Origin of the sequence: Pseudomonas khorasanensis (assembly GCF_014268505.2) — a bacterium.
Taxonomy (GTDB): domain Bacteria; phylum Pseudomonadota; class Gammaproteobacteria; order Pseudomonadales; family Pseudomonadaceae; genus Aquipseudomonas; species Aquipseudomonas khorasanensis.
The window spans coordinates 1-106,942 of the sequence record NZ_JABWQP020000016.1; the positions used below are offsets into that span (position 1 = coordinate 1).

Below are 106,942 nucleotides of genomic sequence, written 5' to 3' on the forward strand. Positions count from 1 at the left end.
CGCGAGCAGATTCGGGTCCCTCTCCTTGGCCTTCAGAAACACTACGCCAATGTGCTGCTGCAACCGGTACTTCTCCTGCAACGGAATCAGCTTCACCCGATTTTCGTACACCGCCGCAATCCGTCCCGGCAGCAGCGCATAACCCACGCCCGAGCTGACCATGCTCAGCAGGGTAAAAATGTCGTTCACCTGCATCGCCACCTTCGGCTCGAACCCCGCCTGCCTGAACACTCGAATACCGTCCTGGTGCGTCGCAAAACCCTGGGTCAGGGTGATGAAGGTTTCATCACGCACTTGCGCCAGGTCCACTTCACTGCACTGGGCAAACTTTGAATCCGCCGGGGTGGCGAGGAAGATGTCGTCGGAAAACAGCGCGATCTGCTCGCAATCCGGGTCGTTGATGCTGTCGTCCAGCGACACCAGAATCGCGTCGACTTCCATGTTCTTCAGCTTGTAGAGCAGGTCGATATTGGAACCGAGAATCAGGTCGATGTTGAGTTCGCTGCGGCGGATCTTCAGGCCCATGATCAGTTGCGGGACGGTTTTGACCGTCAGCGAATACAGCGAGCCGAGCTTGAAGCGTTCGGCGGAGAACCCGGCGGCCTCGCGGGTCAGGCGCACGCTTTCGACCACGTCATTGATCAACTTCTGCGCGCGCTCTTCCAGCACATAAGCGCTTTCCAGCGGCGTCAGGTTGCGCCCTTCGTGTTTGAACAGCGGGCAGCGCAGGGCGCTCTCCAGTGAATGGATCGCGCGGTGCACGCTGACGTTGCTGGTCTGCAATTCGGCGGCGGCGCGGGCAAGGTTGCCGGTGCGCATGAAGGCGAGGAACACCTCGAGTTTTTTCAGGGTCAATTCTTCGTCGATCAGCATGGCGCGAACTCTTTTTGGAATGCGCCGATTGTGCACGCAAGCGCAAAAGATCGCAGCCTTCGGCAGCTCCTGCAGGGGATCGTGCTAACGCAAACTTGCGCTTTTACGCTCGAGGCCCGAGCCTTGCGCGCTGCGGTAATGAATATGAGGTGTGCGATACATGTATCACGGGGAAAAACTTAACGCCTGGACCCATTTGGTCGGGGCGGTAGCGGCGTTTATTGGCGGGGTGTGGATGCTGGTGATTGCCTGTCTTGACGGCAGTCCATGGAAAATCGTCAGCGTGGCAATTTACGCGTTCACCTTGCTGGTGCTCTACAGCGCCTCGACCGTGTACCACAGCGTGCGCGGGCGCAAGAAGGCAATCATGAAGAAGGTCGATCACTTTTCGATCTACCTGCTGATTGCCGGCAGTTACACGCCATTTTGCCTGGTGACGCTGCGCGGGCCGTGGGGCTGGACGCTGTTCGGGATTGTCTGGGGGCTGGCGCTGATCGGCATCCTGCAGGAAATCAAACCGCGCTCCGAGGCGCGGATTCTGTCGATCGTGATTTATGCGGTGATGGGCTGGATCGTGCTGGTGGCGGTCAAGCCATTGATTGCTGCGCTGGGCACAGCCGGCTTCACCTGGCTGGCCTCGGGCGGTGTGTTGTACACCGTGGGGATTATCTTTTTCGCCCTCGACCACCGGCTGCGCCATGCACACGGGATCTGGCACCTGTTCGTGATTGCCGGAAGCCTGCTGCACTTTGTGGCGATTCTGTTTTATGTCTTGTAAACGCAGTCCCTGTGACTGACCGTTCCCACGCTCCGCGTGGGAATGCAGCCCGGGACGCTCCGCGTCCCAAACGGCGTGACGCAGAGCGTCACAGGCGGCGTTACCACGCGGAGCGTGGGAACGATCGGAATAAAAGATTTGGGTCTTAGAAATCACCCCAAAGCTGCTGCGCTACCGCCAGCGCCACCACCGGCGCCGTTTCGGTGCGCAACACACGCGGGCCGAGGCGGGCGGCGTGGAAGCCGTTGCCCCTGGCCTGCTCGACTTCGGCATCCGACAAACCACCTTCAGGCCCGATCAGGAACGCCAGCGTTGCCGGTTTGGCGTGACTCACCAGCGGCTCGGCCACCGGGTGCAGCACCAGTTTCAACTCGGCTTCGGTCTGCTTGATCCAGTCCGCCAGCAATACCGGCGGATGAATCACCGGCACCCGCGAACGACCACATTGTTCACAGGCGCTGATCGCGACCTGACGCCAGTGCATCAGACGCTTGTCGGCGCGTTCGTCCTTCAGACGGACTTCACAGCGATCAGTAAAGATCGGGGTGATTTGCGTCACGCCCAGCTCGGTAGCCTTCTGAATCGCCCAGTCCATGCGCTCGCCACGGGACAGACCCTGGCCCAAGTGGATATGCAGCGGCGATTCAACCTGACCGGCGAATTGCTCGTCGATCTGCACCAGCACGCGTTTCTTGCCAACGTCGACCAGCGATCCGCGAAACTCATGGCCTGAGCCGTCAAACAACTGCACCGCATCGCCCTCGGCCATGCGCAGCACGCGGCTGATGTAATGCGCCTGGGCTTCCGGCAGTTCGTGTTCGCCGGTGCTGAGCGGGGCGTCGATAAAGAAGCGGGACAGTCTCATTTCGGGTCTCTGGAAAGATATGAATCAGTTGGATCGGTGTCTACTTCATTCGCGAGCAGGCTCGCTCCCACACTTGAAATGCATTCCCCTGTGGGAGCGAGCCTGCTCGCGAAAGCGGCAGTCCAGCCGCCGCAAATCTCAAGCAAGGCGAATCAGCCCGGATCACGGAAACCGGGGTGAAAATCCTTCGGCACCGCCACGCTGACGTTCTCACGCGTCGCAATGTCGATGCCTTCGCTGGCGACTTCGGCGAGAAAGTCGATCTGCTCGGAGGTGATCACATAGGGCGGCAGGAAATACACCACGCTGCCCAGCGGGCGCAGCAGGGCGCCACGTTCCAGCGCATGCTGGAAGACCTTCAAACCGCGACGCTCCTGCCAGGGGTAGGCTTCTTTCGTGGCTTTATCCTTGACCATCTCGATTGCCAGCACCATGCCGGTCTGACGCACTTCGGACACGTTCGGATGATCGACCAGATGCGCCGTCGCCGAGGCCATGCGCTGAGCGAGCGCCTTGTTGTTCTCGATCACGTTGTCCTGCTCAAAGATATCCAGCGTCGCTAATGCCGCCGCGCAGGCCAGCGGGTTGCCGGTGTAGCTGTGCGAATGGAGGAAGGCGCGCAGGGTCGGATAGTCGTCGTAAAACGCGCTGTAGACATCGTCAGTGGTCAGGCACGCCGCCAGCGGCAGGTAGCCGCCGGTCAGGGCTTTGGACAGGCAGAGGAAGTCCGGACGGATGCCGGCCTGTTCGCAGGCGAACATCGTCCCGGTGCGCCCGAAACCGACGGCGATTTCATCGTGGATCAGATGCACGCCGTAGCGATCGCAAGCCTCGCGCAACAGTTTGAGGTAAACCGGGTGATACATGCGCATGCCGCCCGCGCCCTGAATCAACGGCTCGACAATGACTGCCGCGACGCTGTCATGATTCTCGGCCAGGGTCTGTTCCATGGCCGCGAACATGTTGCGCGAATGCTCTTCCCAACTCATGCCGTGCGGGCGGTGATAGCAATCGGGGCTCGGCACCTTGATGGTGTCCATCAGCAGCGCTTTGTAGGTTTCGGTAAACAGCGGCACGTCGCCGACCGCCATCGCCGCCATGGTTTCGCCGTGGTAACTGTTGGTCAGGGTGACGAAGCGCTTCTTGTTTGGCTGGCCGCGATTGAGCCAGTAGTGAAAGCTCATCTTCAGCGCGACTTCGATGCAGGACGAGCCGTTATCGGCATAGAACACCCGGTTCAGGCCTTCGGGCGTCATTTTCACCAGACGCTCGGACAACTCGATCACCGGTTGATGGCTGAAGCCGGCGAGGATCACGTGCTCGAGTTGATCGACCTGATCCTTGATGCGCTGGTTGATTCTCGGATTGGCATGGCCGAACACATTGACCCACCACGAGCTGACCGCGTCGAGGTAACGCTTGCCTTCGAAGTCTTCGAGCCAGACGCCTTCGCCGCGCTTGATCGGGATCAGCGGCAGCTGTTCGTGGTCTTTCATCTGGGTGCAGGGATGCCACAACACCGCAAGATCGCGTTGCATCCACTGGTTATTCAGGCCCATTTACAGTCTCCTCGAGGCGGCTCGCGTCAGGCGCGGGCGAACAATCGCGCAAGCCTATGCAATGCGTCGCGCGGGAACAACCCATTGTGTCGATTGAGCTACTTTGTCTGAGCCGATAGACGTCGCTGGCGGCGTTTTGATGGCTAACGTATTCTTCGCGGTTATTTGGGTCGTCTGACTCGCAAAATTGCTTTTTCCTACGTGTTTTTTCCGGAGTTCGCTGAATGTCTGTCGGTTGGCTGCGCGCCTGTGCGCTGGTGATGTTGGGGCTGTTCAGCGTTACGGCGCTGGCCAAGGATAAAACCGCAATCGTGATCGGGGGCGGCCTGTCGGGCCTGACGGCCGCTTACGAGCTGCAGAACAAAGGCTGGCAGGTCACGCTGCTGGAAGCCAAACCGAGCCTGGGCGGTCGCTCGGGCATGGCCACCAGCGAGTGGATCGGCAACGACAAGACGCAGCCGGTGCTGAACAAGTACGTCTCGACCTTCAAGCTTGGCACCACGCCGGCGCCGGAATTCGTGCGCACGCCGGGCTATCTGATCGACGGCGATTACTTTTCCGCCGCCGATCTGGCCACCAAGCAGCCAGCCACCGCCGATGCGATCAAGCGCTACCAGAAAACCCTCGACGATCTGGCGCGCTCGATTGACGATCCGCAGAACCCGGCGGCAACCAGCACTCTGCACGCGCTGGATCAGATCACCGTATCGAGCTGGCTCGACAAGCAGAACCTGCCGGCCACGGCGCGTCAGCTGATCAACCAGGACATTCGCACCCACTACGACGAACCTTCGCGTCTGTCGTTGTTGTATTTCGCTCAGCAGAACCGCGTCTATCGCGGCGTCTCCGACCGCGACCTGCGCGCTTCGCGTCTGGTCGGTGGCAGCCAGGTGCTGGCCCAGGCCTTCGTCAAACAGATCAAGACCATCAAGACCAGTTCGCCGGTGTCCGCGATCAGTCAGGACAAGGACGGCGTGACCGTCAAGGTCGGCAGTGTCGGTTACCAGGCGGACTACGTGGTACTGGCCGTGCCGCTGCGGGCGTTGAACAAGATCGCCCTGACGCCGGCACTGGATGCCCAGCATCTGGCGGCGATCAAAGGCACCAACTACGGCTGGCGCGACCAGATCATGCTGAAGTTCAAGACGCCCGTGTGGGAAAGCAAGTCGCGCATGTCCGGTGAGATCTACAGCAACACCGGTCTGGGGATGCTCTGGATCGAGCCGGCGCTCAAGGGCGGCGCCAACGTGGTGATCAACCTGTCCGGCGACAACGCCCGTGTGATGCAGGCGTTCGGCGACAAGCAAATGGTCGATCAGGTGCTGATCCGCATGCACGCGTTTTACCCACAGGCCCGTGGCTCGTTCACCGGTTATGAAATCCGTCGCTACAGCACCGACCCGTCGATGGGCGGCGCCTACCTGGCTTACGGCCCGGGCCAGATCAGCAAGTTTTGGCGACTGTGGGAACGTCCGCTGCAACGCGTAGCGTTCGCCGGCGAACACACCGACACCTTGTACCCGGGCACGCTGGAAGGCGCACTGCGCACCGGCCAGCGTGCGGCCAGTCAGGTTGAAGACCTGGCAGCGGGCAAATCCTTCGAACCGGCCAAAGTGGTCCCGGCTGCAGCGGCAGCAGGCGCGGCGGGTGCTGCGGCGGCGAAGAAAGGCAACTTCTTCAGCAATCTGTTCGGTGGTTCCGATGACGAGAAGAAGCCTGAGCCGGTGAAAGCCTCGGAACCCGCTCCAGCGCCAGTCACCCCGGCGCCTGCACCGGCTCCGGCACCCGCTCCGGTGGAAGCGCCGAAGCCAGCAGCCCCAGCGAAAGTCGAGCCTGCGAAGAAGGCGGCAGCCAAGCCAGCCGCGAAAAAGCCTGCGGCGAAAACCGAAGCGAAAAAGCCAGCGGCCAAACCGGCGGCAAAAAAGGCTGAACCGGCGAAGAAGCCAGTGGCCAAGCCTGCGGCAACGACCGAGACCAAGGCGCAGTGAAGCCTTGCGGTGAATGAAGAAGCGCGGCGCTTATGCCGCGTTTTTTTTTGCCTGTAGGGGCCTCATCCCGGGCAAGCCCGCTCCCACAGGGTTTGCGGCGAACGCAGAATTTGTGCCCGCCACCGACCACTGTGGGAGCGGGCTTGCCCGCGATGAGGCCTGACCAAACAGCGCATCACCAGGATCTGCTACCTAACATCCCGCCACAATTTCTCCTTTAATCTTTCCTTAACACGCCACTTCCAGACTCTTGATCGTATTTCTCGATATTTCAAAGCAAAATTTTCCGCTTTAATTCGATAGATAACTCGCTAGTCTTGGTTCGCAGTTCTCACAGGATTTGGGCAATGCAGCTACGTAACTCTTCTTCGCGCTATGGTTGGGTCAGCATCGTCACGCACTGGATTGTTGCGCTGGCAGTCTTCGGATTGTTTGCGCTGGGACTGTGGATGGTCGGCCTGGATTACTACAGCACCTGGCGCAAAGACGCGCCGGACCTGCACAAAAGCATTGGTCTGGTGCTGCTCGGTGTGATGGTGTTGCGGGTGCTGTGGCGTTTCATCAGCCCGCCGCCGCCCACGCTGCAAAGCTACAGCCGCATGACCCGCATCGGCGCAAAATTTGGCCACGGGTTTCTCTACCTTGCGTTGTTCGCTGTGATGATTGCCGGTTACCTGATTTCCACCGCAGACGGTGTCGGGATCCCGGTGTTTGGCCTGTTTGAAGTTCCTGCACTGCTCTCCGGACTACCGGATCAGGCAGATACCGCTGGGGTGATTCATCTCTGGCTGGCATGGGCACTGGTAATTTTTTCCGGTCTCCATGCGTTGGCAGCATTGAAGCACCACTTTATCGATCGTGATGCGACCCTCACTCGAATGCTCGGTCGCAAAGCCTGAAATTCAACCTCGACTCAAAGGAAAAGAAAGCATGTTGAAAAAGACTCTGGCCGCTCTGGCAATCGGTTCTGCCGTGCTGTCCGCCAACGTAATGGCTGCTGACTATGTAGTAGACAAGGAAGGCCAGCACGCCTTCGTCGACTTCAAGATCAGCCACCTGGGCTACAGCTTCATCACCGGTACCTTCAAGGACATCGACGGCAAGTTCAGCTTCGACGCTGCCAAGCCTGAAGACAGCAAGATCGAGTTCAACGTGAACACCGCCAGCGTGTTCACCAACCACGCCGAGCGCGACAAGCACATCGCCAGTGCTGACTTCCTCAACGCCAGCAAATTCGGTAAGGCCACCTTCGTTTCCACCAGCGTCAAATCCACCGGTGCCAACACCGCTGACGTGACCGGCGACCTGACCCTGCTGGGCGTGACCAAGCCAGTCGTCGTCAAGGCGACTTTCCTGGGCGAAGGCAAGGATCCATGGGGCGGCTACCGTGCCGGCTTTGAAGGCACTACCACCATCAAGCGTTCCGATTTCGGCAAGCAGAAAGACCTCGGTCCGAAGTCCGATGCTGTCGAGCTGTATGTAACGTTTGAAGGTGTAAAAGCGAAATAAATTTCGCCGCCACATAAAAAATGCCCCGGCTCTTTCGAACCGGGGCATTTTTCATTGCAGCATTAACTCAGCGATTGCGGGTCAGCAACGCTGGTTTCTCGCCACGCGGACGGCTTGGCAGTTGATCGAGCTGCTCAGGTGTCGGGAAGCGGTCGGCTTTCGATTCCTTGTGCATGATCTTCGGGCCACTGTTGCGCGGGTTCTGCACGGCCGGTTGCTCGGTACGTGGCTGATCGTCACGGGCCGGGCGGCGGTTGCGCGGGGCGGATTCGTCACGACGACCCTGACCGTCACGCGGTGCGCCATTGCGAGGGCCGCTGCGCTTGGCGGGCGGGGTGCCTGTGCTCGAACCGTTGGTGTTGCGCGGACCGTTCTGCCGACCTTGCGGCTGACCGCCGCGTGGTGCGCCGCTGCCAGCGCCTTGTGCCGGTGCGCCCGGACGACGACCACGGCCGCCGGCAGGAGCCGCCTTCGGCACGTAGTCAACGCGGTTACCGAAGTTATCGATTTCGTCGTCCAGGAACTCGTCCGGGGCACGGTCGGCTGCCGCACGCGGTGGCTGGCTCGGACGCTGTTCGCGGCTCGGCGTGCCTTCACGCGGTTTCTGCGCGCGGGCAGGGCGCTCGCCACGGTCGCCGGCAGGTTTTTCCTTGCCTTTGTCCTTGCCCTTGTCTTTACGACCGCCGCCACCGCCGCCGCCATTCGGACCGTCGCCGCGCGGGCCACGGGAATTGCGCGGGTTGCGGACATCCGGACGCTCACGCACTTCCGGCTTCTCGGCTTCGATGGTGCTCGAATCGAAGCCCATCAAGTCGCCGTCGGCGATTTTCTGCCGGGTCATGCGCTCGATGCTTTTCAGCAGTTTTTCTTCGTCCGGCGCGACCAGCGAAATCGCCTCGCCCGAACGACCGGCGCGGCCGGTACGACCGATACGGTGCACGTAATCTTCATCAACGTTCGGCAGCTCGAAGTTGACCACGTGTGGCAACTGATCGATGTCCAGGCCGCGGGCGGCGATGTCGGTCGCGACCAGAATGCGTACTTCGCCAGCCTTGAAGTCGGCCAATGCCTTGGTGCGGGCGTTCTGGCTCTTGTTGCCGTGGATCGCCACAGCCGGCAGGCCGTGCTTGTCCAGGTACTCGGCCAGACGGTTGGCACCGTGCTTGGTGCGCGTGAACACCAGCACCTGTTCCCACGCGCCGGCGGTGATCAGGTGTGCCAGCAGCGCACGCTTGTGGCTGGCCGGCAGACGGAACACGCGCTGCTCGATGCGCTCGACCGTGGTGTTCGGCGGCGTTACTTCGATGCGTTCCGGGTTGTGCAGCAGCTTGCCGGCAAGGTCGGTGATGTCCTTGGAGAACGTCGCCGAGAACAGCAGGTTCTGACGCTTGGACGGCAGGCGTGCGAGGACTTTCTTCACGTCGTGCACAAAACCCATGTCGAGCATGCGGTCGGCTTCGTCGAGGACGAGGATCTCAACGTGGGACAGATCGACGCTGCCCTGGCCGCACAGGTCGAGCAGGCGACCCGGGCAGGCGACGAGGACGTCGACGCCACGGGACATGGCCTGAACCTGCGGGTTCATGCCGACACCGCCGAAGATGCAGGCGCTGACGAATTTCAGGTCACGGGCATAGATCTTGAAGCTCTCGTGAACCTGGGCCGCGAGTTCGCGGGTCGGGGTCAGGACCAGTACGCGCGGTTGGCGCGGGCCATGACGCTGGGATTTGTCCGGGTGACCGTTGGGGAACAACCGCTCCAGGATCGGAAGGGCGAAACCGCCGGTTTTACCGGTACCTGTCTGAGCCGCAACCATCAGGTCGCGACCTTGCAACACGGCGGGAATGGCCCGCTGTTGCACCGGAGTAGGCTCGGTATAGCCCGCATCTTCGATGGCGCGGACTAAAGCCTCGGAGAGACCGAGGGAAGCAAAGGACATGAGTAATCCTGTTTTAGTTAGGGCTTGGCCCAATGGGAGTCTTGCCTGGCGCGAATCACGTTTAAGAGGACGCAATCCCGTCCGGTCCTGCTGCGGTTCCGAAGGCACGTCAGGAGCGCTCGCGCGGGCTGAAAGCTGCGCTGTAGCGGGTCGAGAGGCCTGTTACGGTTCCGGGCGTCCGGGCGTGAGCCTGGCGGGAACGCCGGAGTATAACAGAGCAATCACTGTGCGCCGCTTTCCTGCTGCTCAACGGTTTTGCCATTGGCCGTGGCTGAGCTCAACGACGGGCTGCTGGCGGGCGCGGCACCGTAGCGTGCGCTCAGCTCGGCGTAGGCCGGTTCGCGCTTGAAACGCTTGAGCTCGGCACCGAAACGCTGCACCAGCAAGTCCATGCCCGCATTGCGCCTAACCGCCAGAAACTGGCTCTGACGGCTAATGACTTTTGGGTTTTCAGTGATCAGATCGCGAATATTCAGTTTATCGAGCAAATGCTGGCCGACGCGGCGATCGGTGATCAGCAGGTCAATGCGCCCGCGCACCAGTTTGCCGAAGTTGGCTTCATGGGTCGGTGCCGGTTCCCGGGTAAACAGATTCGACTGGCTGAAGTCCGGACTGTACAGATACCCCGGAGAGGTGCCGATGGTCAGGCCTTCCAGTTCTTCGAGTTTGCTGAACGGGTGCGGACGATCATTGGCGTAAAACATCACGAACTCGACGTCCGACAGCGGTTCGCCCGGGTAGAGCAGGGTGGCGTCGCGCTCGTCGCTATGAAAGATGTCCAGCGCGCCATCGGCCTGACCGGTTTCAAGCATCGACAGGCAGCGCTTCCACGGCAGGAACTGCCACTCGACTTCAATGCCCAGACGCTTGAACACGATGGCAGTCGTTTCGTAATCGAGACCAAGATTCTTGCCACCCTCTTCGTACACGTAAGGCGCCCAGGGCTCGGTGACAATACGCAATTTCTCGCCCCGAGCGGCGAAGCTCAGGCAAGCAAAAACCAGCACGACGAATAATTGCGCGATCAGGGGCATGGCTGGAGATTACGACGAGAAACCCGAAAGAGCCAGAAAGTGCCTGCACAAGCTCTGTGTCGGGGCTCTAAACGCAAAAAATCGCAGCAGTGACAACCCCTGTAGGAGCTGCCGAAGGCTGCGATCTCTTGATCTTGCTCGAAGCTTACAAGTGCTTCAACGCGGCAACTTCAGGTTATTCCAGATCGCCAGGCTAGGTTCGGCCTGGTTCATGGAATAGAAATGCAGCCCCGGCGCGCCGCCCTGTAACAGGCGCTCGCACATCTCGCTGACGACTTGTTCGCCAAAGCGCTGAATGCTTTGCGTGTCATCGCCATAGGCTTCCAGTTGCTTGCGGATCCAGCGCGGGATTTCCGCACCGCAGGCGTCTGAGAAACGCGCGAGTTTGCTGTAGTTAGTGATCGGCATGATGCCCGGCACGATCGGCAGATCCACGCCCAGCGCCTGCAAACGGTCGACGAAGTAGAAGTAGCTGTCGGCGTTGAAGAAGTACTGGGTGATCGCGCTGTCGGCGCCGGCGCGGGCCTTGCGCACGAAGTTGGCGAGATCGTCTTCGTAGTTGCGCGCTTGCGGATGCATCTCCGGGTAAGCGGCGACTTCGATGTGGAAATGATCGGCGGTCTCTTCACGAATGAATTCAACCAACTCATTGGCGTGACGCAGCTCACCGCTGGTCATGCCCATGCCGGACGGCAGATCGCCACGCAGGGCGACGATGCGCTTGATGCCGGCGGCCTTGTATTCGTTCAGCAGGCCGCGCAAGTCGTCCTTGCTGTCGCCGACGCACGACAGGTGCGGTGCGGCCGGTACTTTGACTTCGTTTTCCAGTTGCAGAACGGTATTGAGGGTGCGATCACGGGTCGAACCGCCAGCGCCGTACGTGCAGGAAAAGAAATCAGGGTTGTAAGTGGCCAACTGACGGGCCGTGGCGAGCAGTTTTTCCTGCCCGGCATCGGTCTTGGTCGGGAAAAACTCGAAGCTGTAGCGACGGTCTTGGGACATGGGTCATACCCTTGGAAACACGAAAGCCTTCGGTATGTTTCATCTGTAGGCGCGAACTTGTATGTGGCGAGGGAGCTTGCTCCCGCTGGAGTGCGCAGCGCTCCCAAAATCCTGGGGCCGCTCCGCAGCCCAGCGGGAGCAAGCTCCCTCGCCACAACAAGCCATTCCAACAAATAAATCAGCCGGTTACTTAGTAGCGGTAAGCGTGCGGCTTGAACGGGCCTTCGACGGTGACACCGATGTAGTCAGCCTGTTGCTTGGTCAGTTGGGTAACCACGCCGCCGAAGCCGCGAACCATTTCCAGGGCCACTTCTTCGTCGAGTTTCTTCGGCAGGACTTCAACGGTCAGGCGCTCGGCTTTCTGGGCTGGCGACAGGTCAGCGTATTTCTGGCCGAACAGGAAGATCTGCGCCAGAACCTGGTTGGCGAACGAACCGTCCATGATGCGGCTCGGGTGACCGGTGGCGTTGCCCAGGTTCACCAGACGGCCTTCGGCCAGCAGGATCAGGTAGTCGTCGTTCTGCGCGTCGAAAGCGCCCGGGCCGGTACGGTGAATCTTGTGTACCTGTGGCTTCACTTCTTCCCATGCCCAGTTCTTGCGCATGAAAGCGGTGTCGATTTCGTTGTCGAAGTGACCGATATTGCAGACAACGGCACGCTTCTTCAGGGCTTTGAGCATGTTCGAGTCGCAAACATTGACGTTGCCGGTGGTGGTCACGATCAGGTCGATCTTGCCCAGCAGCGCTTTGTCGATGCTCGCTTCGGAGCCGTCGTTGATACCGTCGATGAACGGCGAAACCAGCTCGAAGCCGTCCATGCAGGCCTGCATGGCGCAGATCGGGTCGACTTCGGAAACCTTAACGATCATGCCTTCCTGACGCAGGGACTGGGCCGAACCCTTGCCCACGTCACCGTAACCGATGACCAGCGCTTGCTTGCCGGACAGCAGGTGGTCGGTGCCGCGCTTGATCGCGTCGTTCAGGCTGTGACGGCAGCCGTACTTGTTGTCGTTCTTGGACTTGGTCACCGAGTCGTTGACGTTGATGGCCGGGATTTTCAGCTCGCCCTTGGCCAGCATGTCCAGCAGACGGTGCACGCCGGTGGTGGTTTCTTCGGTCACGCCGTGAACGCGGTCCAGCACCTGCGGATATTTCTTGTGCAGCAGCTCGGTCAGGTCGCCGCCGTCGTCGAGGATCATGTTGGCGTCCCATGGCTGGCCATCTTTCAGGATGGTTTGCTCCAGGCACCACTCGTACTCTTCTTCAGTCTCGCCTTTCCAGGCGAAAACCGGGATGCCGGCGGCAGCGATAGCGGCAGCGGCCTGATCCTGGGTCGAGAAAATGTTGCACGACGACCAGCGCACTTCGGCACCCAGGGCAACCAGGGTTTCGATCAGCACGGCAGTCTGAATGGTCATGTGGATGCAGCCGAGGATTTTTGCGCCCTTGAGCGGCTGCTCGGAGGCGTACTTGCGGCGCAGACCCATCAGGGCCGGCATTTCCGATTCGGCGATGATGGTTTCGCGACGGCCCCAGGCAGCCAGGGACATGTCGGCAACTTTGTAATCGGTAAAATCTGCAGGCGTGATAACAGCGCTCATGAAGAGCCTCCATTCGTAATGTATGCGAATGGGCGCCGTTGTGCGTTTAGTGTCTGGCCGTGGCCAGTCAACGCCCCATCCGAGCCTGACAGGTCGAACCTGCTGCAGCGCCCCTCGGACAGGTGGCGGGAAAACGGTAGCAAGTGATCGTTACCGTTTTGAAACGGGGGCGATTATAGCCGTCCAGGCCGATCTTCCAAAGGGTTTCTGTCGGCCAGATGAAGATCGCCAATGACGACCATAGTCGCAGCGGCCTGGAGCCTGACTGATCAGTCTGCCAAGATGGGTGCATCTTTCGGCAAGCGCTCAGGAGTGAACATGAATTTCCACACCCGCAAATGGGTAAAACCCGAAGACCTCAACCCCAACGGCACCCTGTTCGGCGGCAGTCTGCTGCGCTGGATCGACGAAGAAGCGGCGATCTACGCCATTGTACAGTTGGGCAATCAGCGCGTGGTCACCAAGTACATCTCCGAAATCAACTTCGTCAGCGCCTCGCGCCAGGGCGACATTATCGAACTGGGCATCACCGCCACCGAGTTTGGCCGCACCTCGATCACCCTGACCTGCGAAGTGCGAAACAAGATCACCCGCAAGAGCATTCTGACGGTCGAGAAGATGGTCTTCGTGAACCTTGGCGAGGATGGCCTGCCGGCACCGCACGGGCGCACCGAGATCCGGTACGTGAAAGATCAGTTCAAGGATGACGAAGCCGTCCAATAAGATTGGCGGCGTATTCTTCGCGAGCAGGCTCGCTTCCACAGCGATTGCGCTGTATGTGTAGGAGCTGCCGAAGGCTGCGATCTTTTGATCTTGCTTCTAGAAATCAAAATCAAAAGATCGCAGCCTTCGGCAGCTCCTACCCTTGATTGGCGTGCATCCAGAGATTTGCGCCGCGCCTACAGAACGTATTCCCAAGCGCAACGGTCGTAGCTAAATCGCCCCCCCCACGGTTCCCCACGCCATGACCACCCCCACTGACGGCAAGACCCCAGACCTGTCGACCCAGGAAAAGAAAGAAATCGAGAAAAACCAGCCGCCCCGCGCGGCGGTTCTGCATGAAATCATTCGTGCCCAGGGCGATCAGGAACTGGAGCGCAGTATTGCCGCGCTGTGGTGGTCAGCGCTGGCGGCCGGCCTGACCATGGGCCTGTCGCTGATGGGCATGGGCCTGCTCAACTCGCGCCTGCCCGACGGCGACGAGTTCAAGGTGATCGCCAGTTTTGGCTACTGCGCAGGCTTTCTGGCGGTGATTCTCGCTCGCCAGCAGTTGTTCACCGAGAACACCCTCACCGCCGTGCTGCCGGTCATGACCAAACCGACCCTGCTCAATTTCGGGAGGCTGATCCGCCTCTGGACGGTGGTGCTGGTCGGTAACCTGTGCGGCACGATTCTGGTGGCCTACGTGATGCTCGAGTTGCCGATCTTCGACAGCAAGACTGACCACGCCTTTTTGGAAATCGGCCGCAAGGTGATGGAGCACAGCGCCGGGCAGATGTTCGCCAAGGGCATCGTCTCCGGCTGGATGATCGCCACCATGGTCTGGATGATTCCGTCCATGGAGAGCGCGAAGATGTGGATCATCATCCTCATCACCTACTTCATGGCGCTCGGCGATTTCACCCATATCGTGGTCGGCTCGGCAGAAGTGTCGTATCTGGTGTTTGCCGGCGAACTGCCATGGGGTGATTTCTGGGCGGTGTTTGCCGGGCCGACCCTGGCGGGCAACATTATCGGTGGCAGCTTTATATTTGGCCTGATCAGCCATGCGCAGATCCGCAGCGAGAGCGGGGCGCCCATGCCTGACAAACCAGACACCGACAAACCCCACGCGGATGCATCCGACAGGACGACCCGCTAGCTTCAGGCCTTGAGTGACGGCCTGTCCGGCGTTGCAACCGGCTCGCCTTCAGGGGCCTTGAGCTGACCCTCCCAGCGCGCGATGACCAGCGGCGCCAGCGCGTTGCCCAGCACGTTGAGCGCCGTCACGGGCATGTCCATCAAACGGTACACGCCGGCGATGATGGCAACGCCCTCCACCGGCAGGCCGGCAGCGGTCAGAGTCGCCGTCAGAATGATGAACATGAAGCCCGGCACACCTGCCGCGCCCTTCGACGTGAGCACCATGATCAGCACCAGCATCGCCTGGTCGGCCAGCCCCAGATCAATGCCATACGCCTGGGCAATGAACAGCGTGCCCAACCCGGCGAACAGCGACGCGCCGTCCAGGTTGAACGAATACCCCAGAGGAATGACCATGCTGGTGATCGGACGCGGCGCGCCATAACGCTCCATTTTCTCGATCAGTTGCGGCATCACCGTCGCCGACGCGGCGCTGCTGTAGGCCAGCAGCAGTTCACTGCGAATCTCCCGGATGAGGTGGAAAAAGCGGATGCCGGCAATCCGCGCCACCAGCCCCAGTACGCCAAATGCGAACAGCAGCACCGCGACGTAGGTGATGCCGATCAGCTTGGCCAGCGGCAGCAAGGCACTAAGCCCGAAGCTGGCGACGGTGACGCCGATCAGACCGAAGATGCCGATTGGCGAATAGTGCATGACCAGGTGCGTAACCTTGAACATCGTGTCCGAGACCGCCTGCATCACCGCAATCAGCGGAGCCTTTTGCCGCTCGGGCAGCATCGACAGGGCGCAGCCGAACAGGATGGCGAAAAACAGCACCGACAGCAGTTTGCCCTGAGACATGGCCAGCACGATATTGTCCGGAACGATGTTGACCAGGGTGCGGCCCAGGTTCTGCGTTTCGCCGGACGTCGCGAGGCCAGTGACCGGTGATTGCAGGGTGCTGCTGAAGTCTGCGCCGGCACCGGGCTGGAACACGTTGCCGATAACCAGGCCAAAAACGATGGCAATGCTGGTGATGGTGAAAAAATACACCAGTGTCTTGATCCCGACTCGCCCCAGAGCCTTGGTGCTGCCCGCCCCGGCGATGCCGACGACCATGCACGCGAAGACCAGCGGTACGACGATCATCTTCATCAGGCGGATGAACAAGTCTCCCGCCGGCTGCAACAGATTGTCGATGAACCACGTCTTGTGTTCGGGAAACTGATTGAGAAGGATGCCGACGATGATGCCTGCTGCCAGCCCGAGCATGATGCGGGTGACAAGGCTGGTAGGTGTGCGAGTGGTCATGGTGTGCCCCTTGTTTTTGTTTTTGTGTGTGTTGGGGAAGCTCAGTGTGCGAACAGACCGTTGAAGTCCTGGAAGCCTTTTATCTCCAGCGGGTTGCCACTCGGGTCGAGGAAAAACATCGTGCGCTGCTCGCCGGGTTCGCCGGCGAAGCGGATCACCGGCGGAATCTCGAAAACCGTGCCCAGCCGAGTCAGCCGCTCCGACAGCGCCAGCCATTCCTCCAGTGGCAGCACGACGCCGATGTGCGGCATCAAGACCTTGTGTTCGCCAACGTAACCGGTGCGTGTGGTGGCGAAGGGTGTCCCCAGGTGCAGCGAGATCTGATTGCCGAAAAAATCGAAGTCGATCCAGCTCTCGGTACTGCGGCCTTCGGTGCAGCCCAACACATCTCGATAAAAAGTCCGTGCCTGCGCGAGGTCGCAAACGTGGTATGCAGCGTGAAAGGGTCTGTTCATGTGATGTCCCCAAGTGAAGGAACACTGAGGGTAAACAGGCCGCGTGGCGGGGCAAAACGGCTTCGCCTTGTGCTGAGCGAAAGGAAAACTTATGGATGTACGGTTCCTGAAGAGCCTGGTTGCCGTGGTTGAAAGCGGCTCGATTGCGGCGGCTGCACGGCGGGAAAATCGCACCGCCGCCGCCATCAGTCAGCGCGTCCAGACACTCGAACGCACCCTCGGATGCACGCTGCTGCTGCGCACCGCCCACGCGACGCGACCCTCGGACCGGTGCCTGCTGATGCTGCCCAGAATCAGGGCGATCATCGAGCAGGCGCAGGCGCTGCAGAGCGATCTTCAGCATGACGGGCTGGCAGGAGAGATGAAGCTCGGTGCGATCTCCACGGCGCTGACCGGCGTCTTGCCTGCGTTGATCGAGCGACTGGCCCTGTCCGCGCCGCAACTGAAACTGAAAATCACGCCGGGCGACTCGAAAAGTCTTTACGAGAAAGTACTGGCCGGTGAGCTGGACGCGGCGATTCTGGTCCGGCCACCGTTTCAGCCACCCAAGGCGTTGGCTCAGGTGGTGCTCAAGGTCGAGCCGCTGATGCTGGTTGTCCCGGCCGCGCACGCCGGGCAGCCGCTGCACACCTTGCTGCGTGAACATCCGTTCATTCGTTACGACGCGCGTTCGTGGGGCGGGCGGATTGCCCAGCGCTACCTGGATGAGCAGGCGATCGAGCCGGATGTCATGTGTGAGCTGGATGCGCTGGAAACCATTGTTATGCTGGTAGCGCAGGGGATGGGGGTATCGCTGCTGCCGCAATGGGCAGGAATGCCGAGGGAGGGAATCGGGATATTGCCCGTCGGGGGCGGGCAACTTTATTCACGACAATTGGTGGTCATGCATGGCTCGACCCCGCACCGCCCGTTGGCGATGCGGCATCTGCTTGAGTTACTGCGCAGCCCGTCGTGATACAGGCTGCGCGCCGGCCATGGAGGTCAGTGCGCCGGGGCGGCAGCGCTGACGTCCTCGCCGCCGGTAACCCCACGTACCACGCGGCCGATGGTCAGGCCCTGGACCAGAATTGACGACAGCACCACGATGTAAGTGATGCTGAGCAGCAAGTCCCGCTGCTCGCCGAGGGGTAACGACAGCGCCAGTGCCACCGAGACACCGCCGCGCAGTCCGCCCCAGGTCAGCACCCGGATGGTGCCGCGCGGCACGGTGCGCCAGCGTCGCAGCAAAAAGATCGCCGGGGCCACGGTGAGCAGGCGCGACAGCACAATCGCCACCGCCAGCAAGCTGGCGGCTGCCAGATGCAGCCAGTTGAACGGCAACAGCAACAGTTCCATGCCGATCAACGCAAACAGCAGCGCGTTGAGCATGTCATCGAGCAGCTCCCAGAAACCGTCGAGGTATTTGCGCGTCATATCATTCATCGCCAGATTGCGCCCCAGGTTGCCGATGATCAAACCCGCAACCACCATCGCAATCGGCGCCGAGACGTGCAGCTCGGAGGCCATGGCGGAACCGCCGATCACCAGTGCCAGCGTCAGCATCACTTCAATCTGGTGCTGCTCGATGCTTTTGATCATCAGGTAAACGAGGTAACCGATCAGCCCGCCGAACACTACGCCGCCGATGGCCTCGTGGGCGAAGAGCAGCGCCGTGGCGCCGAACGTAGGGGTTTCGCCGAGCTGGGCGATGCCCAGCAACACGGTAAACACAACGACCGCAGTGCCGTCATTGAACAGTGACTCGCCGACGATGGTGGTTTTCAGCGGTTTCGAGGCGTTCGCAGTCCGCAGCACGCCGAGCACCGCGATCGGGTCGGTCGGGGAAATCAGCGCGCCGAACAGCAGGCAGTACAGGAAGCTCACGTGCCAGCCGAACAGGGCAAAAATGTAATAGGCGAGGCTGCCGATCACTGCGGTAGCGATCAACACGCCGAAGGTCGCCAGCAGGCCGATCGGCCAGCGGTAGCTGCGCAGGTCATTGAGATTGACGTGCAAGGCGCCGGCGAACAGCAGGAATGACAACATCCAGTTCATCAGCAGATCGCCGAAGTCGATCTGGCCGATCAGTTGCTGCACCCGCTCTTCCAGGCCGGGAAAACCGAGCACGCTCAGGCCTTGCAACAGCAGGGAAAACAGCAGTGCGGTGACCATCACGCCGATAGTGGGCGGCAGGCCGATGAAGCGGAAATTGACGAAGGTCAGGAGGGTTGTGAGGCAGATGAAAGCGGCGACAAGTTCAAGCATCCGGGGTCCTTTGGATGGAGGGTGAATGGGGCGCGACCGGAGTCAGGACGCAAAGGTTGGATGGGCTGGTGCAGGTCGAGGACACACGATGTCCCCTGTGGCGAGGGAGCTTGCTCCCGCTGGGCCGCGAAGCGGCCCCAAAAACTCTTTAACCGCGGCGGGTCAGGGCGTACCGAGGAGGCGAGGGTTGCGACGACTGCGTCGCCGGGCGGGAGCAAGCCCCTCGCCACAGGGTGGTTGCCTGGCAACAGTGCTGAGGTCAGTCGGACACATTGACCGCAACCGCCTGACGGCGTTGCAAGTAAATAAACAACAGCGCCGTCAGCACAGTCAGCACGCCAACCAGCGCCCCCGTCCAAGGCAAGTCAGCCAGATCCGCGCCACTGGCGACTACCAGCCCGCCGATCCAGGCACCCGCCGCGTTGCCGAGGTTGAACGCGCTCTGGTTCAGGGTCGAACCCAGATTCGGCGCTTCGTGAGCCTGATCGATGATCAACAGTTGCAGGATCGGGCACAGCGCAAAGGCGAAAATCCCCCACAGCACCAGCGTGATCGCCGCCGGTATGACTGATCGGCTGGTCTGGCTGAACGCCGCCAGAACCACCACGACCGCCAGCGCTACACCCACTAGCGACGGCAGCAAACGGCTATCGGCCAGACGCCCGCCAAGCATGCTGCCCGCCGTCAGCCCGACGCCGAACAACAGCAGCATTACCGTCACGCCGTGGGGGCTGACACCGGTGATGTCCTGCAGAATTGGCGCGATGTAAGTGAACACGCAGAACAGGCTGGTCGAGGCCAGCACGCTCATGCCCAGCGCCAGCAGCACGTTGGCCTTGCCCAGCACCTTGAACTCGCTGGCGAGATTGGCCTTGTCCATCGGAATATGTTTCGGCAGCCACAACCACTGCGCCAAGGCCGCGAAGACACCGATCACCGACACCGCCCAAAAGGTCGAGCGCCAGCCAGCGTATTGGCCCAGCGCAGTGCCCAGCGGTACGCCGAGCACGTTGGCCAACGTCAGGCCGGTAAACATCATCGCAATGGCCTGTGCGCGTTTGTTCGGCGCGACCAACCCGGCGGCGACCACCGAGCCGATACCGAAAAACGCGCCGTGGCACAACGCTGTGACGACGCGCGCGGCCATCAGCGTTACGTAGTTCGGCGCCAGTGCACAGAGCACGTTGCCGAGGATGAACATCAGCGTCATCCCTAACAGCGTCGCTTTGCGCGGCATGTTCGCGGTGCCAATCGCCAGGATCGGCGCGCCGAACACCACGCCCAGGGCGTAACCGGTGATCAGCAGACCCGCGTGAGGAATGCTCACGGCCAGGTCGCGGGCGACGTCGGGCAGCAGGCCCATGATGACGAATTCAGTGGTGCCGATGCCGAAGGCGGCAACAGCCAGTGCAAGCAAGGCGAGTGGCATGCGCAAGGTCTCTGTCGGTAGTCTTGACGCTTTGATCAGGCATACGCGTGCCGGCGGCCGGTTTCGAGGAGAAAGCGGAGCAGGCAGCATTTATTGGATTTTTTGGGTGTGCAACTGAGTGCGGCGCGGTGGGCTGCAGTATAAACAGCTGCTGACACATCGCGAATCAATAATCTGACCATTCGGCTAAATGACAATAACAAGGAGCGTAAACGTGCTGGCGACAGCTCTGGTGTTGGTGGCGGCGCTGTTGCATGCGGCGTGGAATACCTTGATCAAGTTCAGCGCCGAACGGTTGCTGGTGGTGGCGTGCATGGACACCGTGGCGCTGCTGTTTGTCTCGCTCGCGTTGCCCTTCGTGAATCTGCCGCCCCAGGAAATCTGGCCATGGATCCTGGCCTCGGCGGCGTTCGAGTTGCTGTATCGCTATCTGTTGATCCAGGCGTACCGGGTCGGTGACCTCGGCCTGGTTTACCCGTTGATGCGCGGACTGTCCCCGCTGGTCGTGTTGGCGCTGACGTTGATCTTTGCCGGTGAGGTGCTGACTACGCAGCAGATCTTCGGGATCATGCTGATTCCGTTCGGCATGGCCTGCCTGTTGTGGCAGGGCGGTGGCGGCGGACGCTTGCCGTGGTCAATGCTGCCGGTGGTGGCGCTGATCGGCTTGTGCATCGGCTGCTACACCTACATCGACGGCCAGGCGCTGCGGCGTTGGTCGCATCCGCTGGACTATCTGGTGTGGGTCACGCTGCTCAGCGCCTGGCCTTTTCCGCTGCTGGCATGGGTCGCCAGGCGCCCCGCATTCATGCAGTTCTGGCGCGAACAATGGAAGCTCGGGCTGGCAGTCGGATTCTGCGTGTTGTTCAGCTACGCTCTGGTGCTGTGGGCGATGCAATTGGGTTCGATCGCCGAAGCGGCGGCGTTGCGCGAAATCAGCGTGATTCTGGTGGTGCTGTTTGGCATGCGCTACCTCAAAGAACCTTTCGGCCGGCCAAGGCTCTTAGCCTGTGGGCTCGTGTTGATCGGCATGCTGGTGATGAAGTTCTGAAGGCCCGCAATTCTCTATAACTCGAAGAAGGACGGCGTTATGACGGTGGCTCTGTGGTGTGTGTTGATCGCGATTTTTCTGCCGTATGTGTGCACGATCGTGGCGAAGGCAACGGGTGGTTTCCGGCTGAAGGACAACTACGACCCACGGGATTTTCTCGACAGCGTCGACGGCGTCGCCCGGCGTGCCCATGCGGCGCAACTCAACAGTTTTGAAGTGATGCCGGCGTTTGCCACCGCGGTGATCGTCGCGCACCTGGTGGGCACGGCACAACTGGTGACGGTCAATGTGCTGGCGGTGCTGTTTATCACCAGCCGTCTGCTGTACATCATTTGCTACCTGGCGGACTGGGCGGCGTTGCGCTCGGTGGTGTGGTTGGTGGGGATGGGGTTGATTGCTTCGTTCTTCTTTGTGTCCATGTAATTAAAGCAAGATCGGAAGATCGTCCGAACGCGGCCCGAGCCTTCGGACGATCTTTTGCTTTAAGGCTTGTCAGCCACCTGCGGCACTTGCGGCAACGCCGCGCCTTTAGGCCAGAGCATCCATATCTGCCCTTGCTGTTTCATGTCTCCGGCCAGTTGACCGGCCGCATCGCCGGTGCCCCAGAACAGGTCTGCACGCACTTCGCCGGCAATCGCACCGCCGGTGTCCTGTGCCGCGACCGGGCGCACCAGCGGCGTGCCATCCGGGCGAGTGGTCGACAGCCATAACAGGCTGCCCAGCGGAATCACCTTGCGATCCACCGCGGCGCTGTAACCGGCCGTCAGCGGCACGTTCAGCGAACCGCGCGGGCCTTCGTTGCTGTCCGGGTTGCGGGTGAAGAAGACGTAACTCGGGTTGCTGGCGAGCAGTTCCGGTATGCGCGAAGGATTGGCCTTGGCCCAGTTGCTGATCGCGGTCATGGTCACGTCTTCTTTCTTCAGTTCCCCTTGCTCGACCAGCCAGCGGCCGATCGGGCGATACGGGTGACCGTTCTGGTCGGCGTAGGCAATGCGCAACTGTTTGCCGTCCTGAGTCTGAATTCGCCCTGAGCCCTGGATTTGCAGAAATTGCAGGTTCATCGGATCGGTCAGATAGGCCACCACCGGCGCTTTCACACCATTTGACTCAATGGTCGCCGCGTCATCGTAAGGCTTGAGCACGCGACCTTCGAGGCGGCCGCGCAGGCGCTTGCCTTTCAGTTCGGGATAAATGCTGTCCAGTGACACGATGATCATGTCTTCGGGCACGCCGTACACCGGGACGTTTGCCGTTTCGGTTGGCGTCAGGCTGCCGGGGTAGACCGGTTCGTAGTAACCGGTGATCAAACCATTCGGATTGTCGTTTTCCGCGCGCAGGCCGTAGACATCGAGGTTCTGCTTGAGGAACGCGCGAATTTCATCGGCGTCTTGCGGCACATTGGCCGCTGCTGCGCAGGTGGGGCCCCAGACCGCATCGGCTTTCAGTCGCGTGCACGCGTTACGCCACGAACCGAAACCGGCGACCAGATCGCTGTCGGAGACCGCCGGCAGTGCTTCCCACGTGGCGCTGGAGTAAGTCGCCAGCGCGTGGGTTTTCGGCTTGGCGCTGTCTCCACCGGTGCAGCCGGCGAGAATGGCCAGCAGTGGAAGGGTGGCAAACAATGGGTGACGCCAGGCCGTGAAGCGGCTGTTCATGGAGTGATTCCTGTGCCGGTTGACCCAGTGCTCCATGCGCTCGGACAACCCGTATTTTTAATAGGGCTATTGGTGTTTACCGGTGACCCGAGGATACTGGCCGCCGATTTCCGTGACCTGAAGCCACCATGACTCTCAAACGAATTGCTGTTGTATTGCTGGCCTGCCTGACCTTGTCCGCGTGTGGCGGGGTCGATCCGAATTCCCCGCTGGGCCAGCGCAAGGCCATCTTCAAACAGATGCTCAAGACCAGCGAAGACCTCGGTGGCATGTTGCGTGGACGCATCCCGTTCGACGGGCCGACGTTTGCCGAGGGCGCGGTCAGGCTCGATGCGTTGTCCCATGAACCCTGGAAGCATTTCCCGCAGGTGCGTGAAGAAGACCATACCAGCGCGAAGGACGACGTCTGGCAGAAACAGGCCCGTTTTCAGGACCTGGCCCGCACCCTTGAAGCAGCCACCAGTGAATTGGTGGTCGCCAGCCAGGTCCAGCCGTACAAGGCCAGTAACCTGGGGCCGGCAGTGCAGAAAGTTGAAGAGGCCTGCAGCGCTTGCCATAAAGAATTTCGCGACCATTAATCTATGGGCTGGTGATTAATACTGTGGCGAGGGAGCTTGCTCCCGCTGGGTTGCGAAGCAGCCCCAAACCAGTCGGCCTGGTTTTTTCAGCAGCGACCGGTCGAGACGGGTTTACGACGGCTGCGCCGCCGAGCGGGAGCAAGCTCCCTCGCCACTGGGGGCCCCGTTACTTATCGATTTCGTCCAGCGCTTCCTGCAGTTCCTTGCGCGACTCGGCGAGCTTGTTCTTGCGCTTTTCGATCTTCTCCGGATCGCCTTTCTTCATGGCTTTATCCAGATCCGCCTGACGCTGGCTGACTTCGTGTCTGGCCTCAAGCACCTTGTTCTCACGTTCTTTCTTCAACCCGGCGTCGGTGCAGTGCTCGGTCACTTCACGCAGCGCGGTTTCCAGACCGGCCTGCTGCTCCAGGTTGCCGCGCGACTTGGCCTGTTCGATCTGATTGATGATGCCCTGCTTCTTGGCAGCGCAACCGGTCAGGCCCGGGCCGTCTTCTTCGGCCATTACCGGGGCGGCCATGACGCCGCAAAGGGTGAGCAGGGCGAGCGGTGCGAGAAATTTCATAAAAGCTCCATGTGCAAAGGCAATCAGGGTTGGAGGGCACTGCGCTGTTGGAGCGCCTGGCCGTCGGTTGGGTTCCCGGCGGACGGGGACTGCATGTTCAGAAACCGTCGATGCCGGCGGCCTGTAGGGTGCTACTCAATGCCAGTACCTGCGGGTCGCGAAAGAATGCGCTCAGTTGCGCAGCGCGTCCCGGGCCGATGCCGGCCTCTGCCTGCCATTGTTCAGTGTCGCGTTGTGCCAGTGCCTGCCACGAACCGGCAAGTTGTGCCTGCCCGGTCGGCGGCATGCCCAGCGCCTTCAACCATTGAGCGAACGGCCGTTGCCGTGCGCGTTGAAAACTGTCGATCAGACGCGCGCTGCTGCGCTCGCCGAAGCCGGCAATGTTAGCAAGCTCTGACGCGTCCAGGGTCAGCCAATCCAGCAGGTTGTTCACACGGCCTGTTTCGAAAAGTTTCTCCCAGGTGCCGCGACCGACATTTGGCATTGCCAGGCCCTGCTTGCCACTGAGCCAGGTCAGGCGAGCGAGAAACTGGCTTTCACAGCTGGGGGTGGGTTGCCAGCAGCTCAAGGCGTGGTAGTCGCTGGCGTTGGGGATATTGATTTCTGCCCGTTCGCGGGTGCGAAGTACGACCCCGTCCAGTCGCGGGATCGTTAGCCCGGCCAGGCTGATTGCCACCTGATCGTGGGGTCGTATATCGAGTGTCTGCCAGCGCTTGAGCGAGCTGACGCTGACCCGTTTGATTTCCCGGTCGTCGAGTTTGACCGGCGCCAGTTCGAGTACTGGCGTGATACGTCCGGTGCGGCCAATCTTGAAGTTGACCTTGCGCACCTCGGCCAATGCCTGTGCGAAAGGATATTTCCAGGCGATCGCCCAATAGGGCGCGCGGGCCTGCCAGCGCTCGGCGGGTGGGCGCTGGCTCTGACGCAACACCACGCCGTCGCTGGCAAAGGGCAGGGGCGAGTGATACCAGTGTTCGCGCCATTTTTGCGCATCGCCAAAATGACTGACCGGATGGGTGTACGGTTCAATCGTGTCGAACCCCAACGCCGCCAGCGCGGACAACCGTGCAGGCAGATCCGAAGCATCTTGCGGCCAGTCCCAGACAAACAAACCGATCCCCGCTGCTTCTTCGGCAGCGAGCGATTTTCGCCCCATCAGCCCGGCCACCGTCGCACGGGCATTGACGCTGCCGGATTGCGCTTGCACATGGGCGTTCAATCGCCAATAGAGTTCGCCCTGCACCAGCAGGTCGGCTGGCTGCGTCAGCCGCTGTGGAATGGCCGCGATCCTGCGCGCCGACGCCGTCCAGTCCTGGCCGCTGGCACCGTCACCGCGACTGATGGCTTGCTGCAGTATTCCCTGTCGGTAGATCAGCGTGACGGCAACGCCGTCAACTTTGGGCTGCACCCAAACGTCCTGGCGATCACGCAGCCAGGTGGCAACGTCTTCGGTTTGATGGAGCTTGTCCAGGCCTGTGTGGGCGATGGGGTGGGGGACGACGCCTGACGCTGTGCGCAATGGCGGCGACGATGAGGGCTGCTTAAAGCAGTTGCGCCATTTGCTCAGCCGTAACAGGGATTGGTCATAGAGTTCGTCGGCAATCAATGAACGACCTTCGCGGTGGTAGGCCTCGTCCCATTGGTCGATCTGTTTTTGCAGGGCAGTGATTTCGTTTTTTGCCTGAGTGTCTGGCCAGTCCGGGCATTGGGAAGCGTGACTGGCGAGGCTGATGGAGCTGATTAAAAGCAGAAGATAAAAACGCATGGTGAGCGTCCTTGCTCATGGGGAACCCTGAAGGCTAGTCAGGATTTCGAGCGAGGCGGGGCGGGTGTTTTGCGAGGTGTTGCGGCATGCTCAAACCATAAAAAAACCCCGCACGGCGCGAACCCTGCGGGGCTTTTTTGCAACCCGGAATTACAGGCCGGCAGCAGAACGCAGGGCGTCGGCGCGGTCGGTTTTTTCCCAGGTGAACGTGGTGAAGGTGTCTTCGCCAACAGTCTTGGTCTGCGGTGCACGGCCGAAGTGGCCGTAGGCTGCAGTTTCCTGGTACATCGGGTGCAGTAGGTCGAGCATGGTGGTGATGGCGTATGGACGCAGGTCGAACACTTCACGTACCAGCTTGACGATCTTGTCATCGCTGATTTTGCCGGTGCCGAAGGTGTTCAGCGAGATCGACGTAGGCTGAGCCACACCGATCGCGTAGGAAACCTGAATCTCGCAACGCTCGGCCAGGCCGGCAGCGACGATATTCTTGGCAACGTAACGGCCAGCGTAGGCGGCCGAGCGGTCAACCTTCGATGGATCCTTGCCGGAGAACGCGCCGCCGCCGTGACGGGCCATGCCGCCGTAGCTGTCGACGATGATCTTGCGACCGGTCAGACCGCAGTCACCCACCGGGCCGCCGATGATGAACTGGCCGGTCGGGTTGATGTGGAACTGAGTGTCTTTGCTCAGCAGCTCGGCAGGCAGCACGTGCTTGACGATCAGCTCCATCACGCCTTCGCGCAGGTCTTTGTACGACACTTCAGGGTTGTGCTGGGTCGACAGAACAACCGCATCGATACCGACAACCTTGCCGCCTTCGTAACGGCAAGTCACTTGCGACTTGGCGTCCGGACGCAGCCAGGGCAGCAGGCCCGACTTGCGGGCTTCGGCCTGGCGCTGAACCAGTTGGTGGGAGAAGGTGATCGGTGCAGGCATCAAAACGTCGGTTTCGTTGCTGGCATAACCGAACATCAGGCCCTGGTCGCCGGCGCCTTGATCTTCAGGCTTGGCACGGTCAACGCCCTGGTTGATGTCCGGGGACTGCTTGCCGATGATGTTCATCACGCCGCAAGTCGCGCCGTCGAAGCCGACTTCGGAACTGGTGTAGCCGATGTCGCAAATCACGTCACGAACGATCTGCTCCAGGTCGACCCAGGCGCTGGTGGTCACTTCACCGGCAACGATGGCCACGCCGGTCTTGACCAGGGTTTCCACCGCCACGCGAGCGTGTTTGTCCTGGGCAATAATGGCGTCCAGCACCGCATCGGAAATCTGGTCGGCGATTTTGTCCGGATGTCCTTCAGACACGGACTCGGAGGTGAAGAGGGAGTATTCGCTCATCTCGATGTTTTCCTGAAATTACCGATGGTGAGTGTCGCCAGCCGGTCGCTGAAAGTGGCGAACCTGGATCTGGAAACCATTACGTAAGCCTACATAGAGGCTTTCCCCGGGAACGAGTCCCGCAGCGGTGGCCCAACGGGCCAGATCGTCCTGTTCAAACCCCAACCAAAGATCACCGCAGGCCTCCCTGGCCCAACTCTGGTTGTGGCTACATAACTCTGTCACGAGCAAACTACCGCCCGGTTGCAGCAAATCGGCCATGTGCCTGAGTGCATCGGCCGGGGCGGCGAAATGGTGCAGCACCATGTTCAACACCACGCAATCGGCCCGAAGGCTGCTGCCGTTCAATGCATCGGCCAATTGCAGGCTGACGTTAGCCAGCTGTTCACGTTCGCATACCTGGCGCGCCAGTTCGAGCATCGCCGGGCTGTTGTCCAGCGCGGTCACGGCATGGAAGCGGCGCGCCAGTTCCGGCAGAAAAGCGCCGTCACCGGGGCCGACTTCGATGGCTGTGGCAGCACCATTGAAAGTCAACTTGTCGAGCAGGGCCAGCACGCTGTCGCGGTACTGCGGCAGGCCCGCGATCAAATCCTGCTGGGCGCGGAATTTCTCCGCGACCCGGGCGAAGAAGTCCTGGCTGGCGGCGGCGCGTTGCCCGTGGACCTGTTCGATCCGCGCTTGCACGTCATCCGGCAGGGCCAGATTGTCGACTTCTTCTAACAGCGCCGCGTGCAGCTTGCCACCCAGCAACTCGGTGTGGGGCAGGGCGCGGCGATAAAAAATCGCATTGCCTTCGCGGCGGGTCGCCACCAGATCGGCTTGCGCCAGCACTTTAAGGTGATGACTCATGCCCGATTGGCCAATGCCGAAAATCTGCGCCAGCTCCAGCACGCCGAACGAATCATTGGCCAGCGCGCGCAATACATTCAACCGCAGCGGATCGCCGCCGGCCTTGCACAGGGCCGCCAGCTCGTCGCAATCGTCATGGCGAATGGAAGGCACGCGTAAGTTCATAGGGCTGGCAGTCTAGAGACGGGTGGAATGCATCGCAAGAGCAATATCAAAAAGTTTTGATATTGCTCGATAAATGGCACTTCCCCTGAGGTCGCCAACTCTAGAAACGAATAGCGGAAAGGTTTCACCCGGTGAAACCGGTGTTATCAATTGGAAAAACGCCTCTGGATGACTATCTGTCATTGCCCCGAGGCGCATGGGTGAGGGAAAATGCCCTCCTTTTTTCCGTTTCAATCTATTCACACCCAGGAGATCAGCGATGCCTAGCCGTCGTGAGCGTGCCAACGCCATTCGTGCCCTCAGCATGGATGCCGTGCAAAAAGCCAACAGCGGCCATCCCGGTGCCCCCATGGGTATGGCAGATATCGCCGAAGTGCTTTGGCGCGACTACCTCAAGCACAACCCAAGCAATCCATCCTTCGCCGACCGTGACCGCTTTGTACTGTCCAACGGCCACGGCTCGATGTTGATCTACTCGCTGCTGCACCTGACCGGTTACGACCTGTCGATCGACGACCTCAAGCAGTTCCGTCAACTGCACAGCCGCACCCCGGGCCACCCGGAATTCGGCTACACCCCGGGCGTTGAAACCACCACCGGCCCGCTGGGTCAGGGTCTGGCCAACGCTGTGGGCTTCGCCTTGGCGGAAAAAGTCCTGGCGGCGCAGTTCAACCGTCCAGGCCACGACATCGTCGACCACCACACCTATGTGTTCCTCGGTGATGGCTGCATGATGGAAGGCATTTCCCACGAAGTTGCGTCGCTGGCCGGCACTCTGGGCCTGGGCAAGCTGATCGCCTTCTACGATGACAACGGCATCTCTATTGATGGCGAAGTTGAAGGCTGGTTCACCGATGACACGCCGAAGCGTTTCGAAGCTTACAACTGGCAGGTGATCCGCAACGTCGACGGTCACGATCCGGAAGAAATAAAGACCGCCATCGAAACCGCTCGCAAGAGCGCGCAGCCGACGCTCATCTGCTGCAAGACCACCATCGGTTTCGGTTCGCCGAACAAGCAAGGCAAGGAAGACTGCCACGGTGCCCCGCTGGGCGACGCCGAAATCGCCCTGACTCGTAAGGCGCTGAACTGGAATCACGGCCCGTTCGAAATTCCGGCCGACATCTATGCCGAATGGGATGCCAGGGAAGCTGGCCGCGCTGTTGAAGCCGAGTGGGATCAGCGCTTCGCCGCTTACTCCGCTGCGTTCCCGACCGAAGCCAACGAGCTGGTCCGTCGTCTGAGCGGTGAGTTGCCGGCCGACTTCTCCGAAAAAGCCTCGGCCTACATTGCCGAAGTCGCTGAAAAAGGCGAAACCATCGCCAGCCGCAAAGCCAGCCAGAACACCCTGAACGCGTTCGGCCCGCTGCTGCCGGAACTGCTCGGCGGTTCGGCTGACCTGGCCGGTTCCAACCTGACCCTGTGGAAAGGTTGCAAGGGCGTCAACGCTGAAGATGCCAGCGGCAACTACATGTACTACGGCGTGCGCGAATTCGGCATGACCGCGATCATGAACGGCGTCACCCTGCACGGCGGTCTGGTGCCTTACGGCGCGACCTTCCTGATGTTCATGGAATACGCCCGCAACGCGGTGCGCATGTCGGCGCTGATGAAAAAGCGCGTTATCCATGTCTACACCCACGACTCCATCGGTCTGGGCGAAGACGGCCCGACGCACCAGCCGATCGAGCAACTGACCAGCCTGCGCACCACGCCGAACCTGGACACCTGGCGCCCGGCCGATGCCGTGGAATCGGCGGTGGCCTGGAAAAACGCTCTGGAGCGCAAGGACGGCCCGTCGGCGCTGATCTTCTCGCGGCAGAATCTGCAGCATCAGACCCGCGATGCTGGCCAGATCGCCGACATCAGCCGCGGTGGCTATGTGCTCAAGGACTGCGCAGGCGAGCCTGAGCTGATCCTGATCGCAACCGGTTCGGAAGTCGGTCTGGCGGTTCAGGCTTTCGACAAGCTGACCGAACAGGGCCGCAAGGTGCGCGTGGTTTCCATGCCATGCACCAGCGTGTTCGACGCTCAGGACGCTGGCTACAAGCAGTCGGTTCTGCCGCTGCAGGTTAGCGCACGTATCGCGATCGAAGCGGCGCACGCCGACTTCTGGTTCAAGTACGTGGGCCTGGAAGGTCGCGTGATCGGCATGACCACTTACGGTGAATCGGCTCCGGCTTCGGCGTTGTTCGAAGAGTTCGGCTTCACACTGGAAAACATCCTGGGTCAGGCTGAAGAACTGCTGGAAGACTAAATCTGACAGTTGTGTTGTCCGGGCTGACGCCTTCGCGAGCAGGCTCGCTCCCACATTGGAATGCATTTCCCTGTGGGAACGAGCCTGCTCGCGAAAGCGTTGGTTCAGGCAACATCGCACTGCATGATTCACCACGGTAATCGAGAACCCCATGCCTCAACCGCGTCCCTACAAAGTTGCACTCAACGGCTACGGCCGCATTGGTCGTTGCGTCTTGCGGGCGTTGTTCGAGCGAGGCGAGAACGCCGGGTTTGAAATTGTCGCAATCAACGATCTGGCCGACATGGCCAGCATCGAATACCTGACACGCTTCGACTCCACCCACGGCCGTTTCCCCGGCGAAGTGCGGATCGAAGGCGACTGTCTGCTTATCAATGGCGAGTGCGTGAAAGTTTTGCGCAGCGCCACCCCCGAAGGCATCGATTGGGCGTCCCTTGGCGTCGATCTGGTGCTGGAATGTTCAGGCGCCTATCACACCCGTGCTGACGGCCAGCGTTTTCTCGACGCTGGCGCGCCACGTGTGCTGTTCTCGCAGCCGATGGCCAGCGAGGCGGATGTCGACGCGACCATTGTTTACGGCGTCAATCAGCATTGCCTGACCGGCGACGAACTGCTGGTGTCCAACGCCTCCTGCACGACCAACTGCGGCGTGCCGCTGTTGCGCCTGCTCGACAAGGCGATCGGCCTGGATTACGTGTCGATCACCACCATTCACTCGGCGATGAACGATCAGCCGGTCATCGATGCTTATCACGATGAAGACCTGCGCCGCACCCGCTCGGCGTTCCAGTCGGTCATCCCGGTGTCCACTGGTCTGGCGCGCGGTATCGAGCGCCTGCTGCCGGAACTTGCCGGACGAATTCAGGCCAAAGCCGTGCGTGTGCCGACCGTCAACGTGTCCTGCCTCGACATCACGATGCAGACCGCCACCGCGACCGACGCCAATGAGGTCAACCGGATCCTGCGCGAAGCCGCCACCAGCGGCCCGCTCAAAGGTCTTTTGGCCTACACCGAGTTGCCGCACGCCAGTTGCGATTTCAACCATGACCCACATTCGGCCATCGTCGATGCCAGTCAGACCCGTGTTTCCGGCCCTCGGCTGGTGAACATCCTGGCCTGGTTCGACAACGAATGGGGTTTTGCCAACCGAATGCTGGACGTTGCAGAGCACTATCTGCAAACAGCAACTTCAAAAAAACCGTAGGAAATGCGACCCATGACCGTGTTGAAGATGTCCGACCTCGATCTGCAAGGTAAGCGCGTATTGATCCGCGAAGACCTCAACGTCCCCGTCAAGGATGGTGTTGTCACCAGCGATGCGCGAATCCTGGCTTCGCTGCCGACCATCAAGCTGGCGTTGGAAAAAGGTGCGGCCGTCATGGTTTGCTCGCACCTTGGCCGTCCAACCGAAGGTGAATTCTCTGCCGAGAACAGCCTCAAGCCTGTCGCCGACTACCTGAGCAAGGCCCTGGGCCGTGAAGTGCCGCTGGTGGCTGACTACCTGGGCGGCGTTGACGTCAAGGCTGGCGACATCGTGCTGTTCGAGAACGTGCGCTTCAACAAGGGCGAGAAAAAGAACGCCGACGAACTGGCCCAGCAATACGCCGCCCTCTGCGACGTGTTCGTGATGGACGCCTTCGGCACCGCTCACCGCGCTGAGGGTTCGACCCATGGCGTGGCCAAGTTCGCCAAAGTCGCTGCTGCTGGCCCGTTGCTGGCCGCTGAACTGGACGCGCTGGGCAAAGCCCTGGGTGCGCCGGCCAAGCCGATGGCCGCCATCGTTGCCGGTTCCAAGGTGTCGACCAAGCTCGACGTGCTGAACAGCCTGAGCCAGATCTGCGATCAACTGATCGTCGGCGGCGGCATTGCCAACACCTTCCTCGCGGCGGCCGGTCACCCGGTCGGCAAATCGTTGTACGAACCGGATCTGCTCGACACAGCGCGCGCTATCGCCGCTAAAGTCAGCGTACCGCTGCCGGTTGACGTAGTGGTCGCCAAGGAATTCGCCGAGAGCGCCGAAGCCACCGTGAAGCTGATCGCTGACGTTGCTGCCGATGACATGATTCTGGACATCGGCCCGCAAACCGCAGCGAACTTCGCTGAATTGCTGAAATCGTCGAGAACCATTCTGTGGAACGGCCCGGTGGGCGTGTTCGAATTCGATCAGTTCGGCAACGGCACCAAGGTGCTGGCCCAAGCCATCGCAGAAAGCTCGGCGTTCTCCATCGCGGGCGGCGGCGATACTCTGGCCGCTATCGATAAATATGGCGTGGCCGAGCAAATCTCCTACATTTCTACCGGCGGTGGCGCGTTCCTCGAATTCGTCGAAGGCAAGGTGCTGCCGGCCGTTGAAGTCCTGGAAAGCCGGGCCAAGGCCTGAGGCCGCCCGTTTGGCCAGGCAAAGGAGTGTTCACATGGTCAAGTCGTTAGCGCTGTTGTTGCTGACCGGTACGCTGGCGGCCTGCGGGAGTAATCCGAAGGCCGAGGCGACACCGGCACCCGGCGCGCCGCAGAAGGGCTGTTATCAGGCCGACTGGCAGGCCGAAACCAACCCGGTGCTGAACAAGCGTTCCGGGCCGGACGGTCTGGACAAATACGAGACGCAAACCCCGGCCAAGGAACATGGTTGCCCTTGACGGGTCTGACTCTTAACTCAGGGCTGGCGGCATGCGCTGTCAGCCGAGGAACACGGATGAAAGGCTTGATCGCCATTGCGGCGTTGGCATTGTTGGGCGGTTGCGCGCAGTTGAACCTGTTTCAGTCCTCCGCCCCGGCGGATAGCTGGACGACCTGGACCTGCGACAGCCAGGCCAAGGTGTTGTGGCGTTACGCCGATGCCGACCAGAAGGAAGTCGATGTTCGACTGGGCGGCGGTGACCAGGTCTATCGCCTGAAAGAAGAACCGGGCGCCTCTGGCGCGTTGTACAGCGACGGCATGCTGGCGTTTCACGTCAAGGGTGACGAAGGCCTGGTGTACTGGGTCGCCACCAATGACCTGATTGGTCGCGGCTGCAAGGTGCAGTAATTGACACACCACAGATCTAATGTCGGAGCGAGCCTGCTCGCGAAATCGGTCTGACAGGCACTGCATCAGCGACTGCAAGGTAGCTTTCGCGAGCAGGCTCGCTCCCACTGGGGTTCTCTGTTGTTCACAGGATTTTGGTAACACCGAATCACCAGACCGGGCCTCAACCCCCGATCTGCAACTACTTGAATAGCCGCCGCCGCTCCGGCAGGCTGGCACGATTAACGACCCTCAACCGGGAGAGACACAAACAATGGCACTTATCAGCATGCGCCAGATGCTGGACCACGCAGCCGAGTTCGGCTACGGCGTTCCAGCCTTCAACGTCAACAACCTTGAGCAGATGCGCGCCATCATGGAAGCCGCTGACAAGACTGACTCCCCGGTGATCGTCCAGGCTTCGGCGGGCGCCCGTAAATATGCCGGCGCGCCATTCCTGCGTCACCTGATCCTGGCCGCAATCGAAGAGTTCCCGCATATCCCGGTGTGCATGCACCAGGACCACGGCACGAGCCCTGACGTCTGCCAGCGCTCGATCCAGCTGGGCTTCAGCTCGGTGATGATGGACGGCTCCCTCGGCGAAGATGGCAAGACCCCGACCGACTACGACTACAACGTCCGCGTCACTCAGCAGACCGTGGCCATGGCTCACGCCTGCGGCGTATCGGTGGAAGGCGAGCTGGGCTGCCTGGGTTCGCTGGAAACCGGCATGGCCGGTGAAGAAGACGGCATCGGCGCCGAAGGCGTTCTGGATCACAGCCAGATGCTGACCGACCCGGAAGAAGCCGCTGACTTCGTTAAACGTACTCAGGTCGATGCCCTGGCCATCGCCATCGGCACCAGCCACGGCGCCTACAAGTTCACCAAGCCTCCTACCGGCGACGTGCTGGCGATCGACCGCATCAAGGAAATCCACAAGCGCATCCCGAACACCCACTTGGTCATGCACGGCTCGTCCTCGGTGCCACAAGAGTGGCTGGCGATCATCAACCAGTACGGCGGCGACATCAAAGAAACCTACGGCGTACCGGTTGAAGAAATCGTCGAAGGCATCAAGCACGGCGTGCGCAAGGTCAACATCGACACCGACCTGCGCCTGGCCTCCACCGGTGCGATGCGTCGCCTGATGGCCACCAACCCGAGCGAATTCGACCCACGTAAATTCTTCGGCGCGACTGTGACCGCAATGCGCGACGTGTGCATCGCGCGTTATGAAGCATTCGGCACTGCCGGCAATGCTTCGAAGATCAAGCCGATCTCGCTGGAAGCGATGTATCAGCGTTATCTGAAGGGTGAGTTGAACGCCAAGGTGAATTGAGCCTGAGCGTTGAGCTGATTAAAAAGAAACCCGCCGTGAGGCGGGTTTTTTTGTATTTGAAGCGATCACCCTTTGGTTTCGCTGAATGGAGGAGGGCGTGATGCTGGCGATCGTCGATAACAGAATCGGTCTAAGGAAGCTTGCAGAAAGTTATCCAAAGGACAGGTTGAACGGCGCTGACGATTGTTCTATTGCGCGCATAACATCCGGCGCCTCTTCTCGAAATTGAGAATGGCGTTCAAGTACCGCTTCGACCGAGGCAAGCAGTCGCTGAATTCGCTCTGTGGGACGCTCGACCTCACAGGTGTGCGCAAACTCCAGCAGTCCTTGTCGAGAGGCAAACATTGATTTGTTGCCTGCCAGATCCAACGCCAGAACATCTTCCGGGATATAAGCGGTTGTGTTGACGATGTCGTAAGCCGGCGCCAGGCGTGCATCACCGTGCGTGGGATTGGAGTAGAGCAGCCCGAAATTTTTCAAATGAGCATCACCATTCCCGACAATGCAGCTCAGGGCAACGCTGTCGAATAGTTGGGCAAGGGATGAGCGTCGATTCTCGGGCGGGCAGAACAGGCATATGGCCTTGGCGATTGCCGCGTAACTCTTGCTGTATTTCTGACTGGCCGATAGCCCCATCAACACGGCCATGTCTTCGAAACCAATCGGGTCAAGCAGGTCGTCGCGGTCAAAGCGACGCATAACGAATAGCTTGGTGTTATCGGAAAGGTAGAAGGGCGGTACAGGAATTCCCGCTTCCTTCGCCATGGACATGCAAAGGAATTCATTAATTGCGAGGCCCGGATACTCGTCTCGCCCGCTTTTGATAATCAAGTCCGACGTTTTAGTAGTCACTCGCAGCAGTTCGACATTCTGGCGTTCCGGCACCAAAACCTTTGGCTGAACGCCTGAAATGCCTGCGCGCAGAATGTAACGGTCGAGGATGTCATTGAAGATGTCCTCGGTCCCGTCCCAAGTCAGAATCTCCTGAAGATTTTCTCCGGGGAATTGTTGATCCTCCAGTAGAGCGTCAACCGTTTCAGAGCGCACTTGAATCCTGCCGATCGGCGAGGTACTGCCGGAAAGCGCCAGCAACAGCATGGGGTCCACATTTACCGTCTTGGCCAGCCGATTGCGCAGTTGCTCAAGCAGATAGCCTTCGGGCAGATTCATTTGAAAAATCGGGTGGAGTTCGCGTCGTCGAAGCTCTTCATGGCGTACCGGCATCGTCAAACTGATCGCTGTTTCCGGCAGTGCATCATCGTGATAGCGGTAGGTGAAATCATCGGCATCGCTGAAAAGCCTGCCGCTGTAGCCTTCAGGCGTGCTGACTTTGAGGGAAGTCTTTTTCATTTGAAGATATCCCCAAGCTCTTCGAGGGTCGGCATCGCCGCTGGAACCACGGTGAGTTCGCAATCCAGCGCACCCAACACCCTTGCGTAGGCAATCATGCCGATGGAAAGCGCGCCTTTCTCTACTGCCATGACTTTGTGCCGCGTCAGTCCCGCGAGGTGGGCGAGCTGCGCTTGGGTCAGGCCGCGATTCAGGCGTTTTTCGCGAAGCTGGGTGCCGAGACGAGTGGTTAATAATGCGTAATCCATGTTCCGCTACCGTGACATTGATCGTTGAAAGTAGCGTATACGGAACATTTTATCCATTGCCTGAGAGTGAAACACCGCCATTGCGAGCAGGCTCACTCCTGCAAATCGAGCGAATGCGGCCCGCAAATTATGGATTGTTTGCCATTTCGTCATCGTTGGCAGGTAGCTATTTATCGTGATCAATGTCCAGTTTGGAAAAGCTCACCTGCCCACCCTCACTGGTGTATCCCGTGTTGTCCTGCACATAAACCCCGGCCTTGAAGTACAGCGGCTTGTCGCGCCAGGTTGCGCTGATCTGTGAATCCCACTGATAACCCGCCGCACTAACACCCAACGCACCGCCGGGACTCAAGTGGATGAGGTAGTTGAATTCGCGATCGAGCTTGATGCCGGTGGCCAGGGTGATCACGCGGCTTTCCTTGTCATCGGGGCGCATGCGCACCTTGATCACCAGGTTGCCGGTCTCGGTTTTGGTCTTGTACTGGTACTCGAGTTTGACCATCGGCCGCTGGCTCTCGTACGCATGAATCTGGCCGATGACGATCTTCCCGGAGCTGGGCACCTTGTTCACGGTGAGGGTGGCGCGCAGCAGGTTGTCGGCGTCCGGGTAATACCAGTTGCGCAGGGTGCCGTTGCTGTAGGTTTCGCGCAGTTCGGTGCGCGGGTAGACGGCGTTTGCGGTTTTTGACCCGGTCACCGGGGACCAGAAGAACAGGGTGCCGGTGTCGGAATGGAAGTATTGATCCTTGAAGCCGTTCACCAGTTTTTCGGTTTCGACGGTGTACGGCGGGCTGCCAACGGGAACGCTGAGGTTCCAGGTTGCTAGATCGATCATGTCGGTTCTTCCACTCGATTCATCCTGAACGCAGGTGCCAGAAGCTCTAGCCCGCGCCTTTTCGGGGCGCCTTTATAAGCGTAGCGGCTAATTTTGTTAATGCCCGTCCGGCGGTTCATTGACGTCAACATCCTGTCGAAATGCCATCCTTCCCGGTTTTCGGGGCCTGCAGCGGTGACCGTTAGTCGGCTCAACGGAACATTGGCGAAATGATGGCTTGATGACACCTTCTGCTTTCAGGCATCCGCGACTAGAGTGAAGGCTCAGTACGTCTATGGTTTTTGCCGGCAACCGGTCCCGATAAGAGAAGCAGCATGGAATGCGCGCAACCCCAGCCAGGTGAAGGCAACTCGGTCCTATTGATCGTCGATGATTACCCCGAAAACCTGATCAGCATGCGTGCGTTGCTGCAGCGACAGGATTGGCACGTGATGACCGCCGCCTCCGGTTTCGAGGCGCTCAACCTTTTACTCGAGCACGATATCGATCTGGTCCTGCTCGATGTGCAGATGCCCGGGATGGACGGTTTCGAGGTCGCGCGGCTCATGCGCGGCAGCCAGCGCACGCGTTTGACGCCGATTATTTTCCTCACCGCCAACGAGCAATCCCAGGACGCGGTCATCAAGGGCTATGCCAGTGGCGCGGTGGACTACCTGTTCAAGCCGTTCGACCCGCAAATCCTCAAACCCAAAGTGCAGGCGTTGCTCGAACATCAGCGCAATCGCCGTGCATTGCAGCGTCTGAGTCATGATCTGGAAGTGGCGCGAGCCTTCAATGCCTCGGTGCTGGATAACGCCGCCGAGGGCATCCTGGTGTTGAGTGAGGACGGCGTGATCCGCTTTGCCAATCCGGCGATTTCACGCTTGCTTAACGCGCCGGTGAAGGAGCTTCAAGGCAAGGAATTTCTCGATTACCTGCAGAAGCCACACATTGCGCTGTGGGCTGATTCCGAGTTTTACGTTGGCTACCGACGCGGCGAAACCCTGCGCCTGCATGATGCGCTGTTGCGTACAGCGCCCGGTCAGCAAGTACCGGTGGCGTTGTCGTGCGCGCCTTTGCCCAGCGAGCAGCATGCGATGGTGGTGACCGTGCTGGACATGTCGGTGGTGCGCCATTTGCACCAGCAATTGGAGTTTCAGGCAGTGACCGATCCGCTGACCGGTTTGCTCAACCGTCGCGGTTTCTACCAGACCGTGGAGAACCTGCTGTTGCGCGGCGAACGCAGTGACAGCAGTTGGGTCTTGCTCTATCTGGACCTCGACGGCTTCAAGCGGGTCAACGACTCCCTCGGTCATGATGCGGGTGACCGCGTGTTGCGTTGGGTCTCCGAGCAATTGAAGGCGTGCCTGCGACCGTTCGATATTCTCGCGCGCATGGGCGGTGATGAATTCACTGCGCTGCTGGATCTGGAGTTTCCAGAGCAGGCGGCGAAGATCGCAGAGAAACTCATCGAACGGGTATCGATCTGTCAGCAGATCGAAGGACTGGATATCGTCCTCGGCGCGAGTATCGGCATTGCGACCTACCCCGATTGTGGCCGCAACCTTGACGGTTTACTGCGGGCCTCGGACATTGCCATGTACGAAGCCAAGCGCGCCGGGCGTCAGCAGTATCGCTTCTACGACCCGGAAATGAACGGCCGCGCACGCTCGCGTTTGATGCTTGAAGACAGCGTGCGCAACGCCATTGAGAACCGCGATTTCAATCTGGTCTATCAGCCGCAGGTGGCGACCGGCAGCGGGCAGATCCGTGGTTTCGAAGCGCTGCTGCGCTGGCAGCATCCGAGCGTGGGCGATGTGCCGCCGGGGCTGTTTCTGCCGTTGCTGGAAGAGGCGCGATTGATCAGTCGCCTCGGCAGCTGGATCTATCACCGTGGCGCCGGCCAGCGCAAAGCGTGGGAAGCGCTGTTCGCCGACGATCTGGTGTTGGGGTTGAGCTTGAGCAATACCCAGTTCGGTCTGCCGAATCTGGCCACTGAACTACGCCAGGTCATGGAGCGCCATGACTTGCAGCCCTGGCAGCTGGAAGTCGAGGTCACCGAAGAAGCCTTGATGCAAAACCCGGATGAAACCCGCAAACAGTTACGTCTGTTGCGCAATCTCGGGGTTCGGGTGGCGCTGGACGACTTCGGTTCCGGATTGTGTTCGCTGGCACATCTGCGCGATCTGGAACTGGACACGCTGAAACTCGACCGCCATCTCATTGCGCGCCTGCCGGACTCGCCCCGCGACGCTGCGCTCGTGCGCATGGTCATAGACCTGTGCAAGCAATACGGCCTGCTAGTAATCGCCGAAGGGGTGGAAACCGTCGAGCAATACCAGTGGCTGCAAGCCCACGGCTGCGAGTATGTGCAAGGCTTCCTGGTGGCGCGGCCGTTGGTCGCCGAGGACGTTGCCAGCTTCGCCGAGCCGTTCGACTGGAGCGCACTGGCGGGTTGAATTCGCTACACTGGCGCACCTTTTTTGAACCGTGTTGCCCGTCCATGACTGTGTTGAAGTACCTTCAGGCCTACCCCGAGCGTTTGCAGGATCAGGTGCGCCAGCTGATCGCCGAGGGGCGTCTGGGTGACTATCTGGATCAACGTTATTCGGGGCGACACGACGTGCAGAGCGACAAGGCGTTGTACGGCTACGCGCTGGACCTTAAACAGCAGTACATGCGCAACGCCCCGGCGATCGACAAGGTGCTGTTCGACAACCGCCTCGACCTTACCCACCGAGCGCTCGGTCTGCACACTACGGTTTCGCGGGTGCAGGGCGGCAAGCTCAAGGCCAACAAGGAAATCCGCATTGCTTCGCTGTTCAAGGAGGCCGCGCCGGACTTTCTGAAGATGATCGTGGTGCACGAACTGGCGCACTTCAAGGAATCGGACCACAACAAGGCGTTCTATAAGTTGTGCGAGCACATGCTGCCGGGGTACCACCAGATCGAGTTCGATCTGCGCGTGTACCTGACGTGGCGGGATATGCAGGCTTAACCAATCAGGAAGGTGTGGATGGACGTCAGCAAGACCAAAAGCAGTTTCTACCGCCGTTTGTACGTGGCCTATCTGATCGACAGCGGCCTGGCCGCCAGTGTCCCGGCATTAACCGAAGTCACCGGCATGCCCCGGCGCACGGCGCAGGACACGATTGCCGCGTTGGCCGATCTGGATATCGTCTGTGAGTTCGAGCAGGAAGAGGGTGCGCGCAACCACGCGGGGCGCTATCGCATTCGCGAGTGGGGAGCGATTGACCGGGGGTGGATCGAACGAAATCTGCGGCAGATCAAGGCTGTGCTTGAGTATCCCTGAGCGTTGCGGCGCCTGTGCTGACGCCATCGCTGGCAAGCCAGCTCCCACAGGTTATTAGGTGATCCAAAAAAACTGTGCGTTTGATCCCTGTGGGAGCTGGCTTGCCAGCGATGAGGCCTTCAAGGACGACGCATACCGATGTGCGGAATGCCATCCTCCAGGTATTCCTCACCCGCCACCTCAAACCCGTACTTTCCGTAATACCCCTGCAAATGGGCCTGCGCGGACAGATAAATCGGCATGTGCGGCCAATGCTTCTCGGCCTGTTTCAGCGCTTGCTCCATCATCTCGTGGCCGACCCCTTTGCCGCGACCGGCCGGCGCCGTGATCACGCGACCGATTACCACGTCGCCGCCCTGGGATTCCGGATCCAGCAGGCGCAGATACGCCATTAGCTGATCATTCTCCCAGCCCATCAGGTGGTGGGTATCGCCGTCGAGATCCTGTCCGTCGAGATCCGGATAAGCGCATTTTTGTTCAACCACGAACACGTCCGAGCGCAGCTTCAACAGCGCATATAACTGCTCTTTGCCCAGGTCGCTGTGATGCTTGCAGATCCACTCGATTGTCATTTTCTGATTCCTTGAACATGTCGCCCGATACTAAGCGCACCTGCTCCGTATGTCTGCATGGCGTAACAGTCTGTGATAAAGGTCAAAATGCCATCATTCCTTTCGCGCGGCGGCTGCCACTTTGTGTACTCTGCTGGTGAGCAGTGTGCACTGGCTTGTATGAGCTAATGTTCAATGCTTGGGTTTTGCCGGTAAGGGGCCTTGGGTTTTGACGTGAAGACACGTCGGGCGGTTGCCCGCTGAGGATGTTCAAGCATGCCGCGATTGCTTCAAGTCGTTGCTTTGATCGGATTGCTGCTGCTCGGCCAGAGCGCTGCAGCGCAGAAGTTGCGGCTGGTGTTTGATCACTGGCCGCCCTTTACCGATGACGCGCTGATGAATGGCGGACTGGCCACCGACATTGTCAGCACTGCCCTGGCTCGGGCCGGTTATGCCAGCGGTTACGAGCAAGTGCCCTGGGCGCGAGCGTTGCTGGGGATTGGCGAAGGGCGCTACGACGTGCTGGTCAATGCCTGGTACAACGAAGAGCGCACGCAGATTGGTCAGTTCTCCGGTGAGTATCTGATCAACCGTATTCGCTTCCTCAAGCGCAAAGACACCCCGGTCGATTACGACAACTTGAAGCAACTGCACACCTATCCGATTGCGGTGGTGCGCGGTTATGCCTATTCGGCACCGTTCGACGCCGACACTGCGATGCAGAAAGTGCCTGTGCATAATTTCGCCATGGGCGTGCGCATGCTCGCGGCGGATCGGGTCAAGCTGACCCTGGAAGACGAGTATGTGGCGAAATATTATTTGGCGCGGGAATCGACCAAGGTACGTAACTCGGTAGAGTTTCTGTCCCGGCCGCTGAGCGAGAACAGCCTGCATATATTGGTCAGCCTGAAAAATCCGCAGCGTGAGCAGATCATCGCCGGGTTTGATCGAGCGATTGAAGCGATGAAGGCGGATGGGACTTATGACAAGTTACTGAGGCGGCATGGGATGTGAGGGCTGATCCGGCATTTTCTATGTGGCTGATGGCTTCTTCGCGATCAGGCTCGCTCCTACAGGGGAACGCATCCCTGATTGTGGGAGCGAGCCTGCTCGCGAAGGCGTTCTTTCAGCCGCCGCTGATCTCACCGGTGTCTTTGATCAGGTGCGCCGCCAGCGTCCGCAACGGGCCCAACTGCCGGCATATCAACGCCAGTTGCGTCTGCACCAGCCGCTGTCCCTCATCGATCTCGTCCGGCATCTGTTCCAGCTCATTGGCCAGCGCTTCCTCTTCATCGCTCTGAATCGCAATCGGCTGTTTGCTCGCAAGGCCTTGAGCGATTTCATCGATGCTGGTCGCCAGTTTCACCCCGACGCCTTCGATCAGTTGCTCGCGGACGTCGGCAGGCAACTGGGTCTCGCGGTGTGCGCCGAGCCCTGACAGGTAGCTGAGCAAGGTGTGCGACAGCACCAGAAAACGGAAGCCGACGTCGGCTTCCTTACGGAAATGTCCCGGCTCCATCAGCATGTTTGCCAGCGTTGTCGACAGCGCCGCATCGGCGTTATGCGCGTTACGCCGCGCCAGGCGATAGGCGAGGTCGTCGCTTTTGCCGGCGGCGTATTGCTGCATGATCTGGCGCAGGTAGATGCTGTTGCAGGTCAGCGTGTTGGCCAGCACTTTGTTCAAGCGTCGACCTTGCCAGTCCGGCAGGAACAGGAACACCGCCAGGCCGGCGATCAGACTGCCGAGCAAGGTATCGAACAGCCTTGGCAGGAGCAACCCGTAGCCGTCGCCGACCTGGTTGAAGCAGAACAGCACCATGACGGTGATCGCAGCGGTCGCCAGCGTGTAGCGGGTAGTCCGGTTGGTAAAGAACACGACCCCGGCGGCGATGGCGAAGCACGATTGCACCAGCGGGTTCGGGAACAGATCGAACAGCACCCACGCCACGGTCAGGCCGATGGCGGTGCCGATGATCCGCTGGCCGAGTTTGCGCCGGGTGGCGCCGTAGTTTGGCTGGCAGACGAACAGCGTGGTGAGGATGATCCAGTAACCCTGCGACGGGTGAATCAAGTGCACCATGCCGTAACCGATGCTCAGCGCCAGCGGCAGACGCAGGGCATGGCGGAACAGCAAGGAAGTCGGTGTCAGTTGCGTGCGCAGGCGAATCCACACGTCCTTGAGATTGCGCGGCGAGCGGTCGAGCAGGCTGCTGTCGGTGGCATCGGCGAGGGCGTCGGGGTTGCTCGCATCGCTGAGCAAACGGTCGAGGGTGCCGAGGTTCGCCGCCAGCGCGCGCAGCGAACGCAGCAACCCGCGCCAGGCCGGATTGCTCTGGACGCGCAGGTGTTCGAGAGAGGCGTGCAGATCGCCCAGCGCTTCGGCGAAGCTGGCGTCGTAAATGAACGGCTGGCGCATCTGAATGGACTCGGCCAGCGCTCGACAGGCTTTGCCTTGCTGGCGCAAAAGGCGCTGGCAGCGGAACAGTACGTCGCTGTGGAAGAACGCGTCGGCCAAGGCGTTGTACGGATAGTGCGATGAGCTGGCGCGTTCGTGAATGTCCTGGGCGAGGAAGTACAGCTTGAGGTAGCGGCTGACTTTCGAGCCGGGCCGGCCGTTGCCGACCCGATGCAGGATGATTTCCTTGGCAGTGTTGAGCGCGGCCACCACGCGGCCGTTCTGCTGCGCGAGTTCCAGACGCCGGGCCTCGACGTCCATTTGCCGGATCGGCTCGAACAGTGAGGATTTCAGCTTCAGATAGAAGCCCAGTTCGCGGAACAGCCGCGCCAGACTTTGCTGCACCGGTTGGTTGGAGAACAACGCCTGCCACACCACCGAGAGCAAGCCGTACCACGCGGCGCCTGCCACCAGCAGCATCGGTTCGTGCCAGAAGTCGATGACGGCGCCGCCGCGCTGGTCCACGCCAATCATCGTGTACACGGAAAGAATCAGGGTCGCCGACGCGATCGCACCATAACGTTCGCCGAGCGCACCGAGCATGGTCAGGCCGAAGCTGGCCAGCGCCAGGGCCACGGCGAAAATGATCGGGTACGGGAACAGCAATTCCACTGAGAGCGCAGCGATGCTGAAACACACCAGCGTCACCGCGAGCGCATTGAGGCGGCCCTGCCAACTGTCGTCGGTCTCGGCCAGGGCGCTGGCGATAATCCCGAGAAACAGCGGGATCAACAGGCCCATTTCATCCTGATACCAACACAGCGCCATGCTGCCGGTCAGGGCGATGAATACCCGCACGCTGTAGCTGAATTTATCCAGCGCCCACAGGCGCCGCAAAGACTGATGAAATGAGGTCGAGGACATGAAGTGCGAAGGCCTTCCGAGGCGATGCCGCTAAATTGAGCCAGTAATGACGCCGACGCAATGGCGCCGAGCACATCTGACAGCAAAAAGTGTTCCTTACTGCTTTTATGCCGAACTCAATTTGGGGATTGGCACAAAAACCTGTGGGAGCTGGCTTGCCAGCGATGGCGTCCTGGCATTCAACATCGATGTTGGATATGCCGGCCTCATCGCTGGCAAGCCAGCTCCCACAGGGTTGCATTTCATTTTCAGGAATGTGGTCAGACGTACTGCGCGGCAGCGTAGCCCGAGGCCCACGCCCACTGGAAGTTGAAGCCGCCCAGGTGCCCGGTGACATCGAGCACTTCACCGATGAAATACAGGCCAGGGCTTTTCAGCGATTCCATGGTTTTGGACGACACCTCGCGGGTATCGACGCCGCCAAGGGTCACTTCAGCCGTGCGATAACCTTCAGTCCCGGCCGGCACGACTTTCCAGCTACCCAACCTGTCGGCGATTTCCGCCAGTTCGGCGTGGGTGTACTGCTTCATCGGCTTGGAGACGAACCAGTTGTCCGCCAGCAAGTTAGCCATCTTCTTGGTGAAGATTTCGCCCAGCAGGGTTTTCAGCTCGCTGTTCGGGCGCTCGGCCACTTGCTGTTGCAGCCAGCTCGCCGCATCGTGATCCGGCAGCAGGTTGATCTCGACCGTGTCGCCAGGCTCCCAGAAAGACGAAATCTGCAGAATCGCCGGACCGCTGAGCCCGCGATGGGTGAACAGGATGTTCTCGCGAAAGCTCTGGTCGTTGCAGCTGACCAGACAGTCCACCGATGTGCCGGACAGCTCCGTGCACAGTTCCTTGAGCTGGTCGGTGATGGTGAACGGCACCAGACCAGCGCGGGTCGGCAGCAGTTCGTGACCAAACTGTTTCGCGACCTGATAACCGAAACCGGTCGCACCCAGCGTCGGGATGGACAGCCCGCCTGTAGCGATTACCAGCGACTGGCACTGGACTTGGCCGAGGGTGGTGTCGAGCAGGTAACCGGCGTCGGTTTTCTCGATGGTCTGGATCGAAGTGTCCAGGTGCAGCTCCACGCCAACCTGATCGCATTCGTCCAGGAGCATGCCGAGGATGTCGCTGGATTTGTTGTCGCAGAACAGCTGGCCGAGTTTCTTCTCGTGGTACGGCACGCCATGCTTGCCGACCATGCCGATGAAATCCCACTGGGTATAGCGCGCCAGTGCCGATTTGCAGAAGTGCGGGTTCTGCGAGAGGAAATTGCTCGGTTCGGTGTACATATTGGTGAAATTGCAGCGGCCACCGCCCGACATCAGGATTTTCTTGCCAGCCTTGTTCGCGTGGTCGAGCAGCAGCACCTTACGCCCACGCCCGGCGGCAGTCAGGGCACACATCAGGCCTGCGGCGCCAGCGCCAATGATCACGACTTCGGTAGAGCGCAAAACGGTGTCCTCGCACAATGATCGTTCCCACGCTCTGCGTGGAATGCCGCCATGGACGCTCTGCGTCCGCTTTCCAAGTCGTGACGCGGAGCGTCACAAGATGCATTCCCACGCGGAGCGTGGGAACGATCCACCTACGCAGTTCTTAGAGGATACGCACGCGCAGCGAGCGGCCCTTGATCTTGCCGTCATTCAGGCGCTGCAAGGCCTGCATGGCCACGGTACGTTCCACCGCCACGAATGCCTGGAAGTCGAAGATCGCGATCTTGCCAACCTGCGCGCCCGGAATGCCGGCGTCGCCGGTCAGTGCGCCCAGAATATCGCCCGGGCGAACCTTGTCCTTGCGGCCGGCACCGATGCACAGCGTGGTCATCGGCGGCTGCAGCGGCGCCAGTCCCTGGGACTTGAGGTTGTCGATCTGATCCCAGTTCAGCGGCGCTTTCTGCAGTTGTTCGATGGCTTGCGCGCGGTGTGCTTCAGACGGCGCGACCAGACTGATGGCGATACCTTTTTCGCCGGCACGACCGGTACGGCCGACGCGGTGGATGTGGATTTCCGAATCGCGGGCCAGCTCGACGTTGATCACCATGTCCAGTGCATCGATGTCCAGACCACGGGCCGCCACGTCGGTGGCCACGAGTACCGAAGTACTGCGGTTGGCGAACATCGCCAGCACCTGATCGCGGTCACGCTGTTCCAGATCGCCGTGCAGGCCGACGGCGGAAATGCCTTTGGACGTCAGGTGATCGACGGTTTCCTGAACCTGCTGCTTGGTGAAGCAGAACGCCACGCAGGACGCCGGACGGAAATGGTGCAGGACCTTGGTCACCGCACTCATGCGCTCTTCCGGGGAAATCTCGTAGAAGCGCTGTTCGATCTGCGTGTCATCGTGGAAGGCTTCAGCCTTGACGGTCTGCGGATCGCGCATGAATTTTGAGGCCAGTTGCTTGATGCCCACCGGATAAGTGGCGGAGAACAGCAGGGTCTGGCGGCGCTCCGGGGTCTTGACGATGATGTCTTCGATGGCGTCGTAGAAACCCATGTCGAGCATGCGGTCGGCTTCGTCGAGGATCAATGTGTTCAGGCCGTCGAGCACCAGCGAACCCTTGCGCAGGTGCTGCTGGATGCGCCCCGGCGTGCCGACGATGATGTGCGCGCCGTGTTCCAGCGAAGCGATCTGCGGGCCGAAGGACACGCCGCCGCACAGGGTCAGGACCTTGATGTTGTCTTCGGCGCGGGCCAGACGACGGATTTCCTTGGCGACCTGATCGGCCAGCTCACGGGTCGGGCAGATCACCAGCGCCTGGCAACCGAAGTAGCGCGGGTTGATCGGGTTCAGCAGGCCGATGCCGAACGCGGCGGTCTTGCCGCTGCCGGTCTTGGCCTGGGCGATCAGGTCCATCCCCTTGAGAATCACCGGCAAGCTCTGCGCCTGGATCGGCGTCATCTGGCTATAACCGAGTGATTCGAGGTTAGCCAGCATGGCGGCGGACAGCGGCAGAGTATTAAAAGCGGTGGCGATGGTGGTCACGGGACTGGCCTGCAAAACAAAATGTCGCGCAGTGTAGCAGCCCCGTGCCAGTTTCCTCGACAGTTCTGGACGAACAGCGATTAATGTTCGATATGCTCTTGCGGCCGTTTCGCACGCCGTCCGTCTTCCTTCGACAGTTGCGAGAAGATCGTCGCCGCCAGCATCGCCATCACGCCGACCGTGACGAAGGTCAGCTGGAACGCGCCTAGCACCGTTTCCACGCCATCGTTGCCTACTTTCGCCGTGAAGCCGCCGAGCAGTGCACCGGCGCAGGCCACGCCGAGACTCAGCGACAACTGCGCCACCACCGACAGCAGGCTGTTGCCGCTGCTGGCGCTCGCATCGTCGAGGTCAATCAGTGTCACCGTATTCATCGCCGTGAATTGCAGGGAGTTGATCGCGCCAAGCACCGCCAGCAGGCACAACAGCAGCCAGTAGGGCGTCTGCTCGCTGACCAGGCCCATGCTCGCCAGCATGATGCCCAGCGCCAGGGTGTTGCCAGTGAGCACGATGCGGTAGCCGAGACGTTCGATCAGCGGTCGCGCAACCCATTTGGCAACCATCGCCGCAGCAGCCAGCGGCAGCATGCTCATCCCCGCTTGCGACGGTGAGTAGCCCAGCGCGACTTGCAGCAACAACGGCACCAGGAACGGCAGGGCGCCGCTGCCCAGGCGGGCGAACAGATTGCCGAGAATGCCGACGGCGAACGTGCGGGTCTTGAACAGTGACGGCGCGAACAGCGGATTCTCGATATGCCCGGCGCGCAACCAGTACGCCGCCAGACACGCCATGCCGGCGAACAACAGCAGCATCACCCGCAGGTGCGGCAGGTGCAGTTCGCCCAGGCCTTCCATGGCGATGGTGATGAGGATCATCGCTGCGCCAAACAATAGAAACCCGAGACTGTCGAACCGCGTGCGCTCAGTGCCGCGCAGGTCGGGAATGAATTTCCACACCGCGTAGCAGCCGATGACGCCAACTGGCAGGTTGATCAGAAAGATCCAGTGCCACGTCATGTATTCGACCATCCAGCCGCCCATGGTCGGACCGATCAGCGGGCCGAGCAGGCCGGGGATGGTGATGAAACCCATGATCCGCACCAGCTCGGAGCGCGGATAGGCGCGCAACACCACGAGGCGCCCGACCGGCAACATCAGCGCACCGCCCAGGCCTTGAATGATTCGCGCGCCGATGAGCATGCTCAGGCTGCTCGACAAGGCGCAGAGCAGCGAGCCGAAACTGAACAGCAGGATCGCGCCGAAGAAGATTTTCTTGGTGCCGAAGCGGTCCGCGATCCAGCCGGAGGCCGGAATCAACAGGGCCACGGTGAGCATGTAGGCGATGATCACGCCCTGCATGCGCAATGGGTTTTCCGCCAGATCGCCGGCCATGGCCGGCAGCGCAGTGTTGAGAATTGTCCCGTCGAGGGACTGCATGAAGAACGCAATGGCGACGACCCACGGCAACCAGCGGGCGGTGATGGCGTCGAGAGGCGGGCGGTTGGGCATGGAACCTCTAGTGTCAGTGCATATTCAGCGTCAAGCGCAGTCAGTGTGGGAGCGAGCCTGCTCGCGAAGAGGCTATTTCATTCAACATTGATGTCGATTGATCTGTCGCTTTCGCGAGCAGGCTCGCTCCCACAGGCGTACTGCGGTGTTACAGGGTCAGCGTGAGTCGGCTGATCAGCGCCCCCGGCAGCAATGCCGACGAGGTGTTGCGCTGGCTGTACGTACTCGCCGACAGCAACAATTCGCGCTCGGTAGTCAGTGCCTCAAGCTGCGAACCCAGCAGGTTGTAGGCGCTGTCGTCAAAACGCATGGTGCTGACCGGCGCCTGGATCTCGCCGTTCTCGACCCAGAACGTCGCGAACCGGGTCATGCCGGTCATGCGCGCCGCCGGTTGGTCCGAGTAGTTCAGGTACCACAAGTTGCTGATGTACAGGCCGGTACCCAACTGCTTGAGGATCTCTTCCTGCGACAAATCGCCGGCCGCCATGTTCAACGCACTGGGCATTTCCCCGCCGCCTGCGCCGTTGGCTGGCAGACCATACTCGGCCGCACTGCGCGAGCCGACCAGTTGATCGCCGGCCTTGCCTTCGATGATCAGGCGCAGATCGCTGCGCGGATAACCCTCGGCGGAAAACGCCGGGCTCAGCGAAGCACTGACCTTTTCATCCAGCGACACCAACGGGCTGAACGCCTGGTCGCCGACGTACAGCTTCTGCAACGGACTGCTTTTACTGGCGATCGACTGTGCCGAGAACCCGCCCCAACTGAGCATGCCCATTATTTCCTCCAGCGCCGCCGGTGCCAGATACGCGCGGTACTGACCTGGCGCCAACGTGCGTAACGGTCGACCGAGGAATTCAAGCTGTTCGCGCGCCTGGGCAAAGCGCCGCGCGAAACCTTCGTCGCTCCAGTCATGCCCGGCATAGCTGGCTTTCACCGCTTCGCCGTTTTCGTGGAACAGGCTGAAATCAAAGTTGAAGCTGTTGGCCTCATGCCAGCCGAACGCCCCCGCCGAACTGGCGAAACCGCGGCTGATCGGGCCGGCCGCATAAAAACCGACCAGGTCCAGACCTTCAGCGGCAGCGCAGATTTGCGCCACGACATCTTCGGTGTCCGGCAGCGGATGCGCTTGTACGTGCGTGCTCTGCCAGTCGTTGTGGTTGAGCAATAAATACGGATCCTGCGGCAGCAGCGGGAGGGTTTCGCGCAGCTGCAGCAGGCCTTCGGCGAGGCGCTGCAGATCGGCTTCCTGGTCACCGGACAAGGTGATCTGCAGATCGGCGTGGCGGCCGTCGTTGATCAGTTTCAGACCGACATTGGCCTGCTGCACCTGTCCGGCCTGTCGCACCTTGGCGTGATTGAAGCGCACGAACGCCGACGATTCGGCGGCGTAGCTGAGCGTGAACTGTTCCGGCTCGCGAACGCTGTCGCGCAGCCAGTTGATCATGACCTTGAAGGCGTCAGACTGACGCTTCGAAATGCTCATCAGGCGTCTCCCCCAAACACATCAATGTTGCTGAATACGCAGGCCGGCGAAGCATGGCCGACGCGGATCACCTGGTTCGGTTCGCCCTTGCCGCAGTTCGGCGTGCCGAGCACCCTGACCGTGCTGGCGTCGCCGACGGCGCGCAGGCTTTTCCAGAAGTGCGCGGAAATGGCCCGGTAGTTGGGATTTTTGACGACGCCTTTAAGTTCACCATTCTTGATCAACTGGCCCCATTCGCAGCCGAACTGGAACTTGTTGCGCGCATCGTCAATCGACCACGAGCGGTTTGTGCTCATCAAAATGCCGTCCTCGATGCCTTCGATCAGCTTGTTCAGCGGCTGGTCACCCGGCTCGATGTTGAGGTTGGCCATGCGGTCGATCGGCGGCCGGTTCCAGCCACAGGCGCGGCTGTTGGCGACGCCATCCAGACCGGCGCGATATTGCGACAGCGCTCCGCCCAGCGGGCGCAGCAGCAGACCATCGCGGATCAGGAATTGTTTGCTGGCCTGGGTGCCGTCGTCGTCATGGCCGTAGCTGGCGAGCTCTTCGGGGATGTCCGGATCGAACGTCACGTTGAGCAGATCCGAGCCGTATTGCAGGCTGCCGAAGTCGCTGGTCTTGACGAAGCTGGTGCCGGCGTAATTGCGCTCATCGCCCAGAATCCGGTCGAGTTCCAGCGGGTGGCCGATGGATTCATGGATCTGCAGCATCATCTGGTCGGGCATCAGCAGCAGGTCGCGCTGGCCCTGCGGGGTGTTCGGCGCGAGTAGCAGCTGCAGCGCCTGATCCGCCACTTGCGGGCCGGCACCGACCAGGCCACAACGGCTGATCACGTCGGCGCCGCCCTGTTGGCCGAAGTTTTCGCGACCGAGGCTGCGGGTCTGGCTGTCGTTGCCGTCGTAGGCGGTGACGTCGAGGCTCGGGTAAACAAAGCGCTGGGCCTGGCGCAGCTCCGCGCCCGCGCTGCTCAGGTAGATCTGCTCGACGTGGGTGATGCCGATGCTCACTTGCCAGTTCACCAGGCGCTCATCCTTTGGCACCGAGGCGGATTCCGCGCCGAGCAGGTCAAAGCATTCGCTCAGCGACGGGAAGGGTTGTTCGAGATTGGGTGAAAAGTAGTCAGCGCGGTCGCTGGACACGGGCTGATCGCGCAGGTCAAGCAAGGCGTGGGGCTTGAGTCTTCGGGCGTGTTGCTCGGCACGCTCGAGCGCGGCTTGCAGGCCTTGCTGCGACAGGTCGTTGGTCGCTGCGTAAGCCTCGACGCCATTGACGCGGACTGTAAGCATCGCCCCTTCATCACGGCTCAGGTTCGGCGGTTCGGCGACGTTCTTGCGCACCGACAGATACTGTCCGGACTCGCGCACATACCGCAGGGAAAAAAACTCGGCACCCGTGCGCAAGGCAGCGAAGCGCTGCTTGAGCTGGGGATGGAAATCGAACATTCGGAAACCTCCTTGTAATGGAGAAGCGGCAGAGCGACGGCGGGGAGGGGTGAAACGGTTGCGCGAGGTCTAGAGTAGGCCTGCGTGGGGGTAGGATCAAGTGAAGAGGGGGTGTAGGAGGTTTTACAGTGCAGCAGGGGAATTTGTGCTGAATGTGAGGGCCCCTTCGCGAGCAGGCTCGCTCCCACAGAGAATTTGTGAATGCCAGAGATCCAGTGTGGGAGCGAGCCTGCTCGCGAAGGCCGCTCCTAGGTCTTACGACTTACTGGGTAACAGGGGTGATATCCCGCATCGGCTTGCCTTTGACCGGCGCGCCGTTTGCCACGTAGTAAGCAGCGTTGCTGCGTGGCAGCGGCTTGCGGCCACGGATCTTGTCGGCGATTTTTTCGGCCATCATGATCGTCGGCGCGTTGAGGTTGCCGGTGGTGATGATCGGCATGATCGAAGCATCGACCACACGCAGGCTTTGCATGCCGTGCACGCGACCTTCGCCATCGACCACGGCCATCTCGTCGGTGCCCATTTTGCAGGAGCAGGACGGGTGGAACGCGGTTTCGGCGTGCTCACGGATGAACTTGTCGAGTTGCTCATCGGTTTGCACTTCGATGCCCGGGCTGATCTCGCGGCCACGGAACGCATCCAGCGCAGGCTGCTGCATGATTTCACGGGTCAGGCGGATGCCGTCACGGAATTCCTGCCAGTCCTGCTCGGTGGCCATGTAGTTGAACAGGATGCTCGGGTGCTGACGCGGATCCTTGGATTTGACCTGGATGCGACCACGGCTTGGCGAGCGCATCGAACCCATGTGCGCCTGGAAGCCGTGTTCTTTCACGCCGTTGCTGCCGTTGTAGTTAATCGCGACCGGCAGGAAGTGGTACTGGATGTTCGGCCATTCGAATTCCGGACGCGAACGGATGAAACCGCCGGCCTCGAACTGGTTGCTGGCGCCGATGCCGGTGCCGTTGAACAGCCACTCGGCACCGATGGCCGGCTGGTTGTACCAGAGCAGCGACGGGTACAGCGAAACCGGTTGGGTGCAGGCGTATTGCAGGTAAAGCTCAAGGTGATCCTGCAGGTTTTCACCGACGCCCGGCAGATCGTGCACCACCGGGATGTCGAGGCTTTCCAGCAGTTTCGCCGGGCCGACACCGGAACGCTGCAGAATCTGTGGCGACGCGATGGCGCCGGAGCACAGCAGCACTTCCTTGCGGGCCTTGGCTTCAACGCGCTCTTCGGCATCGCCGATCAGGTAGCGCACACCCACCGCACGCTTGCCTTCGAACAGAATCTTGTCGGTCAGGGCGTGGGTGACGATGGTCAGCGTCGAACGTTTTTTGGCGATATCGAGGTAGCCACGGGCGGTGGAAGCACGACGGCCGTTCGGCGTCACGGTGCGGTCCATCGGGCCGAAGCCTTCCTGCTGGTAACCGTTCAAGTCTTCGGTACGCGGGTAACCGGCCTGTACACCGGCTTCAACCATGGCGTGGAACAACGGGTTGTTGCCCGCTTTCGGCGTGGTCACGCTGACCGGGCCGTCGCCACCGTGGTAATCGTTCGGGCCGATGTCGCGGGTTTCCGCCTTGCGGAAGTACGGCAGGCAATCGAGGTAGGACCAGTCTTCCAGGCCCGGCAGTTTCGCCCAGCCGTCGTAGTCCATCGCGTTGCCACGGATGTAGCACATGCCGTTGATCAGCGAAGATCCGCCGAGGCCCTTGCCGCGACCGCACTCCATCCGGCGACCGTCCATGTGTGGCTCTGGATCGGTTTCATAAGCCCAGTTGTAACGACGACCCTGCAGCGGGAACGCCAAAGCGGCCGGCATTTGCGTGCGGAAGTCGAGACGATGGTCAGGACCGCCCGCTTCGAGCAACAGAACGGTGACGCCTTCGTCTTCAGTCAGACGGGTAGCCAGGGTGTTACCGGCGGAGCCGGCACCAATGATGATGTAGTCGAATTCCTGGGACATGAATGTACCCTCGTAAAATGGGTTCAGGCTGCTTTTGTGGCGAGGGAGCTTGCTCCCGCTCGACTGCGCAGCAGTCGCAAAATCAGCGCTCGAGTGCTGTCTGAAAGAACTGCCGGGACTGGAATGGGGCTGCTTCGCAGCCCAGCGGGAGCAAGCTCCCTCGCCACAGGGGCCATTCCAGGCTCATCGGGTCCTAGAACACCGAGACGTAATCGCCCAGCTCGACCTGTACCGATTTGATACGGGTGAAGTTGTTCAGCGAGCTGATCCCGTTTTCACGGCCCACGCCCGACTGCTTGTAACCGCCGACCGGCATTTTTGCGTCGGACTCGCCCCAGGCGTTGATCCAGCAGATACCGGCTTCAAGTTGATGAATCACGCGGTGCGCGCGGTTCAGGTCCTTGGTGACGATGCCGGCAGCGAGGCCGAAATCGGTGTCGTTGGCGCGGCGGATCACTTCTTCTTCGGTTTCGTAGGAGAGGATCGCCATGACCGGGCCGAAGATTTCTTCGCGCACGATGGTCATGTCGTCGGTGCAGTCGGTGAACACGGTCGGCGCCACGAACGCGCCCTTGGCGAACTCGCCTTCGGTCAGACGACCGCCGCCGCACAACACGCGCGCGCCTTGCTCTTTACCTTTTTCGATGTAAGCCAGCACGCTTTCCATGTGGGCGAAGCTGACCAGCGGACCGAAGTTGGTGTTTTCGTCTTCCGGGTTGCCGACGCGGATGCGCGCAACGCGCTCAACGATCTTGGCTTCGAATGCGGCTTTCAGGTGAGCCGGTACGAATACGCGAGTGCCGTTGGTGCACACCTGACCGGAGCTGTAGAAGTTGGCCATCATCGCGGTGTCGGCAGCGCGATCGAGGTCGGCGTCGTCAAAGATGATCAGCGGCGACTTGCCGCCCAGTTCCATGGTCACGTCTTTGAGCGACGAAGCCGAAGCGCTGGCCATGACTTTCTTGCCGGTGTCGGTGCCGCCGGTGAAAGAGATTTTCTCGATGCGCGGGTGCTCGGTCAGCCAGGTGCCGACTTCACGGCCGCTGCCGGTCAGTACGTTGAAGACGCCGTTCGGGACGCCGGCTTCGGTGTAGATCTCAGCCAGTTTCAGGGTGGTCAGCGAGGTGACTTCGCTTGGCTTGAAGATCATCGCGTTACCGGCGGCCAGCGCTGGTGCGGATTTCCACAGGGCGATCTGGATCGGGTAGTTCCATGCGCCGATACCGGCGACCACGCCCAGCGGCTCGCGACGGGTGTAAACGAAAGAGGTGTCGCGCAACGGGATCTGCTCGCCTTCGATGGCGGGCACCAGACCTGCGTAATACTCCAGCACGTCGGCGCCGGTGACGATGTCGACGTACTTGGTTTCAGAGAAGGATTTGCCGGTGTCCAGGGTTTCCAGCGCAGCCAGTTCATCGTTGCGCTCGCGCAGGATGTCGACGGCGCGACGCAGGATGCGCGAACGCTCCATGGCGGTCATCGCAGCCCAGATTTTCTGGCCCTTTTCGGCGCTGACCACGGCGCGCTCGACGTCTTCCTTCGTTGCACGTTGCACCCGTGCGAGGACTTCACCGTTCGCCGGGTTGATGGCTTCGAAGGTGGCATCGCTGCCGGCGTCGGAGTACGCGCCATCGATGTAGAGTTTTTGCAGTTCGAAACGGGCCATAGTGTCCTCGCAAGTGCATTGGTGTTTGGCATTGACCACCGCGATGACGCTGCGGTGGCGTTCAGGAGTCGAGCGATTTCTGTGTGCTCTGACTCGTCTGCTTGGCCAATTGGAAATCCATGTATTCGTAAGCGATCTGTTGCGCCTGCGCTGTGTCGAAAGCGTCTCCCGACAGTGCGCCGCGCAACCACAAGCCGTCGATCAACGCTGCCAGTCCCCGCGCTGCGCTGCGCGCATCTTCGAGCGGCAGCACACGGCGGAACTGACAGCACAGGTTGGAATACAGACGGTGATCGTTGATCCGCTGCAACCTGTGCAAAGACGGCTGGTGCATGCTGGTGGCCCAGAAGGCCAGCCAGGTTTTCATTGCCGGGCCATTGACCTGGCTGGCGTCGAAGTTGCCTTCGATGATCACCTGCAGATGCGCCCGGGGGCTGTCATCTGCCAGCGCCTGACGGCGCGCGGTGACGCTCTCGCTGAGGGCTGTCATCAGATACCGCATCGTGGCGGCAATCAGGCCGTTCTTGTCCTGAAAGTAATGACTGATGATGCCATTCGAGACACCGGCCAGACGGGCGATCAGCGCAATGCTGGCGTCCCCCATCCCGACCTGATCAACCGCCTGCAATGTGGCTTCGATCAACTGTTGGCGGCGGATGGGTTGCATACCGACCTTGGGCATCTTGCACATCTCCTTAGGCCTTCCGAGGGGCGAATGACGCCGATCGGATTGAGGGCCAGTCTATTTTGTTTTGATTGAACGTTCAATCAACAAAGAATAAGATCTGCGACAAATCGTCGCTGCCTACAGATTTTTCCTACGTGTAACGGCGATAAAAACCGACATCCAAAAATGCTTGAAACCTGCGTGGGGCATGGCGCGGTTCGCGATTCCAGGGACGCGTTGAAAGGGCAGGACGCTCGAGGCCAGGTGACGGATGACCGTCCGTCTTCTGTGGCCGCAAAAGCGAATACGCAACGCCATTTCGGCAGGTTCGGGCTTTTTTCGGAGTGTCTTTATATCACCCGCCGGTCGGCTGCCAACTAACCGATTTGGTCGGGTCCCGTGTTGCCTTGTGTTCTTCTCTCGCACTGCCTGGAGCATTTGTGCCATGAGTTCTGCCTCGCTAATAAAGACCCCGCCCGAGAAGGTGACGGTCAACGGTTGGGTGTTCTACACCTCGACCGCGCTGATTCTGTTGTTGACCGCCATTCTGATCATCGCCCCGCAAGAGGCCGGCAGAGTGTTGGGGATGGCCCAGGCCTGGTTGTCGCGCAGCTTCGGCTGGTACTACATGGTGGTGATCGCGGCCTACCTGGTGTTTGTGGTCGGTCTGGCGTTTTCCTCCTATGGCAAACTCAAACTGGGCAGCAAGGACGACACCCCGGATTTCAGTTACGGCGCCTGGGCGGGGATGCTGTTCTCGTCGGGTATCGGTATTTCGCTGCTGTACTTCGGCGCCTCGGAACCGCTGGATCACTACTTCAATCCGCCGGAAGGCGTGTCCGCCAGCAACATGGCGGCGCGTCAGGCGGTGCAGCTGACTTTCCTGCACTGGGGCCTGCACGGCTGGGCGATTTACGCACTGGTCGGTCTGGCCGTCGCGTATTTTGCCTACCGTCATAACCAGCCATTGGCGCTGCGTTCGGCGCTGTATCCGCTGGTCGGCGAGCGCTGGGTCAAGGGCGCGGCCGGACACGCGGTGGACGGCTTCGGCATGTTCGTGACCCTGCTGGGGCTAGTGACCAACCTGGGCATTGGCTCGCTGCAAGTGTCGTCCGGGCTGGAAAACCTGTTCGGCATGGAACACAGCAACACCAACCTGCTGATCGTGATCATCGTCATGAGCACCGTGGCGACCATCGCCGCTGTGTCCGGTGTGGAAAACGGGATCCGTCGTCTGTCCAACCTGAACATTGTGCTGTTCAGCGGTCTGTTGATTTTCGTCCTGCTGTTCGGCCCGACCCTGCACCTGCTCAACGGCTTCGTGCAGAACATCGGCGACTATCTCAATGGCGTCGTGCTGAAGACGTTCGATCTGTACGTTTATGAAGGCGACAACGCCAAGTCCGACCGCTGGCTGGGCCTGTGGACCCTGTTCTACTGGGCATGGTGGATTTCCTGGGCGCCATTCGTGGGCATGTTCATCGCGCGGATTTCCCGTGGCCGGAGCGTGCGTGAACTGGTCGCCGGTGTACTGCTGATTCCACTGGGTTTCACGTTGGCCTGGCTGTCGATCTTCGGTAACTCGGCGCTGGATCTGGTGATGAACCAGGGGGCGGTGGAGTTAGGCAAGACGGCCCTGGAACAGCCGTCGATGGCGATCTATCAGTTGCTTGAGCACTACCCGGCGTCGAAAGTCGTTATTGGTGTGTCGATCTTCGTGGGTTTCGTGCTGTTCCTGACCCCGGCTGACTCCGGCGCGGTGATGATGGCGAATCTTTCGTGCAAGGGCGGCAACGTCGACGAAGACGCACCGCACTGGCTGCGGATTTTCTGGTCGGTGGTGATCACGCTGGTGACCATCGGTTTGCTCTTCGCCGGTAACTTCGAAGCCATGCAAACCATGGTGGTGCTGGCCGGTCTGCCGTTCTCGGTGGTGCTGATCTGCTTCATGTTCGGCCTGCACAAGGCGATGCGCCAGGACGTGCAGATCGAACAGGAACAAGCGCAACTGGCGGAACGCGGTCGTCGCGGTTTCAGCGAACGTCTGACGCAGCTCGATCTGCAGCCGAGCCAATCGGTGGTGCAGCGTTTCATGGACAAACACGTGACGCCGGCTCTCGAAGACGCGGCCGCGCAATTGCGTGCCCAGGGCATTGAAGTGCAGACGCTGTTGGGTAAAGCCAAGCGCTGCATGGGCGTGCGGGTGGAGATGGAAGAGGGCAACCCTTTTGTCTACGAAGTGAGCCTGGACGGCTATCTGGCGACGCCGACCGAATCGGCCCAGTCCGACGAAGCGCGCCAGCGTTACTACCGTGCCGAGGTGTATCTGCACAACGGCAGCCAGGATTACGACTTGATGGGCTTCACGCAGGATCAGATCACGCGGGACGTGCTGGATCAGTTTGAAAGTCATCGGCAGTTGCTGGGGCGGGTGTACAGCTAAATCTTGACGACCGGCGGTGCAGTGAATGATGTGGCGAGGGAGCAAGCTCCCTCGCCACAGTTCCTTTGTTCACCGCTTACAAACAAAAACGCCGCGATCCTCTCGCGGCGTTTTTGTGTCTGGCGTTCTTACCCCAGGTTCTTGCCCAGCAGCGCGTGATACAGCTCGCTGTCGCCTAATATCCCCACGACATGATTGTTGTCATGCAGCACCAGTTTGTTGCCGGTCTGATAACGGATCTGCAGTGCATCGCGCATGCCGATGTTCGAATCCACCAGCGTCGGCTTGCGCTCCAGACCTTCCACCGCTTGCCCCGGCGCCCAGTTTTGCAGGTTCAGTACCGAACCGTTCTGCCGTGCGCCTTTGATGGTGTTGCCTTCGGCCAGGTCCAGCCAGGAGTCGCCGCCCGGGTCCAGACACACCGAGCCGTTGATGCGTTTGCACTTGTCCAGCGTGCGCATCAGGCTGCGCCCGCAGAGCACGTTGAGTGGATTGGTATGCGCAACGAAGGTGCGTACGTAATCGTCCGCCGGGTTGAGCACGATTTCTTCGGGCACGCTGTACTGGATGATCCGGCCGTCTTTCATGATCGCGATGCGGCTGCCGAGTTTCAGTGCTTCGTCGAGGTCGTGACTCACAAACACAATGGTTTTGTTCAGCTTGCGTTGCAGCTCCAGCAGTTCATCCTGCAGGCCTTGGCGGATCAGCGGATCAAGGGCCGAGAAGGGTTCGTCCATCAACAGAATGTCGGCGTCCATCGCCAGCGCGCGAGCCAGGCCGACGCGCTGCTGCATGCCGCCGGACAGTTCGTCGGGCTTCTTGTTGCGCCACTGGGTCAGGCCCACCAGTTCGAGTTTCTCATCGACCAGCTTCTTGCGTTCCTTCTCCGGTCGGCCCTGCATTTCCAGACCGAAGCTGATGTTTTCGCGCACCGTCAGCCAGGGCATCAGGGCGAATTTCTGGAAGACCATGGCGATGCGTTGGGTGCGCATCATTTTCAGTTCGGCGGGTGTGCAGGAAGCGATGTCAATCTGGCGGTTCTCATGCTCGACGAACAGCTTGCCGCGGCTGACGGTGTTGAGGCCGTTGATGCAGCGCAGCAGGCTCGACTTGCCGGAGCCCGACAGGCCCATCAGCACACAGATTTCACCTTTGTTGATGTCCAGCGTGGCCTTTTCCACGCCGACGATCTGGCCGGTCTTCTTCAGGATTTCGTTGCGGGTCATGCCCTGGTCGAGCAGCTTGAGTGCCTCGCGCGGGTCTTTGGCGAAGATTACGTCGACGTCTTCAAAGCGAATAATGCTCATGCGTCACCCCCTGCTTTTGCGTCGGGTTGTTTGCAGATACGGTCGAGCATGATCGCCAGCAGTACGATTGCCAGGCCCGCTTCGAAGCCCAGCGCGATATCAGCAGTGTTCAGTGCGTTGACCACCGGTTTGCCGAGTCCGTCGGCGCCGACCAGTGCCGCGATCACCACCATCGACAGCGACAGCATGATGCACTGGGTGATGCCGGCCGCGATGCTTGGCATGGCGTGCGGCAGTTCGATCCGTGAGAGCAGTTGGCGACGCGAGCAGCCGAAGGCCTTGCCGGCGTCCATCAGTTCTTGCGGGACATCGCGGATGCCCAGGTAGGTCAGGCGGATCGGCGCCGCGATGGCGAAGACCACCGTGGAAATCAGGCCCGGCACCACACCCAGCCCGAAGAGGGTCAGGGTAGGAATGAGGTAAACGAAGGTCGGTACGGTCTGCATCAGATCGAGCACCGGCCGCATCATGGTGTAGAACATCGGTTTATGCGCGGCGACGATGCCCAGCGGCACGCCGATCAACACGCAGACCAGGGTTGCGAACAGCACCTGGGCGAGGGTTTCCATGGTTTCCTGCCAGTAACCGAGGTTGAGAATGAGCAGGAAGGAGGCGACTACGAAAACGGTCAGGCCCCATTTACGCTGGATCAGGTGGGCGATCAGTGCGATGAGGCCGATCAAGACCAGCGGGTTGAACCAGGTCAGCGCAAACGTCACGCCGTGGATCATCGTTTCCAGTGTCACGGCGATTGCGTCGAAGGTGTTGGCGCCGTTTTGCGTCAACCATTCGACGAAGCCCGCGATGTACTGGCCTAGAGGTATTTTCTGATCAATCAGCATGGTAGTGAACGTCCGCATGCAAGGAAGTTAACAGCCCGGGCAGGTGCGCCTGCCCGGCATAAGCGATGCCCCTCAAATCAAGGCGCGAGCTTGGCTTTCACGGCCTCCAGGCCTGGTTTACCGTCAATGGTGGTCACGCCAGCGAGCCAGGTTTCGAGCACCTGTGGATTCTTTTTCAGCCAGGCCTTGGCGGCCGCGTCAGGCTTCATCTTGTCGTCGAGGATATTGCCCATCAGTTCACTTTCCATGTCGACGGTGAACTCCAGGTTTTTCAACAGCTGACCGACGTTGCTGCATTCGGTCGAGTAGCCCTTGCGAGTGTTGGTCGCCACGGTGGCCGCGCCGAAATCGGGGCCGAAGAAATCATCGCCGCCGGTCAAGTATTGAATCTTGAAGCGCTTGTTCATCGGGTGCGGCGCCCAGCCCAGGAAGACCACGTCGGTGCCGCGTTTCGATGCGCGATCCACCTGGGAGAGCATGCCCGCCTCACTGGACTCGACCACCTTGAAACCAGCGTCCTTCAAGCCGAAGGCGTTTTTCTCGATCATGCTCTGAATCAGGCGGTTGCCGTCATTGCCCGGCTCGATCCCGTAGATCTTGCCGTCGAGTTCTTTCTTGAATTTCGGAATGTCGGCGAAGTCGTGCAGGCCTTTGTCATACAGGGCTTGCGGCACCGCGAGGGTGTATTTGGCGCCGGTGAGGTTGGTGCGCACGGTTTCCACGGTGCCCGCTTCGCGGTAGGCCTTGATGTCGTTCTCCATGGTCGGCATCCAGTTACCGAGGAACACGTCCATGTTCTTGCCGTCGGCCAGCGACTTGTAGGTCACGGGCACTGAGATCATGGTGGTCTTGGTCTTGTAGCCGAGGGCGTTGAGGACAACGGAGGTGGTGGCGGTGGTGGCGGTGATGTCGGTCCAGCCGACGTCGGAGAAATTCACGGTACTGCACTTTTCCGGCTCTGCGGCTTGAGCCAGTAACGGCAAACTCAGCAGGGCGGCCAACAACAACGACGGGGAACCTTTCATGGATGGACTCCTTGGTGTTTTTTTTGGCAGTGTTCCGACTGTGGACCACCGCACTTATAGGTTGCGGTTGGGTGGCGTTCTGAAGACAGCTCTACCGCAGCGCCTTGCAATCGAGTCATCCCGATCATGTACCAGTGAAAATCTGACGCCTACAGGGAGGGTCGTATCCAGTACAGGGATGGTCGCTTCCAGTGTCGGTGACGTCGCTTACAGCTTTTTTCTGCCCCGGATGACCTTCTGAACTGCATAAAAACGGCGCAATTGCGGGGCGAAAACCGGACGGCGCTGCTGGGCATGAGTGCGTCGGTGTCAGACGCCGTGCGCGCCGACAAAAGCCTGATGATGCCGGCAATCGGCGGATCGCAGCTTGAGCGTAGCAGCTCCGCCAGCGGGCGCTTCTGCGGCCCGAACCGGTATTCCCAGGAGCTCTGCAGCAATGGCTATCAGCGTTTTCGACCTGTTCAAAATCGGCATCGGTCCTTCCAGTTCCCACACCGTCGGCCCGATGCGCGCTGCGGCGCTGTTCGTCGAGTCGCTACGGGGCAGGCATTTACTGGAACAGGTGCGGCGCATCGAGGTTCAGCTGTTCGGTTCGCTGTCGGCCACGGGCATCGGTCATGGCAGCGACAACGCGGTGATCATGGGCCTGATGGGCGAATGGCCGGATGCAATCGACCCGTCACAGATCGGCCCGCGCATTCAGGCGCTGCGCGAAACCCACACGCTTCGGCTGGACGGTCGTCACTCGGTGCCGTTCGTCTGGGCGCGGGACATGCGCCTGATCGATGAAAACCTTCCTTTCCATCCCAACGCCATGACGCTGGTTGCCGAGGGCGAATTCGGTGAACTGCATCGCGACACCTACTATTCGGTTGGCGGCGGCTTTGTCGTCGACGAGGCGCAGGCCAGCAGCGGGGTGGTCGATCTGGACCGCACTGAACTGCCTTATGACTTTTGCAGCGCGGTCGAGCTGCTGGAATTGTGCAAGAAGAACAATCTGCGCGTCGCCGAGTTGATGATGGCCAACGAAAAGGTCTGGCGCAGCGAAGAAGAAATCCGCGCCGGGCTGATGAAGCTATGGCGGGCGATGCAGGATTGCGTCGAGCAGGGCTTGCAGCACGAAGGCATCCTGCCCGGCGGTTTGAACGTGCGTCGTCGCGCGGCGAAGTTGCATCGCAGTCTGCAGGAATTGAACAAGCCCAATGTCATCGGTTCGACCCTGAGCGCGATGGAGTGGGTCAACCTGTTCGCCCTGGCGGTCAACGAGGAGAACGCGGCTGGCGGGCGCATGGTTACGGCGCCGACCAACGGCGCGGCCGGGATCATTCCAGCGGTGCTGCACTATTTCATGAAATTCAGCGAGGCGGTTACCGACGCCAACGTCGTCGACTATTTCCTCAGCGCGGCGGCAGTAGGGATTCTGTGTAAAAAGAACGCTTCGATTTCTGGCGCCGAGGTCGGTTGCCAGGGCGAAGTCGGCTCAGCCTGCGCGATGGCGGCGGCGGGTCTGGCGGAGATTCTCGGCGCGACGCCTGAGCAGTTGTGCAACGCGGCGGAGATTGGCCTGGAACACAATCTGGGTCTGACCTGCGATCCGGTCGGTGGCCTGGTGCAAGTGCCGTGCATCGAGCGCAATGCGATTGCGGCGGTAAAAGCGATCAACGCGGCGCAGATGGCGTTGCGTGGCGATGGTCAGCATTTTATTTCACTGGACCGGGTGATTCGCACCATGCGCGATACCGGCGCCGATATGCATGACAAATATAAAGAAACGTCGCGCGGTGGGTTGGCGGTCAGTGCGGTTGAGTGTTGAGACCGAGTCGCCCCCGATCGCTGGCAAGCCAGCTCCCACAGGTTCTGTAGCGTTGATGCCAGTGGATCTACACCACAAGTCCCTGTGGGAGCTGGCTTGCCAGCGATGGGGCCAGACCAGTCAAAACTGCTCAACAAAAGAACACCCCAATCCAGGCACGCCACCTTTTGGCGCGTCGCAATCAGACAAGCGCGGTTCTCGGTCGTGACCAGAGAGTCGTTACCTGACCGCCCATCGCCCGTGCTTGCGGTGACACTCTGCGCAAGTCCCCGACAGGCCTGTTCCCACAAGTGCTACCGATTTGCTCACAGGCTGCGAAGCAGGGCTGTGGCGGCGTTTGATGGCACTTCGAAATACCGTGTTCCGACGTCTCGTATAGACACGTCGCGACGTCGTTTTCAGGAGTTATTGAACGGCCATCCAATTTTAGGCATGGCAATTGCTCTGTCATAACAAAGCCTGCTTCCCGCGAGGGAACGCCGGCCATAACAAGAGCCTCCGCCTGAGGCCATCACCCGCTTTGTGTGAGGAGATACCGCGATGACGTCGTTCAACTCCGGGGCCCAACCCCAGAACCGTGCGCCTCAATCCATCGGCTTTCTGCTGCTGGACAATTTCACGCTGATTTCCCTGGCGTCCGCCGTTGAGCCGTTGCGCATGGCCAACCAATTGTCCGGTCGCGAGCTGTATCGCTGGAGCACCCTCACCGTTGACGGCGGCCAGGTCTGGGCCAGTGACGGCCTGCAAATCACTCCCGACGCCTCCATGCACAAAGCCCCGCCGCTGGACACCGTGATTGTCTGCGGCGGCATCGGTATTCAACGCACCGTGACCCGTGAACACGTGTCCTGGCTGCAAAGTCAGGCGCGTCAGTCCAAGCGCCTTGGCGCTGTGTGCACCGGCAGTTGGGCGCTGGCCTGCGCCGGCCTGCTCGACGGTTTCGATTGCAGCGTGCATTGGGAATGTCTGGCGGCGATGCAGGAAGCTTTCCCGCGCGTGGCCATGAGCACACGCCTGTTCACCCTCGATCGCAACCGTTTCACCAGCTCTGGCGGCACCGCACCGCTGGACATGATGTTGCACCTGATCAGCCGCGACCATGGCCGTGAGTTGTCCGCCGCCATCTCGGAAATGTTCGTCTACGAGCGTATCCGCAATGAGCAGGATCACCAGCGCGTGCCGCTCAAGCACATGCTCGGCACCAATCAGCCGAAGCTGCAGGAAATCGTCGCGCTGATGGAAGCCAATCTGGAAGAGCCGATCGATCTTGATGAACTGGCGGTCTACGTCGCCGTGTCGCGGCGCCAGCTGGAGCGGCTGTTCCAGAAATACCTGCACTGCTCACCGTCGCGCTACTACCTCAAGCTGCGCCTGATCCGCGCGCGGCAATTGCTCAAGCAGACGCCGATGTCGATCATCGAGGTGGCGTCGGTGTGTGGGTTTGTCTCGACGCCGCACTTCTCCAAGTGCTACCGCGAATACTTCGGCATTCCGCCGCGTGACGAGCGCGTAGGCTCCAACACCACCCAGCAAGTGGCGATGCTGCCGCTGCCGCAGGCCATCGTGATGTCGCCGCTGTCAGGGCCGATGTCGGCGCTGAGCCAGGCGCGCAACGAGTCGACGTTTGCCAGTGTGAGGCTGTAGATCGAGTCATCGTTCTTCGCGAGCAGGCTCGCTCCCACAGTCGGAATGCATTGCGAGGTGGGAGCGAGCCTGCTCGCGAATTGGTTTCTCAGGCGCTGTGGGACTGCTGGTAATCCGAAAGGGCGGGCAACAACTGCTTGTCGATCGCCTGACGCACCGCCGGCTGGATGCTGGCGCCGCTGGTGTACATGTCTTTGACCATTTTGCGCAGTTCAAAGGCGCGAACATTATCCAGCCCTCGTACCGCACACTCGCAGGCCTGTTCGGCGGTCGAACCACTCGGCATCTGGATACCCAAAGCCTTGAGCTGGCCCAACAGATCTTCCTGGTCAATCAAATCGGCGTACATCATCACGCAAATCCTTCTGTGGCAACGGAGGTCTTGCATCGATTCTGGTAGCCACGGCCAGGCGCGGCAAGGACGTTTTGTCGCGGTGACCATGACGACTATGAACAGGTCGTTTTCGGATAGCTGAAGCGGGTCGGGAGTGGGCAAACTGGCCCAAGCTCGCTTCACGAAGGTTTGGTCACCCTCGCTCGGCAGCTCCTCAACAGTACCCTCCTCAGCTCCGATCCTGTCACGGCTTGATCGGAGTTTTTTTTGCCTGTGAATCAGAGAACGGTGTGTTGCTGCTGAAGCCTTCGCGAGCAGGCTCGCTCCCACAGGTAACCGCGTTCATTCAGGGGAATGCGATTAATTGTGGGAGCGAGCCTGCTCGCGAAGAACGATGACGCGGTCTAGCGTTGCAACACCAGAATCCGCGACAACAGCTCATCGCGGTCGATATAGCAGCCTTGGAAGTGCCGCGCCCCGGTGGCCGGGTCAAACGCATTGCGCGCATGCAACGTGCGGCGGTTATCAAAGCACCACAGCTCACCGGGATTGAGCCGGTGCATCACACGAAATCGGGACTCTCGGCTCATGGCGATAAAACGTCGATAAGCCCGATACAGCCGTGGCATCTGCTCAACCGACGTATCGAACGCCCCGCGCAAGAAATTCGCCATGCGAATTTCCGCCACACGTCCCAAGGCGTCCAAAGCAATGATCGGCGCCAGGCAGCGATAGTCGCTATGGCGATCCTTGTTGCGAAACTCCACGGGGATTTCACACAGCGCCTGAAACGCCTTCGGGTCTTCACTGCGCAAGGCGTCGGCAATCGCAAAACCATCGACGAAAATACTCTCGCCACCCTCGGCATCATTCACCAGGCAATGCAGAAATTGCAGCCCCGGTTGCAGCTCGCGGGTAGGAAGGTCGGTGTGCAATGGCAGGTTGAAAGCGGTGTAGGCGTTGCTGTCAGCATCGGCTTTGGATTGCACGTTGAATAGCACGCCGAAGTTGCTTTCGCGAATGAAGGAGATGCGTTGGGCGATGAGTTTCAGTGAGCCCGGATCGGTAGGCACGCCGCGCACCTGAGTCAGGCCAATGTCACGCACGGCGAGCAGCCATTGCAGGAGGGCACTGTTGTCATTCATCAGCACGGTGTATTCGAACACCGGTATTTGCAAATCGCTGCGCCATAAATGGCTTTGCGGTATGCCGGCCAGACGTTCGGCGCGGGATACATCGTCATAGGCATGAGCGCGCAGCCAGCCGGGATCGAAGCGGCTGTGATGACCGTCCGGCCAGTCGATCAGCAGGCAGCCATCGTTATCGATATGTGTCGCTGTCGGTTTGAGGTCGTCAGGCGTATCTACTATCTCGAAAACCTGTTCGCGGGTGACGCTGTAAACGCATCGGTCGCACGGGCAATTATCACGCAACCAGAGATGGTGGAACGGGCTGATACGCCCGTCAGCCCACTCCAGGTTGATGCGATCCGCCAGGCTCTGCACGCCGCTTGGCGCGCAGATCAACGGATAAGTACGGAAGTCGGCAACAGCGGCAGCAGTGGTCATGGCGGCTCCTGGCGATGGAGTGGATTTATCGGGCGGGTGGCAATGCGATCACACGGCCGATGTAAGCGGGAGCGGGCAGGTCGGTCTGCTCGCTGACGATGGCCTGAAGACGATGCAGGGTGTCGGGGCTGAACGGTGCCGAGCGCGGCCCGGCGAGGTCGACGTGCAGCAGCATCTGCTCGTTGCCGGCCAGTTCCCGGTCTTCGCCGACCTTGTGCAGGCTGTGATAGAGATGCAGGCGTTTGCTGTCGTGGCCGATGATTTGCGTGCGAACCTCGACCTCGGTATCAAGCTTCACTTCGTGCAGGTAATTGAGGTGCAGCTCCAGGGTGAACAGCGAGTGACCGCTGGCTTCGCGATTGCTACTGTCCATGCCGAGGCGATCCATCAGCGCGTCGGTGGCGTAGCTGAAAATCAGCAGGTAGAAGGCATCGCGCAGGTGGCCGTTGTAATCGACCCAGTCGGGAATGATGGTGGTCTGGTAGGTGGTGAGGCTGGGCATGGCTGAACTCCATAAATCGCTGGCGGAACACATGTGGCGAGGGAGCTTGCTCCCTCGCCACAGGGAACTGCGTTTACTCGCTGAAACTCATCCCGTGCTTCTCTTTGGTGGTCTTCACCGCTTCAAGCACCGCCAGCAAACAATCATCACGATAGCGCTCCAGCGCCGCAATGCTGTGTCTGCCCAGTTGATCGCTGGTGCCATCGACCACGTCGTCAATCAACTTGTCGGTCAGTTCCGGCGCCGGCAGATACGTCCATGGCAATTGCAACGCCGGGCCGAACTGGGACATGAAGTGGCGCATCCCGGCATCACCGCCCGCCAGCGTGTAAGTCAGGAATGTGCCCATGAATGACCAGCGCAGCCCGGCACCAAAGCGAATCGCATCGTCAATCTCGCCGGTGGTTGCCACACCGTCGTTGACCAGATGCAAAGCCTCCCGCCACAGCGCTTCGAGCAAGCGGTCGGCAATAAACCCCGGCACTTCCTTGCGCACATGCAAGGGACGCATGCCGAGGGATTCGTAAACCTTCATCGCCGCCTGGATCGCCTCGGGCGCCGTGTTTTTTCCGCCCACCACTTCCACCAGCGGCAGCAGATAAACCGGGTTGAATGGATGACCGACCACGCAGCGCTCGGGGTGGCTCGAACTCTCGTAGAACTCACTGGGCAACAGGCCCGAGGTGCTGGAGCCGATCAGCGCATCGGGCTTGGCTGCCGCGCTGATTTTACTGTGCAGATCGAGTTTGAGTTCCAGCCGCTCGGGAGCGCTTTCCTGAATGAAATCGGCATCGCGCACGCATTCTTCGATGGTTGCGACAAAGCGCAGGCGATCTTGTGAAGCACCCGGCGCCAGACCGTTTTTTTCCAGCGCACCCCAGGCATTGGCCACGCGTTTGCGCAATGCCGCTTCGGCGCCGGGCGCAGGGTCCCAGGCCACCACATCCAGGCCATGGGCGAGGGCTCGAGCGACCCAGCCGCTGCCGATGACACCGCTGCCCAGCGCGGCGAAGGTTTTGATTTCAGTGATAAAGCGCATGGTGATTTCCTGAAGGGTTCGGTGATCTCCTGTGGGAGCGAGCCTGCTCGCGAATGCGGTGGCATTGCTGATGAAGATGCGTCGGATGTACCGGCCTCTTCGCGAGCAGGCTCGCTCCCACAGGGTTTTGAGGTGAGTTCGTTAGCCGCGCTGGGTCAGGCCCATTTTCTTGCGGCCCTCGGCCGGGGTCAGCACCCGGGCGCCGAGGCGGCTGAGGATCTCGGTTGCGCGCTCGACCAGTTGCCCATTTGTCGCCAGCACGCCCTTGTCCAGCCACAGGTTGTCTTCCAGTCCGACGCGCACGTTGCCGCCCAGCAGCACCGCTTGCGCGGCCATTGGCATCTGCATGCGGCCGATGCCGAACCCGGCCCACACCGCGTCGGCCGGCAGGTTGTCGACCATGGCTTTCATGGTGGTGGTGTCCGCCGGCGCGCCCCACGGGATGCCCAGGCACAGCTGGAACAGTGGGTTGTCGAGCAAGCCTTCCTTGATCATCTGCTTGGCGAACCACAGGTGACCGGTGTCGAAAATCTCCAGTTCGGCCTTCACGCCCAGCTCGGTGATGCGCTTGGCACCGGCGCGCAGTTGTGCCGGAGTGGAGACGTAAATGGTGTCGCCGTCGCCGAAGTTAAGCGTGCCGCAGTCGAGGGTGCAGATTTCCGGCAGCAGCTCTTCCACGTGAGCCAGGCGCGTGAGGGGGCCGACCAGATCGGTGTTTGGGCCGAACTCCATCGGATGCTCGCCCGCACCGATCTCCAGGTCGCCGCCCATGCCGGCGGTGAGGTTGACGATGATGTCGACGTCGGCTTCGCGGATGCGCTCCATCACTTCGCGGTACAACGCCACGTCACGGCTGAACTTGCCGGTCTGCGGATCTCGCACGTGGCAGTGCACAACGGTGGCGCCAGCCTTGGCCGCTTCAACCGCCGCAGCTGCGATCTGTTTCGGGGTGACCGGCACGTGCGGACTTCTGGCGGTCGTGTCGCCAGCACCGGTGAGTGCGCAGGTGATGATGACGTCGTGATTCATGGTGCGTTTCCTTCAGGCGTGATGGGTCTGTCCGCAGCCCGTTGCGGGGCTGCGAAGCGTCGATTCGATGCGAGTTATTTGCTGGTCAATTTCAGGTTTTCAGCGGCCGGTTTGCCATCCAGGGTGGTCACGCCTTCGAGCCAGCGCTGTTTGTCTTGAGGATGATCCTTGAGCCATTGTTTTGCCGACTCGAAGGCATCCTTGTGGTCGAGCAGCGGCTGCATCATCCGGCTCTCGTCTTCGGCGGTGTAGGTCAGGTTGGTCAGCAGGCGGCCGATGTTCGGGCATTGCTCGGCGTACTTTGGCGAAGTAACCGTCCACACCGTGGCCATACCTTCGTTCGGGCCGAGGGCGTCTTCGCTGCCGGTGAGGTACGTCATCTGCACGTTGACGTTCATGGGGTGCGGCGCCCAGCCGAAGAACACCACGGCTTCCTTGCGGCGCACGGCGCGATCGACCGCGGCCAACATGCCGGCCTCGCTGGATTCGACGAGCTGGAATTTACCCAGGCCGAACTGGTTCTTGGCAATCATCGCCTTGATCTGCGTATTGGCGCCCGAGCCCGGCTCGATGCCGTAGATCTTGCCGCCCAGTTCTTTCTGGAATTTGGCGATGTCAGCAAAGGTTTTCAGGCCCTTGTCGGCCAGGTACGTTGGCACGGCGAGGGTGGCGCGGGCGTCTTTCAGGCTCGGCGCATCAAGCACCTTGACCTGATTCGCTTCCACAAACGGGGTGATGGTCTGGGTCATCAGCGGGTTCCAGTAGCCGAGGAACAGGTCCAGCCGCTGATCGCGAATCCCGGCGAAGATGATTTGTTGGGACGCGCTGGTCTGTTTGGTGCTGTAGCCGAGGCCGTCAAGCAGGACCTGGGCCATGGCACTGGTGGCGATCACATCCGTCCAGTTGACCACGCCCATGCGCACGTTCTTGCACGACGCCGGATCGGCCGCCATGACCCCGGTGCTGAAAAAAGCGGTACCGCTGAGTGCAAGAACACAGCTGCTGATCAGTCGTTTCATGTCGGGTTCCTCGGCAGATCGTTATTGGGTTCCCGGCATCTGGCGCGCCGGTGATGCAAAGTTACGCAGCTATGCGCCCGTCAAAGCGCACTGCGGCGACCGGCATTTGCACTGTAGCGACCTGCTCGCTTGAACGGCGACGACAATCGGCGTATCAACGAGCCACGCGACCCGCCAACCGAGTGCGCCCATGCCCCAGGATTTCTATTTTTTGCTGATGCCCGGGTTCTCCGCCATCGGCTTTATTTCCGCCATCGAACCGCTGCGCGTGGCCAACCGCTTTCGCGGCGAGCTGTACCGCTGGCACGTGCTCAGCGCAGATGGCGGGGCGGTGCTGGCGAGCAACGGCATGTCGGTAAACGCCGATGCGGCGCTGGAGCCGCTGAAGAAAGGTGCGACGTTGCTGGTGGTTGCCGGGTTTGAGCCGCTGAAATGCGTAACGCCGACGCTGGAACATTGGCTGCGGCGCCTGGACAACGACGGCGTAACCCTCGGCGCGATCGACACGGGTAGCTTCGTCCTTGCCGAAGCGGGCCTGCTCGACGGCCATCGCCTGACCCTGCACTGGGAAGCCATCGATGCCTTCAAGGAGTCTTATCCACAGCTCAGCGTGACCCAGGAGCTGTTCGAGATCGACCGCCGCCGCATCACCTCGGCGGGCGGCACGGCCTCGATCGATTTAATGCTTGATCTGATCGCCCAGGCCCACGGCCCGCAACTGGCGATTCAGGTCAGCGAGCAATTTGTGCTGGGGCGCATCCGCCCGCGCAAAGACCACCAGCGCATGGAAGTCGCCACGCGCTACGGGATCAATAACAAGAAACTAGTGCAGGTGATCGGTGAGATGGAACAGCACAGCGAACCGCCGCTGACCACGCTGCAATTGGCGGAATCGATCAAAGTGACGCGACGGCAGCTGGAGCGATTGTTTCGGCTGCACCTCAACGATACGCCGAGCAATTTCTATCTGCGGTTAAGGCTGGAAAAGGCTCGGCAATTGCTGCGCCAGACCGACATGAGCGTGCTCGAAGTGAGCATCGCCTGTGGCTTTGAATCACCCTCGTATTTCACCCGCAGCTATCGTGCACGCTTCGCCCGCTGTCCCCGCGAAGACCGGCGTACCGCGCAGGCCTGATCTTGAAACCAGCGAATAAACCTGTGGGAGCGAGCTTGCTCGCGAATGCGGTGGACCCGCCGACTCATTCACTGACTGACACACCGCCTTCGCGAGCAAGCTCGCTCCCACATGGGCTCGCTGTGTCTGGGGAATTGGGTTATTTTTTCACCAACGCCGAACACGCCGCTTTATAAGCCTCATGCTGATATTTGTTCAACGTCCCTGGCAGCTCGAAATTGTGCTTCTTGGCCTGTGCATTGATCGTCTGCGGCGACAGCAGCGTCACTTCACAACCATCTAGCAGTTGAAACACGCCTTCAATCTTGAACGTCGTCGGCCCACCGGCAAACTCACCCTTCTTGCTGCGCTTCTTGATCGCAATCCTGTTCACCGAATTTTCCCGCACAAACGACGCGACCTGCGCCGCGAACCGTTTTACATTCGCCGCCTCGTCATCGTCATCCAGCGCAATCTTTTTGGTGGCGAGAGGAGCGTGGCTCAACGTCGAACCGTCGAGCGCAGCCACGGCGATGATCGCTTCGCTGCCTTTGATTTCAATGCCGCAGATGTTCATGGGAATCCTTTACTGGCTCAATAGGTTCAGCTTACAGCTCAAATACTCACTCCTGCCCGATCGACTCCAAAAACTCCGACCGTTCATCACTCATCCGCGCCACGCAGTCATTCTGCGCAATGGTAAACGCCTTGCTCCCCGCCGTCGCCGGGAACGCTTCCACCGCGCAATCCGCATCCCGCGTCTTCAGCCATTGTTGCTGGGCGGTCTTGAGTTTGGCGGTGATGTCCGCCAATTGCGTGGCGTTTTTGCCGTACGCGGTCTGCATGCGTTCGTTGAGGCTGGCGTAGTTGTCTTTGAGCAGGTCTTCGGCGGTGGTGCGGCTGTAGGTCGAGCATTCCAGAGTCTGGATGTCGTTTTCCACCGCGTCGCACGGGTTGTTCTCGGATTCTTCGGCGGCGTGGACGCCGGTCGCAATCAGTGCAAAAGCGAGGAAGATCGATTTCATGGGGGCGCTCTAATCCATTGGTGTGTGCAGGCTGCGGCAGATTCTGGCGCAAGCGCGCAGGCTTGAACAGCCGGCCGGGCAGCGCGGCTGATGACCCTTTGTCGCGGATTGACGCTTTCGGCAATTCCCCTGTCGTTTTTGCACCCGGTCGCCCCGGCAGCGAGGCATATGCTGGCCCCAAAGCGCCGGCAGACGATTCGGCGCATGAATCGCCAATAAGGGGACGCCTGATGAGCCCAGCCGAATTACACGCCGACAGCATCGTTATCGACGGTCTGATCATTGCCAAATGGAACCGCGAGCTGTTTGAGGACATGCGCAAGGGCGGCCTGACGGCGGCCAACTGCACGGTGTCGGTGTGGGAAGGCTTTCAGGCGACCGTGAACAATATTGCCGCCAGCCAGAAGCTGATCCGCGAAAACAGCGACCTGGTCATGCCGGTGCGCACCACTGCCGACATCCGTCGCGCCAAGGAACAGGGCAAGACCGGCATCCTCTTCGGCTTCCAGAATGCCCACGCCTTCGAAGACCAGATTGGCTATGTCGAGGTGTTCAAGCAGCTCGGCGTCGGCATCGTGCAGATGTGCTACAACACGCAGAATCTGGTCGGCACCGGTTGCTACGAACGGGATGGCGGGCTCTCGGGTTTCGGTCGCGAGATCGTCGCCGAGATGAACCGTGTCGGCGTCATGTGCGACCTGTCCCACGTCGGTTCCAAGACATCTGAAGAAGTCATCCTCGAATCGAAAAAACCGGTCTGCTATTCCCACTGCCTGCCTTCGGGTCTCAAAGAGCACCCGCGCAACAAGTCCGATGAAGAACTCAAATTCATTGCCGACCACGGAGGCTTTGTGGGCGTGACGATGTTTGCGCCGTTCCTCGCCAAGGGCATCGATTCGACCATCGACGATTACGCCGAAGCCATTGAATACACCATGAACATCGTCGGCGAAGACGCCATCGGCATCGGTACTGATTTCACTCAGGGCCACGGTCAGGATTTCTTCGAATACCTGACCCACGACAAGGGCTACGCCCGCCGTCTGACCAGCTTCGGCAAGATCATCAACCCGCTGGGTATCCGCACCGTTGGCGAATTCCCGAACCTCACCGAAACCTTGCTCAAGCGCGGCCATTCCGAGCGTGTGGTGCGCAAGATCATGGGTGAGAACTGGGTGAACGTCCTAAAAGACGTCTGGGGCGAATAAGCCGCTGCACTTCTGAATCCTTTCCCCCGGCCATCCGCGCCGGGGGCAACACACAAAATTTTCTGGAGTTAAGTTTCCATGGCCAAGATCGCCCCGCAATTGCCCATCGAAGTCGACAGCGAGACCGGTGTCTGGACCTCAGACGCTCTGCCGATGCTGTACGTGCCGCGGCATTTCTTCGTCAACAACCACATGGGCATCGAGGAAGTACTGGGTGCCGATGCGTACGCCGAAATCCTCTACAAGGCCGGCTACAAATCCGCCTGGCACTGGTGTGAAAAAGAAGCTGAATGCCACGGCCTGGAAGGCGTTGCGGTGTTCGAGCACTACATGAAGCGCCTGTCGCAGCGTGGCTGGGGCCTGTTCAAGATCCAGGACATCGACCTGGACAAAGGCATCGCCAGCGTCAAGCTCGAGCACTCGGCGTTCGTCTACGTCTACGGCAAGGTCGGGCGCAAAGTCGATTACATGTTCACTGGCTGGTTTGCCGGCGCCATGGATCAGATCCTTGAAGCGCGCGGCAGCAAGATTCGTACTGTGGCCGAGCAAGTCTACGGAGGCTCCGAAGAGGGCCACGATGACGGCCTGTTCGTCGTCAAGCCGTTGTAAGCCGAGGACCCTGCCATGGCTTTTGAAGCAATGTTCCAGCCGATCCAGATCGGCAAACTGACCATCCGCAACCGCGTGCTCAGCACCGCGCACGCCGAGGTCTACGCGACTGACGGCGGCATGACCACCGAGCGCTACGTCAAATATTACGAAGAGAAAGCCAAGGGCGGCATCGGTCTGGCGATCTGCGGTGGTTCGTCGGTGGTCGCCATCGACAGCCCGCAGCAATGGTGGAGTTCGGTGAACCTGGCCACCGACCGGATCATTCCGCACTTTCAGAATCTGGCCGACGCCATGCACAAGCATGGCGCCAAGATCATGATCCAGATTACCCACATGGGCCGGCGCTCGCGCTGGGACGGTTTCCACTGGCCGACCCTGATGTCCCCGTCGGGCATTCGCGAACCGGTGCACCGCGCCACTTGCAAAACCATCGAGCCGGAAGAAATCTGGCGGGTGATCGGTAACTACGCCCAGGCGGCGCGCCGGGCCAAGGCCGGTGGCCTGGACGGTGTCGAACTGTCGGCCGTGCACCAGCACATGATCGACCAGTTCTGGAGCCCGCGCGTCAACAAGCGTACCGACGAATGGGGCGGCAGTTTCGAAGGGCGGATGAAGTTCGGTCTGGAAGTGCTCAAAGCCGTGCGCGCCGAGGTCGGTGACGACTTCTGCGTGGGCATGCGCCTGTGCGGCGACGAGTTCCACCCGGACGGCTTGTCACACGAGGACATGAAGCAGATCGCCAAGTATTACGACGACACCGGCATGCTCGACTTCATCGGCGTCGTCGGCTCGGGTTGCGACACCCACAACACCCTGGCCAACGTCATTCCGAACATGAGTTATCCACCGGAGCCATTCCTGCACTTGGCGGCCGGCATCAAGGAAGTGGTCAAGGTCCCGGTGCTGCACGCGCAGAACATCAAGGACCCGAACCAGGCCACGCGCATTCTCGAGGGCGGCTACGTCGACATGGTCGGCATGACCCGCGCGCACATCGCCGACCCGCACCTGATCGCCAAGATCAAGATGGGCCAGATCGATCAGATCAAGCAGTGCGTCGGCGCCAACTACTGCATCGACCGCCAGTATCAAGGCCTGGACGTGCTGTGCATCCAGAACGCCGCGACTTCCCGTGAGTACATGGGTGTGCCGCACATCATCGAGAAATCCACCGGGCCGAAACGCAAGGTCGTGATCGTCGGTGCCGGCCCGGCCGGGATGGAAGCGGCGCGCGTGGCGGCTGAACGTGGCCACGACGTGACCCTGTTCGAGAAGAAAGACTTCATCGGTGGGCAGATCACCACCGCGTCGAAAGCGCCGCAGCGGGACCAGATCGCCGGCATCACCCGCTGGTTCCAGCTGGAGCTGGCGCGGCTGAAAGTCGACTTGCGTCTGGGCACGGCGGCGGACGCCGATACCATCATGGACCTGCGTCCGGACGTGGTGGTGCTGGCGGTCGGCGGGCATCCATACCTTGAGCAGAACGAACACTGGGGCGCTGCCGAAGGGCTGGTGGTCAGCAGTTGGGATGTACTCGACGGCAAGGTTGCGCCGGGCAAGAACGTACTGGTCTACGACACCATTTGCGAGTTCACCGGGATGTCGGTCGCCGACTTCCTCGCCGACAAGGGCAGCCAGGTCGAGATTGTCACCGACGACATCAAACCGGGCGTGGCCATCGGCGGCACCTCGTTCCCGACCTATTACCGCAGCATGTACCCGAAAGAAGTGATCATGACCGGCGACATGATGCTGGAGAAGGTCTATCGCGAAGGCGACAAACTGGTCGCGGTGCTGGAAAACGAATACACCGGCGCCAAAGAAGAGCGGGTGGTCGATCAGGTCGTCGTCGAAAACGGCGTGCGCCCGGACGAGGAAATCTACTACGCCCTCAAGGAAGGCTCGCGCAACAAGGGCCAGATCGACGTCGAAGCGCTGTTCGCGATCCAGCCGCAGCCTTCGCTGAGCGAGGCGGGCGACGGCTACTTGCTGTTCCGCATCGGCGACTGCGTGGCGCAGCGTAATACCCACGCGGCCATCTATGACGCACTCAGACTGTGTAAAGACTTTTAAGGCTTGCACATAACCCTGTGGGAGCGAGCCTGCTCGCGAAAGCGGTGGATCAGTCGACATCGATGCTGGATGTCAGTCCGCCTTCGCGAGCAGGCTCGCTCCCACAGTAAAGCGGATCGTGTTTCTCCAGGCTGTCTGGTGGGAGCTTCACCATGTTGAACACCCTTCTTCCAATCCTGTTGTTCGCAGCCCTGGCCCTTGCCGCTCTCGGCGCGTTGCGGCGGGTGAACATGTGGCGCCGGGGACGGCCGGCCAAGGTCGACCTGCTCGGCGGTCTCTTCGCCATGCCCAAGCGCTACATGGTCGATTTGCACCACGTCGTGGCGCGGGACAAATACATTGCCAACACCCACGTCGCCACGGCCGGCGGTGCGGTGGCGTCGATCGTTCTGGCGATTCTGGTGCATGGTTTCGGCCTGCATAACCGCATCCTCGGCTACGCGCTGCTGCTGATGTCGGCGGTGATGTTCGTCGGTGCGATCTTCATGTACCTGCGTCGGCGCAATCCACCGGCACGGCTGTCGAAAGGCCCATGGATGCGCCTGCCGAAAAGCCTGCTGGCGTTCTCGGCGTCGTTTTTCCTGGTGACGTTGCCTGTGGCCGGGATCCTGCCGGCGAACTTCGGTGGCTGGGTGCTCGCTGTCATTCTTGGCATCGGTGTGCTGTGGGGCGTGTCGGAACTGTTGTTCGGCATGACCTGGGGCGGGCCGATGAAACACGCCTTTGCCGGTGCGCTGCATCTGGCCTGGCACCGTCGCCCCGAACGCTTTGGTGGTGGGCGCTCGACCGGTTTGAAACCGCTCGACCTAAACAATCCCGACGCGCCGCTGGGCGTGGAAAAACCCAAGGATTTCACCTGGAACCAATTGCTCGGTTTCGACGCCTGCGTGCAGTGCGGCAAGTGCGAAGCGGCCTGTCCGGCCTTCGCTGCCGGCCAACCGCTGAACCCGAAAAAACTGATTCAGGACATGGTCGTCGGACTCGCTGGCGGCACTGACGCCAAGTTCGCTGGTAGCCCTTATCCCGGCAAACCCATCGGCGAACACGGCGGCAATCCGCATCAACCGATCGTCAACGGTCTGGTCGATGCCGAAACCCTGTGGTCGTGCACCACCTGCCGCGCCTGCGTCGAGGAATGCCCGATGATGATCGAGCACGTCGATGCCATCGTCGACATGCGCCGGCACCTGACCCTGGAAAAAGGCGCGACGCCGAACAAGGGTGCCGAGGTGCTGGAAAACCTCATCGCCACCGACAACCCCGGCGGCTTCGCACCTGGCGGGCGGATGAACTGGGCGGCGGACCTGAACCTCAATCTGCTCAGCGAAAAGAAATCCACCGACGTGCTGTTCTGGGTCGGCGACGGCGCCTTCGACATGCGCAACCAGCGCACCCTGCGCGCGTTCGTCAAAGTGCTGAAGGCGGCGAAAATCGACTTCGCCGTGCTCGGCCTTGAAGAACGCGACAGTGGTGACGTGGCCCGGCGTCTGGGCGACGAAGCGACGTTCCAGCTGCTCGCCAAACGCAACATCCAGACACTGGCCAAATACAGCTTCAACCGCATCGTCACCTGCGATCCGCACAGTTTTCACGTGCTGAAAAACGAGTACGGCGCCTTCGACGGCAACTACCTGGTGCAGCACCACAGCACCTACATGGCGGAAATCATTCAGGCCGGCGCGCTCAATCTTGGGCAGCACAAAGGCAACAGCGTGACCTATCACGATCCGTGCTACCTCGGCCGCTACAACGGTGAATACGAAGCTCCGCGTGAAGTGCTGCGCGCGCTCGGCATCGAAGTCAAAGAGATGCAGCGAAGCGGCTTCCGTTCGCGCTGTTGCGGCGGCGGGGGCGGCGCGCCGATCACCGACATTCCGGGCAAGCAGCGCATCCCCGACATGCGCATGGAAGACATCCGCGAAACCGGCGCCGAGCTGGTGGCGGTGGGTTGTCCACAATGCACGGCGATGCTCGAAGGCGTGGTCGAACCGCGTCCGTTGATCAAGGACATTGCCGAGCTGGTGGCCGACGCGTTGCTCGAAGACGCGGCGCCTAACAAGCCTGCCACGCCGGCCAAACGTGAACCTGCGGAGGTGCATTGATGAGCGACATTATCCGCCGCGATCCCCGCGCCGAATGGATCGCACGTAACCGCTTGCATCCGTTGCACGCGGCGATGCAACCGGCGCTGCACAGCTGGATGGGGCCTAACGGCGTCATCCGCAAGAACCCGCACGGCGTGGGTTTTATCGGCCCCAACGGCATCAAGCGCATCGACCGCAGCGGCGCGCAACAGGGCGGGGCGGTCAAACGTTCTGCGACAGCACAAGTGCAACTGCCGCTGCATCAGGTGCCGGCGCCGGCGTTCTACATCAGCGTGGTGCCGGACATGGTCGGCGGTCGCCTGAGCAGTCACGATCGTGACTTGCTTGGCCTCGCTCACCAACTCGCCGGCGCGGACGGCGCGGTGCTCGCCGTGGTGTTTGGCGAGCATAAGGAAAGTGCTTTTGCCACGGCAGGCGTTGATCGCTTGCTGGTGCTCGAAGGTGAAGAATTCAGCGGTTATGCACCGGAGCAACGGGTGCAGGGTTTGCGTGCTGTGGATAACCAGTTCAACCCGCGTCACTGGTTGCTCCCGGACAGCCGCAGCGGTGGCGGCGAACTCGGCCGGCGATTTGCCGCCGCACTCGGCGAGCGCCCGGCAACGCGGGTCTGGCAAGTCAAGGATCAGGAGTGCATTGGCCGCGCCGGCGCAGGGTTGCAAGACTTGGCGCGTCCGCTCGCACGGTTGATTCTCGCCGCTGCCGAATGCGCTGAACCGGTCAGCGAAACCCGTCACGAAGCGTTGCCGGTGGAGTTATCCACAAGCGTTGTGCGCAGTCTGTCTCGCATAGAGGATCTCGGCGCGGTGGCGGTCGACCCGGCGGCAATTCCGATGGCCGAGGCCGAGTTCATTTTCTCCGGCGGTAACGGCGTGAAAGACTGGGCACTGTTCCACCAGACCGCCGCTGCACTGGGCGCCACCGAAGGCGCCTCCCGCGTCGCGGTGGACGATGGCTTTATGGCCCGTGATCGGCAGGTCGGCGCATCCGGCACCTGGGTCACCGCGCGGGTGTACGTGGCGGTGGGCATTTCCGGGGCGATTCAGCACCTGCAAGGCATCGGCGCCTGCGACAAGGTGGTGGCGATCAACCTTGACCCGGGCTGCGACATGATCAAACGCGCCGACCTCTCGGTGATCGGCGAAAGCGCAGCAATCCTGCAGGCCCTGATCGCGGCGGTAGAGGCCTATCGCAACGACGGCAGACGCGACGCGGCATAAGGAAAAACAGTTATGAGCACCAACGTGATCAGCCTTGTTTCCATCGGCGCCCACCCGACCTCCGGCCGGCCCCGCCGCGCCGATCAGGATGCACGCGCTGTGGAACTGGGCCTGCAACTGGCTGGGGATAACCTGCAAGTACTGCACGCCGGCGACGTCGCGGAACCGGCGCTGCGCGCTTATCTGGGCATGGGCCTGGAACAGTTGCATGTGCTTGAACAGCCGCCGGGCGCCGATGCGTTGCCGGCGCTCACCGCGTATCTGCGCGATGCCGGCGCGCAGGTAGTGCTGACCGGGAGCCAGGCGGAAACCGGGGAGGGCTCGGGAATGTTGCCGTTTCTGCTGGCCGAGGGCCTGGGTTGGCCACTGGTGATTGGCCTGGCGCAGGTCGAGTCGATCAACGACGGTTCGGCGCTGGTGCTGCAGGCGTTGCCGCGTGGACAGCGGCGGCGGTTGAAGGTGAAGTTGCCGTTTCTGGCGACTGTGGATAACGCCGCGCCGAAGCCTCGGCAGAGTGCGTACGGCCCGGCACGACGGGGCGAATTGGCCGCCGATGACGTTGAAGTGGTGGAGGACGAATTGTTGGCCGTCGCCACACTGCAACCGGCCAAGCCAAGGCCCAAGCGCTTGAAGGTGATCAAGGCCAAGAGCGGCGCCGACCGGATGAAGGCCGCGACGGCCAAGGCCAGTGGCGGCGGGGGGCAGGTGCTCAAAGGCGTTACCGCGCAGGCTGGGGCGGAGGCGATTCTGAAGTTGCTGATTGAAGAGGGCGTTGTCCGCTAGTCACCCTCTTCCAGGCATGGAATAACCCCTGTGGGAGCGAGCCTGCTCGCGAAGGCGGACTGTCAGCCGACACATGCATCGACTGACCCGACGCATTGGCGAGCAGGCTCGCTCCCACATTGGCATTCATCCACAGCCAATCTTTACTGTTTGCCCACAATCCCTGTTGGCGAAGCTGTGGATAACGTGTTCGCCCTTCAGCGCACCCCACGCCATTCAAGCCTTCCAGCCAGACGATCAAAAAACGATCAGCGTAACTCACGGATTTATCGGGCTTTTCCTTCGCGATATATCGAGAAGTTGCCCCCAATCTCTGTTGGCGCTTCTGTGGATAAGATGTTCGCTATCAGCTGTAGGCCATATGTAGCAGGGCTTACATGGGTTTGATCAATTATTGATCAAATGCGCCTTCCTGGCGCCGAGAGCTGCCAATGCGAGGGGTTTTCCCCCAGTTGCAGATGCTTTTCCACAGGCGGTTCAAAGTTGTCCCCGATCTCTGTTGGCGCTTCTGTGGATAACGTGTTCGCTACCCGCTAGAGACCTTTAAAACCGTGGTCTGTACGAGATTGATCAAAAAACGATCGATCGTTTTCAGAAACCATGATTCAGAATAAGTCACGATTTTTCTTTGCAAATCAGCAGGATATTTTTTAACTCATCCACAGTTACCCCATTTGCTGTGGGAGGGTGTGTGGATAACTTGTTTGCGGAAGGCTGGAGGGCTTGGTACGTAAGGGTGAGGAGGTTATTGAACAGAAATTGATCAATCAGACTGGTGGTGTAGGTCAGGACGCCTTCGCGAGCAGGCTCGCTCCCACAGGGGAATGCATTCCACCTGTAGGAGCTGCCGCAGGCTGTGATCTTTCGTTCTTGATCAGCCCTGAACCGGAACGCCTTTGAGATACGGAGCCGGCTCAGCTCCCAGATTATTCAGCATCCGCTCGCTGTACCAATCCACGAAGTTGACCACGCCAAACTCGTAAGTCTTTGAGTAAGGCCCAGGCTGGTAAGCAGTGGAGTTGATCCCGCGCTGGTTCTCTTCGGCCAGGCGACGGTCCTGATCGTTGGTTGCGTCCCAGACCTGGCGCATCCGCTCGACGTCGTAATCGACACCTTCAACGGCATCCTTGTGCACCAGCCATTTGGTGGTGACCATGGTTTCCTGCGCGCTGATCGGCCACACGGTGAAGACGATAATATGGTCGCCCATGCAGTGGTTCCACGAGTGCGGCAGGTGCAGGATGCGCATCGAGCCGAGGTCCGGGTTCTTGATTCGGCCCATCAGTTTGGCGCAGCCCTGCTTGCCGTCGAGCGTCATCGACACGGTGCCCTTGAGCAGCGGCATGCGCACGATGCGGTTGCGCAGGCCGAAACTGGCGTGGGCGTAGGGGATCTTCTCGGCTTCCCAGGCAGCGGCGGAGGCGGCGACGTGATCCTTGAACGCCTGATCGGCACGCGGATCGGTGACGTCGTCCCATTCCAGCAGGGTTTTCAGCAGTTCCGGGTGCGAGGCGTTGCAGTGGTAGCACTCGCGGTTGTTTTCCAGCACGAGCTTCCAGTTGGCCTTTTCCATCAAGGTGGTGGTGATCGCCACCTTGGTGTTCTCCATGTCGTACGGTTCCATGTAATGGTTGAGCGTCGACAGGAAGTCATCGATGGCCGGCGGGTTCTCTGCCAGGCTGATGAAGATGTAGCCGCCAGCGGTCTTCACGTTCACCGGTTTGAGGCCGTATTGCTTCATGTCGAAGTCGGCGCCCATTTCGGTGCCGGCGAACAGCAGGCGACCGTCGAGTTCGTAGGTCCATTGGTGGTAGTGGCAGACCAGTTTGGCGACCTTGCCTTTTTCGCTGGTGCACAGCCGTGAGCCTCGGTGGCGGCAAACGTTGTGGAACGCATGCACCACGCCCTCGGCGCCACGAATCACGATGATCGGGTTCTTGCCGATCTGCAGCGTCAGGTAGTTGCCCTTGGCCGGGATTTCGCAGGTCATGCCGGCGATCAACCATTCTTTCTGGAAAATCTCCTGCATGTCGATATCGAACAGCCGCTCGTCGCTGTAGAACGGCTGAGGCAGCGAAAAAGTGCGCTCACGCTCCTGAAGCATTTGTGCGGTGGCCTTGCGTGCGGGTTCCAGCGGATCGCCCAGGCTGATTTTTGCGGTGACGTCCATCGATGTAATCCTCATGGCCTCTGCGTGGCCGGCGAAAGTGGCTGATCAGGTGTGCTGCAAAACGGTTGCTACGCAAGGTGTAAAGAAGTCGTCTTGTGTTGGGGCGAGTGTGGGCCCGGCGCTGCCCCGGACCTTATCCATGGGCGACATGGCGCAATCTGTTCCCGACGCGCAAGCCCCGGTGGTTGGGGGCTGGTCGCGATAAGTATGTCAATGTCGCGGATAGGTAAACGGGCGGTCCGCGCTATACGCAGAATCGCCGTCAAGAGGCCGACAGTCGGCCGTGGAGAACAGCATGTCCAACAGCTTCCTGAATCCGGTCACCACCCAGACCTGGGCCAATGGCCGACACATTGTCCGTTGCGTCAAAGTCATCCAGGAAACCTGGGATGTGCGCACCTTCTGCTTTATGGCCGACCAGCCGATTCTGTTCTTCTTCAAGCCCGGGCAATTCGTGACCCTGGAGCTGGAAATCGAAGGCCAGCCCATCATGCGTTCCTACACCATTTCCAGCTCGCCGTCGGTGCCGTACAGCTTTTCGGTAACGATCAAACGCGTGCCGGGCGGCAAGGTTTCCAACTGGTTGCACGACACCCTTCACGAGGGCCAAGAGCTGGCGGTGCATGGCCCGGTGGGATTGTTCAACGGCATCGACTTCCCGAGCCCGAAAGTCCTCTATCTGAGCGGCGGCGTCGGTATCACGCCTTGCATGTCGATGGCGCGCTGGTTCTACGACACCAACGCCAACGTCGACATGACCTTCGTGCACAGCGCGCGCTCGCCCAAAGACATCATTTACCACCGCGAGCTGGAGCACATGGCGTCGCGCATTGATAACTTCAGCCTGCACCTGATCTGCGAAAAACATGGTCTCGGCGAGCCATGGGCCGGCTATCGCGGTTATCTGAATCACAAGATGCTCGAACTGATGGTCCCGGACTTCCTGGAGCGCGAAGTGTTCTGCTGCGGCCCGACGCCGTACATGAGCGCGGTCAAGCGCTTGCTGGAAGCGGCGGGCTACGACATGTCGCGCTACCACGAAGAATCCTTCGGCGCCACGCCACCGGAGGCCCGCGCCGACGCGGTGGAACAGGCAGAGCAGGCGGCTGATGCGCCGGAAGTCGACGCGGCGGACCTGCACCAGGTCGAATTCACCGCCTCCGGCAAAAGCATTCGCGTCGGCCCTGGCGAAACCGTGCATGCCGCGGCGGCCAAGCTTGGCCTGATGATCCCGAAAGCCTGCGGCATGGGCATCTGCGGCACGTGCAAGGTGCTGAAACTCGGCGGCGAAGTGGAGATGGAGCACAACGGCGGGATTACCGAGGACGATGAGGCTGAAGGGTTTATCTTGTCGTGCTGCAGCGTGCCGAAGGGGGATGTGCGGATTGAGTTCTGAGTAGTGCGCACGCACCAGAGCTGAACGCTCACACGCGGAGCGTCCCGGGCGGCGTTCCTTTGCTGCGCATGGGAACGATCGGGTTGGGCCGCAGAGTTTTTTTGATTGATCGTTCCTACGCTCTGCGTGGGAATGCAGCCCTTGACGCTCCGCGTCGTGACGGCGCTCGGCCTTGCACCGGCGGCGGATCTTGCTGCCGAAGTCAGGCAGACATGACTTCACGAATATCGCGCGCCAGTTCCCGCACGCGTTCTTCTTCGGTGTCCCAGGAGCACATGAAGCGGGCGCCGCCCTTGCCGATGAAGGTGTAGAAGCGCCAGCTTCTGGCCGTCAGTGCGGCGATGGCCGGTTCCGAGAGTTGCAGGAATACGCCGTTGGCCTGGACGGGGAACATCAGCTCCACGCCCGGGATATCGCTGACCAGTTCTGCCAGCAGTTGTGCGCAGTGGTTGGCGTGGCGGGCGTATTTGAGCCAGGCGTCGTTTTCGAGGATGCCCACCCACGGCGCTGACAAAAAGCGCATCTTCGACGCCAGTTGCCCGGCCTGTTTGCAGCGGTAGTCGAAGTCTTCAGCCAGTTTGTGGTTGAAGAACAGGATCGCTTCACCCACGGCCATGCCGTTTTTCGTGCCACCGAAGCACAGCACATCGACGCCGGCCTTCCAGGTCAGATCCGCTGGCGAGCAGCCGAGGAATGCGCAGGCGTTGGAGAAACGCGCGCCGTCCATGTGCAGGTGCAGGCCCAGCTCCTTGCAGGTGGCGCTGATGGCGCGGACTTCTTCAGGGGTGTAGACGCTGCCGACTTCAGTGGCCTGAGTCAGGGTCACCACGCGGGGTTTCGGGTAATGAATGTCCTGACGCTTGAGCGCGACCTCGCGGATCGATTGCGGGGTGATCTTGCCGTTTTCGGTGCCGGCGATCAGCAGTTTCGAGCCGTTGGAGAAAAATTCCGGAGCGCCGCATTCGTCGGTTTCGACGTGGGCGGTTTCCGAGCAGATCACGCTGTGGTAACTCTGGCACAGCGACGACAGGGCCAGCGAGTTGGCGGCGGTGCCGTTGAACGCGAAGAACACTTCACAGTCGGTTTCGAACAGTTTGCGGAAATGATCGGCCGCGCGGGCGGTCCATTCATCGTCGCCGTAAGCACGCTGGTGGCCGTGGTTGGCCTGTTCCATGGCTGCCCACGCTTCAGGGCAGATACCGGAATAGTTGTCGCTGGCGAATTGTTGGCTCTTGTCGGTCATGGCCGGCTTCCGTAATCGAGACTCTTGTGAAGGCTCGTGGTCAATGAGGATGCGCACTTTACCGAAGATCTTCCGGGGAGCACACGTGATGTCGGGTGGAGAAAATTACCAGTTTATGGGCCGATTATGCACCTGAGCCAACGCGACGGCGCTCTGGATCTGCTCAAGTGGCTGGCGCTGCTGAGCATGTTGCTCGATCACCTGCGATATGTCGGCTTTTCCGCCGATTGGCTGTTTGTGCCAGGGCGCCTGGCCTTTCCGTGGTTTTGCCTGGCGATGGCGGCGAATCTGGCGCGTGACGGCTCGAGGAAGATGGAGTGGCGTTATCTGGGCTGGCTGTCGCTGTTCAGCGCCGTCAGTGAAATTCCGTATCGCTTGTACATTTCCGATCCCGACACCTTGAACGCGATGCCGACCCTGGCGTTGGGGCTTTTGGTGGCGCGGGGCTGGCAGGACGCCTCGTGGATGCCGCGGCTGCTCGCCTTGGCCGCGCTGTTGCTGGGGGCGGCGTTCCCGGAACGACTGATGTTCGGTTTCTTCGGCGTGCTGCTGCCGCTGGCGATGCTGCTGGTGTTTCGTCGGCCGTGGTATTTCAGCCTGCTGCCGGGATTGATTTGTCTGGCGGCGAATCAATGGCAGGTGCTGCTCGAATCGGCGCGTTTCGGCAACCGCGTGGCGATTATGGGTTTGGCGACATGCCTGTTTGCACCGACGCTGGGGATGCTCCTGTTACGACAGGTGCGACATCTCCGTCCGCCACCGATGCGCCGCTGGGCGTATGCGCTGTATCCGATGCATTTCCTCATGCTGCTTGTCATCCGCCAAATCATCGCCTGACCCCTGTGGGAGCGAGCCTGCTCGCGAAAGCGGTCTGCCAGCCAACTTCTATGTCGGAGGTGCCGGCCTCTTCGCGAGCAGGCTCGCTCCCACAGGGGATCTGCGGCGTTTCGAAGAGGTCCTTTCCAGCCATGTCGTAAACGCACCTTTGCGTGGCGCGCGCAGGCATTTGAGCTGTCTGTGCCGGTCATACCATCGCATCAAAGGGCACCGCTGCGATTGCCGGTGCCTGACCGAGACGAATGGCGCACAGATGCCGCTGGGAGAGACGCGATGTTCAGCAAGCAAGACCAGATCCAGGGTTACGACGATGCACTGTTGGCGGCAATGAATGCCGAGGAGCAACGTCAGGAAGATCATATCGAGCTGATCGCGTCGGAGAACTACACCAGCAAGCGCGTCATGCAGGCACAAGGCAGCGGCCTTACCAACAAATACGCCGAAGGCTATCCGGGCAAGCGCTATTACGGCGGCTGCGAGCATGTGGATAAAGTCGAAGCGCTGGCCATCGAACGCGCCAAGCAATTGTTCGGCGCCGATTACGCCAACGTCCAGCCGCACTCCGGGTCGTCCGCCAACAGTGCCGTGTACCTGGCGCTGATTCAGCCGGGCGACACGATCCTCGGCATGAGCCTGGCCCACGGTGGCCACTTGACCCACGGCGCAAAAGTGTCGTCCTCGGGCAAGCTCTACAACGCCGTGCAGTACGGCATCAACACAGACACCGGGCTGATCGATTACGACGAAGTCGAGCGCCTGGCCATCGAGTGCAAACCGAAAATGATCGTCGCCGGTTTCTCCGCTTACTCGAAGACCCTGGACTTCCCGCGCTTCCGCCAGATCGCCGACAAGGTCGGTGCGCTGCTGTTCGTCGACATGGCCCACGTTGCTGGCCTCGTTGCCGCCGGCCTGTACCCGAATCCGCTGCCGTACGCCGACGTGGTCACCACCACCACGCACAAAACCCTGCGCGGGCCGCGTGGCGGGCTGATTCTGGCCAAGTCCAACGAAGCGATCGAGAAGAAGCTCAACGCCGCCGTATTCCCCGGCGCGCAGGGCGGCCCGCTGATGCATGTTATCGCCGGTAAGGCGGTGTGCTTCAAGGAAGCGCTGGAGCCGGGTTTCAAGGCTTATCAACAGCAAGTGATCGATAACGCCCAGGCGATGGCCAGCGTGTTTATCAATCGTGGCTACGATGTTGTTTCCGGCGGCACCGACAACCACCTGTTCCTGGTCAGCCTGATCCGTCAGGGCCTCACCGGCAAAGACGCCGACGCCGCGCTGGGCCGTGCGCACATCACCGTCAACAAGAATGCCGTGCCGAACGACCCGCAGTCGCCGTTCGTGACCTCGGGCCTGCGCATCGGCACCCCGGCGGTGACCACGCGAGGCTTCAAGGTCAGCCAGTGTGAAACCCTCGCGGGCTGGATCTGCGACATCCTCGATAACCTCGGCGATGCCGACGTCGAGGCCAATGTTGCCCAGCAGGTTTCGGCCCTGTGCGCAGACTTCCCGGTTTATCGCTGAGCGCGGACTTTGGAGCAATGACTATGCAACGCTATTCCGGCTTCGGCCTGTTCAAACACTCGCTCAGCCACCACGAAAACTGGCAGCGCATGTGGCGCACGCCCACCCCGAAAAAGGTCTACGACGTGGTCATCGTCGGCGGCGGCGGGCACGGCCTGGCGACCGCTTATTACCTGGCCAAGGAACACGGCATCACCAATGTCGCCGTGGTTGAAAAGGGCTGGCTGGGCGGCGGTAACACTGCGCGCAACACCACCATCGTACGTTCCAACTATCTTTGGGACGAGTCGGCGCACTTGTACGAACACGCGATGAAATTGTGGGAAGGCCTGTCGCAGGACATCAACTACAACGTGATGTTCTCCCAGCGTGGCGTCTACAACCTGTGCCACACCCTGCAAGACATCCGTGATTCCGAGCGTCGGGTCAGCGCCAACCGCCTCAACGGCGTCGACGGCGAACTGCTCAACGCCAAGCAAGTGGCTGATGAGATTCCGTACCTCGACTGCTCGAAAAACACCCGCTACCCGATCATGGGCGCAACCGTCCAGCGCCGCGGCGGCGTTGCCCGTCATGATGCCGTGGCCTGGGGCTATGCCCGTGCCGCCGATGCCCTCGGCGTGGACCTGATCCAGCAGACCGAAGTGATTGGCTTCCGCAAGGAAAACGGTGTGTGCATCGGCGTGGAAACCAACAAGGGCTTCATCGGTGCCAAGCGCGTCGGTGTGGTCACCGCCGGTAACTCCGGCCACATGGCCAAACTCGCCGGTTTCCGCCTGCCGATCGAATCCCACCCGCTGCAAGCGCTGGTGTCGGAGCCGATCAAGCCGATTATCGACAGCGTGATCATGTCCAACGCCGTGCACGGTTATATCAGCCAGTCCGACAAGGGCGACCTGGTGATCGGCGCCGGTATCGACGGTTACAATGGCTACGGCCAGCGCGGTTCGTACCCGGTGATCGAGCACACGATTCAGGCCATCGTCGAGATGTTCCCGGTGCTGTCGCGGGTGCGCATGAACCGCCAGTGGGGCGGCATCGTCGACACCACGCCGGACGCCTGCCCGATCATCTCGAAAACCCCGGTGCCGAACATGTTCTTCAATTGCGGCTGGGGCACCGGCGGCTTCAAGGCCACACCGGGTTCGGGCAACGTGTTTGCCGCAAGCCTCGCGAAGGGTGAAATGCACCCCTTGGCCGCCCCGTTTTCCATCGACCGTTTCCACAACGGCGCCCTCATCGACGAACACGGCGCTGCTGCCGTCGCCCACTAACAGGAGAAATCCCTATGTTGCATATCTTCTGTCCTCACTGCGGCGAACTGCGCTCCGAAGAGGAATTCCATGCATCCGGTCAGGCGCACATTCCGCGCCCGCTGGACCCAAACGCCTGCACCGATGAAGAGTGGGGCGACTACATGTTTTTCCGCGATAACCCGCGCGGTCTGCACCACGAACTGTGGGATCACGTTGCCGGTTGCCGTCAGTACTTCAACGTTACCCGCGACACCGTGACCTACGAGATTCTCGAGAGCTACAAGATCGGCGAGAAGCCGCAATTCACCGACAAGGCTGGTGCTGTGAAAACCGCCACGACGGCGCTGGGAGAGAAGGTATGAGCCAGACCAATCGCCTGTCCAACGGTGGACGGATCGACCGCAACAAAGTGCTGAGCTTCACCTTCAATGGTCAGAGCTACAAAGGCTTCGAGGGCGATTCCCTGGCCTCGGCGCTGATCGCCAATGGCGTCGACATCATCGGTCGCAGCTTCAAGTATTCGCGTCCTCGCGGCATCTTCGCCGCCGGCTCGGAAGAGCCGAACGCGGTGCTGCAGATCGGCGCGACCGAAGCCACGCAGATTCCCAACGTGCGCGCCACGCAACAGGCGCTGTATCAGGGCCTGGTCGCCACCAGCACCAACGGCTGGCCGAGCGTCAACAACGACATGATGGGCATTCTCGGCAAGGTCGGCGGCAAGCTGATGCCGCCGGGCTTCTACTACAAAACCTTCATGTACCCGCAATCGTTCTGGATGACGTACGAGAAGTACATCCGCAAGGCAGCGGGCCTCGGTCGTTCGCCGACCGAGAACGATCCCGACACCTACGACTACATGAACCAGCACTGCGACGTGCTGATCGTCGGTGCCGGCCCGGCGGGTCTCGCGGCTGCCCTCGCAGCGGCGCGCAGCGGTGCCCGAGTGATCCTCGCCGATGAGCAGGAAGAGTTCGGCGGCAGCTTGCTCGATTCCCGCGAAAGCCTGGACGGCAAACCGGCGATGGAATGGGTGGCCAGTGTCATCACAGAATTGAAAAACACCCCGGACGTGCTGCTGTTGCCGCGCGCCACGGTCAACGGTTACCACGACCACAACTTCCTGACCATTCACGAACGGCTGACCGATCACCTCGGCGACCGTGCGCCAATCGGTCAGGTACGTCAGCGCATCCACCGCGTCCGCGCCAAACGCGTGGTGCTGGCGACCGGCGCTCATGAGCGTCCGCTGGTGTACGGCAACAACGACGTGCCGGGCAACATGCTCGCCGGTGCGGTGTCGACTTACGTGCGTCGCTACGGCGTGGCACCGGGCAAAAAGCTGGTGCTGTCGACCAACAACGATCACGCCTATCGCGTGGCGCTGGACTGGCTCGACGCCAGCCTGCAAGTGGTCGCCATCGCCGATGCACGCAGCAATCCGCGTGGCGCGCTGGTGGAAGAAGCCCGCGCCAAAGGCATTCGGATCCTCACCGGCAGTGCCGTGATCGAGGCCCGAGGCAGCAAGCGCGTGACCGCTGCCCGGGTTGCCGCGATTGATGTCAAAGCGCATGCCGTGACCAGTCCGGGCGAGTGGCTCGATTGTGATGTGATCGCCAGTTCCGGCGGTTACAGCCCTGTCGTTCACCTGGCGTCGCACTTGGGCGGCAAGCCGGTCTGGCGTGAAGACATCCTTGGTTTCGTTCCGGGTGACGCGCCGCAAAAACGCGTGTGCGTCGGAGGGATCAATGGCGTTTACGCTCTCGGCGATTCCCTGGCGGACGGTTTCGAGGGTGGTGTACGCGCTGCGGCTGAAGCCGGTTTCCAGACCGTCGAAGGCGTGCTGCCAAAAGCCCTGAGCCGTCTTGAAGAGCCCACCCTGGCGCTGTTCCAGGTGCCCCACGAGAAGAATTCGGCGCGTGCGCCAAAGCAGTTCGTCGACTTCCAGAACGACGTCACTGCCGGTGGCATCGAACTGGCGACCCGCGAAGGGTTCGAGTCGGTCGAGCACGTCAAACGCTACACCGCGCTGGGTTTTGGTACCGACCAAGGCAAGCTCGGCAACGTCAACGGTCTGGCCATCGCCGCCCGTTCGCTGAACGTGACCATCGCGCAGATGGGCACCACCATGTTCCGTCCGAACTACACGCCGGTGACCTTCGGCGCCGTGGCCGGTCGTCACTGTGGGCACATCTTCGAACCGGTGCGTTACACCGCGCTGCACGCCTGGCATGTGAAAAACGGTGCCGAGTTTGAAGACGTCGGTCAGTGGAAACGTCCATGGTACTTCCCGAAAAACGGTGAAGACCTGCATGCGGCGGTCAAGCGCGAATGCAAAGCCGTGCGCGACAGCGTCGGCCTGCTCGACGCGTCGACCCTCGGCAAGATCGACATTCAAGGCCCGGATGCCCGCGAGTTCCTTAACCGCGTGTACACCAACGCCTGGACCAAACTTGACGTCGGCAAGGCCCGTTACGGCCTGATGTGCAAGGAAGACGGCATGGTCTTCGACGATGGCGTCACGGCGTGTCTGGCCGACAACCATTTCGTCATGACGACCACCACCGGCGGCGCCGCTCGCGTGCTGCAGTGGCTGGAGCTGTATCACCAGACTGAATGGCCGGACCTGAAGGTGTACTTCACGTCCGTCACCGACCACTGGGCGACCATGACGCTGTCGGGACCGAACAGCCGCAAGCTGCTCAGCGCCGTGACGGACATCGATCTGAGCAGCGAAGCGTTCCCGTTCATGACCTGGAAAGAAGGTCTGGTCGGCGATGTGCCGGCGCGGGTGTTCCGCATCTCGTTCACCGGTGAGCTGTCATACGAAGTCAACGTGCAGGCCGACTATGCGATGGGCGTGCTGGAAAAAATCGTCGAGGCCGGCAAGCAGTACAACCTGACGCCATACGGCACCGAAACCATGCACGTGTTGCGTGCCGAGAAGGGCTTCATCATCGTCGGGCAGGACACTGACGGCTCGATGACCCCGGACGACCTGAACATGGGTTGGTGTGTCGGTCGCACCAAACCGTTCTCGTGGATCGGCCAGCGCGGCATGAACCGTGAAGACTGCGTGCGTGAGCAACGCAAGCAGTTGGTGGGCCTCAAGCCGATCGATCCGAACGTCTGGCTCCCGGAAGGCGCGCAGCTGGTGTTCAACACCAAGCAGGCCATCCCGATGACGATGGTCGGCCACGTGACTTCGAGCTACGCGCACAACTCCCTCGGTTATTCGTTTGCCATGGGCGTGGTCAAGGGCGGTCTGAAGCGTCTGGGCGAGCGGGTGTTCGCACCACTGGCCGATGGCAGCGTGATCGAGGCGGAAATCGTTTCTTCGGTGTTCTTCGATCCGAAGGGTGAGCGGCAGAATATCTGACGTCCTCGAGGACGGTGGGCGGGCGGCTATTCGCGAGCAGGCTCGCTCCCACATTCGATTGCGTTCCCCTGTGGGAGCGAGCCTGCCCGCGAAAGCGGCGGTTCAGCCACCGCAGGACCAACAGAATTCAGGAAAGGTGCTTTATGACCACAGCCAACGTGTACCAACAACGTCCGACCACCGGGGCCCGGGCCGAGTCGTCGCTGCACCACGCCGACCTCGTCAGCCTGGTCGGCAAGGGCCGCAAGAACGCCGGCGTGATCGTGCGTGAAAAGAAGCTTCTCGGCCACCTGACCATTCGTGGCGATGGCCACGATGCAGCGTTCGCCGCCGGTGTGCACAAGGCGTTGGGCATCGAACTGCCCGGCGCCCTGAGCGTCATCGTCAAAGGCGAAACCAGCCTGCAATGGATGGGCCCGGACGAGTGGCTGCTGATTGTGCCGAGCGGTGAAGAATTCGCTGCCGAGCAGAAACTGCGTGAAGCGCTGGGCGACCTGCACATTGCGATCGTCAACGTCAGCGGCGGTCAGCAGATCCTCGAATTGAGCGGGCCGAACGTGCGTCAGGTGCTGATGAAATCCACCAGCTATGACGTGCATCCCAACAACTTCCCTGTCGGTAAAGCGGTGGGAACGGTGTTTGCCAAATCGCAGCTGATGATTCGTCACACCGCTGAAGACACTTGGGAATTGCTGATTCGTCGCAGCTTCTCGGATTACTGGTGGTTGTGGCTGCAGGATGCTTCGGCGGAATACGGTTTGAGCGTTCAGGCCTGAAAGATCAAAAGCTACCCCCTCATCGGAACGCCGCCCGCCCAGCCCTCTCCCCCAGGGGGGCGAGGGGGAAGGGAGCAGATTTGTGTTGTTATCGAACCTGAGTTCGGCTCGGTATTTCAGGTCGGCGCAGCTCGAAAGAACACCTCGGTCAGTCCCCTCTCCCCCTGGGAGAGGGCTAGGGTGAGGGAATAACCTGACACCCCGCACAAAGAACAGGAGTCACCGCACCATGAGCCGCGCCCCAGACACATGGATTCTGACCGCCGACTGCCCCAGCGTCCTCGGCACGGTGGACGCGGTCACGCGTTTTCTGTTCGAGCAGGGTTGCTACGTCACCGAGCACCACTCGTTCGATGATCGCCTCTCCGGGCGCTTTTTCATTCGTGTGGAATTCCGTCAGCCCGACGGCTTTGATGAGCAATCCTTCCGTGCCGGCCTCGCCGAGCGCGGGCAGGCGTTCGGCATGGTCTTCGAACTGACCGCGCCGAACTACCGGCCAAAAGTGGTGATCATGGTCTCCAAGGCCGATCACTGCCTCAACGATTTGCTCTACCGCCAGCGCATCGGCCAGTTGTCGATGGATGTGGCGGCGGTGGTGTCCAACCATCCGGACCTCAAGCCGTTGGCCGACTGGCATGAGATTCCCTACTACCATTTCCCTCTCGACCCCAACGACAAGCCGGCGCAGGAGCGTCAGGTCTGGCAGGTGATCGAAGAGTCCGGCGCCGAGCTGGTGATTCTCGCCCGCTACATGCAGGTGCTGTCGCCGGAGCTGTGCCGCAAGCTTGATGGCAAGGCGATCAACATTCATCACTCGCTGCTGCCCGGTTTCAAGGGCGCCAAGCCGTATCACCAGGCCTACAACAAAGGCGTGAAGCTGGTCGGCGCCACCGCGCATTACATCAACAACGACCTCGATGAAGGGCCGATCATCGCCCAGGGCGTCGAGGCCGTGGATCACAGCCATTACCCCGAAGACCTGATCGCCAAAGGGCGGGATATCGAAGGCCTGACGTTGGCCCGGGCGGTGGGGTATCACATTGAAAGAAGGGTGTTCCTAAACGCCAACAGAACCGTCGTTCTCTAGATCGCTTTCGCGAGCAGGCTCGCTCCCACAGGGGTACGCATTCCAAAGTGGGAGCGAGCCTGCTCGCGAAGGGGCCATAACTGACAACGCAAGACCAACGAGCAATACCCGAGCACTCAACGCGCTGCCCAACCGGGGCAACGCAGTTCCATAAAAACAACAGCGAGGTGAAAGCATGTCTGGCAATCGTGGTGTGGTGTATCTCGGCGCTGGCAAGGTCGAAGTACAGAAAATCGACTACCCGAAAATGCAGGACCCGCGCGGTCGCAAGATCGAGCACGGGGTCATTCTCAAAGTGGTTTCCACCAACATCTGCGGCTCCGACCAGCACATGGTGCGCGGCCGGACCACGGCGCAGACCGGTCTGGTACTGGGCCATGAAATCACCGGTGAGGTGATCGAAAAGGGCTCCGACGTCGAGAACCTGAAAATCGGTGATCTGGTTTCGGTACCATTCAACGTCGCTTGCGGGCGCTGCCGTTCCTGCAAGGAGCAACACACCGGCGTCTGCCTGACCGTCAACCCGGCCCGTGCCGGTGGCGCTTACGGTTACGTCGACATGGGCGACTGGACCGGTGGCCAGGCCGAATACGTGCTGGTGCCGTACGCCGATTTCAACCTGCTGAAACTGCCGGACCGCGATAAGGCCATGGAGAAAATCCGCGACCTGACTTGCCTCTCCGACATCCTGCCGACCGGTTATCACGGCGCAGTGACGGCCGGCGTGGGTCCGGGCAGTACCGTTTATATCGCCGGCGCCGGCCCGGTCGGTCTGGCCGCTGCGGCATCCGCGCGCTTGCTCGGCGCGGCCGTGGTGATCATCGGCGACGTCAACACCATCCGCCTGGCGCACGCCAAGGCGCAGGGTTTTGAGATCGTCGATCTGTCGCAAGACACGCCACTGCATGAACAGATCGCCGCGCTGCTGGGCGAGCCGGAAGTGGATTGCGCGGTGGACTGCGTCGGTTTCGAAGCGCGCGGCCATGGCCACGACGGCGTCAAGGCCGAAGCCCCGGCCACCGTGCTCAACTCGCTGATGGGCGTGGTGCGCGTAGCCGGCAAGATCGGTATTCCGGGCCTCTACGTGACCGAAGATCCGGGCGCCGTGGACGCCGCCGCGAAAATGGGCAGCCTGAGCATTCGCTTCGGCCTGGGCTGGGCCAAGTCCCACAGCTTCCACACCGGCCAGACCCCGGTCATGAAGTACAACCGCCAACTGATGCAGGCAATCATGTGGGACCGCATCAACATCGCCGAAGTGGTGGGCGTGCAGGTGATCAGCCTCGATCAGGCGCCGGAAGGCTATGGCGAGTTCGATGCCGGTGTGCCGAAGAAGTTTGTGATTGATCCGCACAAGTTGTTCAGTGCGGCGTAAGGATTTTACCGCGACACAAAACGGCGACCTCAGGGTCGCCGTTTTTATGTGTGCTTTCACATTTTCGCTACGGGCCTTGGGTGAGAATGCTCCCGTGCACCCCGGAACATGCCAGCCAATCACGGGTCAAACCGGCAGTTTGGTCGCTGTTCAACGGTGACAGCTTTTTCACAAGAGGATGTCTGAATGAAGATTTCACGCGGTTTTGCCCTGGCATCGCTCCTGACCCTGGCCGCCGGCCCGGTGTTTGCCGGTTTCAGTCTGAATGACGTAGCCGGTGCGGTATCGGGCATGCAGGGCGGTGACAAGGCGGCCGCTGCGGCGCCGACGTCGGAGACCGCCGGTTTGCTCAGCGCCCTGAGTGCGCTGGATGTCACGCCCGAACAAGCCGTCGGCGGCACCAGTGCGATGCTGGGCCTGGCAAAGAATCAGTTGAGCAGCACAGATTATTCGCAACTGGCCAAGGAAGTGCCGGGCATCGATAAATTGTCCGGCGGCGGTGGCAATCTCGCGGCGCTGGGGGCTTTGCTCGGTTCGTCCGGAAAATCCGCCGGGCTGGAGAATGCGTTGGGCAACGTCAAGGACACCAACGACCTGAACAATGCCTTCAGCGCACTGGGCATGGACACCGGCATGATCGGTCAGTTTGCCCCGGTGCTGTTGCAATACCTCGGTCAGCAGGGCGTCGGCGGTTCGCTGTTGAGCAGTCTGGGCAGCATTTGGGGCACCGGCACCGGCAGTTGAGTCAACGGCGCTCGTTGCGCAAGGCGGCGATGCGCTGATCCTTCTCGGTCCAGAGCTGGTTGACCCAGTTCTGGACGCGCTCGCGAAACACCGGGTCTTTCTCGTAATCGCCTTGCCACAGCGCGGGGTCGAGTTCCCGGGTCTTGATGTCAATGATCACGCGCGGAACGTCGCCGCTGATCAGGTCCCAGAACCCCGGGATTTTCTCTTGGGGGTATACGACCGTGACGTCGAGTATCGCATCGAGTTGTTCACCCATCGCCGCCAGCACGAACGCCACGCCACCGGCCTTTGGCTTGAGCAGGTGGTTGAACGGTGAAGCCTGCTGCGTGCTTTTCGCCAGGGTGTAGCGCGTGCCTTCCAGATAATTGACCACCGTCACTGGCTGTCGCTTGAACAGCTCACACGCCGCTTTGGTGATTTCCAGATCCTTGCCCGCCAGTTCCGGGTTCTTCGCCAGAAACGCCTTGGTGTAGCGCTTCATGAACGGGTAATCCAGCGCCCACCACGCCAGCCCCAGAAACGGCACCCAGATCAGCTCTTTCTTGAGGAAGAATTTGAAAAACGGCGTGCGCCGGTTGAGGGTCTGGATCAGTGCCGGAATGTCGACCCACGACTGGTGGTTGCTGACGACGAGATACGAGGTGTCGCGGCGTAAATCATCGCCGCCGCGAATGTCCCACTGCGTCGGGATGCACAGCTGGAAGATCAGCTTGTCGATCTCGGCCCAGGTCTCGGCGATCCACATCACCGCCCCCGATGCGTAGTCGCGCCAGCGCCCGGGTGCAACCAGCTTGAGCAGGGCGAACAGCATCAACGGCCCTATCAGGATCAGGGTGTTGAGCAACAGCAGCAGGGTGACGAAACAGCCGGTGAGCAGGCGGCGCATAAGCAACTCTATGAAGTCGGTTGGGCGCGCCATGATAAGTGGCTTCGGGCAACAGGCCAAATCGGCGCTGACGAATGTTTCACTTTAGGCGCGTTAACCTGATCGTTCACACGCTCTGCGTGGTAGCGCCGCCCGGGACGCTCCGCGTCCCTGTGACGCAGAGCGTCACCTGATGCATTCCCACGCAGAGCGTGGGAACGATCAAGCGTGCAACGGTCTAAAATCCCACGTCTGCCGCCCACCATTTTCCAAGGAAGCCCCCTACGTGAAATCTCTCCTTGCACTGTTTGCCCTCGTCGCGCTGCCGGTCATGGCCGCCGAGCCGACCCTTTACGGGCGCTACGAATACATCGCGCTGCCGGAAATCGGCGGCGAAGTGCTCAAGGCCAAGATGGACACCGGCGCGCTGACCGCGTCGCTGTCGGCCAAGGACATCGAAATGTTCACCCGTGATGGCGACGAGTGGGTGCGTTTCCGCCTCGCCACCAAGGACGCCAGCAATAAGGTGTTCGAACACAAGGTAGCGCGCATCAGCAAAATCAAAAGCCGTTCCGACGAGGACGACGAAGAACGCGACGCTTCCGATGTCGCCAAGCGGCCGGTGGTCGATCTGGAGCTTTGCCTGGGCAACGTCAAGCGCACCGTCGAGGTCAATCTGACCGACCGCAGCCACTTCAATTACCCGCTGTTGATCGGGGCCAAGGCCTTGCGCGAGTTCGACGCGGCGGTCAATCCGGCGCGTCGCTACACCGCCGATAAACCTGACTGTTAAGTGGTCTGATTGACGTAACCCCGGGCTTGGGGCACCGTTCGCGCATTACCTGCCACGGGCTCGGATGCCATGCCGCATATCCTGATTGTCGAAGACGAAGCGGCGATTGCCGACACGCTGATTTTTGCCTTGCAGGGCGAGGGGTTCACCACCACGTGGCTGAGCCTTGGCGCGATGGCGCTGGAGCATCAGCGCCAGACGCCGGCTGACCTGATCATCCTCGACATCGGTCTGCCGGACATCAGTGGTTTCGAGACCTGCAGGCAGCTGCGCCGGTTCAGCGAAGTGCCGGTGTTGTTTCTCAGCGCCCGCGACGCCGAAATCGACCGCGTGGTGGGTCTTGAGATTGGCGCTGATGACTACGTCGTGAAACCCTTTAGCCCGCGGGAAGTCGCGGCGCGTGTGCGGGCGATCCTCAAACGGATGGCACCACGACCTGTCAATGAGCCTGTTTCGACGCTGTTTCGTATTGATCCCGAACGCGTACAAATCAGCTATCGCGGCCAGCCGTTAAGCCTGACCCGCCACGAATTCCGCCTGCTGCAATGTCTGCTCGAGCAGCCGGAGCGGGTGTTCAGCCGCGAGCAATTGCTTGATGCGCTGGGCGTCGCCGCCGACGCAGGGTACGAGCGCAGCATCGACAGCCACATCAAAAGCGTGCGCGCCAAGTTGCGACTGGTGCGCGCCGACGCCGAGCCGATCCAGACCCATCGCGGCCTCGGTTACAGCTATAGCCCGGGGCACAGCTGATGTCGTTGGGGCTGCGGATCTTTCTGGTGTATGTGCTGTTTGTCGGCCTGACCGGTTACTTTGTGCTCAATACCGTGATGGAGGAAATCCGCCCCGGCGTGCGCCAGTCCACGGAAGAGACGCTGGTGGACACCGCCAACCTGATGGCGGAAATCCTGCGTGACGATTTCAAGGCCGGCACCCTCAGCGAGAACCGCTGGCCGCAGCTGCTACGCGCCTATGGCGAACGCCAGCCGCAAGCGACGATCTGGGGCTTGCCGAAAAATCAGGTCAACCACCGCATCTACGTCACCGACGCCAAAGGTATCGTCGTGCTCGACTCCAGCGGCGTGGCGGTCGGTCAGGATTATTCGCGCTGGAACGACGTCTACCTGACCTTGCGCGGCGAGTATGGCGCGCGCTCCAGTCGCAGCGATCCGGATGATCCGAACTCTTCGGTGATGCATGTCGGCGCGCCCATTCGTGACAACGGCAAAATCATCGGGGTGGTCACCGTGGCCAAGCCCAACAGCTCGCTGCAACCCTACGTCGATCGAACCGAACGGCGCTTGCTGTTTTACGGTGCCGGGTTGATCGGCCTCGGCCTGTTGTTTGGCGCACTGCTGTCGTGGTGGCTGAGCCGTGCGCTGCATCGACTGACCGGTTACGCCCAGGCAGTGAGCGAAGGGCGGCGGGTGGAAGTGCCGCATTATCGCGGCGGGGAACTTGAACAGCTGGCCACCGCCGTCGAGCAGATGCGCACGCAACTGGAAGGCAAGGCTTACGTCGAACGCTATGTGCACACCCTCACCCATGAATTGAAAAGTCCGTTGGCAGCAATTCGCGGCGCGGCGGAGTTGTTGCAAGGCGAGATGCCGCCGGCCCAGCGTCTGCGTTTTGTCAGCAACATCGACAGCGAAAGCGCGCGGATGCAGCAGTTGATCGAGCGCTTGCTGAATCTGGCCCAGGTCGAACAACGCCAAGGGCTGGAAGAAAAGGTGGCGGTGCCGCTGTCGGTGCTGGTCGAGCAATTGCTGCAGGCGCAGGCGGCGCGAATCGAAGGCAAACAGCTGCGCGTCGAGCAATCAATCGGCGGGGATTTGCTGCTGATGGGCGAGCCGTTTCTGCTGCGTCAGGCGTTGGGCAATCTGCTGGAAAACGCACTGGATTTCACCCCGGCGCAGGGGCTGCTGCGCTTCAGTGCCGAGCGGGTGGGCGAGCAAATCGAGTGTCGTCTGTTCAATGAAACCGCGCCGATTCCCGATTACGCCTTGCCGCGCCTGACCGAACGCTTCTACTCGCTGCCGCGCCCCGACAGTGGGCGCAAGAGCACGGGGTTGGGGCTGAATTTTGTCGAAGAAGTGGTCAAGTTGCATGGCGGGGTGATGCGCATTGGCAATGTCGAGGGCGGGGTTGAGGTGGTCTTGCGCTTGCCTTGAAACCCAGTCGCGGCCTTCGCGAGCAGGCTCGCTCCCACAGGGGAATGCATTCTCCACACAATCTCCACATTCCCCCCACAAAACCACCACGGCCGATCAGCAGACTCTCCTCATCCAAACAGGGAGAGTCCCATGAACAAGAATTTGACCATCAAGCTCGGCGCGATTGCCTTATTGATCCTGCTGTTGCTGATCCCGTTGCTGATGATCGACGGCATCATTGACGAGCGTCAGCAACTGCGCGACGGCGTGCTCGAAGACATCGCCCGCAGTTCCAGCTACAGCCAGCAGCTGACCGGGCCGGTGATGGTAGTGCCGTATCGCAAAGTGATCCATAACTGGAAGACCGACTATAAAACCAACAAGCGTTATGACGAACCGAGGGAAGAGCGCGGCCGTTTGTATTTCCTGCCGGAACGCTTCGAACTCGACGGTCAGGTACAGACCGAACTGCGCGCCCGGGGTATTTATCAAGCGCGGCTTTTCCACGCGGATAACCGCATCAATGGCCATTTCTCATTGCCGGCGCAATTGGGGATCAAAGAAGACTTCAGCGACTACCGTTTTGAACCGCCATTTCTCGCGGTCGGCATCAGCGATATTCGCGGGATCGAAAATGCTCTGAAACTGGAACTCGACGGCCAGCGCCTGGACTTCGTTCCAGGCACTCAGGTCGGCTGGCTCGGTGAAGGGGTGCGCGTGACGCTGCCGTTGCTGGACACCAGCAAAACCACCGAGATGAGCTTTGGTTTCGATCTGCGCCTGCAAGGCACTGGGTCATTGCAGGTGTTGCCGGTGGGCAAGACCAGTAGCGTCAGCCTCACTGCTAATTGGCCGCATCCCAGTTTTATCGGCAATTTCCTGCCCGGTAATCGCGAAATCAGCGACGCCGGTTTCCGCGCTGACTGGCAGACCACCTTCTTTTCCACCAACCTGCAAGATGCCCTGAGCCGTTGCGTCAACAACGACGATTGCGAAGCCTTTAGCGGGCGCAGCTTCGGCGTAAGTTTCATCGACCCGGTGGACCAATATCTGAAAAGTGACCGGGCGATCAAATACGCCTTGCTGTTCATCGTGCTGACGTTCGCCGGTTTCTTTCTGTTCGAAGTGCTCAAGAGCCTGGCGGTGCATCCGGTGCAATACGCCTTGGTCGGTGTGGCGCTGGCGTTCTTTTATCTGCTGCTCCTGTCGCTGTCCGAACACATCGGTTTTGCTTTGGCGTACGCGCTTTCGGCCAGTGGCTGCGTATTGCTGATCGGCTTCTATGTCAGTCACGTTCTGCGCAGTGCGCGGCATGGCTTGAGTTTTTCGGCGGGGCTGACGGCGTTGTATACCCCGCTTTACGGGTTGCTCAGCGCCGAGGATTACGCGCTGCTGATGGGCTCGCTGATGTTGTTCGGTCTGCTCGGCGTGTTCATGGTGCTGACGCGCAAACTGGACTGGTACGGGATTGGCGTGAAGTCGGCCAAGCCGCTGGAGTTTGATGTGGAGACGATGCAATGAGCGGGTTGAGAGCTGAGCGCAGGGAGGTGGCGGTTTTGCTGACGCGGATATTTGCAGCGCTGCCGCCAGAACCGAGGTGGTGCATTCGCGAGCAAGCTCGCTCCCACAAGGGATTCGAGAATGGCACCCATCCTGTGGGAGCGAGCCTGCTCGCGAAGAGGCCGGAACAGGCAGCGCAGCTTTAAGGCTTGGGCATCGTCGCGACCATGGACGGTCGCTGGCTCACTTCAAAATACCAGTGGGCCAGTTGCGGATTGGCCGCGCGCCAGTCCATGTCAGGGAAGCGCAGATCGAGATAACCCAATGCGCAGGCCACGCTGATCGCCGCGACATCGAAATGGCTGGTCAGCTCGGCAATCGCCTCGCTCTCCAGCACCGCGAGGGCGCGGCGGATCTTGTCGCGCTGGGCGTCTAGCCATTCATCCCAATGCTTTTCCACCGGACGCAGCGCCATTTCGTAGCGCACCATCACCGACGCGTCCATGATCCCGTCGGCCATCGACGCCAATGTCAGGCGCCGCCAGCGCGCCGCGCCTTCTCGCGGGATCAGCGGGTTGCCGACGTGCTGCTGATCGAGGTATTCGAGGATGACGCGGCTGTCATGGATGACATTGCCGTCGGCCAGGCGCAGGGCGGGGATTTTGCTCAACGGGTTGTCGGCGATCAGCGCCGGGTTTGGGTTGACCGGACTGAGTACACAGTCCTGCAGCGCGACGCGATTCTGCTGGCCGGTCTCGTGCAGCAGCACCATGACTTTGCGGACGAAGGGCGACAGGGTGTTGTGATACAGGGTCATGCTGGGGGCGGACATGGGCAAGGTCTCGATCAGGGCAATGATCGGCAGCATAGCCTGCTCAAGTCCGGCGCAGAACCCACATGGGAATTCTCAGCTTCGCCGCATTAATCCCTTTATGGCCAGAACCGCAGGCACGCCAAGCCCAACCCAGCTCAACGCATCCCAGATCCCGTCCCCCAGCAACGCGGCGAACAACCCTGCCGCGCTGAGCAACGCGATCACGATCGGTGTGCTGAACACTCTCCAGAAACTCGACTGACGCGGCTTCATGCCGAGGCCTCCGCCGTTTCCAATACAGGCTTGGCCGCCCTGCGCCGTACCACCCACAAATAGACACCACTGGCCAACACGATAATCGTCAACACATCGAGCGCCGCCCAGAGAATCTTCATCGGCATGCCACCGTAGTCACCGAAGTGCAACGGCTGCGACATGCCCATGGCGTCCATGTACCACGGACGTTCGGCGACGGCGGTGACTTTCAGGGTGGTGGCGTCGATCAGCACGGGCGTCAACAGGTGCGAGGTCAGATGCGTGCCGCCCTTCATGAACACCGCGTAATGGTGCTCGCTGGAAAATCGCGTACCGGGGAAAGCGATGAAGTCCGGTTTCATTCCCGGCGCAACTTCACCGGCGATGTCGAGCAAGCGCGTGGCCGGCGCCAGTTGGGTCAGCGGTGGCGCATCGCGATAGGGCGCGACCAGCGCGGTCAGCGCATCGTTGCGCCACGCCGCGATCAGCAGGTCGGCGCAGGCGCTGATGACCCCGGTCACGCCCACGACCAGTGCCCAGGTCAGGGTCACCACGCCAATCAGGTTATGCAGATCGAGCCAGCGCAGGCGCGTGGATTTGTCCTGACGCACTGTGCCGAATTTCAAGCGGCGCATGAACGGCAGGTACAACACCGTCCCTGAAACAATCGCCACGACAAACAGCAACCCCATGAACGCCAGCAGCAGCTTGCCCGGCAGGCCGGCAAACATATCGACGTGCAGGCGCAGGATGAACAGCATCAGCCCGCCGTTGGCCGAAGGGGTTTCCAGCGCCTCACCGGTGCGCGCATCGAGCATGAACGTGTGCGAGGAATTCGGTTCGGTGCCGGCGGTTTTCGCCATGATCGCAAAGGCTGCATTCGGGTCTTCGTCGTCATAGCCGAAGTACTGCATGACTTCACCGGGGCGGTGTTTCTGCGCGGCATCCACCAGTTGTTGCAGATTGAGCTGCGGCGTGTCCGCCGGCATCTCGCGCAACTCAGGCTCATTACCGAGCAGATGATCGATCTCGTGACTGAAAATCAGCGGCAGACCGGTCAGCGCCAGCATCAGCAAAAACACCGTGCAGATCAGGCTGGTCCAGGTGTGAATGAACGACCAGCGGCGAATTGTTTTACTTTTCATTTCATGACCTTCAAAAACACCAAAGCCGTCCATGAAGGACGGCCAGGGAACGGGGCCTGAGTCAGCTCAATCGCTTACCACTTGTAAGTAGCGCTGGCGATCACGCTGCGCTGGTCACCGTAGTAGCAATAGAAGCCGTCGCAGGTGGAAATGTAATCCTTGTCGAACAGGTTGGTCGCGTTGACGGCCAGCGACGCGCCCTTGAGGCTGTTGTCCAGACGGCCCAAATCATAATGCACACTGGCATCGAACACGGTGTAGGCATCGGCTTTGCCCAGCCACGTGTTGCCCTTGTCGCCATAGGTGTTGCCGGTGTAACGCACGCCAGCGCCCACGCCGAAACCGTCAAGCACGCCCGCGTGCCAGGTGTAGTCGGTCCACAGCGAGGCTTGCTGGTTCGGCATCAATTGCAGGCGGTTGCCCTTGTCGATGCCTTTCTGCACTTCGGATTTGGCCAGAGTGTAGGCAGCGATGACCTTCAGGTTGTCAGTCACGTCCGAGACCGCTTCCAGCTCCAGGCCTTTGACTTTCACCTCGCCAGTCTGGCTGGTAATCGAAACGTTGTTGACGAAGGTGTTCACCGCGACGTTCTTCTGGGTGAGGTCATACACGGCGGCGCTCAGCAGGGTCTTGCTGCCCGGCGGCTGGTACTTGATACCCAGTTCCCACTGCTTGCCCTCGGTCGGCTTGAGCGAGCCGGTCGAGGTGGCGTCGGCGCCCGAAGTCGGCTGGAAGGACTCGGCATACGACAGGTACGGTACGAAACCGTTGTCGAAGACGTAGCTGATCGCGGCGTTACCACTGAATTTCTTGTCGCGCTGGGTGTTGGTGGCGTCGCCCTTGTTGAAGAATTCCGTGCTGGTGTGCACCCAGTCTTCACGGCCGCCGAGGGTCAGGCGCCACTGGTCGAGGGCAATTTGGTCCTGGACGTAGAGACCGGTCTGATAGGTCTTCTGGTTGTAGTCGTAGAACGCGGTGGAGCGAGCCGGGCGCTCGATCGGCTGGCCGTAGATCGGGTTGTTGACGTTGATGTCGGGTGCGAGACCAAAGATCGAGGTGTAGTTGGTATTGCTGCGCTGATGATCGAGGCCCAGCAGCAGCGTGTGGCGAACATCGCCCGTGGCGAAGTCAGCCTGGAAATTGTTGTCCACGGCGAACTGGCTGATGTCTTCATCGGCGTTGGTGGTGCTGCGCCCGACATTGCCTTGGTCGTCCACGGTGAATCCTGCGAACGACGGGTTGTAGCTGTTGACCGTCACGGTCTGGAAAGACAGGTCGGACTTGGTGTAACGCAGATTCTGCTTGAACTGCCAGACATCGTCGAGGCGATGCTCGAAGGCATAGCCCAGCGCATAGTAGGTGCGGTCGTAGTAGTCGTAGTCAGGATCGCCCAGGTTCTTGTGGTGAGAAATCTTGCCGAACGGCATGTCGATTTTGGTGCCCTGGATCGGATAGAACTGGCTGGTAACGCCGGTATCGTCACGGGTGAACTGAGTCAGTAGGGTCAGTTTGGTGTCGTCATCGATATTCCACGTCAGGCTCGGCGCGATGTTGTAGCGCTTGTTTTCGATGTGGTCGATTTGTGTATCGCTGTCGCGCACCACGCCGCTGATGCCATAGAGAAACTGTCCGGCCTCGTCGATTTTACCGGTGCTGGCGAAGTTGATCTGACGATGGTTGTCGCTCCCGTACTGCAGCTGGACCTCGCTGCTGGCTTCAGCGCTGGGGCGGCGGCTGACCATGTCGAGCAAGCCGCCCGGCGGGGTCTGGCCGTACACCGACGAGGCCGGGCCACGGAGCAGGGCGAGGCGGTCCAGGTTCCAGGTTTCCTGCTTCGGGTTGGCGTACACGCCTTTCGGCAGCGGCAGGCCATCGAGGAACTGGGTCGGTTCGAAACCGCGCACACGCAGCCAGTCGGCGCGGGTGTCGCTGCCGTAGCTGCTGGCGGTGATGCCCGGCATGTAGCGCACAGCGTCATCGAGGCTGTGCACGCTGCGGTCATCCATTTGCTGACGGGTGGCAATGGAGATCGAGCGCGGCGCCTCGACCAGCGCGGTATCGGTCTTGGTGCCGGCAGCGGTGCGGGTCGCGGTGTAGCCTTCGACCGGGCCCCAGGCGCTTTCAAAATTCACCACGCCAATGACCGAGGTTTCCGGCAGGGCCAGGGTGCCTTCCGGCACGGCGGTCAGCGTGTAAGTGCCGGTGCTGCTTTGTTCCAGTTGCAGGCCGGTGCCGCGCAGCGCTGCGCGCAGTGCACCGGCGGCGTCGTACTGGCCGTTGACCGGTGCCGACGTCTTGCCCGCCGCCAGCGAAGGATTGAGCGACAGCGCGAGCCCGCCCTGACTGGCGATCTGGTTCAGCGTGGTCGACAAGGGCGCCGCCGGCAGGTTGTAGGCGCGCACGTTCGATGCTTGTTCAGCCGCGAGTATCGGGCTGCTGATCAGCGGCGTGCCGAGGGCGATGGCGACGGCCAGCAGACTGGGGCGCAACAAGGTGTCTAGCGAACGGGACATACGGCGGCTCCTGAATGGAAATATTTCTCAATTGCCTGTGTGCCGGATGAAAATCAAAAAGTGATAGGGCTGGGTGGAAATTCTTTTTTGCAGGAAATGGTTGTGCGGCTGATGTCGCCTTCGC

Annotated in this window: 91 protein-coding genes and 1 riboswitch; of the genes, 44 read left to right on the forward strand and 47 right to left on the reverse strand. The window is 60.8% G+C overall.

Annotated elements, in window-relative coordinates; all coding sequences use genetic code 11:
- The coding region (locus HU727_RS23105; protein WP_186533028.1) for a LysR family transcriptional regulator at positions 1 to 873 on the reverse strand (873 nt) is incomplete at its 3' end.
- A gap of 160 nt (positions 874 to 1,033) precedes the next feature.
- On the opposite strand from HU727_RS23105, the gene trhA reads away from it, so the two are divergent.
- Positions 1,034 to 1,651: a PAQR family membrane homeostasis protein TrhA gene (gene trhA / locus HU727_RS23110; protein WP_186533027.1), complete on the forward strand. Its 618-nt coding sequence runs from the start codon at positions 1,034 to 1,036 to the stop codon at positions 1,649 to 1,651.
- Between the two features lie 145 nt (positions 1,652 to 1,796).
- On the opposite strand, the gene HU727_RS23115 is transcribed toward trhA, so the two are convergent.
- Together HU727_RS23115 and HU727_RS23120 are read right to left on the reverse strand one after the other, a co-directional pair.
- Positions 1,797 to 2,516 carry a 16S rRNA (uracil(1498)-N(3))-methyltransferase gene (locus tag HU727_RS23115; RefSeq protein ID WP_186533026.1) on the reverse strand — a complete coding sequence of 240 codons (720 nt, stop codon included), beginning with the start codon at positions 2,514 to 2,516 and terminating at the stop codon, positions 1,797 to 1,799.
- A gap of 152 nt (positions 2,517 to 2,668) precedes the next feature.
- On the reverse strand, positions 2,669 to 4,075 hold the full coding sequence (locus tag HU727_RS23120; RefSeq protein ID WP_186533025.1) for an adenosylmethionine--8-amino-7-oxononanoate transaminase: 1,407 nt from the start codon (positions 4,073 to 4,075) through the stop codon (positions 2,669 to 2,671).
- A gap of 224 nt (positions 4,076 to 4,299) precedes the next feature.
- On the opposite strand from HU727_RS23120, the gene HU727_RS23125 reads away from it, so the two are divergent.
- The 3 genes from HU727_RS23125 (at position 4,300) to HU727_RS23135 (ending at position 7,572) form a co-directional block, all read left to right on the forward strand.
- A complete protein-coding gene (locus tag HU727_RS23125; protein WP_186533024.1) occupies positions 4,300 to 6,063 on the forward strand; it encodes a flavin monoamine oxidase family protein in 1,764 nt (587 codons plus the stop codon).
- Between the two features lie 347 nt (positions 6,064 to 6,410).
- Positions 6,411 to 6,962, forward strand: coding sequence for a cytochrome b (locus HU727_RS23130; RefSeq protein WP_186533023.1), 552 nt, complete (start codon positions 6,411 to 6,413; stop codon positions 6,960 to 6,962).
- A 31-nt stretch (positions 6,963 to 6,993) separates the two neighbouring features.
- Positions 6,994 to 7,572 carry a YceI family protein gene (locus HU727_RS23135; RefSeq protein WP_186533022.1) on the forward strand — a complete coding sequence of 193 codons (579 nt, stop codon included), beginning with the start codon at positions 6,994 to 6,996 and terminating at the stop codon, positions 7,570 to 7,572.
- A gap of 67 nt (positions 7,573 to 7,639) precedes the next feature.
- Here the strand turns inward: HU727_RS23135 and rhlE2 are convergent, their stop codons facing one another.
- From rhlE2 to ahcY, 4 genes are all read right to left on the reverse strand, one after another.
- Positions 7,640 to 9,511, reverse strand: coding sequence for an RNA helicase RhlE2 (rhlE2, locus tag HU727_RS23140; RefSeq protein ID WP_186533021.1), 1,872 nt, complete (start codon positions 9,509 to 9,511; stop codon positions 7,640 to 7,642).
- A 221-nt stretch (positions 9,512 to 9,732) separates the two neighbouring features.
- A complete protein-coding gene (locus HU727_RS23145) occupies positions 9,733 to 10,545 on the reverse strand; it encodes a substrate-binding periplasmic protein (protein WP_186533020.1) in 813 nt (270 codons plus the stop codon).
- A 156-nt stretch (positions 10,546 to 10,701) separates the two neighbouring features.
- Positions 10,702 to 11,547 carry a methylenetetrahydrofolate reductase [NAD(P)H] gene (gene metF, locus HU727_RS23150; protein WP_186533019.1) on the reverse strand — a complete coding sequence of 282 codons (846 nt, stop codon included), beginning with the start codon at positions 11,545 to 11,547 and terminating at the stop codon, positions 10,702 to 10,704.
- 190 nt (positions 11,548 to 11,737) lie between these two features.
- Positions 11,738 to 13,147, reverse strand: coding sequence for an adenosylhomocysteinase (gene ahcY / locus HU727_RS23155; RefSeq protein ID WP_186533018.1), 1,410 nt, complete (start codon positions 13,145 to 13,147; stop codon positions 11,738 to 11,740).
- 23 nt (positions 13,148 to 13,170) lie between these two features.
- A riboswitch (S-adenosyl-L-homocysteine riboswitch) is annotated at positions 13,171 to 13,269 on the reverse strand.
- Between the two features lie 196 nt (positions 13,270 to 13,465).
- On the opposite strand from ahcY, the gene HU727_RS23160 reads away from it, so the two are divergent.
- Both HU727_RS23160 and HU727_RS23165 read left to right on the forward strand, forming a co-directional pair.
- Positions 13,466 to 13,870 (forward strand): acyl-CoA thioesterase, encoded by a 405-nt coding sequence (locus tag HU727_RS23160; RefSeq protein WP_042561508.1) that lies wholly within the window; start codon positions 13,466 to 13,468, stop codon positions 13,868 to 13,870.
- 241 nt (positions 13,871 to 14,111) lie between these two features.
- A complete protein-coding gene (locus tag HU727_RS23165) occupies positions 14,112 to 15,008 on the forward strand; it encodes a formate/nitrite transporter family protein (RefSeq protein WP_225919888.1) in 897 nt (298 codons plus the stop codon).
- Between the two features lie 2 nt (positions 15,009 to 15,010).
- Here HU727_RS23165 and HU727_RS23170 read toward each other — a convergent pair whose 3' ends face one another.
- Together HU727_RS23170 and HU727_RS23175 are read right to left on the reverse strand one after the other, a co-directional pair.
- Positions 15,011 to 16,300: a cation:dicarboxylate symporter family transporter gene (locus HU727_RS23170; protein ID WP_225919889.1), complete on the reverse strand. Its 1,290-nt coding sequence runs from the start codon at positions 16,298 to 16,300 to the stop codon at positions 15,011 to 15,013.
- Between the two features lie 41 nt (positions 16,301 to 16,341).
- Positions 16,342 to 16,755, reverse strand: a complete 414-nt coding sequence (locus tag HU727_RS23175) for a VOC family protein (RefSeq protein WP_186533017.1) — start codon at positions 16,753 to 16,755, stop codon at positions 16,342 to 16,344.
- A 91-nt stretch (positions 16,756 to 16,846) separates the two neighbouring features.
- Here HU727_RS23175 and HU727_RS23180 point away from each other — a divergent pair, with 91 nt between their 5' ends.
- Positions 16,847 to 17,710, forward strand: a complete 864-nt coding sequence (locus HU727_RS23180) for a LysR family transcriptional regulator (protein WP_186533016.1) — start codon at positions 16,847 to 16,849, stop codon at positions 17,708 to 17,710.
- Between the two features lie 26 nt (positions 17,711 to 17,736).
- On the opposite strand, the gene HU727_RS23185 is transcribed toward HU727_RS23180, so the two are convergent.
- Together HU727_RS23185 and HU727_RS23190 are read right to left on the reverse strand one after the other, a co-directional pair.
- Complete coding sequence (locus HU727_RS23185) at positions 17,737 to 18,999, reverse strand: cation:proton antiporter (RefSeq protein WP_186533015.1); 1,263 nt, start codon at positions 18,997 to 18,999, stop codon at positions 17,737 to 17,739.
- Positions 19,000 to 19,258: 259 nt separating this feature from the next.
- Positions 19,259 to 20,428 (reverse strand): MFS transporter, encoded by a 1,170-nt coding sequence (locus HU727_RS23190; protein WP_186533014.1) that lies wholly within the window; start codon positions 20,426 to 20,428, stop codon positions 19,259 to 19,261.
- Positions 20,429 to 20,642: 214 nt separating this feature from the next.
- Between HU727_RS23190 and HU727_RS23195 the strand changes: the two genes are divergently transcribed.
- The gene (locus HU727_RS23195; RefSeq protein WP_186533013.1) at positions 20,643 to 21,476 is read left to right on the forward strand and encodes an EamA family transporter; all 834 of its coding nucleotides are present in this window, start codon (positions 20,643 to 20,645) and stop codon (positions 21,474 to 21,476) included.
- Between the two features lie 39 nt (positions 21,477 to 21,515).
- Positions 21,516 to 21,899 carry an MAPEG family protein gene (locus tag HU727_RS23200; RefSeq protein ID WP_186533012.1) on the forward strand — a complete coding sequence of 128 codons (384 nt, stop codon included), beginning with the start codon at positions 21,516 to 21,518 and terminating at the stop codon, positions 21,897 to 21,899.
- A 59-nt stretch (positions 21,900 to 21,958) separates the two neighbouring features.
- Here HU727_RS23200 and mltA read toward each other — a convergent pair whose 3' ends face one another.
- The gene (mltA, locus tag HU727_RS23205; RefSeq protein ID WP_186533011.1) at positions 21,959 to 23,131 is read right to left on the reverse strand and encodes a murein transglycosylase A; all 1,173 of its coding nucleotides are present in this window, start codon (positions 23,129 to 23,131) and stop codon (positions 21,959 to 21,961) included.
- 128 nt (positions 23,132 to 23,259) lie between these two features.
- Between mltA and HU727_RS23210 the strand changes: the two genes are divergently transcribed.
- Positions 23,260 to 23,709: a c-type cytochrome gene (locus HU727_RS23210; RefSeq protein ID WP_186533010.1), complete on the forward strand. Its 450-nt coding sequence runs from the start codon at positions 23,260 to 23,262 to the stop codon at positions 23,707 to 23,709.
- 166 nt (positions 23,710 to 23,875) lie between these two features.
- Here HU727_RS23210 and HU727_RS23215 read toward each other — a convergent pair whose 3' ends face one another.
- From HU727_RS23215 to HU727_RS23230, 4 genes are all read right to left on the reverse strand, one after another.
- Complete coding sequence (locus HU727_RS23215) at positions 23,876 to 24,271, reverse strand: DUF1090 domain-containing protein (protein WP_186533009.1); 396 nt, start codon at positions 24,269 to 24,271, stop codon at positions 23,876 to 23,878.
- Positions 24,272 to 24,368: 97 nt separating this feature from the next.
- On the reverse strand, positions 24,369 to 26,036 hold the full coding sequence (ligB, locus tag HU727_RS23220; protein ID WP_186533008.1) for an NAD-dependent DNA ligase LigB: 1,668 nt from the start codon (positions 26,034 to 26,036) through the stop codon (positions 24,369 to 24,371).
- 150 nt (positions 26,037 to 26,186) lie between these two features.
- On the reverse strand, positions 26,187 to 27,377 hold the full coding sequence (gene metK / locus HU727_RS23225; protein WP_186533007.1) for a methionine adenosyltransferase: 1,191 nt from the start codon (positions 27,375 to 27,377) through the stop codon (positions 26,187 to 26,189).
- 18 nt (positions 27,378 to 27,395) lie between these two features.
- The gene (locus HU727_RS23230; protein WP_186533006.1) at positions 27,396 to 28,391 is read right to left on the reverse strand and encodes an ArsR/SmtB family transcription factor; all 996 of its coding nucleotides are present in this window, start codon (positions 28,389 to 28,391) and stop codon (positions 27,396 to 27,398) included.
- A gap of 259 nt (positions 28,392 to 28,650) precedes the next feature.
- On the opposite strand from HU727_RS23230, the gene tkt reads away from it, so the two are divergent.
- The 6 genes from tkt (at position 28,651) to fba (ending at position 34,991) form a co-directional block, all read left to right on the forward strand.
- The gene (gene tkt / locus HU727_RS23235) at positions 28,651 to 30,648 is read left to right on the forward strand and encodes a transketolase (RefSeq protein ID WP_186533005.1); all 1,998 of its coding nucleotides are present in this window, start codon (positions 28,651 to 28,653) and stop codon (positions 30,646 to 30,648) included.
- 151 nt (positions 30,649 to 30,799) lie between these two features.
- Positions 30,800 to 31,852 carry an erythrose-4-phosphate dehydrogenase gene (gene epd, locus HU727_RS23240; RefSeq protein WP_186533004.1) on the forward strand — a complete coding sequence of 351 codons (1,053 nt, stop codon included), beginning with the start codon at positions 30,800 to 30,802 and terminating at the stop codon, positions 31,850 to 31,852.
- 12 nt (positions 31,853 to 31,864) lie between these two features.
- Positions 31,865 to 33,028: a phosphoglycerate kinase gene (locus tag HU727_RS23245; protein WP_186533003.1), complete on the forward strand. Its 1,164-nt coding sequence runs from the start codon at positions 31,865 to 31,867 to the stop codon at positions 33,026 to 33,028.
- Positions 33,029 to 33,062: 34 nt separating this feature from the next.
- Complete coding sequence (locus HU727_RS23250; protein ID WP_186533002.1) at positions 33,063 to 33,284, forward strand: hypothetical protein; 222 nt, start codon at positions 33,063 to 33,065, stop codon at positions 33,282 to 33,284.
- Positions 33,285 to 33,340: 56 nt separating this feature from the next.
- Positions 33,341 to 33,673 (forward strand): MliC family protein, encoded by a 333-nt coding sequence (locus HU727_RS23255; protein ID WP_186533001.1) that lies wholly within the window; start codon positions 33,341 to 33,343, stop codon positions 33,671 to 33,673.
- A gap of 253 nt (positions 33,674 to 33,926) precedes the next feature.
- Entirely contained in the window at positions 33,927 to 34,991 is a 1,065-nt protein-coding gene (fba, locus tag HU727_RS23260; protein WP_008081027.1) for a class II fructose-bisphosphate aldolase, read from the forward strand.
- Between the two features lie 150 nt (positions 34,992 to 35,141).
- Here the strand turns inward: fba and HU727_RS23265 are convergent, their stop codons facing one another.
- The 3 genes from HU727_RS23265 to HU727_RS23275 all read right to left on the reverse strand — a co-directional run bounded on the left by HU727_RS23265 (position 35,142) and on the right by HU727_RS23275 (position 37,424).
- Complete coding sequence (locus HU727_RS23265; protein ID WP_186533000.1) at positions 35,142 to 36,341, reverse strand: type II toxin-antitoxin system HipA family toxin; 1,200 nt, start codon at positions 36,339 to 36,341, stop codon at positions 35,142 to 35,144.
- Entirely contained in the window at positions 36,338 to 36,589 is a 252-nt protein-coding gene (locus HU727_RS23270; RefSeq protein WP_186532999.1) for a helix-turn-helix domain-containing protein, read from the reverse strand. The genes HU727_RS23265 and HU727_RS23270 overlap by 4 nt, the downstream gene beginning before the upstream one ends.
- 166 nt (positions 36,590 to 36,755) lie before the next feature.
- On the reverse strand, positions 36,756 to 37,424 hold the full coding sequence (locus tag HU727_RS23275) for a polysaccharide lyase family 7 protein (protein ID WP_186532998.1): 669 nt from the start codon (positions 37,422 to 37,424) through the stop codon (positions 36,756 to 36,758).
- Between the two features lie 314 nt (positions 37,425 to 37,738).
- Between HU727_RS23275 and HU727_RS23280 the strand changes: the two genes are divergently transcribed.
- Genes HU727_RS23280 through HU727_RS23290 form a run of 3 tightly spaced genes read left to right on the forward strand, consistent with a single transcriptional unit; the run spans position 37,739 to position 40,716 of the window.
- A complete protein-coding gene (locus HU727_RS23280) occupies positions 37,739 to 39,862 on the forward strand; it encodes a putative bifunctional diguanylate cyclase/phosphodiesterase (protein WP_186532997.1) in 2,124 nt (707 codons plus the stop codon).
- Between the two features lie 44 nt (positions 39,863 to 39,906).
- Positions 39,907 to 40,401 carry a M48 metallopeptidase family protein gene (locus HU727_RS23285; protein ID WP_186532996.1) on the forward strand — a complete coding sequence of 165 codons (495 nt, stop codon included), beginning with the start codon at positions 39,907 to 39,909 and terminating at the stop codon, positions 40,399 to 40,401.
- 18 nt (positions 40,402 to 40,419) lie between these two features.
- Positions 40,420 to 40,716 carry a winged helix-turn-helix domain-containing protein gene (locus HU727_RS23290; protein WP_102357766.1) on the forward strand — a complete coding sequence of 99 codons (297 nt, stop codon included), beginning with the start codon at positions 40,420 to 40,422 and terminating at the stop codon, positions 40,714 to 40,716.
- Positions 40,717 to 40,835: 119 nt separating this feature from the next.
- Here HU727_RS23290 and HU727_RS23295 read toward each other — a convergent pair whose 3' ends face one another.
- A complete protein-coding gene (locus HU727_RS23295; protein ID WP_186532995.1) occupies positions 40,836 to 41,288 on the reverse strand; it encodes a GNAT family N-acetyltransferase in 453 nt (150 codons plus the stop codon).
- A 255-nt stretch (positions 41,289 to 41,543) separates the two neighbouring features.
- On the opposite strand from HU727_RS23295, the gene HU727_RS23300 reads away from it, so the two are divergent.
- The gene (locus tag HU727_RS23300) at positions 41,544 to 42,281 is read left to right on the forward strand and encodes a substrate-binding periplasmic protein (protein ID WP_186532994.1); all 738 of its coding nucleotides are present in this window, start codon (positions 41,544 to 41,546) and stop codon (positions 42,279 to 42,281) included.
- Positions 42,282 to 42,393: 112 nt separating this feature from the next.
- Here the strand turns inward: HU727_RS23300 and yccS are convergent, their stop codons facing one another.
- The 9 genes from yccS to betI all read right to left on the reverse strand — a co-directional run bounded on the left by yccS (position 42,394) and on the right by betI (position 56,306).
- On the reverse strand, positions 42,394 to 44,586 hold the full coding sequence (gene yccS, locus HU727_RS23305) for a YccS family putative transporter (RefSeq protein ID WP_186532993.1): 2,193 nt from the start codon (positions 44,584 to 44,586) through the stop codon (positions 42,394 to 42,396).
- 260 nt (positions 44,587 to 44,846) lie between these two features.
- Positions 44,847 to 46,025 carry a BaiN/RdsA family NAD(P)/FAD-dependent oxidoreductase gene (locus HU727_RS23310; RefSeq protein ID WP_186532992.1) on the reverse strand — a complete coding sequence of 393 codons (1,179 nt, stop codon included), beginning with the start codon at positions 46,023 to 46,025 and terminating at the stop codon, positions 44,847 to 44,849.
- A gap of 145 nt (positions 46,026 to 46,170) precedes the next feature.
- Entirely contained in the window at positions 46,171 to 47,508 is a 1,338-nt protein-coding gene (gene dbpA, locus HU727_RS23315) for an ATP-dependent RNA helicase DbpA (RefSeq protein WP_264081987.1), read from the reverse strand.
- Between the two features lie 128 nt (positions 47,509 to 47,636).
- The gene (gene mdtD, locus HU727_RS23320; RefSeq protein ID WP_186532990.1) at positions 47,637 to 49,064 is read right to left on the reverse strand and encodes a multidrug transporter subunit MdtD; all 1,428 of its coding nucleotides are present in this window, start codon (positions 49,062 to 49,064) and stop codon (positions 47,637 to 47,639) included.
- Positions 49,065 to 49,212: 148 nt separating this feature from the next.
- Positions 49,213 to 50,550, reverse strand: coding sequence for a TldD/PmbA family protein (locus tag HU727_RS23325; protein ID WP_186532989.1), 1,338 nt, complete (start codon positions 50,548 to 50,550; stop codon positions 49,213 to 49,215).
- Positions 50,550 to 51,992, reverse strand: coding sequence for a TldD/PmbA family protein (locus tag HU727_RS23330; RefSeq protein ID WP_186532988.1), 1,443 nt, complete (start codon positions 51,990 to 51,992; stop codon positions 50,550 to 50,552). Before HU727_RS23330 ends, HU727_RS23325 begins: the two co-directional genes overlap by 1 nt.
- A 262-nt stretch (positions 51,993 to 52,254) precedes the next feature.
- Entirely contained in the window at positions 52,255 to 53,958 is a 1,704-nt protein-coding gene (betA, locus tag HU727_RS23335; RefSeq protein WP_186532987.1) for a choline dehydrogenase, read from the reverse strand.
- Between the two features lie 193 nt (positions 53,959 to 54,151).
- Positions 54,152 to 55,624: a betaine-aldehyde dehydrogenase gene (betB, locus tag HU727_RS23340; protein ID WP_186532986.1), complete on the reverse strand. Its 1,473-nt coding sequence runs from the start codon at positions 55,622 to 55,624 to the stop codon at positions 54,152 to 54,154.
- A gap of 61 nt (positions 55,625 to 55,685) precedes the next feature.
- Entirely contained in the window at positions 55,686 to 56,306 is a 621-nt protein-coding gene (gene betI / locus HU727_RS23345; RefSeq protein ID WP_186532985.1) for a transcriptional regulator BetI, read from the reverse strand.
- Positions 56,307 to 56,793: 487 nt separating this feature from the next.
- Between betI and HU727_RS23350 the strand changes: the two genes are divergently transcribed.
- Positions 56,794 to 58,734: a BCCT family transporter gene (locus HU727_RS23350; RefSeq protein ID WP_367617021.1), complete on the forward strand. Its 1,941-nt coding sequence runs from the start codon at positions 56,794 to 56,796 to the stop codon at positions 58,732 to 58,734.
- A 128-nt stretch (positions 58,735 to 58,862) separates the two neighbouring features.
- Here HU727_RS23350 and choV read toward each other — a convergent pair whose 3' ends face one another.
- From choV to HU727_RS23365, 3 genes are all read right to left on the reverse strand, one after another.
- Positions 58,863 to 60,041: a choline ABC transporter ATP-binding protein gene (choV, locus tag HU727_RS23355; RefSeq protein WP_186532983.1), complete on the reverse strand. Its 1,179-nt coding sequence runs from the start codon at positions 60,039 to 60,041 to the stop codon at positions 58,863 to 58,865.
- Positions 60,038 to 60,883: a choline ABC transporter permease subunit gene (choW, locus tag HU727_RS23360; RefSeq protein WP_186532982.1), complete on the reverse strand. Its 846-nt coding sequence runs from the start codon at positions 60,881 to 60,883 to the stop codon at positions 60,038 to 60,040. Before choW ends, choV begins: the two co-directional genes overlap by 4 nt.
- A 77-nt stretch (positions 60,884 to 60,960) precedes the next feature.
- A complete protein-coding gene (locus HU727_RS23365) occupies positions 60,961 to 61,908 on the reverse strand; it encodes a choline ABC transporter substrate-binding protein (RefSeq protein WP_186532981.1) in 948 nt (315 codons plus the stop codon).
- A 436-nt stretch (positions 61,909 to 62,344) separates the two neighbouring features.
- Between HU727_RS23365 and HU727_RS23370 the strand changes: the two genes are divergently transcribed.
- Positions 62,345 to 63,721 carry an L-serine ammonia-lyase gene (locus HU727_RS23370; RefSeq protein WP_186532980.1) on the forward strand — a complete coding sequence of 459 codons (1,377 nt, stop codon included), beginning with the start codon at positions 62,345 to 62,347 and terminating at the stop codon, positions 63,719 to 63,721.
- Between the two features lie 540 nt (positions 63,722 to 64,261).
- A complete protein-coding gene (gbdR, locus tag HU727_RS23375) occupies positions 64,262 to 65,365 on the forward strand; it encodes a choline metabolism transcriptional regulator GbdR (protein ID WP_007949927.1) in 1,104 nt (367 codons plus the stop codon).
- A gap of 88 nt (positions 65,366 to 65,453) precedes the next feature.
- On the opposite strand, the gene HU727_RS23380 is transcribed toward gbdR, so the two are convergent.
- The 6 genes from HU727_RS23380 to choX form a co-directional block, all read right to left on the reverse strand.
- The gene (locus tag HU727_RS23380) at positions 65,454 to 65,717 is read right to left on the reverse strand and encodes a hypothetical protein (RefSeq protein ID WP_186532979.1); all 264 of its coding nucleotides are present in this window, start codon (positions 65,715 to 65,717) and stop codon (positions 65,454 to 65,456) included.
- 386 nt (positions 65,718 to 66,103) lie between these two features.
- On the reverse strand, positions 66,104 to 67,267 hold the full coding sequence (locus HU727_RS23385; protein ID WP_186532978.1) for a gamma-butyrobetaine dioxygenase: 1,164 nt from the start codon (positions 67,265 to 67,267) through the stop codon (positions 66,104 to 66,106).
- A 25-nt stretch (positions 67,268 to 67,292) separates the two neighbouring features.
- Positions 67,293 to 67,769 carry a thioesterase family protein gene (locus tag HU727_RS23390; RefSeq protein ID WP_186532977.1) on the reverse strand — a complete coding sequence of 159 codons (477 nt, stop codon included), beginning with the start codon at positions 67,767 to 67,769 and terminating at the stop codon, positions 67,293 to 67,295.
- Positions 67,770 to 67,842: 73 nt separating this feature from the next.
- On the reverse strand, positions 67,843 to 68,808 hold the full coding sequence (locus HU727_RS23395; protein WP_186532976.1) for an L-carnitine dehydrogenase: 966 nt from the start codon (positions 68,806 to 68,808) through the stop codon (positions 67,843 to 67,845).
- Between the two features lie 141 nt (positions 68,809 to 68,949).
- Positions 68,950 to 69,837: a 3-dehydrocarnitine:acetyl-CoA trimethylamine transferase CdhC gene (gene cdhC / locus HU727_RS23400; protein ID WP_186532975.1), complete on the reverse strand. Its 888-nt coding sequence runs from the start codon at positions 69,835 to 69,837 to the stop codon at positions 68,950 to 68,952.
- Between the two features lie 74 nt (positions 69,838 to 69,911).
- Positions 69,912 to 70,856, reverse strand: coding sequence for a choline ABC transporter substrate-binding protein (gene choX / locus HU727_RS23405; RefSeq protein ID WP_186532974.1), 945 nt, complete (start codon positions 70,854 to 70,856; stop codon positions 69,912 to 69,914).
- A gap of 190 nt (positions 70,857 to 71,046) precedes the next feature.
- Here choX and HU727_RS23410 point away from each other — a divergent pair, with 190 nt between their 5' ends.
- Positions 71,047 to 71,991 carry a GlxA family transcriptional regulator gene (locus HU727_RS23410; RefSeq protein ID WP_186532973.1) on the forward strand — a complete coding sequence of 315 codons (945 nt, stop codon included), beginning with the start codon at positions 71,047 to 71,049 and terminating at the stop codon, positions 71,989 to 71,991.
- Positions 71,992 to 72,130: 139 nt separating this feature from the next.
- Here HU727_RS23410 and HU727_RS23415 read toward each other — a convergent pair whose 3' ends face one another.
- Together HU727_RS23415 and HU727_RS23420 are read right to left on the reverse strand one after the other, a co-directional pair.
- On the reverse strand, positions 72,131 to 72,547 hold the full coding sequence (locus HU727_RS23415; RefSeq protein ID WP_186532972.1) for a DUF3010 family protein: 417 nt from the start codon (positions 72,545 to 72,547) through the stop codon (positions 72,131 to 72,133).
- A 46-nt stretch (positions 72,548 to 72,593) separates the two neighbouring features.
- A complete protein-coding gene (locus tag HU727_RS23420) occupies positions 72,594 to 72,995 on the reverse strand; it encodes a lysozyme inhibitor LprI family protein (protein ID WP_186532971.1) in 402 nt (133 codons plus the stop codon).
- Between the two features lie 230 nt (positions 72,996 to 73,225).
- On the opposite strand from HU727_RS23420, the gene HU727_RS23425 reads away from it, so the two are divergent.
- The 6 genes from HU727_RS23425 to etfB all read left to right on the forward strand — a co-directional run bounded on the left by HU727_RS23425 (position 73,226) and on the right by etfB (position 80,993).
- The gene (locus tag HU727_RS23425; RefSeq protein ID WP_027610650.1) at positions 73,226 to 74,203 is read left to right on the forward strand and encodes a dipeptidase; all 978 of its coding nucleotides are present in this window, start codon (positions 73,226 to 73,228) and stop codon (positions 74,201 to 74,203) included.
- A gap of 78 nt (positions 74,204 to 74,281) precedes the next feature.
- Positions 74,282 to 74,812: a 4-vinyl reductase gene (locus HU727_RS23430; RefSeq protein ID WP_186532970.1), complete on the forward strand. Its 531-nt coding sequence runs from the start codon at positions 74,282 to 74,284 to the stop codon at positions 74,810 to 74,812.
- A gap of 15 nt (positions 74,813 to 74,827) precedes the next feature.
- Positions 74,828 to 76,888 carry a dimethylglycine demethylation protein DgcA gene (gene dgcA / locus HU727_RS23435; RefSeq protein WP_186532969.1) on the forward strand — a complete coding sequence of 687 codons (2,061 nt, stop codon included), beginning with the start codon at positions 74,828 to 74,830 and terminating at the stop codon, positions 76,886 to 76,888.
- 152 nt (positions 76,889 to 77,040) lie between these two features.
- Positions 77,041 to 78,990: a dimethylglycine demethylation protein DgcB gene (gene dgcB / locus HU727_RS23440; RefSeq protein WP_186532968.1), complete on the forward strand. Its 1,950-nt coding sequence runs from the start codon at positions 77,041 to 77,043 to the stop codon at positions 78,988 to 78,990.
- Positions 78,990 to 80,210, forward strand: a complete 1,221-nt coding sequence (gene etfA / locus HU727_RS23445; RefSeq protein WP_186532967.1) for an electron transfer flavoprotein subunit alpha — start codon at positions 78,990 to 78,992, stop codon at positions 80,208 to 80,210. Before dgcB ends, etfA begins: the two co-directional genes overlap by 1 nt.
- A gap of 12 nt (positions 80,211 to 80,222) precedes the next feature.
- Positions 80,223 to 80,993, forward strand: coding sequence for an electron transfer flavoprotein subunit beta (gene etfB / locus HU727_RS23450; RefSeq protein ID WP_186532966.1), 771 nt, complete (start codon positions 80,223 to 80,225; stop codon positions 80,991 to 80,993).
- Between the two features lie 874 nt (positions 80,994 to 81,867).
- Here the strand turns inward: etfB and gbca are convergent.
- Entirely contained in the window at positions 81,868 to 83,163 is a 1,296-nt protein-coding gene (gene gbca / locus HU727_RS23455; RefSeq protein WP_039757637.1) for a glycine betaine monooxygenase oxygenase subunit, read from the reverse strand.
- Positions 83,164 to 83,458: 295 nt separating this feature from the next.
- Here gbca and gbcB point away from each other — a divergent pair, with 295 nt between their 5' ends.
- A complete protein-coding gene (gene gbcB / locus HU727_RS23460) occupies positions 83,459 to 84,559 on the forward strand; it encodes a glycine betaine monooxygenase reductase subunit (RefSeq protein WP_186532965.1) in 1,101 nt (366 codons plus the stop codon).
- 202 nt (positions 84,560 to 84,761) lie between these two features.
- Here the strand turns inward: gbcB and HU727_RS23465 are convergent, their stop codons facing one another.
- Positions 84,762 to 85,802, reverse strand: a complete 1,041-nt coding sequence (locus tag HU727_RS23465) for a threonine aldolase family protein (RefSeq protein WP_186532964.1) — start codon at positions 85,800 to 85,802, stop codon at positions 84,762 to 84,764.
- Between the two features lie 126 nt (positions 85,803 to 85,928).
- On the opposite strand from HU727_RS23465, the gene HU727_RS23470 reads away from it, so the two are divergent.
- From HU727_RS23470 to HU727_RS23510, 9 genes are all read left to right on the forward strand, one after another.
- On the forward strand, positions 85,929 to 86,639 hold the full coding sequence (locus HU727_RS23470) for a TraX family protein (RefSeq protein WP_186532963.1): 711 nt from the start codon (positions 85,929 to 85,931) through the stop codon (positions 86,637 to 86,639).
- 273 nt (positions 86,640 to 86,912) lie between these two features.
- The gene (gene glyA, locus HU727_RS23475) at positions 86,913 to 88,166 is read left to right on the forward strand and encodes a serine hydroxymethyltransferase (protein WP_186532962.1); all 1,254 of its coding nucleotides are present in this window, start codon (positions 86,913 to 86,915) and stop codon (positions 88,164 to 88,166) included.
- Positions 88,167 to 88,189: 23 nt separating this feature from the next.
- Positions 88,190 to 89,440, forward strand: a complete 1,251-nt coding sequence (locus HU727_RS23480; protein WP_186532961.1) for a sarcosine oxidase subunit beta — start codon at positions 88,190 to 88,192, stop codon at positions 89,438 to 89,440.
- A 14-nt stretch (positions 89,441 to 89,454) separates the two neighbouring features.
- Positions 89,455 to 89,784, forward strand: a complete 330-nt coding sequence (locus HU727_RS23485; protein WP_186532960.1) for a sarcosine oxidase subunit delta — start codon at positions 89,455 to 89,457, stop codon at positions 89,782 to 89,784.
- Complete coding sequence (locus HU727_RS23490; protein WP_186532959.1) at positions 89,781 to 92,798, forward strand: sarcosine oxidase subunit alpha; 3,018 nt, start codon at positions 89,781 to 89,783, stop codon at positions 92,796 to 92,798. The genes HU727_RS23485 and HU727_RS23490 overlap by 4 nt, the downstream gene beginning before the upstream one ends.
- A 143-nt stretch (positions 92,799 to 92,941) precedes the next feature.
- Positions 92,942 to 93,574 carry a sarcosine oxidase subunit gamma gene (locus HU727_RS23495; protein ID WP_186532958.1) on the forward strand — a complete coding sequence of 211 codons (633 nt, stop codon included), beginning with the start codon at positions 92,942 to 92,944 and terminating at the stop codon, positions 93,572 to 93,574.
- A 229-nt stretch (positions 93,575 to 93,803) separates the two neighbouring features.
- Positions 93,804 to 94,661 carry a formyltetrahydrofolate deformylase gene (gene purU / locus HU727_RS23500; RefSeq protein ID WP_186532957.1) on the forward strand — a complete coding sequence of 286 codons (858 nt, stop codon included), beginning with the start codon at positions 93,804 to 93,806 and terminating at the stop codon, positions 94,659 to 94,661.
- 175 nt (positions 94,662 to 94,836) lie between these two features.
- On the forward strand, positions 94,837 to 96,036 hold the full coding sequence (gene fdhA / locus HU727_RS23505; protein WP_186532956.1) for a formaldehyde dehydrogenase, glutathione-independent: 1,200 nt from the start codon (positions 94,837 to 94,839) through the stop codon (positions 96,034 to 96,036).
- Between the two features lie 186 nt (positions 96,037 to 96,222).
- The gene (locus HU727_RS23510; protein WP_186532955.1) at positions 96,223 to 96,780 is read left to right on the forward strand and encodes a DUF2780 domain-containing protein; all 558 of its coding nucleotides are present in this window, start codon (positions 96,223 to 96,225) and stop codon (positions 96,778 to 96,780) included.
- 1 nt (position 96,781) lies between these two features.
- On the opposite strand, the gene yihG is transcribed toward HU727_RS23510, so the two are convergent.
- Positions 96,782 to 97,669: a 1-acylglycerol-3-phosphate O-acyltransferase, YihG family gene (gene yihG / locus HU727_RS23515; protein WP_186532954.1), complete on the reverse strand. Its 888-nt coding sequence runs from the start codon at positions 97,667 to 97,669 to the stop codon at positions 96,782 to 96,784.
- A 265-nt stretch (positions 97,670 to 97,934) separates the two neighbouring features.
- On the opposite strand from yihG, the gene rloA2 reads away from it, so the two are divergent.
- From rloA2 to creD, 4 genes are all read left to right on the forward strand, one after another.
- Positions 97,935 to 98,441 carry a retropepsin-like aspartic peptidase RloA2 gene (gene rloA2, locus HU727_RS23520; protein ID WP_186532953.1) on the forward strand — a complete coding sequence of 169 codons (507 nt, stop codon included), beginning with the start codon at positions 97,935 to 97,937 and terminating at the stop codon, positions 98,439 to 98,441.
- A 69-nt stretch (positions 98,442 to 98,510) separates the two neighbouring features.
- Positions 98,511 to 99,191, forward strand: coding sequence for a two-component system response regulator CreB (creB, locus tag HU727_RS23525; RefSeq protein WP_186532952.1), 681 nt, complete (start codon positions 98,511 to 98,513; stop codon positions 99,189 to 99,191).
- Positions 99,191 to 100,609 (forward strand): two-component system sensor histidine kinase CreC, encoded by a 1,419-nt coding sequence (gene creC, locus HU727_RS23530; RefSeq protein WP_186532951.1) that lies wholly within the window; start codon positions 99,191 to 99,193, stop codon positions 100,607 to 100,609. The genes creB and creC overlap by 1 nt, the downstream gene beginning before the upstream one ends.
- Positions 100,610 to 100,741: 132 nt before the next feature.
- On the forward strand, positions 100,742 to 102,112 hold the full coding sequence (gene creD / locus HU727_RS23535) for a cell envelope integrity protein CreD (protein WP_186532950.1): 1,371 nt from the start codon (positions 100,742 to 100,744) through the stop codon (positions 102,110 to 102,112).
- 181 nt (positions 102,113 to 102,293) lie between these two features.
- On the opposite strand, the gene HU727_RS23540 is transcribed toward creD, so the two are convergent.
- The 4 genes from HU727_RS23540 to HU727_RS23555 all read right to left on the reverse strand — a co-directional run bounded on the left by HU727_RS23540 (position 102,294) and on the right by HU727_RS23555 (position 106,818).
- Positions 102,294 to 102,923, reverse strand: coding sequence for a glutathione S-transferase family protein (locus HU727_RS23540; RefSeq protein ID WP_186533030.1), 630 nt, complete (start codon positions 102,921 to 102,923; stop codon positions 102,294 to 102,296).
- Positions 102,924 to 102,998: 75 nt separating this feature from the next.
- Positions 102,999 to 103,178, reverse strand: coding sequence for a hypothetical protein (locus HU727_RS23545; RefSeq protein WP_186532949.1), 180 nt, complete (start codon positions 103,176 to 103,178; stop codon positions 102,999 to 103,001).
- The gene (locus HU727_RS23550; RefSeq protein WP_186532948.1) at positions 103,175 to 104,305 is read right to left on the reverse strand and encodes a PepSY-associated TM helix domain-containing protein; all 1,131 of its coding nucleotides are present in this window, start codon (positions 104,303 to 104,305) and stop codon (positions 103,175 to 103,177) included. The genes HU727_RS23545 and HU727_RS23550 overlap by 4 nt, the downstream gene beginning before the upstream one ends.
- Positions 104,306 to 104,379: 74 nt before the next feature.
- On the reverse strand, positions 104,380 to 106,818 hold the full coding sequence (locus HU727_RS23555; protein WP_186532947.1) for a TonB-dependent siderophore receptor: 2,439 nt from the start codon (positions 106,816 to 106,818) through the stop codon (positions 104,380 to 104,382).
- Positions 106,819 to 106,942 lie beyond the last annotated feature (124 nt).

Excerpts from the sequence above, each read along its gene's own strand:
- trhA (WP_186533027.1), top strand. The coding sequence starts at position 1,034 with ATGTATCACGGGGAAAAACTTAACGCCTGGACCCATTTGGTCGGGGCG.
- HU727_RS23115 (WP_186533026.1), bottom strand. The coding sequence starts at position 2,516 with ATGAGACTGTCCCGCTTCTTTATCGACGCCCCGCTCAGCACCGGCGAA.
- HU727_RS23120 (WP_186533025.1), bottom strand. The coding sequence starts at position 4,075 with ATGGGCCTGAATAACCAGTGGATGCAACGCGATCTTGCGGTGTTGTGG.
- HU727_RS23125 (WP_186533024.1), top strand. The coding sequence starts at position 4,300 with ATGTCTGTCGGTTGGCTGCGCGCCTGTGCGCTGGTGATGTTGGGGCTG.
- HU727_RS23130 (WP_186533023.1), top strand. The coding sequence starts at position 6,411 with ATGCAGCTACGTAACTCTTCTTCGCGCTATGGTTGGGTCAGCATCGTC.
- HU727_RS23135 (WP_186533022.1), top strand. The coding sequence starts at position 6,994 with ATGTTGAAAAAGACTCTGGCCGCTCTGGCAATCGGTTCTGCCGTGCTG.
- rhlE2 (WP_186533021.1), bottom strand. The coding sequence starts at position 9,511 with ATGTCCTTTGCTTCCCTCGGTCTCTCCGAGGCTTTAGTCCGCGCCATC.
- HU727_RS23145 (WP_186533020.1), bottom strand. The coding sequence starts at position 10,545 with ATGCCCCTGATCGCGCAATTATTCGTCGTGCTGGTTTTTGCTTGCCTG.
- metF (WP_186533019.1), bottom strand. The coding sequence starts at position 11,547 with ATGTCCCAAGACCGTCGCTACAGCTTCGAGTTTTTCCCGACCAAGACC.
- ahcY (WP_186533018.1), bottom strand. The coding sequence starts at position 13,147 with ATGAGCGCTGTTATCACGCCTGCAGATTTTACCGATTACAAAGTTGCC.
- HU727_RS23160 (WP_042561508.1), top strand. The coding sequence starts at position 13,466 with ATGAATTTCCACACCCGCAAATGGGTAAAACCCGAAGACCTCAACCCC.
- HU727_RS23165 (WP_225919888.1), top strand. The coding sequence starts at position 14,112 with ATGACCACCCCCACTGACGGCAAGACCCCAGACCTGTCGACCCAGGAA.
- HU727_RS23170 (WP_225919889.1), bottom strand. The coding sequence starts at position 16,300 with ATGACCACTCGCACACCTACCAGCCTTGTCACCCGCATCATGCTCGGG.
- HU727_RS23175 (WP_186533017.1), bottom strand. The coding sequence starts at position 16,755 with ATGAACAGACCCTTTCACGCTGCATACCACGTTTGCGACCTCGCGCAG.
- HU727_RS23180 (WP_186533016.1), top strand. The coding sequence starts at position 16,847 with ATGGATGTACGGTTCCTGAAGAGCCTGGTTGCCGTGGTTGAAAGCGGC.
- HU727_RS23185 (WP_186533015.1), bottom strand. The coding sequence starts at position 18,999 with ATGCTTGAACTTGTCGCCGCTTTCATCTGCCTCACAACCCTCCTGACC.
- HU727_RS23190 (WP_186533014.1), bottom strand. The coding sequence starts at position 20,428 with ATGCCACTCGCCTTGCTTGCACTGGCTGTTGCCGCCTTCGGCATCGGC.
- HU727_RS23200 (WP_186533012.1), top strand. The coding sequence starts at position 21,516 with ATGACGGTGGCTCTGTGGTGTGTGTTGATCGCGATTTTTCTGCCGTAT.
- mltA (WP_186533011.1), bottom strand. The coding sequence starts at position 23,131 with ATGAACAGCCGCTTCACGGCCTGGCGTCACCCATTGTTTGCCACCCTT.
- HU727_RS23210 (WP_186533010.1), top strand. The coding sequence starts at position 23,260 with ATGACTCTCAAACGAATTGCTGTTGTATTGCTGGCCTGCCTGACCTTG.
- HU727_RS23215 (WP_186533009.1), bottom strand. The coding sequence starts at position 24,271 with ATGAAATTTCTCGCACCGCTCGCCCTGCTCACCCTTTGCGGCGTCATG.
- ligB (WP_186533008.1), bottom strand. The coding sequence starts at position 26,036 with ATGCGTTTTTATCTTCTGCTTTTAATCAGCTCCATCAGCCTCGCCAGT.
- metK (WP_186533007.1), bottom strand. The coding sequence starts at position 27,377 with ATGAGCGAATACTCCCTCTTCACCTCCGAGTCCGTGTCTGAAGGACAT.
- HU727_RS23230 (WP_186533006.1), bottom strand. The coding sequence starts at position 28,391 with ATGAACTTACGCGTGCCTTCCATTCGCCATGACGATTGCGACGAGCTG.
- tkt (WP_186533005.1), top strand. The coding sequence starts at position 28,651 with ATGCCTAGCCGTCGTGAGCGTGCCAACGCCATTCGTGCCCTCAGCATG.
- epd (WP_186533004.1), top strand. The coding sequence starts at position 30,800 with ATGCCTCAACCGCGTCCCTACAAAGTTGCACTCAACGGCTACGGCCGC.
- HU727_RS23245 (WP_186533003.1), top strand. The coding sequence starts at position 31,865 with ATGACCGTGTTGAAGATGTCCGACCTCGATCTGCAAGGTAAGCGCGTA.
- HU727_RS23250 (WP_186533002.1), top strand. The coding sequence starts at position 33,063 with ATGGTCAAGTCGTTAGCGCTGTTGTTGCTGACCGGTACGCTGGCGGCC.
- HU727_RS23255 (WP_186533001.1), top strand. The coding sequence starts at position 33,341 with ATGAAAGGCTTGATCGCCATTGCGGCGTTGGCATTGTTGGGCGGTTGC.
- fba (WP_008081027.1), top strand. The coding sequence starts at position 33,927 with ATGGCACTTATCAGCATGCGCCAGATGCTGGACCACGCAGCCGAGTTC.
- HU727_RS23265 (WP_186533000.1), bottom strand. The coding sequence starts at position 36,341 with ATGAAAAAGACTTCCCTCAAAGTCAGCACGCCTGAAGGCTACAGCGGC.
- HU727_RS23270 (WP_186532999.1), bottom strand. The coding sequence starts at position 36,589 with ATGGATTACGCATTATTAACCACTCGTCTCGGCACCCAGCTTCGCGAA.
- HU727_RS23275 (WP_186532998.1), bottom strand. The coding sequence starts at position 37,424 with ATGATCGATCTAGCAACCTGGAACCTCAGCGTTCCCGTTGGCAGCCCG.
- HU727_RS23280 (WP_186532997.1), top strand. The coding sequence starts at position 37,739 with ATGGAATGCGCGCAACCCCAGCCAGGTGAAGGCAACTCGGTCCTATTG.
- HU727_RS23285 (WP_186532996.1), top strand. The coding sequence starts at position 39,907 with ATGACTGTGTTGAAGTACCTTCAGGCCTACCCCGAGCGTTTGCAGGAT.
- HU727_RS23290 (WP_102357766.1), top strand. The coding sequence starts at position 40,420 with ATGGACGTCAGCAAGACCAAAAGCAGTTTCTACCGCCGTTTGTACGTG.
- HU727_RS23295 (WP_186532995.1), bottom strand. The coding sequence starts at position 41,288 with ATGACAATCGAGTGGATCTGCAAGCATCACAGCGACCTGGGCAAAGAG.
- HU727_RS23300 (WP_186532994.1), top strand. The coding sequence starts at position 41,544 with ATGCCGCGATTGCTTCAAGTCGTTGCTTTGATCGGATTGCTGCTGCTC.
- yccS (WP_186532993.1), bottom strand. The coding sequence starts at position 44,586 with ATGTCCTCGACCTCATTTCATCAGTCTTTGCGGCGCCTGTGGGCGCTG.
- dbpA (WP_264081987.1), bottom strand. The coding sequence starts at position 47,508 with ATGCTGGCTAACCTCGAATCACTCGGTTATAGCCAGATGACGCCGATC.
- mdtD (WP_186532990.1), bottom strand. The coding sequence starts at position 49,064 with ATGCCCAACCGCCCGCCTCTCGACGCCATCACCGCCCGCTGGTTGCCG.
- HU727_RS23325 (WP_186532989.1), bottom strand. The coding sequence starts at position 50,550 with ATGAGCATTTCGAAGCGTCAGTCTGACGCCTTCAAGGTCATGATCAAC.
- HU727_RS23330 (WP_186532988.1), bottom strand. The coding sequence starts at position 51,992 with ATGTTCGATTTCCATCCCCAGCTCAAGCAGCGCTTCGCTGCCTTGCGC.
- betA (WP_186532987.1), bottom strand. The coding sequence starts at position 53,958 with ATGTCCCAGGAATTCGACTACATCATCATTGGTGCCGGCTCCGCCGGT.
- betB (WP_186532986.1), bottom strand. The coding sequence starts at position 55,624 with ATGGCCCGTTTCGAACTGCAAAAACTCTACATCGATGGCGCGTACTCC.
- betI (WP_186532985.1), bottom strand. The coding sequence starts at position 56,306 with ATGCCCAAGGTCGGTATGCAACCCATCCGCCGCCAACAGTTGATCGAA.
- choV (WP_186532983.1), bottom strand. The coding sequence starts at position 60,041 with ATGAGCATTATTCGCTTTGAAGACGTCGACGTAATCTTCGCCAAAGAC.
- choW (WP_186532982.1), bottom strand. The coding sequence starts at position 60,883 with ATGCTGATTGATCAGAAAATACCTCTAGGCCAGTACATCGCGGGCTTC.
- HU727_RS23365 (WP_186532981.1), bottom strand. The coding sequence starts at position 61,908 with ATGAAAGGTTCCCCGTCGTTGTTGTTGGCCGCCCTGCTGAGTTTGCCG.
- HU727_RS23370 (WP_186532980.1), top strand. The coding sequence starts at position 62,345 with ATGGCTATCAGCGTTTTCGACCTGTTCAAAATCGGCATCGGTCCTTCC.
- gbdR (WP_007949927.1), top strand. The coding sequence starts at position 64,262 with ATGACGTCGTTCAACTCCGGGGCCCAACCCCAGAACCGTGCGCCTCAA.
- HU727_RS23380 (WP_186532979.1), bottom strand. The coding sequence starts at position 65,717 with ATGATGTACGCCGATTTGATTGACCAGGAAGATCTGTTGGGCCAGCTC.
- HU727_RS23385 (WP_186532978.1), bottom strand. The coding sequence starts at position 67,267 with ATGACCACTGCTGCCGCTGTTGCCGACTTCCGTACTTATCCGTTGATC.
- HU727_RS23390 (WP_186532977.1), bottom strand. The coding sequence starts at position 67,769 with ATGCCCAGCCTCACCACCTACCAGACCACCATCATTCCCGACTGGGTC.
- HU727_RS23395 (WP_186532976.1), bottom strand. The coding sequence starts at position 68,808 with ATGCGCTTTATCACTGAAATCAAAACCTTCGCCGCGCTGGGCAGCGGT.
- cdhC (WP_186532975.1), bottom strand. The coding sequence starts at position 69,837 with ATGAATCACGACGTCATCATCACCTGCGCACTCACCGGTGCTGGCGAC.
- choX (WP_186532974.1), bottom strand. The coding sequence starts at position 70,856 with ATGAAACGACTGATCAGCAGCTGTGTTCTTGCACTCAGCGGTACCGCT.
- HU727_RS23410 (WP_186532973.1), top strand. The coding sequence starts at position 71,047 with ATGCCCCAGGATTTCTATTTTTTGCTGATGCCCGGGTTCTCCGCCATC.
- HU727_RS23415 (WP_186532972.1), bottom strand. The coding sequence starts at position 72,547 with ATGAACATCTGCGGCATTGAAATCAAAGGCAGCGAAGCGATCATCGCC.
- HU727_RS23420 (WP_186532971.1), bottom strand. The coding sequence starts at position 72,995 with ATGAAATCGATCTTCCTCGCTTTTGCACTGATTGCGACCGGCGTCCAC.
- HU727_RS23425 (WP_027610650.1), top strand. The coding sequence starts at position 73,226 with ATGAGCCCAGCCGAATTACACGCCGACAGCATCGTTATCGACGGTCTG.
- HU727_RS23430 (WP_186532970.1), top strand. The coding sequence starts at position 74,282 with ATGGCCAAGATCGCCCCGCAATTGCCCATCGAAGTCGACAGCGAGACC.
- dgcA (WP_186532969.1), top strand. The coding sequence starts at position 74,828 with ATGGCTTTTGAAGCAATGTTCCAGCCGATCCAGATCGGCAAACTGACC.
- dgcB (WP_186532968.1), top strand. The coding sequence starts at position 77,041 with ATGTTGAACACCCTTCTTCCAATCCTGTTGTTCGCAGCCCTGGCCCTT.
- etfA (WP_186532967.1), top strand. The coding sequence starts at position 78,990 with ATGAGCGACATTATCCGCCGCGATCCCCGCGCCGAATGGATCGCACGT.
- etfB (WP_186532966.1), top strand. The coding sequence starts at position 80,223 with ATGAGCACCAACGTGATCAGCCTTGTTTCCATCGGCGCCCACCCGACC.
- gbca (WP_039757637.1), bottom strand. The coding sequence starts at position 83,163 with ATGGACGTCACCGCAAAAATCAGCCTGGGCGATCCGCTGGAACCCGCA.
- gbcB (WP_186532965.1), top strand. The coding sequence starts at position 83,459 with ATGTCCAACAGCTTCCTGAATCCGGTCACCACCCAGACCTGGGCCAAT.
- HU727_RS23465 (WP_186532964.1), bottom strand. The coding sequence starts at position 85,802 with ATGACCGACAAGAGCCAACAATTCGCCAGCGACAACTATTCCGGTATC.
- HU727_RS23470 (WP_186532963.1), top strand. The coding sequence starts at position 85,929 with ATGCACCTGAGCCAACGCGACGGCGCTCTGGATCTGCTCAAGTGGCTG.
- glyA (WP_186532962.1), top strand. The coding sequence starts at position 86,913 with ATGTTCAGCAAGCAAGACCAGATCCAGGGTTACGACGATGCACTGTTG.
- HU727_RS23480 (WP_186532961.1), top strand. The coding sequence starts at position 88,190 with ATGCAACGCTATTCCGGCTTCGGCCTGTTCAAACACTCGCTCAGCCAC.
- HU727_RS23485 (WP_186532960.1), top strand. The coding sequence starts at position 89,455 with ATGTTGCATATCTTCTGTCCTCACTGCGGCGAACTGCGCTCCGAAGAG.
- HU727_RS23490 (WP_186532959.1), top strand. The coding sequence starts at position 89,781 with ATGAGCCAGACCAATCGCCTGTCCAACGGTGGACGGATCGACCGCAAC.
- HU727_RS23495 (WP_186532958.1), top strand. The coding sequence starts at position 92,942 with ATGACCACAGCCAACGTGTACCAACAACGTCCGACCACCGGGGCCCGG.
- purU (WP_186532957.1), top strand. The coding sequence starts at position 93,804 with ATGAGCCGCGCCCCAGACACATGGATTCTGACCGCCGACTGCCCCAGC.
- fdhA (WP_186532956.1), top strand. The coding sequence starts at position 94,837 with ATGTCTGGCAATCGTGGTGTGGTGTATCTCGGCGCTGGCAAGGTCGAA.
- HU727_RS23510 (WP_186532955.1), top strand. The coding sequence starts at position 96,223 with ATGAAGATTTCACGCGGTTTTGCCCTGGCATCGCTCCTGACCCTGGCC.
- yihG (WP_186532954.1), bottom strand. The coding sequence starts at position 97,669 with ATGCGCCGCCTGCTCACCGGCTGTTTCGTCACCCTGCTGCTGTTGCTC.
- creB (WP_186532952.1), top strand. The coding sequence starts at position 98,511 with ATGCCGCATATCCTGATTGTCGAAGACGAAGCGGCGATTGCCGACACG.
- creC (WP_186532951.1), top strand. The coding sequence starts at position 99,191 with ATGTCGTTGGGGCTGCGGATCTTTCTGGTGTATGTGCTGTTTGTCGGC.
- creD (WP_186532950.1), top strand. The coding sequence starts at position 100,742 with ATGAACAAGAATTTGACCATCAAGCTCGGCGCGATTGCCTTATTGATC.
- HU727_RS23540 (WP_186533030.1), bottom strand. The coding sequence starts at position 102,923 with ATGTCCGCCCCCAGCATGACCCTGTATCACAACACCCTGTCGCCCTTC.
- HU727_RS23545 (WP_186532949.1), bottom strand. The coding sequence starts at position 103,178 with ATGAAGCCGCGTCAGTCGAGTTTCTGGAGAGTGTTCAGCACACCGATC.
- HU727_RS23550 (WP_186532948.1), bottom strand. The coding sequence starts at position 104,305 with ATGAAAAGTAAAACAATTCGCCGCTGGTCGTTCATTCACACCTGGACC.
- HU727_RS23555 (WP_186532947.1), bottom strand. The coding sequence starts at position 106,818 with ATGTCCCGTTCGCTAGACACCTTGTTGCGCCCCAGTCTGCTGGCCGTC.